Genomic DNA, 112420 nt, shown 5'->3' with positions numbered 1-112420 from the left:
AGCACCGTGCCTATCTGCATGAACTGCTGTTCCGGCAGACCGCGACGCGTTACACCAACGCGTGGCACCACAACGAGCCGTTCTGGTATTTCGGCGAAGTCATTGCGCTGTTCTGGCTGCCGTTCTCGATCTTCATCCCGTGGCTGCTGAAGCCGTGGCGCGAGGCCTGGCGCTCGCGCGACGCGCGGGTCTGGTTGCCGCTGGCGTGGGTAGTGCTGGTACTGCTGTTCTTCAGTGCCAGTCCGGGCAAGCGCGACATGTACATCCTGCCGGCGCTGCCGATGCTGGCCTTGGCGGCGGCACCGTTCCTGCTCGCGCTTGCCGAGCGGCGTGGAGTGCGGGTGGCCCTGTTCGGCTTCGCGTTGCTGCTGGGGGCGAGCCTGTTCGGCGCGGGCCTGGCTGCGGTGCTGGGCGAGCCGAACTTCGAGCTGAAGTTCGAAGCCGAACGCGGACTGGCCGGTGGGGGCGATGCATTGTGGATCGTGCTCGCCGCGATGGGCGGGTTGGTGCTGCTGGCCGCCGCATGGCTGCGGCTGCGTCGAGCGGTGGCGCTGACCCTGGAGACCGTCGTAGTGCTGTGGCTGGGCTATGGCCTTGTCGTGGCGCCATTGCTCGACGACGAGAATTCCGCGAGCGGGTTGATGCGCCAGGCGCGCGAGTTGGCCGGGCCGGATACGGTCATCGGGCTGGTCGACTGGCGCGAGCAGCAACTGCTGCAGGCGCAGGGAGCGGTCGAGGAATTCGGCTTCAAGGCGGCGCCGGAAACGCAATGGCAGCGCGGCCTCGCATGGCTGCGTGCCCAGCCGCAAGGCCGTGTGCTGCTGGTGCAGGATGCCTCGGTGCCGGCCTGTGTCGAACGCGCCGCGGCGAAGGCGGTAGGTGTCGCCAACCGGCGCAGTTGGTGGCTGGTCGATGCGTCGGCCGTGGGGGGATGCGAGATTCGAAAGGCAGAGGCCGGGGAATGAGTGAGCTGTCGCAAGAAATTCCGTTGTACGTCGTCAATCTCGCCGGATCAGCGGAGCGCAGGGAATCGATGCGCAGGCAGGCGGATGCGCTCGGCCTGCAGTTGAGGTTCTTCGAAGCGGTGAACGGCCGGCAGCCGCATCCGCTGTTCGCGCACGTCAACGCCGACAAGCGCCTGGCGCGCAAGGGTCGGCCTTTCCGGCCCGGCGAGATCGGTTGCTGGGCCAGCCATTACCTGCTGTGGCAGCAATGCGTGGACAGCAAGCGGCCGATGATCGTGCTGGAGGACGACATCGTGATCGAAGCCGATTTCTCCCGCCTGCTGCAAGCGCTGCCTGGGCTGCCGGCGGAAATCGGTTACTTCCGCCTGCATGCCAGCGACGACGCGAGCCGCGAGTGGCTGCGTTTCGGCGACCAGGCATTGCATCGCTACTGGCAGAGCCCGATGCGCACGCTTGGGTACTACTTAGCACCGCGTGCGGCCGAGCGTTTCCTGAGCCACGCCCAGGAATGGACATTGCCAGTGGACGACTACATGGACCTGGCATGGCTTCACGGGGTCGAATGCCTGGGTGTGAAGCCCGGAGTCGTGCGAGATGCTGTATTCGCCTCGACTATCCGCGGCGAGGCGATGCCAAAATCCGAGGTGGGTCTGAAGCGGACCGCGATGCGCGAGGGTTACCGCTTGTGGCTGGATCTTCGGCGTTTTCTGCACGACCTGCCAGCACGGCTGCGCGGCCCGGTCGCCGTCCCGGACCTGAAGCCCGGCGCAACGACTTAATTGGCCTTGCCGCGACGGTGCCCGAGCAGGATGCTGATCGCCCGCTCGCAACGTTTCCACCAGGGCGCGCTGCCGCGCATCGCCAGCGAGGCGTAGCGCTTCATTTCCGCCCGGGGCGGGTTCGGCTTGGTGCGGTATTCGTACTTGCTGTGGTCGACGCAACCGTCGTCCAGCCAGGCACGGTGGGCGTAATAGCGCACGATGCCATGGTTGCGGATGCGGCCCTTGTACAGCGACACCGCGGTGCGCCGGGTCGCCCACCAGCCATTGCTGCCGTGGGTGCGGTATTCGACGCAGCCGGTAGGGAGGTAGTACTTGCGCGCGCCGAGCACGCTGGCCCCGTGCACCACGCAGGCGTCGGCGCACAGCTTCCACTGCTTGCGGAAATCGTCGGGCAGGTCCAGCACCGCATCCGCCCAAGTGCGGCGCAACGAGATCGCGGAGGTCGGCGCGCCGTACCAAGGGATCAGGAAATACGTGCTGATCGCGGTGTAGCCCAGGTCGATGGCGGCGTTGCTGTCCTCGAAGCGGATGTCCTCGTTGTCGACGCCGAAGGTCTGCAGGTCGCTGAACACGAAATCGACGTCGCGACGCGCATCGTAGACCGTGCCGATCTTTTCCAGGTATTCCGGTTTCCAGCGATCGTCCGCGTCGAGGAAACAGACCACGTCGGCGTCGGCTGCCGCGACGCCGCGCTGGAACGCCGCAAGCTGGCCGCCGTTCTCGCCCAGCAGCAGGGTCACGCGCGGGTCGTGGCCATAACGTTCGCGCAGGAATTCCGGCGAGCCGTCCGTGGAGCCGTCGTCGACGATGATCACTTGCGCCGGGGCACGGGTCTGCGCCAGCGCGCTATCCACCGCCTCGGCGACATAGGGACGGTAGTTGTAGTTGGTGACAACGACGGCGAAACGGGTCATGCGACGCGTGCCGCCAGCTTGCCCATGCCCAGCCGCTCGCGGAAATAGGCGATGGTGCGCTTCAGCCCTTCCTCCAGCGGCACGCTCGGCGCCCAACCGCCGAGTTTTTCCTTCGCCAGGGCGATGTCAGGCTGGCGCTGGCGCGGATCGTCGGAAGGCAGCGGTTCGAAACGCAGTTTCGACGTGCCGCCGACCAGCGACAGGATCTTCTCGGCCAGTTCCAGCATCGAATACTCGCCGGGATTGCCGATGTTGACCGGACCGGTGAAACCGGCCTCGGTGTCCATCATCCGCTGCATCGCCTCCACCAGGTCGTCGACATAGCAGAAGCTGCGGGTCTGGCTGCCGTCGCCGTAGATGGTGATGTCCTCGCCCTTCAGCGCCTGCACGATGAAGTTGCTGACCACCCGGCCGTCGTTCGGGTGCATGCGCGGGCCGTAGGTGTTGAAGATGCGCACGACCTTGATGTCCAGGTTGTGCTGGCGCCAGTAGTCGAAGAACAGGGTTTCCGCGCAGCGCTTGCCTTCGTCGTAGCAGGAGCGGATGCCGATCGGGTTGACCCGGCCCCAATAATCCTCGCGCTGCGGATGCACTTCCGGGTCGCCGTAGACCTCGCTGGTCGATGCCTGCAGGATGCGCGCCTTCAGCCGCTTGGCCAGGCCCAGCATGTTGATCGCACCGTGCACGCTGGTCTTGGTGGTCTGCACCGGGTCGTACTGGTAGTGCACCGGCGAGGCGGGGCAGGCCAGGTTGAAAATGCGGTCGACCTCGACGTACAGCGGGAAGGTCACGTCATGGCGCATCAGTTCGAAGCGCGGATGTCCGACCAGGTGGGCGACGTTGTGCTTGCCGCCGGTATAGAAGTTGTCCACGCACAGGACGTCGTGGCCCTGTTCGATCAGGCGGTCGCAGAGGTGCGAGCCGAGGAAACCGGCGCCGCCGGTGACGAGAATGCGGTTCATGCAGGCCTTTGGGGGGAAGTCGCGGGAGGCGACCGTATGCAGTACGTGAAATTCTCCCATTCCCGGCAGTTCGCGTGCCGTGAATCGCGTCGCAGGGCCGGGCCGGTTGTGCGCCGTTCATGCAAGCCCAGCGCGTAACCGGAAATTCGCCGGGCCCGACGCGGGTCAGGCGGGCGGCCTGGGCGTCCGCACCGGCTGCCCATGCTGCAGCAGCCACAGCATCACCGACTTCTGCCGGACGTAGTTGGCGCTGATGAAGGCTTCGAACAGCCCGGGCATGCCGTCGAGGAAGCCGCGACGCAGGACGTAGCTGCGGAAGAACCGCCACCCGGGCGACAGCAGCAGCTTGGCCAGGGATGCGCGCTTGCCATGCGCGTGTTCGTGCTCGGCCATCATCGCCGCATAGCCCTGCTTCTTGTCCAGCATCTGCAGCAGGGAGCGGAACGGGTAGTGCAGCAGGTTGCCGGCCAGCGTGGCGACCGGGCCGTCGACGCTGACCGCCTCGTGGATCTCGCGGTCGCCGCGCCAGCCGCCACGGCGGCGGTCGAACAGCCGCAGCACCCGGTCCGGGTAAGCGGTGCCGTGGCGCAGGAAGCGGCCGAAGTACCACGACATCCGCGCGAAGCGATAGCCCGCGACGTGGGCGAAACCCTTTCCGCGCGCCGCTTCGATCGCCGTGCGCAACGCGTCGTCGACGCGCTCGTCCGCGTCCAGGCACAGCACCCAGTCGTGCCGTGCCTGCTTTACCGCGAAATCCTTCTGGCTGCGGAAGCCGTCGAAGGTCCGCACCAGCACGCGCGCGCCGAGCGATTCGGCGATCTCGCGGGTCGCGTCGGTCGAACCCGAATCGACCACGACGATGTCGTCGCAGAACGCCAGCGAACGCAGGCAGTCGCCGATGCGGTCGGCTTCGTTGTAGGCGATCACGCAGGCCGACAGCGGCGGCACGGATGCGGGAGTGGATTCGGTCAAGCGGCCATCCGGCGATGCGGCGGCGCGATCGCGCCGGGTTGGTGCAATAATCCCGCGCCAATGCCGCGCGGGCAATGCCGCACGGCGTCGATTCCGGAACCCAGATGCCAAAACACTACCTGCTGTACGGATCCGAACGCTACGCGCTGGCGATCCTGCGCCCGCTGCAGGACGCGATCCGCGCGCGCGGGGGCGAAGCGGCGTGGTTCTTCGACGGTCCCGGCGCCGAGGACCTGGTCGAAGGCGAGCGCCTGCTGACCACCACGCAGCAGGTCCGCGACTGGAACCCGATCGCGATCATCACCGGCAGCAACGCGGTACCGCATTTCTTCCCCGGGGTGAAGGTCGAGACCTTCCACGGTTTCGACGCGGGCAAGCCGCGGCACATCTACATCCGCGGCTTCTTCGACCTGTATTGCACCACCGGTCCGCGCGACACCGCGCAGTTCCAGGCCATCGCCGACAAGGTCGGCCACTTCAGCGTGGTGGAGACCGGCTGGCCGAAGATCGATCCCTTCATGCGCGAATTCGGCGGCGAGCTGCGGCCGGTCGGCGACCCGCCGACGATCCTGTACCACTCGACGTTCTCGCCGTCGTGGAGCGCGGCGGAGACGTTGTACGAGGAAGTGAAGCGCCTGTCGCGCAGCGGCGAATGGCGCTGGGTGGTCACCTTCCATCCGAAGATGAATCCGGAAACGACGGCGAAGTTCCGCGCGCTCGAGAACGAATACCTGCGTTTCGCCGACAACGACAACATCCTCGAGCTGTTCGGCGAGGCCGACCTGATGTGCTCGGACACCTCGTCCGCGCTCAACGAGTTCCTGCTGACGCGCAAGCCGGTGGTCACCTTCAAGAACCGCCGGCCCGGCCCGCAACTGATCGACATCGACGACCGGGCGCAGTTCGAGCCGGCGATCCGCCGCGCGCTGTCGCGGCCGCCGGAGCTGATGGCGGCGATCCGCGAATATGCCGATGCGATCCATCCGTACCACGACGGGCGTTCCAGCGAACGCATCCTGCAGGCCATCGACGACTTCATCGCCCGGGGCGCGCGCAACCGCAAGCCCAAGCCGTTCAATTTCTGGCGCAAGATGAAGATCCGCAAGCGCATCGGCTACTGGGGTCGATGATGTAGGGTGGGCACGTCTTGGGTGCCCACCATCATGAAGGTGCAAGAGCGGTGGGCACGAAGAGCGTGCCCACCCTGCGATGGGCGTGATTTACCAGCGCAACCGCCGCCGCGCCAGCGTACGCGACAGTTCCGCGTACAGCGCCTGCGCTTCGGCCAGCGGTACGAACTGCAGGCGTAGCGGCGGCGCGGTGGCGGCATTGGCGCCGGCGGTGTCCAGCCATAGCGATGCGGTGCCGCAGCGCCGGTCCAGCGGGCCGCGTTCCAGCCGCAGCGCCTGCAACTTGTCGAGTTCGGCGAAGCGCCACCAGCACGTCCACCAGCCGCCGCGCACGGCGACCAGCCGGTCGTCGACCGACCAGCCCATGCGCTGCACGCGGCGCCGCGCCTTGAACGCGGCCCACGGCAGCCACAGCAGCGGCAGCAGGCCCCAGGCGCCGAACTGCCAACTCGCGGCCGCCACCGCCAACGGCACCCACACCGCGGTGAACAGGCACAACCGCCACCACTGCCCTGCGCCTACGCCGCGCCACTGCTCGCGCGGCCATTGCGCCTGCGGCAACAGGTGGCGCACCAGCGCGTCGCAGGCTTCCGGCGTGGCGATCGGCGCCAGTTCCTTCAGCGTGCGCTGGTCGTTCTGGCCCTGCTGGGCGACCGCCGTGTCGATGCGCAGGCTGCGCCGTTTCAGCAGCCGGTGCAGCACGCCTTCGTGCAAGGTCCATGCCTGTACGCGCCGCCTTGCCACGCTGGTGCGCAGGCGTGCCAGCAGGCCGCGCTCGACGGTCAGCCGGCGCTGCGCTTCGCTGAGGCGGAAGCCGTAGTACTGCAGCAGGGCCAGCAGCACCGACAGGCCACGCAACAGCAGCATGGCCAGCGCCAGCAGCACGACGACGGCCAACGCGGTGCTGAGCAGGCCCAGGTGCAACTGGCCGATGTAACCGCTGGTCCGTTGCACCAGGCTTTCGATGAAGTTGGCCATCAGCTTGCGCGGAAACAGCTGCCACGCACCGCCGAAGGCCGCCGCGGCGACGATCATGCCGCGGTTCGACACCAGTCCCAGCCGTATCACCTCGCCCAGGGGCAAGCACAGCAGCGTGTCGCTGTCCGGCACGGCCGCCGCGGCGGCATCCGGCGTGGCCGCGGCGACATGGCCGCGCTGGCGCACCTGCTGTTCCAGTGCCAGCGCCTCGTCCAGCCGCAGCACCTGCATCTGCGCTTCGGGTTTGCGCCCGCCCGCCGATTCCAGCCGCACTTCGGCCACGCCGAACAGCCGATGCAGCAACGACTGGTGCACCACGACGTTATGGATGCGAGCGAACGGAATCTCGCGCAGGCTGCGGTGCAGCCAGCCGTCGCGGATGCTCAGCACGTCGCTGCCGATCCGGTAGCGGTAGGTGAAATAGCGCAGCAGCGAGGTCGCGGCGAGCACGCCGACGGCGATCAGCGGCGCCAAGTTCGTCCACCACGGGCCGTCGTCGTTGGCGCGCTGGCCGAAGAACAGCAACGCGATCAGCGGCAGGATGAACTGCTTCAGTTGCTGGATCAGCACGAACAGCCACGACCACGGATGCAGCCGGCGTTCGGGGGCAGGCTCCGCGCGGGTTTCGTTCACAGCGCGTCGCCGTCCTGGTCGAGCTGGCGCGCCAGGCGGTCGCGCAGCGCTTCGGCGTCGGCGTCGTCCAGCCCGGACACACTGACCGCGGCCATGCGCGTGCCGGCGGTGTGGACCACCAGGGTCGCCAGGTTCGAAGCGCGTTCCAGCGGCCCGCGCTTCAGGTCGAGGTGCTGCACGCGCGAGATCGGCACGCGGGTATCGGTCTGCCACAGGCGGCCGCGTTGCAGGGCGAAACCGTCCTCATCCAGCTTCCAGCGCGTGCGCCGGTGCCGCCTCCAGCCCAGCCGTGCGCCGAACGCCGCGCCGACGACGCCCGCGAGTGGCGCAAGCCATAGCGGCGAAGCGATGTGGGTCAATATCGTCAGCGGCACCGACAGTCCGGCGGCAGGCAGCGCCAGGCCCAGGGCCGTCCACAAGGCCTCGTACTTGGCTCCGCGCAGCGGCAGCGACTGCCAACCATCGCTCGCATCGACGGATTCCGCGGCAGGTTGCAGCGCCTCGTTCGACATCAGTAATTGCCCGCCATGATTTCCTTGAACGTGTTGTAGTCCTGCACGTAGTCCCGTCCGCCCTGGTAATCGCGCAGGCGCGCCTGCAGCCGCTTCTGGGTGCGATTGCGCGCCTTGTCGTTCATTTCGGCGCTGGCCAGTTTCTCCAGCGCCTTCTGCTGGAAGGAAACGGCCTGGTCGAACTGCCGGTTGGCGGCATACGCGGCGGCCACGGTATCGAGTTCGCCGTAAGCCAGCGTGTCCTGGTTCTTGACCATGAAGCCGACCAGTTGCAGCGCCTTGGCCGGGTCGCGCTGCGCGGCGATCGGGCAGGTCGCCCAGGTCCAGACCTGTTCGTTGCGCGCGCTCTTGACGCCCGCTTCCTCGGCGCGGGCCTGCCAGTCGGCGGCCTGGCGGCAGTCCTGCGGCAAGCCGCCGGCGCCCTCGAAATAGAAGCCGCCCAAAGCCGCCATCGCCTGCGGATTCGCCGCGGCGGCGGCGCGTTGCAGGTGTACGGCGGCGCGGGCCAGCTGCGCATCGGTGAACTGCTTCGGATCGGCCATCAGGTGCTGGAACACGAACCAAGCGGCGTCGCTGTTGCCGCCTTCGCTGGCCTGCTCCAGCAGCTTCCAGCCGCGCGGCTCGTCCTTCGGCGCCGCCTGCGGCAGGCTGCCGCTGACCAGCAGGGTGCCCAAGGCCATCTGCGCGAAGTTGTCGCCGGCTTCCGCCTTCACGCCGAGGGCCTGCACGCGCGTCCTGTAGGTGGCTTCGTAGTCGGGCCAGCTTTCGTTGAGGCGCGCCCGCGCGGCCGGGTCGTCGATGAAGGGCTGTTCCAGCGTGACCAGGTTCGGCGCAGGCTCGTCCTTGCCGAGGAAGCGTTCCAGCAGATAACCCAGCATCGCGTTTTCGCTCAGCGAGGAGCTGCGGATCTGCTGCTGGATTACCGCCGATTCGTCGGCGATCAGGGTTTCCGGCGCCACTTTCCAGCCGCCGTCCACGCGAAAGAATTCGGCCCCGAACTGGAACTGCCGTCCGGTCGGCGGCGCAACCTCTCCGATGGCGTGGTCGTTGCCGAGCAGGGTGACATGGCTCAGCGAAGGCAGGCTTTCGCCTTCGTCCGGAGCGCTCACGCCATACCAGCTGCGCCCGTAACACAGCCGGGCCACCGCTTGGCTGTCGAGCGCTTTCAGCGCGTCGGGCTGCTGGGTGGCGCGCAATGCGTAAACCACCACGCGGTCGGCGATCGGCAGCCGGCGCAGTTGTTCCACCGAGGCGTACAGGGCGCTGTCGCGAAGGAAGCCGAAATGGACGAGGCTCGACTCGGCCAGCAGGTCCGCACTGCGCGGATCGTTCTTGCTGCTCAGTTCCGCGTAATGGTCCCAGACGCGGCTGACCGCGTTGAGTTCGCGGTCGTCGTCCGCCGCCATCGCCGGCAACGCCATCGCCAGCAGGCACCACAGCATCCATCCACGCATGTCCTTTCCCCTTGTTTCCAGCGGATTACCGATACGGATTTTCTTCGCCGCTCCCCGGCGGTCGCAGCGTATAGCGTTTGTAGGTCCACTGGTATTGCGCCGGATCGCGGCGCGCGACGCGTTCGACCGCGGCGTTGAGCGCGGCAGTGGCGACGGCGAGGTCCGGGTCGGCGATCTGCGCCGCCACCGGTTCGACGTGCAGGACGAATTCGAGGTCCGGGCCGCTGCGTTCGCACCACGCGCACAGCACCGGCGCGCCAGTGCGTTCGGCCAATCGCGAGACCAGGGTCATGGTCAAGGCGGGAATGCCGAAGAACGGCGCGAATTCGCCGTCGCCCTGCTTGGGCTGCTGGTCCGGCAGGATGGCGATGGCGCCGCCTTCCTTCAGTCGCTTCCACAACTGGCGCACCGCCGGCCCTTCGGCGCGCACCTGGGTCACCTCGGCGCCGCCGCGCGCGCGCAGCAGGAAGGCGTTGCCGACCGCCGATTCCGGGGGTGCGTAGACGAACGCGAACGGCCCGCGCGAGGCCAGCCATTGGTTGAGCAATTCCCAGTTGCCGAAGTGCGGGGCGATGACGATGACCCCGCGTCCCGCCGCGCGTGCGGCGTCGTACAGCGCGGCGCCGTGCTCGCCGCGCAGGCAGGCGAGGTTCTCGGCATGCGGCCGGGTCCAGAAGCGCAGGGTCTCCAGCGCCTGTCGTGCGGTGGTGCGCAGGATCGCCCGCCGCCATTCCTCGCGCTGGCCGGGCAGCAGCTCGGGGTAGGCCAGTTCCAGGTTGCGCCGAGCGACCCGGCTTTCGCGGGCGTCGATCTTCAGCCACAGCCACGCCAGCGCATCGGCCAGCCGCCGCAGCCAGGGCCATGGCAGGCGACAGAACAGGGCGACGGCGCGATGGAGCAGGGCGGCCAGGGTTTCGGGCTTCATCGGCGAAGTGTAACGGCCGGTAACCGCCCCCTTTGAAAAGGGGAGGCGTTCGCGTAGCGAACACGGGGGATTGACCAGCCATTCGGCTGTTGAAAGCGCACAACGGCGGTGAACAGCGGAAATCCCCTCCGTCCCCCTTTTGCAAAGGGGGAAGAAAAGCGAAGCTTCTTCGAGCTTCCTTCAACCCGCTTGCCCATGCTTTCCCTGATCCAGCGCGTTACCCACGCCTCCGTCAGCGTCGACGGGGAAACCATCGGCGCCATCGGCCCAGGCCTGCTGGCCCTGGTCGCGGTGGAGCCTGGCGACGGCGAGGCCCAGTTCCAGCGCATGGCCGAGCGCCTGCTCGGCTACCGGGTATTTGCCGACGAAGCCGGGCGGATGAACCGCTCGCTGGCCGATACCGGAGGCGGCCTGTTGCTGGTCAGCCAGTTCACCTTGGCCGCCGATACCCGGTCGGGCACCCGTCCGGGCTTCAGCACGGCCGCCCCGCCTGAACAGGCTGAACCCGGATTCAACCGTCTGGTCGAAATCTGCCGGCAAAAACACCCGCCAGGGGTGGAAACGGGGCGGTTCGGTGCCCATATGGTGGTCAGCCTGGTCAACGACGGCCCGGTGACCTTCCTGCTGCGGCCCTGACGTTTCACCGGCCAAGGGGTCCGCGGCGACCGGTTTGGCGAACTTTCGCCGGCCGGGGGTTGTATAATGCTAGGTTCCCCTCATCCTTCTCAGCCGGTGGCGCAAGCACTCATGGCCAACGAACGTCCTGCCCAGCAATCCGACATCAAGCTGTTGATCAGCAAGGGCCTCGAGCAAGGTTACCTGACCTACGCCGAAGTCAACGACCACCTGCCCGACGACATGGTCGATCCGGAGCAGATCGAAGACATCATCGGCATGATCAACGGCATGGGCATCGATGTCCATGAAGTCGCGCCCGATGCCGAAACCCTGCTGCTGGCCGGCGAAGCCGCCGGCAACCGCGAAGTCGACGAAACCGCCGCCGAGGAAGCCGCCGCGGCGTTGACCTCGCTCGACACCGAAGGCGGCCGCACCACCGACCCCGTGCGCATGTACATGCGCGAGATGGGCACGGTCGAGCTGCTGACCCGCGAAGGCGAAATCGCCATCGCCAAGCGCATCGAGGAAGGCCTGGCCCAGGTGCAGGCCTCGTTGGGCAACTTCCCGTGGTCGGTCGAACTGCTGCTGGAGGAATACGCGCAGCACAAGGCCGGCAAGAAGCGCCTCGGCGAGGTCGTGGTCGGTTTCAACGACCTCGAGGAACCGGAAGAAGCGCCGCCGGTCGAGGCCGTCAGCGAACCCGCCGGCGATGCCGACGACGAGGACGAAGACGAGGACGTCGGCGGCGACGCCGAGGAAGCCGCGCCGACCGGTCCCGATCCGGAAGAAGTCGCCCGCCGCATGCAGGCGCTGGCCGATGCCCACGGCAAGTTCAAGAAGTCGTACGCGAAGAACGGCGCCGAGCACAAGGCCGTGGCCAAGCTGCGCGGCGAGATGGCCGAGATCTTCGTCACCCTGAAGCTGCCGCTGCCGCTGACCGACATGCTGGTCCGCAAGGTCCGCGACGTGCTCAACCAGATCAAGGAACGCGAACGCCGCGTGCTGCACCTGGCCACCCACATCGCCAAGATGCCGCGCAAGGACTTCATCCGTTCGTGGGAAGGCAACCAGGTCAACCTGGGCTGGGTCGACGATGCGCTGAAGCGCAAGCAGAAGTGGTCCAGCGGCCTGCGCGAGGTCAAGGACAAGATCGTCGCCGAGCAGGAAGCCACCATCGCCATCGAACAGGCGATGCAGCTGAGCCTGGCCGACATCAAGGAAATCAGCCGCGCGATGGCCTACGGCGAAGCCAAGGCGCGCAAGGCCAAGAAGGAAATGGTCGAGGCCAACCTGCGCCTGGTCATCTCCATTGCCAAGAAGTACACCAACCGCGGCCTGCAGTTCCTCGACCTGATCCAGGAAGGCAACATCGGCCTGATGAAGGCGGTGGACAAATTCGAATACAAGCGCGGCTACAAGTTCTCGACCTACGCCACCTGGTGGATCCGCCAGGCGATCACCCGCTCGATCGCCGACCAGGCGCGCACCATCCGCATCCCGGTGCACATGATCGAGACGATCAACAAGCTGAACCGCATTTCCCGCCAGATGCTCCAGCAGTACGGCCGCGAGGCCACGCCGGAGGAGCTGGCCAAGGAAATGGACATGCCCGAGGACAAGATCCGCAAGGTCATGAAGATCGCCAAGGAACCGATCTCCATGGAGACGCCGATCGGCGACGACGAGGATTCGCACCTGGGCGACTTCATCGAGGACACCAACGTCGAGTCCCCGATCGAAACCACCACCAACATCAACCTGATGGAAACGGTGCGCGACGTGCTGGCCGGGCTGACCCCGCGCGAGGCCAAGGTGCTGCGCATGCGCTTCGGCATCGACATGAACACCGACCACACCCTCGAGGAAGTCGGCAAGCAGTTCGACGTCACCCGCGAGCGCATCCGCCAGATCGAGGCCAAGGCCCTGCGCAAGCTGCGCCATCCGAGCCGTTCGGAACAGCTGCGTTCGTTCCTCGACATCGACTGATCCCGCGCCCTTTGCGGAAAAGAAAAAGCCCCGCCTGTGCGGGGCTTTTTCGTTGCATCGCGGCGACGAGTCAGGCGTCGTAGAAGAACTGTTCGCGCACGATCTTGCCGTCGCGGACCTGGTAAAGGCACATCTCTTCCATCTGCATGCGGCCCTGGCCCTTCATGGTCACGTCCAGCGACATCGGCACGCTGAACCAGTTGCCGGACACCGATGGTTCGCCGACGCTGCCGCCATGGACCTGTTCCACCGCTTCGCCCCAGGCCTTGCCCTTGGCGCGGATCGCATCGAGGCCCTTGGCATTGCCCAACGGACCATTGGCCATCGCCGGCATCTCGATGTTCTCGGCGTCGTCGGCGAACAACTCGTCGTAGACCTGCTCGTACTGGCCTTCGCGGCACAAGGCGACCAGGCGTTCGGCGATCTGCTGCGTGTTCATCATCGGATCCTCCTGCGGGATGGGCGGGCAGGATAACGCCGCGGCGCGACGGTTCGGTGACGCGCCGCGACGCGTGCGGACGGGCGGCATGCTAGCCTCGCGCGGCCCCGCAATGCATCAATGGAGAACGCGATGATCCGCAAAGCCGGTTGCCTGGCCCTGTTCGCCTGCCTCGCCGCGCTGCCTGCCGCGCACGCTTCCGAAGCCGGCATGCGCGCCTACGAGGCGGTCGATCCGTTCATCGGCACCGGCGGCGAAGGCCACACCTTTCCCGGCGCGACGGTGCCGTTCGGCATGGTGCAGCTGAGCCCGGACACGCGCATCCAGCCGCGCAAGGACGCCTACGGCTGGGCCGCCGGCTACCGCCATTCCGACGATACCATCGTCGGTTTCTCGCATACGCATTTTTCCGGCACCGGACATTCGGACCTGGGCGACGTGCTGCTGATGCCGGTCTCGGGCGAGGCGAAGCTGGAACGCGGCGACCCGGCCAAGCCCGGCAGCGGTTACACCTCGCGCTTCTCGCACGACAACGAGCAGGCCAAGCCGGGCTACTACGCGGTCACCTTGTCCGACTACGGCGTGCGCGCGGAGCTGACCGCAACCGCACGCGCCGGCGTGCATCGCTATGCATTCCCCAAAGGAAAACCGGCGCACGTGCTGGTCGACCTGCGCACCTCGATGTACGACTACCCCGGCAAGGTGCAGTGGTCGCGCATCCGCCTGCGCCCTGACGGCACCATCACCGGCTTCCGCGAGACCCGTGGCTGGGCGCCGGGGCGGCAGCTGTATTTCGCGCTGCGCTTCTCGCGCCCGCTGACCGGACACGAATTCCACGACACCGAACAGGACGTCCCGTACAAGGGCTTCCCGCCGCCGGGCGAAAAGGACCCGGCACAGCGCGCGCAGATCGAGGGCCGGCAGCTGGTCGCGCGCTTCGACTTCGGCGATGCCGGCGCGACACCCGTGCTGGCCAAGCTGGCGATTTCGCCGGTCAGCGAAGAAGGCGCCATCGCCAACCTCGACGCCGAAGTACCGCAATGGGACTTCGACGGCGTGCGCGCGGCGGCACAGCGCGCCTGGGCCGATGCGTTGGGCGCGGTCGACGCCGAAGGCGACGAAAGCCAGCGCAAGCGTTTCTACACCGCGCTGTACCACACGCTGCAGGCGCCGAGCCTGTTCATGGACGTCGATGGCCGCTATCGCGGCCCCGACAATGCGGTGCACCAGGCCAAAGGCTTCACCAATTACTCCACGTTCTCGCTGTGGGACACCTATCGCGCGCTGCATCCGTTGCTGACCCTGGTACAGCCGGAAAAGCGCAACGCGGACTTCGTCAATTCGCTGCTCGCGCACCGGCGCCACAGTCCCTACGGCATCCTGCCCGTGTGGTCGTTCCACGGACTGGAAACCTGGTGCATGGTCGGCTACCACGCGGTGCCGGTGATCGCCGATGCCTACATGAAGGGCATCCATGGCTTCGATGCCAACGAGGCGCTGGACGCGATGGTCGCGAGTGCGTCCTACGGGCCCTACGACGGCATCCGCCAGTACATGGAACTAGGCTACGTGCCGATCGATGAGGAAGGCGAGGCCGCGTCGAAGACGCTGGAATACGCGTTCGACGACTGGACGATTTCCCGCATGGCGCTGACGATGGGCCGCAAGGACGTCGCGGCGCAGTTCGCGAAGCGCGCTGCCAACTGGAAGCACGCCTTCGACCCGCAGACCGGCTTCATGCGCGCGCGCAAGCGCGACGGCAACTTCCGCACGCCGTTCGATCCCGATGCCAGCGGCTATGGCACCGACTACACCGAAGGCAACGCCTGGCAGTATTCGTGGTACGTGCCGCAGGACGTGGCGGGCCTCGCCGCCGCGCACGGCGGCACGGACAAATTGCTGGCGCGGCTCGACGCGGTGTTCGACGCCAAGGTCGACCCGAAGGTATTCGCGCACATGGAGGACATCACCGGCCTGATCGGCTGGTACGCGCACGGCAACGAGCCCAGCCACCACGTCGCCTACCTGTACGCCTACGCCGGCCAGCCGTGGCGCACCCAGGCGCGGCTGAAGCAGGTGATGGACACGCAGTACAAGCCCACGCCCGACGGCCTGGCGGGCAACGACGATCTCGGCCAGATGTCGGCGTGGTATGTGTTCACCGCGCTCGGCTTCTATCCGGTGGCGCCGGGCAGCAACGAGTACATCCTCGGCCGTCCGTTCCTGCCGCGCGCAACGTTGAACCTGCCCAACGGCAAGCGCTTCACCGTGGTCGCCGACGACCTGGACGACGCGCATCCCTACGTCGGCCGCGTCACCCTGGACGGCAAGCCGCTGCCGCGCGCCTTCCTGCGCCACGCCGAGGTGATGGCCGGTGGAGAACTGCGCTTCACCATGCAGGCCGAACCGAACCGCGACTGGCCCAGCGCCGGTGCGGAGCAGCCGTACTCGATGTCCGCGCCAGCGCGCTGAGCGTTGGCCGGACTGCGCGCATCGCCTAGAATTCCGCGTCTCGCGGGCCTATAGCTCAACGGTTAGAGCAGGGGACTCATAATCCCTTGGTTCCAGGTTCGAATCCTGGTGGGCCCACCACAAAACCCTCGGGTCATGGGGGGCCGCTACCTGGCGAGTGCTGAACTTTGTTGTCAAAGTCGGCTGATAGCGAGACCTCGTTGTCTGTAAGCGCGGTTAGGTCCTGGTGGAGAGGGTCGATACTGTCAGCCTGGACGTTGGCCCAGTCCAACCACAGGTCTAGCTTCAGCTGGTCCGCAGCCAGTAGATTCATGTTCTGGAAGTGCTTCGCCACGGCAGTGCGGTAGGCGCGAATGGAAGCAGCCTTCTGCCAAGACCGGGCAGCCTGAATTAGGCGCTCCCGTAGAATCTTCTTGATTTCTGCCCTCCTGGCATCGTTGACGCGAGTCTGGCGCTTCTCCGCTCTTGCGATGGCCTGAACGCGGAGGTCCTCGTCGTGAGCGCGCCCAGCGGCAGCGACCAATGGGATGCCGGCAACGATGGCAGCGATCTCGTTCTCCAAGGAGTGCTTTTCGTCGCCCCAGCGCCCTTTTATACCCGGACCCACGTAGGAGAGGACCTTGAACTCCATGAGTCCTGTCCCAGCGAGCTTGTTCCGCGGGTGCATCGCCTTCCAATTCGGCCTGGTTTTAGCTGCTGCTTTCAGGCGGGGCGGTGGCTCATGAGGCCAAATGACTTTTTTCATCTTCTCGATCAGACAAACCCGCATGCGATGGGCGCCATAGAGCACCCAAGTGTCCGAATTGTCGTCAACGACCCACTTTGCGCCCATCGATTCGGTCGCATAGATCAGGGCGCTGCATATGCGCAGTGCGAGTTGGAACTGTTCGGGGCTTACACGGATATCGAGGTGCTTCTTGGCGACGTCCAGGCCCTGTTTCCCATGGACTTCGTCAAACCTCATTCCCTTGGCTGCGGCTTGCGTGGCCACCACCAGCGGGTGCGCGTCAGTTAGATCGCTTGGAATCGCGATCTGGCCGGCTTCTGTGCATACATCCTTCCTAGCCATGTGAATTTTCCCAAACAGGGATTTCCAGCAGGGTAGGAGAGTGGCTGTGATGGCGGCGCTATCTCGCGGAGGCTCATTCCGAATTGAGATTGGCGGGCGTCTGTTAATGGAGAGCTGCCGAGTTCCGCGGGCTTGGCTCCATTTCTAATCAATTAGTTAGGCTGCGTATTCAGCGGCACGCGCGCCACCATCCGCGATGGTGGCGAAGGTTTGGCCAACCCGGTCAAGTCGCGCCAGCCATCGATCAGGTGGCAAGCCCCGGAGAAATCCGGGGCTTTTCTTTGCCGGGCACCCTGGCGGCACAGAGGAAAAAACCGTCAGCTTTGGATGAAGGCAAGCAGGTCGGGATTGATGACGTCCGCGTTGATCGTCAGCATCCCGTGCGAATAGCCCGGATACACCTTGAGCGTGCCGTTCTTCAGCAGCTTGACCGCCAGCTTGGCCGAATTGTCGATCGGCACTACCTGGTCGTCGTCGCCATGCATCACCAGCGTGGGCACGTCGATCGACTTGAGGTCTTCGGTCTGGTCGGTTTCCGAGAAGGCCTTGATGCCGTCGTACAGCGCCTTCGCGCCGCCGGTCATGCCCTGGCGCCACCAGTTGTTGATCACGCCCTGCGAGACCTTGGCTCCCGGCCGGTTGAATCCGTAGAAAGGCCCGCTGGGGAAATCCAGGAAGAACTGGGCGCGATTGGCTGCCACCGCCGAACGGATGCCGTCGAAAACCTCGATGGGCAGGCCGCCGGGATTGGTAGCGGTCTTCAACATGAGCGGAGGAACTGCGCTGACCAGTACGGCCTTGGCGACCCGGCCCTGTGGCTGGCCGTGCTTGGCGACATAGCGCGCGACTTCGCCACCGCCGGTCGAGTGCCCGATATGGACGGCGTCGCGCAGATCCAGATGCTCCACGACGGCCGCGACATCCGCGGCGTAATGGTCCATGTCGTGACCCTCGCCGACTTGGCTGGATCGGCCGTGTCCACGCCGGTCATGGACGATGACGCGGAAGCCCTTGTCGAGGAAATACAGCATCTGGGTATCCCAGTCGTCGCCTGTGAGCGGCCAGCCGTGATGGAAGACGATGGGTTGGGCTGTCTTGGGACCCCAGTCCTTGAAATAGATCTCGACTCCGTCTTTGGTGGTGACTGTACTCATGGTTCATTGCTCCTGGGGGATTGGGAAACTTCGAGACGAAGCATCGGCTCGCCGGTGTCGCCCCTTCTTTCTACATTCAGTGCAGGACAATGTCATTACCGAGCTTCGCGCAGGATGCGATGCATCGGCCGACACTTTGCGCCTTACAGCCTGCCTGAGCACGTCAACGCAAGGAAAAGTGATGTGGATCTCGATGGCGACCGAACGGCGCCTTCGCTTTCAACATCGTTGCCCCATCGTGGTGCATCGAAATTCACGCCGCGATTCTCCAGGGCCGGAGGCGACGTACAATCCTCGGCGGGGATCTCGATCGAACGCATGGGAGAGTGAAAGTGCGCGTGATGTGCCTGAATGGCTGGGGAGGAACGCTGTACGAGCCTCTCGAGGCGTACGTGGCCGAAGTCGCTCCCGATGTTCTCTGCCTGCAAGAGGTGGTGCACACGCCAGCGTCTTCGAAAGACATCCTGACCTACCGTGATGGATCCCACGTCCTTCCGCAACGCGCCAATCTGTTTCGCGACATTTCCCGGATACTGCCGGACCACGTCGCGGTCTTCGCGCCAGCCGCGCAGGGCGTGCTATGGGATGGAGACCAGCAAATCCCATCGCAATGGGGCTTGGCGACTTTCGTGCACAAATCGTTCCCGATCATCGCCCAGCACCAGGGCTTCGTGCACAAGACGTTTTCGCCCAACGGGTACGGCGATCACCCGAGATCCAGGAGCGCGCATGCGGTCCGACTCTACGACTTCGAACGCGATTGGCCCATATGCATTGCGCACATGCATGGGCTGCGCGACATGGCGGGGAAAATCGATACGCCCGAACGCGAAGCCCAAAGCAGGCGATTCGCCCGGATCTGCCAGGCAGTCATGGAGGATGGCGATCGTTTGGTGGCCTGTGGCGATTTCAACGTGGAGCCTTCGAGCAGCACCTTCGTCGAGCTGGGAAAGCTGGGTTTGGTCGACCTGGTCACGTCGAGAGGATTCACGGACACGAGGACTTCGCACTACAAGAAGACGGGGCGGTACGCCGACTACCTGCTGGTCAATCAGTTCGTCCAGCCCATCTCGTTCGACGTGATCGGTCTTCCCGAGGTGTCGGATCACCGCCCTTTGCTGTTGGAACTCTGAGAAACAGCAGGGACGGCGCCCAGCCAGGCTGACGGGGCTTGGCAGCACTAACGGATCATCCGGAATGTGCAATGCTTTCGCGCCCCGATACCTCTGCCGGATCGATGCCCGAGCCCGTCGCCAATGAACTGCTCAAGACCTCGTTGATCGAGGTCCGCGACGTCGTTTATTCGGGAACTTCCACGGGTATCGGCGAATGGGAACAAGTGGCGAAGACGCAACTGGTCTTCGTGTACCGGGGGACCTTCCTGCGCCATGTCGGCGGAGAAGAGGTGGTCGCCGATGCGAGCCAGGTGCTGTTCTTCAACGCCGACGAACCCTATCGGATCAGCCGTCCCCATCCGGGCGGCGATGCCGGTCTGGTGTTCGAAGTCGACGAAGCCATGCTGCGGGAAATCGCCCCGGCGGCACTACTTCGTGATGGCGAGCCATTGCGCTTCCGCATGCAACGGCTGCGCATAGATCCGCGCGCACAAGTCCTGGTGGCGCTGTTGCGGCACAGCCTGCGCGAAGGTGTCGCCGACAGCCTCGAGGGCGAAAGCCTCGCGCTGACCCTGGTGCAGCGCGCGATCGGTCCGCGTACGGCGCACGCCGCCGGTGCCAGCCATGGCCGCCAGCGCCTGGTCGACCGGGCGAAACTGGTGCTGGCGGGCGATCTGGCGCGGCGTTGGACCCTGGCCGAGGTGGCGGCCGAGGTCGGTGTGTCCGCGGTGTACCTGACCCAGAGCTTCCGCGACGTCGAGGGCGTGCCGCTGTATCGCTACCAGCTGCGCCTGCGCCTGGCGCGGGCCCTGGATCTGCTGGGCGAATACGAAGACCTCAGCGCGCTCAGCCACGGACTGGGTTTCTCCAGCCACAGTCATTTCAGCGCGGCGTTCCAGCAGGCCTACGGGCGCACGCCCACCGAATTCCGCCAGCTTGTCCTGCAGCGCCGCAATCCCGCAGGTCGCTAAAGATTTCGACAGCCGGGGCAATGCGGCTGTTGTCTACTGGGCACCGGGCAATCCTGCCCGGCCGGAGAAACGACATGAGCGAGAAGACCTGCGCCGCCTGCGATTGCGAGCTCGATGCGGACGCCATCCAGGTGAAGATCGGCGGCAAGACCGTGGAAGTGTGTTGCGACGAATGCGCCGCCAGGCTAAAGGAATCGTACGCATCCGCGTCGAGTCCCTGAGCTGAAGCCGGCCTGTTCGCGGCCGGCACCTGAAAGCTGAAATCGGCCGGCGTCTTCCGCCGGGCCACCGATGCCAGGGCACGCACTGTTGCCTTGGCCTTTAACACCCGACGTCCCCAGCCGTTGCTCCGTGCAACGGCACGGACAGCTATTGCCCAAAGAACGCGAGGCCACGACAGATGAAGGACATCATGATCAACCGCAGGCGCTTCATTGGAACGCTCGCCTGCATCGGCGGGGCGCTGGCGCTGCCAGGCGTCGCGCGTGCGATGACGCAGGCGCAGACCGTCCTGCCGCTGGACGCCGCTGCTTTCCACGGCATGAGGCGGTTCGCCAAAACCCCGTTCGGTGAGATCGCGTATGTCGAGCGCGGTACGGGTGCCGCGGCGCTGTTCCTGCACGGCTTCCCGCTCAACGGGTTCCAGTGGCGGGGTGCATTGCCGCGACTTTCTCCCTATCGGCGTTGCATCGCTCCCGATTTCCTCGGCATGGGCTTCACCCGCGTCGCCGACGGCCAGGGCGTGGGACCCGACGACCAGGTGGCCATGCTGGTCGCCCTGTTGGACGAACTGGGCGTGACCGACGTGGATGTCGTCGCCAACGACAGCGGCGGCGCGGTGGCGCAGTTGCTGATGCTGAGGTATCCGGATCGCGTGCGTTCGGTCCTGCTGACCAATTGCGACACCGAAATCGAAAGTCCGCCGTCGGCGATGCTGCCGGTGATCGCACTCGCCAGGCAAGGCAAATACGTGGACGAATGGCTCGCACCATGGTGGAAGGACAAGGCCCTTGCGCGTTCGTCCAAGGGCATCGGCGCGATGTGCTACGCGGATCCGTCGCATCCTGACGACGAAGCCATCGACATGTACTTCGGCCCGCTGCTTTCCACCCGTCGCCGCACCGCGCTGGCCGATGCGTATGCGGTCGCGCTCGAGCGGAATGCATTGAGCGGCACCGAGTTGGCCCTGCAGCACAGCCGTATCCCGGTGCGCGTGGTCTGGGGCCGGGCGGACACGATCTTCTCGCCGAAGAACGCGGACTATCTCGATTACGCCTGCGGGGGTTCGCGAGGCATTCGCTGGCTCGAGGACAGCAAGCTGTTCTGGCCGGAGGAACGCCCGGACGTCATCGCCGAAGAAGCGCTTCGGTTGTGGAACGCACGGTCGTCGGAAGCGGAGATCGCGTCATGAAGGGACAAGTCCGCCTGCTTGCCGCCGCTCTCGCCTCGGCAGGTTGCCTGTCGCCGGCCGTCGCATCCGACCATCTCGATTCGCCGACCGTCATCGCCGATCCTGCGGCCGACATCGGCGATCTCTACGCGTGGATGTCCCCGGACGGCCAACGCCTGAACCTGGTCATGGATGTCGTCGGAAAGCGCTTCTCCGATCGGATCGCCTATGTGTTCCATGTCGACAGCGGCCGGCGTTTCGGGAAAGCCGCGACCACGACGACGATCGACTGCCGCTTCGATGCCGCCGGACTTGCACGCTGCGAAGCGGCTGGCGACCGCGCCAGCGGCGTCGCGGACCGTCCAGCCGGCATCGAAAGCCAGAAGCGTACGTTCCGGGTGTTCGCCGGACTACGTGACGATCCTTTCGCCAACAACGTCCGCGGCACGGGCCAGGCGTACGAAGTGGCGGAGCGGGCGCTGAAGGCAGGCATCGCGAAGGATCCGGCCGGTTGCCCCGCCTTCGACGCCTCCATCGCCCGTGAGATGCTGGATCGCTGGCGTCATACCGATGGTGCCCCGGCGAAGAATTTCCTCGCCGGCTGGAAGACCGGCGCGCTGGTGGTGTCGATCGATGTCGCGTCGGTGGATCGCGGCGGCGAATTGCTGGCGGTGTGGGCTGGCGCCTATGCGCTCGGCGCGCATGGCCGGGGTTCGCGCCTGGACCGGATGGGACGGACGCTGACGGGCAATGCCCTGCTTGGCTTGTTCGATTCCGAGGAAAACGCCAATCGTCGCAAGGAGCAATACAACCGCGCTGCGCAAAAGGACTGGGAGAGCTTCGTTCCCGACATCGAGAAGTCGCTGGCCGTGTACGACGCCTTCGATGGCGTGTGCGGCAACCAATGGCTTGCGGCGGGCGCGGCGACACCGGATCGCTATCGCAATCTGGCGCGCCTGTTGGCCGACGACCGGTTGTGGGTCGACACCCGGCGCAAGGAATGCAAGCGCTACATGGCGGTGGAACAAAGCCTGGATGTTCGATCTTCCGATTGCGGGGGCCGGACGCCCATCGGCGATGCGGTCGACGTATATCGTTCCTTGCTGATCAACGGAAGCGAAGCCGGGGTAGAGGACGGCGTCGTGGAAGACGACAAGGTGCATTCGACAACCGACTTTCCGTTCCTGGCCGAGCCATGACCCGCCGCATCCGCTTCCTGTCGCGCGCCCTGCTGGCGCTTGCGGGACTCTGCGCCACGCTCGCCGACGCGCATCCGGCAACGACATTCGGCGAGATCGCCCTCGGGAACCTGGACCACCTGCTCGAGCAGCCCAGCGATCCGCCTGCGCGAATCGAGCTGTTGCTGGCCAAGTCCCGCTTCCAAGGCGATTACGCCGCGCTCGACCAAGCCGCCACGCTGGGCGAGGCGTTGCCGGAGGACGAGGAGGGTCTGCTGCTGAGGGCACGCACCCGCGCGGCGGTGCATCGATTCGCCGAGGCGCTGGGCGATCTGCGTGAGGCCGAACGATTGGGTGCCAGCGAACACCGGCTCGCCGGCCAGCGAGCAGTGATCCTCATCGCGACTGGACAGGCGACCCGCGTGCTTGCCTCGCTGGAATCGGATGCCCTGGCGCAACCCGGTTATGCATCGCACAGCGCATTGGCCAGCGCCTATGCGGAGGTCGGCCGCTACCGGGACGCCGACCGGCAATACCGCGAAGCGCTTGCGAGCCTGGCAACCACTTCGCCGTTCCCTTACGCGTGGATACATTTCGCACTCGGCCTGATGTGGTCGGAGCAGGCGGGCGACGTCCGTCGTGGCGAAGCCGAATACCGGCGGGCGCTGGCCTACCTCCCGCAGTTCGCGGTGGCGAACATCCACTTGGCCGAGATCGAGTCGCGTCGCGGCGACCTGCCCTCGGCGCAGGCACGCCTCATCCCCATCGTGGAAGCAACAGGGGAGCCAGAAGCGCTTGCCCTGCTGGGTGAAATCCGCAGACGGGCTGGCCACCAGGTTGTTGGGGAACGCGACATCTCGGAAGCCGCACAACGCTATCGGTCCTTGCTGGAGCGCCATCCGCTGGCCTTCGCCGACCACGCCGCCGAGTTCTATCTCGGTGCGGGGGCGGATCCGCGGAGCGCCATGGCACTGGCCCTGCGCAACCTGGATAACCGGCCCACCCCGCGCGCCTTCGCACTGGCGATCCGCGCCGCCATGGTCAGCCGCGGCGATGCCTGTGGGCTCGTCGGGCGGATGCAATCGGCGTTCGATGCCGCGGACCCGCCGCCGGCGACACGGATCGAGTGGGAGCGGAGGGCGGTCGGCACGAGCGGCGTAAGTTGCCGTGGAGGGGCCGCTCGGGCGCATGATCGGCAGCAGGATTCGACGGCAGGCCGGCGGCCTCGTGTCGAGCGGTTTGCCGACCCGGGAATCCACCAGCCGCTGCTCGTTTTGAAATAACGTAAACTATTGAATATAAACAACTTAATGGAAGTTCGTTGCACCCCCGGAATTCTGGGAACTTCCAGAGGCTTTAGCAGTCGAACTCCCCGACTGCTAGTATCCATGACCATGAGCCAGAACTCCGTTTCCCCGGCCACCGCCCTGGTGGCGAACAACCTGCCCATCCCCAGTGCGCTCGGCTCGCTGGAGGCCTACATCGGCGCGGTCCACCAGATCCCGGTGCTGGCCGTCGACGAAGAGCAGCAGCTGGCCCGCCGCTATCGCGACCACGAAGACCTCGACGCCGCGCGCGAGCTGGTGCATTCGCACCTGCGTTTCGTCGTGCACGTGGCCCGCGGCTACAACGGCTACGGCCTGCCGCTGGGCGACCTGATCCAGGAAGGCAATATCGGCCTGATGAAGGCGGTCAAGCGTTTCGACCCCGACATGGGCGTGCGCCTGGTCAGCTTCGCCGTGCACTGGATCCGTGCCGAGATGCACGAGTTCATCCTGAAGAACTGGCGCATCGTCAAGGTCGCCACGACCAAGGCGCAGCGCAAGCTGTTCTTCAACCTGCGCAAGTCGAAGACCCGCCTGGGCTGGTTGAACGCCGAGGAAGTCAGCGCGGTCGCCAAGGACCTCAACGTATCCGAACGCGAAGTGCTGGAAATGGAATCGCGCCTGTCCGGCCGCGATATCGGCTTCGATGCGCCCGCCGACGAGGACGAGGAACACGCGCCGCCGTCGCCGGCCAGCTATTTGGTCGCGCACGACGAGGATCCGTCGATGGCCTACGAGCGCGCCGACAGCGAGGACAACCAGCTGGAACTGCTGCGCGAAGGCCTGGCCGGCCTGGACCAGCGTTCGCGCGACATCATCAAGCGCCGCTGGCTGGACGCCGACAGCAAGATCACGCTGCAGGAACTGGCCGACGAATACGGCGTGTCCGCCGAACGCATCCGCCAGATCGAAGCGAACGCGCTGAAGAAGATGAAGGCGTTGTTCGCCGCCTGAACGGCTTGCATCACGCAATGAAGAAAGGCCCGGGTAAGACCGGGCCTTTTCGTTTTCATGCGTCGTCGCGGTTTTCCGGCGGTCGCGCCACCGGCAAATGCCAGCCGCGGCGGATGGCCATATAGCGCAGGCCGAAACACAGCGCGGCGCCGACCGCCATCGCCGGTACCTGCGGCAACTGCAGCGCATGCGCGACGGCGACCACCCCCGCGCCGGCCAGCGCCGCCACCGCGTACAGGTCGGCCTGCAGCACCACCGGAATCCTCGCCACCAGCACGTCGCGGGCGATGCCGCCGCCGATACCGCTGAGCATGCCCAGCAAGGTTGCGGCGAACGGCGAGGCGCCGTGCGCCAGCGCCTTGTCGGTGCCGAGCACCGCGAACAGCGCGAGGCCGGCCGCGTCGAAAACCTGCACGGGATTGCGCAGGCGTTCGATCGCCTCGTGGCGATGGAACGTCAGCAGGCCCGCAAGCATCGCCACGCCGAGGTAGCGCCAGTCGGCGAGCGATGCCGGCGGCAACGCGCCGATCACCACGTCGCGGACGATGCCGCCCGAAACCGCGGCCGCGCAGGCCAGCACCAGTACGCCGAACAGGTCCAGCCGATAGCGCACCGCCAACGTGCCGCCGCTGAGCGCGAACACGAAGGTGCCGATGAAATCGAACAGCAGCAGGAGGGTGGACACGGCGCGGAACGTGGCAGTCGGATCCCCAAGGATCGCAGCGCCGGCAACGCTTGTCACCCGCGGTTTCCGGACTGCGCAAGATCCGGATATCCGGCCCCTCTACGCCACAGGACCATGGCATCCCCTTCACAGGAACCGCTGCCATGTCCTTCCGTTTCACCGGCCTCGCGCCGGAACCTTTCGCACCGTTGTGGTCCCTCGACGATGCGGCGCTGGCGCAACGCGACATCCGCCGCGTCGTCGCCGACAGCGACCGCGGCTTTCCCTGCCGGATTTCATTGCAGAACGCCCGGGTGGGCGAAACCGTGCTGCTGTTGCCGCACGGGCACCACGACGTCGCCGGGCCGTATCGCGCCAGCGGGCCGATCTTCGTCCGCGAGAACGTGGCGCAGGCGATATACGAGAACGAAGTGCCGCCTTCCTTCCATCCGCGCCTGCTGTCGCTGCGCGGCTACGATGCGAGCGGCTGGATGCACATGGCCGAGGTCGTCGAAGGGGCTGAGCTGGAAGCCGCCATCGCCGAATTTTTCGCCCGCGACGATATCGCTTATCTGCACGTGCACAACGCGCGGCCGGGTTGCTATGCCTGCCTGGTCGAACGCGCCTGACCGTCGTCGCTGTCGCCGAGGATGATCCGCGCGCCGCGCTGGTAGCTCCAGTACGCCCACGCCCAGTTCAACAGCACGACCAGGCGGTTGCGGAAGCCGATCAGGAAGAACACGTGCGCGGCCAGCCAGAACCACCAGGCCAGCACGCCGGACAGTTTCAGCTTGCCCAGGTGCACGATCGCGGCCATGCGTCCGATCGTGGCCAGGTTGCCGAAGTCGCGGTAGCGGAACGCGGACGGTGGATCGGTCTTCGCCAGCCGCGTGCGGATCGCCTGCGCGACGTACCGGCCCATCTGCTTCGCCGCGGGCGCGACGCCGGGCACCGGCTTGCCATCGCTTTGCACCAAAGCAAGATCGCCACCGACGAAGATGTCCGGATGGCCCGGCACGCTCAGGTCCGGCTGCACGAGCACGCGCCCGGCGCGATCCAGGGGCACGCCCAGCGAACGCGCCAGCGGCGATGCGGCCACTCCTGCGGCCCAGACCACGGTGCGCGCGGCTACGAATTCGTCGCCGAGCCGATAACCTGCGGCGTTGATCTCGCCGACCGGTGTGCCGGTGACGACTTCGACGCCGAGTTTCCGCAGTTGCCGGCGCGCCTTTTCCGACAGGTCCTCGGGGAATGAAGACAGCACGCGCGGGCCGGCCTCGATCAGGCGCACGCGCGCCTCGGACGGATCGATGTGGCGGAATTCGTTCTTCAGGGTGTGCCGGGCGATCTCGGCCAGCGTGCCGGCCAGCTCCACGCCGGTCGGGCCGCCGCCGACGATGGCGAAGTTCAGCCACGCAGCGCGCGCGGCGGGATCGGTTTCGGCCTCGGCGCGTTCGAACGCCAGCAGCAACTTGCGGCGCAGGTCCAGCGCATCGTCCAGCGTCTTCAATCCCGGCGCATGCGGCGCCCAGTCGTCGTGGCCGAAGTAGGCGTGCGTGGCGCCGGCGGCGAGCAGCAGCCAGTCGAAACGCAGCACGTCGCCATCGTCCAGCGTCACGGTCTTCGCGTCGGGCGCGATGTCGCGCACTTCGCCCAGCCGCACTTCGACGTTTTCCTGCCGGCGCAGGATGTGGCGCAACGGCGCGGCGATGTCCGGCGCCGACAATCCGGCGGTGGCGACCTGGTACAGCAGGGGCTGGAACAGGTGGTGGTTGTGGCGATCGATCAACGTGATGCGCAACGCCTCGCCGGCCAGCGCGCGGGTCGCCCACAGGCCGGCGAAACCGCCGCCGATGATGACGAGATGTTTCATTGCACGGGCTCCGCGAGGGGAAGTGGATGCGCCGGCACGACCGCCGGCGCGCCGACCTGCCGGGGCATGCGGCCCAGCAGCTCGGGCAGGCGGTTGATGGCCGGACGATTGTCGCGCTGCAGGAGTTCCCAATGTCCGTAGGAAAACGGCGTGGCGTGCAGCAGATCGCAGGCATGGGCGGCGAAACGGGCGAGCGCGTCGGGAATCGCGATGGGCCGCGCGGGTGTCGGACGGTGCAGCGCGCGCATCGCGGCCAGGTGTTCGGCCAGCGTGCGCGCCTGCAGGCCGCCGAGGTCGTGTTCGCGCCGCGACGGTGCATTGGCGAGGACAAGCGCGGCGATGGCTTCGCCCAGGTCGCGCACGTCCAGCACCGCGATGCGCCCGGTGGCCCCGCGCGGCAGGGGATGCAGTGGCCAGCGTGCGACGCGCCGGATCCAGCGCGCGCCGAACCCGCCTTCACCGTCGAGCAGCGAGGGGCGCACGATGTGCCAGTCCGCGCCGCTGGCGCGCAGCGCGGTTTCGCCGTCGCGCTTGGAACGCAGGAAACCGCTGCGGGCGTCGGCGTCGAGTCCCAGGGCGGAGACATGGACCAGTCGCAGCCCGCGTTGCCGGCACGCTTCGGCCAGCGCGGCGGGGGCGAGGTGGTGCACGCGGCGATAAGTTTCGCGGCCGCGCTCGCGCAGGATGCCGACGCAGTTGACCACCGCGTCGCAGTCGCGGAGCGCTTCGTTCCAATCGGCGGCTTGCAGCAGCGATTCGAGCCGCGTTTCGCGGAATCCGAAGACGGGGGCGACCGTCGATCTGCGCCGCCGCCGCGGATGGCGGCTGCCGACCAGTACGCGGCAATCGCGCGCCGCGAGCGCTTCGACCACGTGGCGACCGATGAAGCCGGCGCCGCCCAGGACCAGTATCCGTCGTCCCTTTGCCTCGTCCAGCGCGCCCATCGCGATGGTCTCCGTTCGGAAATTTCTGTCTTGACAGAAATATATGGCAGAACTAGCCTCTGCGCAACTCCAGCCACCCCTGCCGCCATGCCTGCCGATCCGCTGTCCCCGCTGAGCCGCCGTTTCGTCCTGCACTGGGGCGAGATGGGCTCGCGCTGGGGGGTCAACCGCACGGTGGCGCAGATCCATGCGTTGCTGTTCCTGTCCGGGCGGCCGATGCACGCCGAGGAAATCGCGGACGTGCTGGTGGTGGCGCGTTCCAACGTCAGCAACAGTCTGCGCGAGCTGGTCAACCTCAATCTGGTCAGGGTGGTGCACCTGCTCGGCGACCGACGCGATCATTTCGAGACATCGAAAGACGTGTGGGAGCTGTTCCGCACCGTGGTGCGCGAACGAAAGGCGCGCGAGTTCGACCCCACCGTCGCGATGCTGCGGGAAATGGCCGCCGACCCGGCATTGAGCGAGGAGCCGCCCGATGCGCGTGCGCGGATCAGGGAAACCCTGGCGCTGATGGGCGCGTTGTCGTCGTGGGGCGAGGAGATGCTGCGGCTGGAACCGAAGACGCTGATGAAGCTGATGAAGCTGGGCGGCAAGATCCAGAAACTGCTGCGCGACGCCGGTTGACGTCAGTACAGATCGACCGGATCGACGTCCAGCGACCAGCGCACCTTGCGCGCTTCCGGCAGTTCGTGAAGCGCCGGAACCCACGCGTCGAGCGCGGCGTGCAGGGTTCGGCGGTTCGGCGAGGACAGCAGCAGTTGCATGCGCTGGAAGCCGGCGCGGCGCGGCATCGGTGCGGGCATCGGGCCGTGCAGTTCGACTTCGGAGACAAATCCCCCCGGGCCCCCCTTTTTCAAAGGAGGGGAGATCCCAGTTGCATTTCGTACGGCAGATGCAGCAATGGCCTCCCCCTTTGCAAAAGGGGGACCGAGGGGGATTTGCGCTTTGGCCGCCAGCAAGAACGCCTGCGCGGCTTCGACATGCTGCGCTTCCGCACGCAGCAGCGCGAGATGCGCGAACGGCGGGAAACCGGCGGCCTCGCGCATCGCCAGTTCGTTCGCGGCGAACGCGGGATAACCGCCGTGGATCAGCGTCTGCAGCAACGCGTGTTCCGGATGGTGAGTCTGCAACCACACTTCGCCCGCTTTCTCGGCGCGGCCGGCGCGGCCGGCGACCTGGATCAGCTGCTGGGCGAGTTTTTCGCCTGCGCGGAAATCGGCGGAGAACAGGCCTTCGTCGACGCCGACCACCACGACCAGGGTCAGGTGCGGCAGGTCGTGGCCCTTGGCGAGGATCTGGGTGCCGACGAGGATGCCCGGTGCGTCGCCGAGCGCATCCAGGTGCCTTTCCATCGCGTCCTTGCGTTGCGTCGTGCCGCGATCGACGCGCACGACGGGAAAGGCTGCGAACTTCTCCGCCAGCATCTCCTCCAGCCGCTCCGTGCCGATGCCCTGCGGTTGCAAGGCCAGCCCGCCGCAATCGGGACAGGCCAGCGGCGCGGGCTGGCGATGGCCGCAGTGATGGCATTGCAGGCGGCGCCCGCCGGCGTGCACGGTCATGGTTGCGTCGCAGCGTTTGCAGTGCGCGCTCCAGCCGCAGTCGTGGCATAGCAGCGCCGGCGCGTAGCCGCGCCGGTTCTTGAACACCAGTACCTGTCCGCCGACGTGCAGTGCGTGGTCGATGGCCTGCAAGGTTTCCGGCGACAGGCCGGCCTGCAATGGCCGCTTGCGCACGTCGACCACGCGCACCGCGGGCGGTTTCGCTTCGCCCGCGCGCTTGCTCAGCCGCAAGTGCGTATAGCGACCGGATTGCGCGTTGTGCAGCGATTCCAGCGAAGGCGTCGCGCTACCCAGCAGCACCGGGACGCCGAGCGCCTTGCCGCGCACCAGGGCGAAATCGCGCGCGTGGTAGCGGATGCCGTCCTGCTGCTTGTAGCTGGCATCGTGCTCTTCATCGACGACGATCAGGCCGGCGTCGGGCAGCGGGGTGAACACCGCCGAACGCGTGCCGACGATCACCCGCGCTTCGCCACGCCACGCGGCCGCCCAGGTCCGCGCGCGCGCGTTGTCGTTCAGGCCCGAATGCAGCGCATGCACTGGCACGCCGAGCCGGGCACGGAAACGGGCGAGAGTCTGCGGGGTCAGGCCGATTTCCGGCACCAGCACCAGCGCCTGCTTGCCGCGCGCCAGGCAGTCGGCGATGGCGCGCAGGTAGACCTCGGTCTTGCCGCTGCCGGTGACGCCTTCCAGCAGAACGGGCGCGAAGCCGTCGGCCGCGACGATGGTTTCCACCGCCGCCTGCTGTTCGGCATTCAATTCCGGCCCGGCTTGTGGTTCCGGCGCGATCCGCGAGGCGGGAACGGCGACGCGTTCGGCCAGGCCACGCTTGGCCAGGGCGCGTGCGGCGCTGCGCCAGTCCTCCAGCAGCAGGTCCAACGCGTCCTCATCCCTGGGGCCGGCCTGTAGCAGTTCGGCCAACCGGCGCGGACGCGTGCCCTTGCGCAGCCGCTCAACTTCGCGGCTGCCTTCCGGCGTCAGGGTCCAGGCCCAGGCATGGGTGTCGGGCAGGGGCTCGCCGTGGCGCAACGCGGCCGGCAGGGCGGTGGCGAAAACCTCGCCCAGCGGCGCGTGGGTATAGCGGGCCAGCCAACGCAACGATTCGAGCAACTCGCCGTGGAACAGCGGCGCCTCGTCGAGCAGGGCCAAGGCGTGGCGCAATTCGGGCGCGTCGACTGGCTTGGGCTCAACGTGCGGCGCGCCGACCCCGGCGACCACGCCGCACAGTTCGCGCGGGCCGAACGGCACCCGTACCCGTCTGCCGATGGCGTCCTCACCGGCCACCAGGTCGGCCGGCGGCCGGTAATCGAACACCCGCGGCAGGGGCACCGGCAGGGCGACTTGCAGAGTGGAGGCGGATGGGGGCATCGACGCCAGTTTACCCAGCGAGGCAAGGCGTCCGTAACCGGCTCGAGTTGCGCGCAACATCTGTCCGGGGACTGATGAACATCTCGCAAGTAGCGGTTGCGATTGGAGATTCCGCCTTATCCACAAAATCTGTGGATAACACTGTGCATGTCAGCGGCGCAGGGCGTCCCGGAGGCCTGAATCAGCACATTTCTTACGAATTGGCGAAAAAAGTGCCATCACCTGTTTTTCTTTCAGAATCAGGTATTTACGTGTGAAATACAGCGGTAAGAAATGGCTGTGGGCAAAAATCCGCGCGGATATGAAGGTTTTGTAACGGCTGTGCACAACCGTCGATGCGCTAAGTGCTTGTCGGCCTTGGGCTCGGCCCCGCGGTTGCCGCAGGGCAGCATGACAACGGGCCGTTCGATCAGGCGGAAGGCAGGGGCCGCAGCACCCTTCGGCTGGCACGGAAGCGGCCCTCGAAACGCCGGGCGCCGTCGCCGCGCATGCGCGCGGCGTGGTGGCGGAAATAGGCGTCCAGCGCGACCTGGTCGGCCAGTTCGTACTGGCAGCAGAACGCCGCCTCGCCTTCGGTCGCCGGGTCGGCCACCTCGAACCAGCGCGCCCCGGTGAAACCGGGCAGGGCCAGCATTTCGCGGATGTGGTGGGCCAGCCAGTCGCGGTACTCGCCGGCGATGGCGGCGTCGACGTGCAGGTTCACTTCATAGATGACGGGCATGGGCAGGGCTCAGGCGTGGACCACGCTGTAGACCGCCAGCGCCACCACGGCGATGGCGACCAGGAAGAAGTACACGCTGCCCAGTGCGAGGTATTTCAGCAAGGTCTTCAGCCAGCCCTGTCCGTACACGCGCTTCTGCATCAGCAGCAGGTATACCGGCATCGACAGCCACAGCAATCCGCGGAACCATTCGGCGGTAGCTGCTGCCCAGGCGGCGCGCGGCGCCAGCCAATCGCCAGCGATCGACAGCAGGCACATCAGCAGGATGATCAGCAGCAGCCAGGAGTGGCTGTACAGCGCGACGACCAGATGCTCCAGATAGGGGCGCCCGGAACGTATGTAGGCCAGTTTCAACAGCAACGCGAACAGCGGCACCAGCACGAACAGCGCCTTCGGCATCGCGCCGAAGAAGGCGCGCATGAACAGCTCGGGCTCCTGCTGGATGCGCGACAGGTTGCGCTTGCCTTGCGCCAGTTCCGAAGTCAGCCAGCGGTTGGCGAAATCGGGTAGCCAGCCGATCTGGATCGGATCCTTGTTCGCGTCCCAGTCGATCGATTCGCTCAGGTCGATCTTGCTCGGCGGCGGCACCGGCTTGCCGCTGGCGGCGGCCTCGCGCAGCTCGGCGATGCGCCGGTCGGCGGCGGCATTGACCGCCTCGATGCCCGCGTCGACGCCTTCGCGGCCATTCGCGGCCGCCCCGGTCATGCCGGCACGCACCTCGCGCAGGTGCTGCAGCACGCGGTCGCGGCGCTGCTCCGCCTCGGCGACGGTGGTGGCGGCGCCGACGTCGTCCATGCTGCGCGCCGGCACGCCGTTGAACTTCACCGCGTCGGAATGGTCGTTGGCCGCCATCGCGAAATGGCCGACGACGACGGCCAGCAGGCTCATCACCACGAACAGGCGCAACGGGGCGACATAGTCGACGCGATGGCCGCGCAGGTAGCGATTGGCCACCAGCCCCGGCGGCACCAGCAGGTCGCGCAGGGTGCGGAACACGCGTCCGTCCAGGTGCCAGAACGACTCGATCAGCTCTTCCAGCGCATGCCAGAAGTTGCGCAGCGGGTTGTGGATGGACTGGCCGCAGGCGTGGCAGTACTTGCCCAGCAGCGGCGTGGCGCAGTTTTCGCAGTTGGCGGGCGCGTGCGATGCGGCGTCGGTCATGGGGAGAGAGCCTCGTCTGAGCCGGGCGAAGATACCTTGCACGGATGGCGCGCGGAAGGCAGGACGCCGACGAAACCGCTAGACTGCACGCATCCGGCCCGGAATCCTGCGCGACGCCTTCTTCGTCCGCGCCGCAGTCGGACGCGCGTTTCCCCATGTCTTCCCCGACCCTTCCCCCGCGCCGCTTCGGCGACGAAGTGCGCGCCACGGCGATGCTCGCGCTGCCGCTGGTGCTGGGCCATGTGTCCACCGGCCTGATCGGTTTCGTCGACAACCTGATCGCCGGCCGCCACGGCACCGCGACACTGGCTTCGGTCACCGTCGGCACCGCGCTGCTGTGGCTGCCGATGATGGTGCCGATCGGCACGCTGATCGCGCTGACCGCCTCGGTGTCGCACCTGCACGGCGCGCGCCGCCACGACGAGATCGGCCCGCTATTCCGCCAGGCGCTGTGGCTGTCGCTGGGCATCGGCGTGCTGATGTTCGCCTTCCTCAGCCTGGCGCCGTTGCTGCTGCGGCCGTTCGGCATCGCCGAGGACATCGTGCCCGGCGCGACCGCCTTCCTGCACGCGATCCGCTGGGGCGTGCCGGCGCTGGTGCTGTTCTTCTGCATGCGCTACCTGAGCGAGGGCATGCATTGGACCCTGCCGACCATGCTGCTGGGCTTCGGTGGCCTGGCCTTGCTGGCGCCGCTGGGCTGGACGCTGACCTTCGGCCATTTCGGCGCGCCGGCGATGGGCGCCGCGGGGCTGGGCACGGCGTCGGCGACGACGATGTGGGCGCAGGCGCTGGCGTTCGCGCTGTACCTGTGGAAATCGAAGCGCTTCGCCCACCTGAAGCTGTTCGCGCACTTCGAACCGCCGCGCGTGGCGGCGATCGTGCAGCTGCTGAAGACCGGCCTGCCGATCGGGGTGACCATCCTGATGGAAGGCAGCCTGTTCATCGTCACTGCGCTGCTGATCGCGCGCCTGGGCGCGGTGCCGGCGGCGGCGCATCAGGTCGCGATCAACGTGGCCCAGTTGTGCTTCATGGTGCCGATGGGCGTGGCCGAGGCGACCACGGTGCGCGTCGGCTTCGCCTTGGGCGCGAACGATCCGCGCGGCCTGCGCCGCGCTGCGCATGCCGGTTATGTCATCGTGCTGGCGACGCAGGCGCTGTCGGCGATGGTGTTGCTGTTCGGCCACGACGCAGTCGCGTCCGTGTACACGCGCGATGTGGCGGTGGCGTCGCTGGCCGGCACCCTGCTGCTGTTCGCCGCGGCGTTCCAGTTCCCAGACGGCATCCAGGTGCTGTCGGCGGGTGCGCTGCGCGGCTTGAAGGACACGCGCGTGCCGATGTGGCTGGCGATGGGCGCCTACTGGGGCCTGGGCATGCCGCTGGGCGTCGGCCTGGGCCTCGGATTGGGCTGGGGACCGCAGGGCATGTGGGTCGGCCTGATCGCGGGCCTGACCGCCGCGGCGGTGGCGCTGGGAACGCGCTTCGAGCGCAGCAGCCGCAAATTGCTGGTCCAGGGTCCCATAGCGCCGGCCGGAAGCGACCGGCATCGCGGCTGAAGTCGCTTCCACGGCGCGGTCGACAAGCTCACCACGGCCGTGGCCCGCAAAGTTCCAACTTCAATGACTTAAGACGCATGAATCCAGCCTTGGAAACCGTTAGGCTGGTTCCAGTTTTCCGGAGTTTTCGATGAACCAGCCCGCCCCCGCCGTCCCGCCGGCATTGCCGTCCCGCCGCAACCCCATCGTCGCGTTCTTCGTCGGCTTGTGGGACGTGATGAATTTCACCCGCCGGCTGATCATGAACATCGTGTTCTTCGGCCTGCTGCTGCTGTTCCTGGCGATCCTGCTGGTCATCGTGGGCAAGGGCGGCATCGAGCCGCTGCAGTCGCGCACCACCCTGGTCATCGCGCCGGAAGGCCGCATCGTCGAGCAGTTCACCAAGGATGCCGCGATGCGCGCGCTGGCCAAGGCCACCGGCGACGACGGCGCCGAGGAAGTACAACTGCGCGACCTGCTGCGTGCGATCAAGGCGGCGAAGGAAGACGGCAACGTCGAGCGCGTGCTGCTCGACGTCGACAAGCTGCAGCCCAGCGGCTATGCCAGCCTCAACGAAGTCGCCCGTGCGCTGGCCGACCTGCGCGCCTCGGGCAAGCAGATCGTCGCCTTCAGCGAAGGCCTGAGCCAGTGGCAGTACCTGCTGGCCGCGCAGGCCAACGAGGTCTACCTGGACCCGATGGGCAGCGTGGTGCTGGAAGGCATGGGCCGCTACCGCCAGTACTACCGCCAGGCGCTGCAGGACAAGCTGGGCGTGGACGTGCACCTGTTCCGTGTCGGCGAATACAAGTCCGCCGCCGAGCCGTACATCCTCGACGCCGCTTCAAAGGAAGCGAAGGAAGCCGACCTGTTCTGGATGGGCGATATCTGGCAGCGCTACCTCGGCGATATCGCCAGGCTGCGCAAGACCACGCCGCAACAGCTTGCGGCCGGCATCGACACCCTGCCCGAGGGCGTGGCCGCCGCCGGCGGCGACCTGGCCAAGTTCGCCCTGCAGCAGAAGCTGGTCGACGGCTTGAAGACCCGCGAGGAAGTCGAGGACCTGCTGGCCGAGCGCGGCGTCGCCGACAAGGACTCGGAAACCGGCTTCCGCAGCGTCGATTTCAACGGCTACCTGGCGCGCCTGGACGCGTCGCGCCTGCCGCTGGACAAGCGCCCGCAGGTGGCCATCGTGGTCGCGGCCGGCGAAATCACCGGCGGCGAAGAGCCGCCGGGCAAGATCGGCGGCGAATCGACCGCCGCGTTGTTGCGCGAAGCGCGCGACGACGACGACGTGAAGGCGGTCGTGCTGCGCGTCGATTCGCCCGGCGGCGAAGTGTTCGCCTCCGAACAGATCCGCCGCGAAGTGGTCAAGCTGAAGGAAGCCGGCAAGCCGGTGGTGGTGTCGATGGGCGACCTGGCCGCGTCCGGCGGTTACTGGATCAGCATGAACGCCGACCGCATCTACGCCGATGCCTCGACGGTCAGCGGCTCGATCGGCATCTTCGGCCTGATCCCCAACATCACCCGCACCCTGGACAAGGTCGGCGTGCATACCGACGGCGTCGGCACCACGCGCTTCGCCGGCGCGTTCGACATCAGCCGTCCGCTCGACCCGGGCGTGGGCCAGCTGATCCAGTCGGTGATCGACAAGGGTTACGCCGACTTCACCGGCAAGGTCGCCGCCGCGCGCAAGAAGAGCGTGGAGCAGGTCGACGAAGTCGGCCGCGGCCGCGTGTGGAGCGGCGCGCAGGCGAAGGAACGCGGCCTGGTCGACGAACTCGGCGGTCTCGATTCCGCCATCGCCGATGCCGCCGCGCGCGCCAAGCTGGGCCAGGCCGACAAGTACCGCGTGCGTTACGTCGAACAGATGATCTCGCCGCTGCAGCAGTTGTTCGGCGGATTCGCCCAGAGCCGCATCGGTGCGGCATGGCTGAAGGATTCCAGCTTCGCCCGCGCACTGTTGCTGAAGTCGATGCCGGAAACCGAGGCGCAGCTGCGTTTCGTCGAGAGCGCGGTCAAGGACAAGAGCGGCCAGCCGGTGAAGGCGCTGGCGTATTGCTTCTGCGGGTTCTGATGCGGAAAGCCCGGTGGGCACGGAAAGCGTGCCCACCCTACGATTGCGCTTTGCAGATCCGAGCATGCTCGGCTGCTTTTGCTTTTTGTAGGTGCCGGGCTCGCCCCGGCACGCTTTTGATCTTCGGCACGAAAGGCGAAAAGCAAGCCGGGACGAGCCCGGCTTCTACAACGGCGACATCAACGGCAGGGGAGCCGAGCATGCTCGGCTCTACAAAGCGGGACGGCTTACTGCGCTTGCGCGTCGATCGCGTCGCGTTGCGCGTCGGCGGCTTGCTCGACCTGGCCTTCCACCGCGCGTGCCTTGTCCTGCGGCGCCTGGATCGCATCGCGCAGTTCGGTGTGCTGTTCGGCGGCGGGCGTCGCGACGGCGGCCTGCGGTTCGGGCGGCTTGTCGGCCGGCGGCGGTTCCGGTTTGCAGGCGACAGCGCCCGAGAGCAGTGCGACCAGGCAAAGGCAGCGAGTGGCGTTCATCGATGATCCCCGGATGGGCCTGGCGCTATGCTACGCCCGGAACAGGAGGCGTGCATGAGTTCGAACCGTTGGCGGCTGGATGGACAAATCGCGCTGATCACCGGCGCCAGTGCGGGCATCGGTCTGGCCATCGCCCGCGAGCTGCTGGGGTTAGGCGCGGATGCATTGCTGGTGGCCCGCGATGCCGGCGCGCTGGAAGCCGCGCGCGACGACCTCGCCGATGAGTTTCCCGAACAACGCGTGCTGGGCCTGTCCGCCGACGTCAGTGACGACGACGACCGCCGCGCGATCCTCGACTGGGTCGAGGACCATGCCGACGGCCTGCACATGCTGGTCAACAACGCTGGCGGCAACATAACCAAGCCGGCGGTGGACTACAGCGAAGACGAGTGGCGCGGCATCTTCGAGACCAACCTGTTCTCCGCGTTCGAACTGTCGCGGCTCGCCTATCCGCTGCTGACCCGGCATGCGGTGTCCAGCATCGTCAACGTCGGCAGCGTGTCCGGCATCACCGCGGTGCGCAGCGGCGCGCCCTACGGCATGACCAAGGCCGCGATGCACCAGCTGACCCGCAATCTGGCCGCCGAATGGGCCGAGGACGGCGTGCGCGTGAATTCGGTCGCGCCGTGGTACATCCGCACCCGACGCACCTCCGACAAGCTGTCGGATACCGACTATTACGAGGAAGTGATCGAGCGCACGCCGATGCGCCGCGTCGGCGAACCGGAGGAAGTCGCCGCCGCGGTCGCGTTCCTGTGCCTGCCCGCGGCCAGTTACATCACCGGCGAATGCATCGCGGTGGACGGCGGGTTCCTGCGCTACGGGTTCTGACGCTGCTTTTCCTTCTCCCTCCGGGAGAAGGTGCCCGTAGGGCGGATGAGGGCGGGAGCCTCAAGTTGCAATGAAATTTCCATGGCGCGGGAGGCTTCCGCCCTCATCCGGCGCTACGCGCCACCTTCTCCCGGAGGGAGAAGGGAAGCAGGGTTGCGTGCATTTGCGATCGCGGCGATGCGCGCCTTGCGCAGCGCTTCACCCAGCGCCGGGCCGCTGACAGCCTCGCCCAGATCGCGGGCATTCACCGCCAGCGCGGCGGCATGCAGGCGCTGCAGCTCGCGGCCCTGCGGATAGTCGGCCTCTTCCTTGCCGCCGCGGCCGCGCTTGTCGGCTTCGCAGACCAGCGCGAGTTGCGCGATGCGCCCCGGCTTGCGGAAGGCGTCGCTGCGGGCCAGCAGTTCGTACACGGTGGTGTCGCGCAGCTCGAACAGGCGATGCACGTTGAGGTGTTCGCGGCAGGCCAGTTCGGCCAGCTCGCGGTGTTCGGCGGGCACTTTCAGGCGCGCGCACAGCACGCGCAACGGCGCGACGCCGGCGGCTTCGTGGGCGATGTGTTTCGGTAGCTGGTCCTTCGGCGTCAGCGCCTTGCCCAGGTCGTGGCACAGGGCGGCGAAACCGACCACGTCGTCGCCCGGCGCCAAGCGCGCGGCCATGTCGCTGACCATCTGCTGGTGCAGGCCGGTGTCGATTTCGGGATGGAAGTCCGCGCGTTGCGGCACGCCGTACAGCGCGTCGACTTCGGGCAGCACCGCTTTCAGCACATCCGCTTCGCGCAGCGTGTCGAGGAAGGCCGACGGCCGTTCCGATCGCAGCGCCTTGCGCAGTTCCTGCCAGACGCGCTCGGGCACCAGCGTGTCGAGCTCGCCGGAACCGGCGATCTGCCGCATCAGCGCCAGCGTTTCCGGGGCGACGCTGAAGCCGAGCGCGGCGAAGCGCGCCATGAAGCGCGCCGCGCGCAGCACGCGCAAGGGATCTTCGACGAAGGCGGGGCCGACATGGCGCAGCACGCGCGCCTCGATGTCGCGCGCGCCGCCGTAGGGATCGACCAGGGTGCCGTCCTCGGCCTGCGCGATCGCGTTGAGGGTGAAGTCGCGGCGCTGCAGGTCCTCTTCCAGCGTCACCGACGGATCGGCATCGACGACGAAGCCGCGATAGCCGCGTCCCGACTTGCGTTCGGTGCGTGCGAGCGCGTATTCCTCGCCGGTGCGGGGATGCAGGAACACGGGGAAGTCGCGGCCGACCGGCTTGAAACCTTGCGCGAGCATCTCGTCGGGCGTCGCGCCAACCACGACCCAGTCGCGGTCGCCCGGCGGAAGGCCGAGCAACCGGTCGCGCACCGCGCCGCCGACGAGATAGGTCTGCATGGGGGAATGATGCCTGATCGGATGCGCCGTTGTAGAGTCGAGCTTGCTCGACTGCTTTTTTGTTTCTCGGCGCCGGACACGACGAGCAGTCGAGCAAGCTCGACTCTACAGAAGCGAAGTCAGCTCTTCGGCATCTGCGCCGTCGGACAGGTGAAAGGCTTGCGCTGCGCGTCGATGCGGCCATGCATGCGGTCGGTCAGCGGCAGGGCCTTGCCGTTCAAGCGCCAGTCGTACAGCACGCTGAAGGCCAGCACGCGGGCGACGTATTCGCGGGTTTCTTTGTAGCTGATCGTCTCGATCCAGAAATCCGCGTCGAAGCCGGGGCGTTGCGCCTGCCAGCGCGCGGTCGGTGTCGGGCCGGCGTTGTACGCGGCGATGGTGACGTAGGGCAGGCCGTACTTGTTCAGCAGCTCGCGCAGGTAGGCACTGCCCAGCGCGATGTTGGTATCGGAGTCGTACAGGCTGGCCGCACCACCCCACGGCAGGCCGATCTTCGCCGCGGTCGTCGCGCCGGTGGCGGGCACCACCTGCATCAGGCCCAGCGCATTGGCCTGCGAACGCGCGCGCGGATTGAACACGCTTTCGGCGCGGATCTCGGCCGCGATCCAGGCCGGATCGAGCGCGTTCTTCGCCGCTTCGCGGCGGATCGTGTCGCCATGGTGCAGCGGGAAGCGCAACTGGTACAGGCGTTGTTCGTCCGGATTCTTGCCCAGCGCGAACACCGCGCGGTCGAACCAGCCGTTGTCCTGCGCCACTTCGACGGCGATGCGGCGCTGGGTGTCGTCGAAGCGCTTCAACGCGTCGTTCCATTCGGCCGTGGCCCAGTTGGGGCGGTCCAGCTGCCACAGTTCCATCGCACGGACCATCGACGGATCGCGCGCGACGGCCGCCTTCGCCGCATCGCCGTCGTTGGGAATCCACGCGCACAGCGCGTAAGGCTGGTTCAGCCGATCCGCGGCGAGGAAGCCGTGGAAGGTCGACGATTTCGCCGCCTGTGCGAACAGCCGCTGCGCCTCCGCCTTGTCGCCGGTTTCCTCGGCCAGGCGCGCTTCGAAATAACGCCAGCGCGAATCCTCGCGCTGTTTCGGCGGCATCTTGCGCAACGCGGCCAGGGCGCTGCGCCAGTCGCCGCGGGCCATCGCCTCGCGCACCCGCCACTCGTGCAGTTTCTCGTCGTAGGCGGCGTCGGGCACTGCGGCGAGCCGACGCGCGGAATCCGGTTCGTAGCTGGCCACGGTCCACAGCGCGATTTCGTATAGCACCTTGTTGCGCTGCTCGTCGCTGAGGCCGAGCGCATTGGCGTACTGCGGCAGCTGCAACTCCGCCGCGCTGGCGTCGCGCCGGGCCAGGCGCATCAGGCCGTAGGTCGCCATGTTCCGGCTGCGTTCGGTCTTCGGCCAGTTCAGCGCCGAAGGCCTGGGCGCATCGAGGAAAGCGGCGTAGTCGTTGGCTTGCGCCGCATCGGCAGGGGGCAGCCCGCGCGCGGCGGCGCGCATCACGCCCGGCTGGCCTTCGGCCGCGGCGGCATCGATGCGCTGCCAGCGCAAATCCGCGCCCAGCTGGCCTTGCGCGGCCAGCGCGGCGAATACCGGATCGCAGCTGTCCGGCAGCGACTTGGCCGCGCCTCGCCACAGCGCCTGCGCATCCCGGGTCCAGTCCGCGTCGAGCTTGCCGGTGGCCGCGCGTGCGCTCAGTTCGGCGCAACGCAGGGTGGCGCTTTCACGCGGCTGCCACGCGGCGAGGAAACCTGGCCAGTCCTCGCGCTTGGCCAGCTCGCCCAGCCAGCCGCTGCGGAAGGTCTCGGCCACCGGCTGGCCGGCATAGCGTTTCAGGAAGGCTTGCGCCTGCCCTTCGGAAACGCCGGCCCAGTCGCGCGCCATGCTGGCGTATTCGACCCATCCGTACAGCGGATGCGAGGCGACGCCGGGAAACTGGGTGGCATCGAAGCTGCCGCGTTCGGCCGCCTCCAGCGCGGCACGGACCATCGGGCGCTGCGCATCGAGCTTTTGCGCCGCCGCGGGCAGGGCCAGGCACGCGAGGGCCATGGCGATGAGAGAATGTCGGGCAAACATGCGCGGAATATACGGGACGCCGGATGAATCGTTCGGTTCGCTTGGCGACGCGTGGATGAAGGCGTGATTCACGAACAAAGGAACGGTCTTGGACTTTCTCGGCGGCATGTGGCTTTACCCATTGCTCGGCGCCATCGCCGGCATCCTCGCCGGCCTGCTCGGCATCGGTGGCGGCCTGGTGCTGGTCGGCGCGCTGGCGTGGCTGCTGCCGCTGCAGGGCGTGCCGAAGGAAGCGGCGATGCATGCGGCGCTGGCCAGTTCGCTGGCCAGCATCGTGCTGACCGCCGCATCTTCGGCGCGTGCGCACAGCCGGCGCGGCAGCGTGCTGTGGCCGACGGTGAAATGGATGGTACCGGGCCTGCTGCTCGGCGGCTGGCTGGGTAGCGGCTTCGCGGTGAAGCTGGACGACGGCGCGTTGCGCTGGATCGTCGCCGGTTATTGCGTGATCGCCGCGTTGCAATTGCTGTTCGGCAAGAACGGGCACGGAAGCGGTGGCGAACACGCGCCTGCGCCCACCGGCTTGCCGATCAGCTCAGCCGCCGCCGGCATCGGCGCGGTGTCGGCGGTGGTCGGCATCGGCGGCGGCAGCATGACCGTGCCGTTGCTGGTCTGGCGCGGCGTGGCCCCGGTACGCGCGGTCGGCACGTCCAGCGCCTGCGGCGTGGCCATCGGCCTGTCCAGCGCGCTGGGTTATGCCTTGCATGCGCCGGCCGGCGCCCTGCCGCAGCATGCGGTGGGTTACGTGTACCTGCCGGCCGCGATCGGTGTGGCGATCGCCTCGGTGCTGGCCGCGCCGTACGGCACGCGGCTGGCGCACAAGCTCAGCGGCCTGGCATTGAAGCGCGTGTTCGCCGCGTTCCTGCTGGCGATGGCGCTGATGATCGGGCTGGGCGGTTGAAGATTCGCGAAAGCGGCCTTGGCCGCTTTCGCGAGAAACCTCAGGCGTCGCCTTCGGTACGCACGTGCGGCGCGAGGAAGCTCATGTAGTCGGCCTTGCCCAGGGGCGCGCCGAGCTTGCGCAGGATCGCGTAGGTCGTGGTGATGTGGAAATACAGGTTCGGCATCAGGTAGTCGCTGACGTACTGGCGCGCGGGCAGCACGCAATAGCGGCCCGGGCCCAGGCCGATGCGCTTGTCTTCGTCCAGCTTGGCGTCGCCGGCGGAGATGGCCGACACCAGTTCCCTCGTCTGCGCGATGTGCGAACGCGCCATCGCCACGGAATCGACATCGCGTCCCAGGTTCTCCACCGGATTGCCGGCGCTCCATTGGGCGAAACCGCGCGGCTGGTTGCAGGCGAAGGCGATCTGCGTGCCCAGCGGGAACATGTCGGGGGCCAGGCGTTCCTGCAGCGCGGCTTCCAGGTCGAGGTGCTTTTCGGCGACGTCGAGGATGTGGTTCAGGGCATCGAGGCGGGACAGGAAGATGCGCTTGATTTCGGCGATTTCAGGGTTGGACATGCGGAGCTCCGGTGGATGATGTCGTGTGGGCTACCCGACCGCGATGCGGTCGGGCAGGAAGAAGAAGGATCAGGCGCGTTCGCGGCGTTCGGGTTCGGCCAAGTGCAGGAAGCGCGTGAACGTATCGCTGGGCCGGTCCACGCCGCAGGCGACGAGGACCATGCCGACATTGCCGCGATGGTAGGTGCCGTGCGCCAGGACGTGGAACAGCATTTCCGCGCGGGTCATCGAGCCGCGTTGCCCGTCGGTGAAGGTGAAGGCGATGGTTTCGTCCAGCGCGTCGCCGCCGATTCGTTCGACGTACTCCTGGAACCATGCGTCGGACTTGGCGATGCTTTCGCGAAGGCCGTCCAAGGTAGGTGTTTCAGGCGTATTCGTCGCATCGAACGGACGCGCCGCCCCGCTGAGGTGGGCGGCGAAGATCCGATCCACGACGTAAGTGTGGTTCACCAGGCGGATCGCCTGGTTCCATTCCGACGGATACCGCGAGGAATCGACCTGGGCGAGCGCGTCGAGGATCTGGGTATTGGCCCAGGTCTTGTAGCGGAACTGATGCTTCATGACGGCTTTCTGGTTCCAGTCAGCGACGATGCAGTTGCAGAAGGCGATTGAACGCACCGACGATCTGTTCGTTCGCGAAGCCGCAATGACCTTCGCCGACGGCGGGAAGTTCCAGCAAGGGTTGCGGCGTTCCACGCGAACGGACGAGTTCGGGATAGAGGTGGTTGAACCGGGCGGGCACGGTCGGGTCCAGTGCACTGGGCTGCAGCACCACCGGCGCCTGGATGGTCCCGGTCAATTCGGCGCTGCCGTCGATCGATGCGATGGCGCGCGGGTCGCCGGCATAGCGACGGACGCCGCGGTTGAACGCCTCGTCGTCGCCGAAGCCGGAATACGCCACCGAACGGTTGTCGACGGGAAACCCGCCGGCGCGGGAAGCGGCTTCCCGCAGCACCAGGTTGTACAGCATGAGCGCACCCGCGAGTCCGGGGCGGGGAATGTCCAGCCGCTTCGAAAGCAGCGTCGCGGTCGCTTCGTTCTTCTGCAACTCGCGTTCGATCGCTTCGCTGTCCAGCATGGCCGGCGAAGCGGGATCGGCCAAGCCCCCGGCGGTCAGGCCCATCGCGCCGGGAAAGAAATAGTCGAACGCCACCAGGGGCGTCAGCACGGCGTCCTGGAACACGGTGCCGGCCGGCATGTTCGCGCCGCACAGGGACAATGCGCCGTCGTAGGACTTGCCGTACAGTTCCGCGCTTTTCAGCACGGCCAGGCCACCCATCGAAAAGCCGACGAGGTAGGCACGTCGCGGCTTGCGGTACTTTTCGACGAAATACGCGCGCAGCTTTTCGGTATCGGCTATGGCATCGGCAACGGCCCATCCCTGCGACGAATAGCCGCTCTCGATGACGGCGTAGCCCTTCGCCAGGAACAGCGGCGCCGCTTCGTTCTGCGGCCAAGGCTGCTGGCGCGGCGACCCTTTGGGTTCGTATCCGTGCAACAGGGCGACGAGGTCGCCGTTCCAGTTTTCGGGGATGTCGATGCGATAGGGCGCGGCATCCAGCATGCCTGTGTCCTGCACCGGCGTCGAGGGCTTCGGCATGCCCGGACTGGTGCACGCGCTGACGCAGAAGAGGACGGCAGCCAGGAGCAGGGATGACATTCTTGTCGGGGTCACGAACATCTCCTTGTGCACGGCCATTGCGAGTCGACCTCAGTCCCGGGGAAGAAGCGGATTCTGGAAGTTGCCCATGTCCGCGTCAAAGGGGATCTCAACCGCGCAATGCCGCCGCCGGCACTTCGATTTCCAGCGCCAGCGCCAGATGGTCGGAATTGGCCGCGGGCAGCGCACGCAGTTGCGCGGGTTGCAGCGCATCGCTGGCCAGGATGTGGTCGATGGCCTTCTGCGGCCGCCAGCTCGGGAAGGTCGGTACGGTTTCGCGCGGCGGGCGCAGGTGGGTACGCGCGTACAGGCGCTCCATCTCGGGGCGTTCGGCCACGCAGTTGAAGTCGCCCATCAACACCGCGTGCGGATGATCGGCCAGCAGTTCGGTGATGAAGTCTAGCTGCGTGCGCCGCGAGGTCGCGCCCAGCGACAGATGCGCCACCGCGACGACCAGGCCGTCGTCGCCCTCGCCGTAACGCGCGACCAGCACGCCGCGGCCCGGAATGCGGCCGGGCAGGGTGTGGTCGGTGATTTCCACCGGCTCGAGCCGGCTGAGCAGGCCGTTGGCGCTGCCGGCGACGCGGGCGACGTTGCGGTTCGGCTGGTGGCTCCAGAAATCGAAGCCGCCTTGTTCGGCCAGGTAATGGGTCTGGTTGGTGAAGCCGGATCTCAAGCTGCCGGGGTCGGCTTCCTGCAGGCCGACGATGTCGTGCTGCCGGGTCAGCTGCGCGATCGCATCCAGGCTGCTGCGCTTGCGCCCCATCGGCAGCGCATGCGACCAGCTGCGCATCACGTAATCGCTGTAGCGACGCGTGCTGGAGCCGGCCTGGATGTTGGCGCTGAGCAGTCGCAGGCGGCGTGGAGCGGTCATTCCGGCGGAAAACTATTTGGCCTTGCCGCCGCGCCGCTTGGCCCGTTCCATTGCCACCAGCGCGTCGGCGATGCGCAGCAGGTCGTCGTAGCTCTTCGCGCCGATGACTTTGTAACGGCCCGCTACGATCAACGCCGGCGTGGAATCGGTATCGGACCGGGTCAGGAAATCCTCGGCGTGCTTGATCTGCGCGTCGATCTCCGCGCTGCGGATGGTCGCGGAGAAGGTTTCCGGCTTGACCCCGTAACCGGCGTAGAACGTGGCCAGCTCGTCGATCGAGACGTTCTGGATCGGCAGCGTGCCGTTGACATGCAGCGCGTCGAACATCGCTTGGTGGGTCTTGCCGACCACGCCCAGGCGCTCGGCCGCGAAATAGGCGCGCGCATACGGCAACCAGTAGCCGCCGAACGGCGCAGGCACGCGGGTCAGCTTGACGTCGGCCGGCTGGCGGGCCTGCCATGCGGCCAGCTGCGGTTCGAAATGCGCGCAGTGCGGGCAGACGTAGCCGAATACTTCGGCCACTTCGATCTTGCCCGGCGCCGGCGCGAACGGCTGTCCGCCTGGAATTTCGATGTATTCGCTGCCCAGCACGGGCGCGGCGGCAGGCGTCGCCGCCTGCGCCGCGAACGACGCCGAAGCGAACACGGCGACGGCAAGCCAGGCGCGCAAGCGCATCAGCGGGCGCCTCCGGCGGCGCGCTCCTGGGCGACCAGGCCCTCGGCGATGCGGACCATGTCTTCCCAGTTCTTGCCCTTGACCAGGTACTTGCCGTTGACGATCAGCGACGGCGTGCCGCCGATCTGGCTGCGGGTCATGAACTGCTTGGCGCGGTTGACCTTGCCGGCGACGGCGAAGCTGTTCATCGTGGCCTTGAAGGTCGCCGCGTCGGTGCCGTACGCCGCATAGAACGCGGCGATCTTGTCCTCGTCGATCTGGTCGCCTTCGCCCGGCAGCGTGTGCTGCAGGTGGATGGCCTGGTACACCGCGTCATGGCTCTTGCCCGCGATGCCCAGCGCTTCGGCGGCGTAGTAGACCTTGGCGTAGGCGGTGAAATCGGGGCGGAACGTCGCCGGCACCAGGGTCACGCGCACGTCGGCGGCCTGCTTCTTCTCCCAGGCCTCGAAGGTCGGCTTGAACGAGTAGCAGGCCGGGCAGATGTAGTTGAAGAACTCGACCACTTCGATCTTGCCGTTGAGCGGCTCGAACGGCTGGCCGCCGGGGACTTCGACATAGTCGACGCCGGGCACCAGCGCCGGGCCGGTGTACGGGGTCGGCGCCGGGCGCGGCGCTTCCGGGGCCGCATCGGCCGCCGGCGTGGCGACGGGGGCTGGGGCGGCAGCGGTTTCGCCGGCTGCCGCTGCTGCGGGCGCGGGGGCGCTCTCGCTTGCGGCAGGGGTGGGCGTGGTTTCGGGCTGCTTCGGTGCGCACGCGGCGACGGCCAGCGTGGCCAGCAGGGCGAAGGCAAGACGGAGTTTCATGCGTTTGATTCCCAAGCGTGCGTTGAAAACGAAAGCGCCGGCCATGGTGGGGCCGGCGCGATGAACCGAAGCTGGCCCCGCAGGCCGGCTTACGACTGCTGCGGCGCCGGCGCGGCTTCCGTGGCGGCCGGAGCCGGAGCGGCCGGCTTGGCCGGCAGCTTGGCCGCGGCCTCGTCGTCGGCGCGGTTGTGCAGGCCCTGCAGGTAGCTGGCCAGCGACTGGATGTCCTGGTCGGTCAGGCCATGGGCGACCTGCGCCATGATGTTGAAATGGGCCGGGTCCTTTTCGGTCGTGGTGCCGGCGCGGTAAGCCTGCAGGCGCGCGACCACGTACTCCTGGTGCTGGCCGCCGACGTGCGGGTAGGCCGGGCCGGGGTTGCCGGCGCCGGTCGGGCCGTGGCAGGCCATGCACGCGGGAATGCCGCGGCTGGCGTCGCCTGCACGGTACAGCTGCTGGCCGACTTCGTAGAACTTCATGCCCTTGTACGGACCCTCGGCGATCGCGGTGTCGTCGGACAGGCCGGCGCCGCCCTTCTGGGTGGCGAAGTAGGCGCCGATGTCGCGCATGTCCTGCGCGTTGAGGTTCTGCACGAACGGCAGCATCGCCACCGCCGCGCCGGTGCGCTGGCCGCTGGCGATCAGCGCCATCTGCTTGGCGATGTAGCGCTCGCTCTGGCCGGCGATGCGCGGGTAGGTCGGCACGGCGGAATTGCCGTCGGCGCCGTGGCAGGCCGCGCAGGCCGAAGCCTTGGTCTGCCCGGCCTTCGCGTCGCCCCAGTGGGTCTTGCTCAGGTCGATCTCCAGCGGCGCGGTCTGCACCGGGTTCTCGCTGGGCAAGGGCGCAACCGTGGTCTGGGCGAAGGCCACTGCCCCCACCGTCGCAATGGCCAATCCGGCCAGTCCCCAAACGCGAGCGTGGCGCATGCTAAAGCTCCGTAACCCATTGAAAGAAGCGGCCGCCCCAGCGGCCGCGGAACCGGGGGATTATCGACGCGGCAGTGCGGAACGGTCAATTCGGCGGCCCCTTCATGCCATCCTACCCGCATGGCCAATCCCGCTCCGAACCCGCTCAACGCCGCGCGTTACCTGCTCTCCGCGCATACCGCCCGCCAATTGCCGCCCGACGATGGGGTCGAAGTCGCCTTCGCCGGCCGCTCCAATGCCGGCAAGTCCAGCGCGCTCAATGCGCTGGCCGGGCACAACGCGCTGGCGCGGGTGTCGAAGACCCCCGGACGTACCCAGCAGCTGGTCTATTTCGAGATCAAGCCGCAGAAGCTGCTGGTCGACCTGCCCGGCTACGGCTACGCCAAGGTGCCGCAGGAGCTGATGGCGCACTGGCAGGCCTTCATCGACGAATACTTCGCCCATCGCCAGGCGCTGAAGGGCCTGGTGGTGGTGATGGACATCCGCCATCCGCTGAAGGACTACGACAGGCAGATGCTCGGCTACGCCGTGCGCCGCGGCATCCCCGCCCACGCGCTGCTGACCAAAGCCGACAAACTGGGCCGCGGCCAGCAGTCCGACACCTTGCGCAAGGTGAAGAACGAGTTGTTCTCGGCTTATGGCGACACCGTCGGGGTGCAGGCGTTCTCGGCGGAATCGAAGCAGGGCGTTGAGGAAGCGCGCGCGGTGGTGGCGGGGTGGTTGGGACTATGAGTACCACGCAACGTTTGCTCGCTTTCTTGTTGCTGCTCATCTCGCTGCCGACCAACGCCGCCGAACCCGACCGCCGCATCGCCGTCACCATCGACGACCTGCCATGGGCGCGGCTGGGCGATGTCGCCACGCCCGACCTGCAGGCGCGCCACGAGAAGCTGATCGCCTCGCTCAAGCGTGCGGACGTGCCCATCGTCGGCTTCGTCAACGAAAAGAAACTGGAAGTCGACGGCAAGGTGCAGCTGCAACGCGTGGCGATGCTGCGCGACTGGCTCGACGCCGGTTTCGAACTCGGCAACCACACCTATTCGCACGCCGACCTGCATGCCGTTGGCGTAGACGCGTACAAGCAGGAAATCCTCGATGGCGAGCGCCAGTTGCGCCCGCTGATGGCAAGGTACGGCAAAACCCCGCGGTGGTTCCGCCATCCGTACCTGCGTGCCGGCCGTACCGCCGAAGAGAAGCAGGCCGTCGTCGATTTCCTCGCCGGGCACGGTTACAAGGTGGCCCCGGTCACCGTCGACAACGGCGAATGGGTCTGGGCCTTCGCCTATGCCAACGTGATGAACGATCCTGCCCGCGCGTCGGAACGCGAAGCGCTGCTGCGCCGGCTGCGCGAAGGCTACGTGCCCTACATGCTGGAAAAGCTCGACTACTACGAAAAGCAGTCGCAGGCGCTGCTCGGCTACGCATTGCCGCAGGTCTGGCTGATGCACGCCAACGAATTGAATGCCGACAGCTTCGTCGCCCTGGTCGACGGCGCGCGCCAACGCGGCTATCGCTTCGTCACGCTGGACGAGGCGATGAAGGATCCCGCCTACCAACGGCCCGATGGCTACACGGGCCGCTGGGGCCCCAGCTGGTTGCATCGCTGGGCGATGGCGGAGAAGAAACCGAAGGAGTTCTATGCCGGCGAACCGCTGGTCCCGCAATGGGTGCTGGACCTGGCTGGCGTCGAGTCCGAATAACGCCGGCGCGGCGAGAACCTAGCCGTTGTAGGAGCGCCCCTGGGCGCGACCGGGAAACATCGCCGCCGGGAATTCTCCGCGCAACGTCATTCCTTGGTCGCGCCCAGGGGCGCTCCTACAGGGCGGGTCAGTCCAGTTCGAGGATGGTCGCCGATTTCGCCGGAAGCGCCAGCGACGTGCCCAGCGTCACCGCCTTGCCGGCCAGCACATCGTTGGCGCGGTCGCCGGGTTTGGCGAAGTCGGAGAACCGATCCATTGCCAGCGTCGACGCTTGCGGGTTCCGGTTCAAGGCGACCATCACCGTTTTCTTGCCGTCGTAACGGAAGTACACGTACACGCCATCGACGGGCGCGAAGTGCTGCAGCTTGCCGGTATGCAGCACCGGCGTGCGCTTGCGCCACTGGAACAGCTTGCGCACGTAGTCTTGCGCGTCGCGTTGCGCCGCGCTCAACCCCGCCCCGGTGAAAGCGTTCGCCTGGTCGCCCACCCAGCCGCCGGGCATGTCGGCGCGCAGTTCGCCGTCCTTGCGTTCGTGCGGGCCTTCGATCAGCACTTCGGAACCGTAATAGAACTGCGGGATGCCGCGTACCGTGGCGACATAGGCCATCGCCAGTTTCCAAAGGCCGACATCGCCGTTGACCTGGGCCAGCGCGCGCGTGGTGTCGTGGTTTTCGGCGAACACCACCAGGTCGTCCGGATCCGGATACAGGAAATCGTTGGCCAGCGCTTCGTACAACGGGGTCCAACCGCCGTCCCAGCCTTCCGGCCTTACCAGCGCATCGCGCAGGGCGATATGCACCGGGAAATCCATCATGCTGGTCATGTACGGCACGTGGCCGTCGGGATTGGCCTTGCCGTGCTGCCAATGGGCGACGATGGCCGGGTTCGCGCTCCATTCTTCGCCGACCATGGCGAAGCCGGCGTACTCGTCCATCACCGCCTTCGCCCAGACGCTGAGGAAGTCGGTGTCGGAATAGCCGAAGGTGTCCTCGCGGATGCCCGACAGGCCGGCATACTCGATCCACCACAAGCTGTTCTGGATCAGGTAGGTCGCCAGATGCGGGTTGCGCTGGTTGAGGTCGGGCATCGCCTCGGCGAACCAGCCTTCGAGGAAACCCTTGCGGTCGCCCGGCGCGGCGTGCGGATCCTGGATGGTGGTGCGGCGATGGTTGTCCGGGGTGAACTTGCCGCCGTTGTTGATCCAGTCGGCGCTGGGCAGGTCCTTCATCCACCAGTGTTCGGAACCGATGTGGTTCAGCACCACGTCCATGATCAGGCCGACGCCGCGGGCGCGCGCTTCCTTCGACAGGGCGCGGTAATCGTCGTTGCTGCCGAAACGCGGGTCGGTGCCGTACAGGTCGGTGATCGCATAGCCGTGGTAGGAGAAGCCCGGCTGGTTGTTTTCCAGCACCGGGGTGATCCACATCTGGGTGAAACCGAGGCCGGCGATGTAGTCCAGGTGCTTGCGGATGCCGGCGATGTCGCCACCGTGGCGGCCATTCGGATCCGAGCGGTTGGCGGCTTCCTTCATCCCGGCGGCACTGTCGTTGCGCGGGTCGGCATTGGCGAAACGGTCGGGGGTGATCAGGTAGATCGCATCGCGCTTGTCGAAACCGCGCCGCTGCGCGGAACCCGGCGCGCGCGCATCGAGCCGCCATGGATGCTTCGCCACCACCTTGCCGCCTTCGACGAACTCGATGTCGAACGCGCCGGGCTTCGCGTCCGCCGCGACCTCGACGGTGACGAACAGGTAGTTGGGATTTTCGGTCTTCTGCACGTCGACGATGGCGACGCCAGCGCGCTGCAGCTTCGGCGTCGCCGCGGCGATGCCCTCGCCATGCACCATCAGCTCGACCCGGTTGCGCTTCATGCCGATCCACCAGTTGGCGGGCTCGAGATGGTCGATGACGGTCGCGTGCAGCGGCGGCACGGCCGTCAGGAGGAACAGGCAGAGCATCGTCGCCAAGCGCATGGCAGTCCCCGGTGTCGTGGAATCGATCCGGCCGAGGCTACAAGCGCGTCGGCAGGCCGACAACGCGCCGCTCGATGAATTCGTATGCGCGGCGGTGCAGCATCGGATGCCGGAATGAACCGGCTATCGATTCAAACCCGCACGTTGAACAGCATCCCGATCAGGTGCGACGCCGCCATCGCCAGCGCACCCCAGAAGCCCACGCGCAACGCGCCCCGCATGATGGGCGCGTTGCCGGTCTTCGCGGCCAAGGCGCCAGAACCCAGCAGCCCGAGCAGGCTGACGACCGTGGTCGTGATGCCGGCGCGCTGCTCGGGCGCCAGCCAGGCGGCAAGGATGGGCACCACGGCGCCCGCGGTGAATGCCGCAGCCGAGGCCATCGCTGCCTGCAGTGGACGGGCGCGCAAGGTTTCGGTGATGCCCAGCTCCTCGCGCGCATGCGCGGCCAGCGCGTCGTGGGCGGTGAGCTGCCGCGCGACTTCGCGGGCGAGCTCGGCCTGCAGGCCGCGTTGCTGGTAGATCCGGGTCAGTTCGTCCAGTTCCGATTGCGGATCGTCGGCCAGTTCGCGCGTTTCCTGCGAGAGGCTGGCCTTTTCCATGTCGGCCTGGGATTTCACCGACACGTATTCGCCGGCGGCCATCGACATCGCCCCGGCGACCAAGCCGGCGAGACCGGTCGCGAGCAGGGTCGTGCCGTTCGCGCCGCTGGCGGCGACGCCGACGATCAGGCCGGCGGTCGAGATGATGCCGTCGTTGGCTCCCAGCACTGCCGCGCGCAGCCAACCGGCGCTTTCGAAGTTATGCCGTTCGAGGTGGCGTGGCATGCGTGTCCGTGATGGCGGCAGTCGGGAAGCTCAGCATAATGGCCGTACAAGGCCCGGTCGAGGCGGCCTCGCAAGCCGCGCCGATGGAATGCTGAAGCCGCGCGGCGGCAACGCTGTGCTGCGGTCGGCAGGCTATAGTGCCCATCCCGCGAGGCCGCGTTCCGGCATCGCTCCGATCCAGTGCGAGCCGTAGCCTTGTCCAGTCCCAGCCACGTCGCCGACACGCCGATCACCGACCGCAAGCAACTGGTCGATTACATCGCTTCCGGCGAAAAGCCCGTCGCGGACTGGCGCATCGGCACAGAGCACGAGAAGTTCGGCTTCCGCCTCGACGACCTGCGCCCGCCCGAGTTCGATGGCGAGCGCGGCATCGAGGCATTGCTGAAGGGCCTGGTTCGTTTCGGGTGGGATCCCGTCGAAGAGAACGGACGCACCATCGCGCTGTCCCGCGACGGCGCGTCGGTCACGCTGGAGCCGGCCGGCCAGCTGGAGCTGTCCGGCGCCGCGCTGGAGACCATCCACGAGACCTGCGTCGAGGTCGGCACCCACCTGAAGGAAGTGAAGCAGGTCGCCGACGAACTGCAGCTCGGTTTCCTCGGCATGGGCTTCCAGCCGAAGTGGCGGCGCGATCAGATGCCGTGGATGCCGAAAGGCCGCTACAAGATCATGCGCAGCTACATGCCCAAGGTCGGCCAGCTCGGCCTGGACATGATGACCCGCACCTGCACCGTGCAGGTCAACCTGGACTACGCGACCGAAGCGGACATGGCGAAGAAGTTCCGCGTGTCGCTGGCGCTGCAGCCGGTGGCGACGGCGTTGTTCGCCGATTCGCCGTTCACCGAAGGGCAGCCCAACGGCTACCAGAGCTACCGTTCGCACATCTGGACCGACACCGATGCCGACCGCACCGGCATGCTCGACTTCGTGTTCGAGGACGGCTTCGGTTACGAACGCTATGTCGACTACCTGCTCGACGTGCCGATGTACTTCTCCTACCGCGATGGCGTGTACCACGACGCCAGCGGCAAGTCGTTCCGCAAGTTCCTCAAGGGCGAGCTCGACGTGCTGCCCGGCGCGTTGCCGACCTTGCGCGACTGGTCGGACCACATGACCACGGCGTTCCCGGAAGTGCGGTTGAAGAAGTTCCTGGAGATGCGCGGTGCCGACTCGGGTCCGTGGAATCGCATCTGCGCGTTGCCGGCATTCTGGGTCGGTCTGCTGTACGACGATGCGGCGCTCGACGCGGCCTGGGACCTGGTCAAGGACTTCACCCTGGCCGAGCGCCACGCATTGCGCGACGGCGTGCCGAAGCACGCGCTGAAGCTGCCGTTCCGTGGCGCGACGGTACGCGAGCTGGCCATCGAGGCGTTGAAGATTTCCGTCGCCGGCTTGAAGCGCCGCGCCAGGCTCAATGCGAAGGGCGTGGACGAGAGCGGTTTCCTCGACACCCTGGTCGAAATCGCCGAAGCCAACGAGACGTCGGCCGAACGCAAGCTCAAGCTGTTCCGGGGCGAGTGGAACGGCAGCGTGGATCCCGTGTTCCGCGAGTTCGCTTACTGAGTCTTGGCTCTTGTGGGAGCGACCTTGGTCGCGACTGCTCTTGATCCTAAGCCAGAAGCATTCGCGACCAAGGTCGCTCCCACGGATTCCCCCTAATAGCGCGCTGCGGTCAGCGGCGCGTCGGCCCATTGCCACGCGGCCGCCTGCCGGCGCGAGGTCTCGCGCGCGGCGTCGACCTGTCCCAGCTTCTGCTGCGCCTGCGCCAGGCCGAACAGCGACCAGCCGTTGTCGGGATAGGTTTTCATGTCCTGCCGGAAGGCTGCCATCGCGCCCTTGGCGTCGCCGGTTTCCAGCAGGGCGGCGCCCAGATAGGGGCGTACCGGCAACGGCCAGTCGGCGGGTTCGTTGTAGGTCAACGCGTCTTCGGCAGCGACGGCTTCGCGCAGCGCAGCCAGCGACTGCCTGGATTTGCCTTGCGCTCGCAGCAGTTCGCCGCGCAGCAGGGCGTCGGCGACCTTCAGCACGGCATCCGCGTGATTGATGTCGGAGAAGCTCACCTTCGCCATGGCCGGGTCGCGCGCGATCGCGTGCAGTGCGTCGGCTTCGCGGGCGGCTTCGGCTCGCGCGCCCTTGCGCAGGTGGGCCATGCCGCGGGCGAAATGGCGGATCGCGGCGGGATAGGGCAGTTCTGGCGTGGCAGCGGAATCGGCCAGGATCGCGTCCCAATCGCCGAAGCGGACCTGGGTGAGCAGGGGGGTCACCACGAACTGCTGCATGAACTGCAGCGGCGGTTCGCCCATCGTGGTGCGATCGGCGCGCTTGGCCGTCTGTTCCGCCGCCTGCAAGGCCAGCGTGCGCGATCCGGTCATGCCGGCCGTCAGCGTGGCGAAATGCCAGTTGTGCGGCACGTAGCCCAACGGGTAGACGCCGTTGCTGCCGCGGCACACCGCGAGGAAATCCTTGTCGGCGGTGCTTGCGGCGAAATTGATCAGGGTCGCATCGTGGTAGCGGCCGAGGCGGATGTAGGTGTGCGCGGGCATGTGCACCAGATGGCCCGAGCCCGGGGCGAGCGCCGCCAGCGTATCGGCGTAGCGCTCCGCGCGTTGCGGGGTCGGCGAGGCTTCGGTGGCGTGGATGTAATAGTGGATCGCGCCGATGTGGCGTGGATTGCGCGCCAGCACGCGCTCCAGCGACCCAAGGATCTGAGGCGTGTGTTCGGTCTGCTGGCCCTCGGCCGTCCAGTAGGCCCAGGGCGTGAGATCCATCAAGGCTTCCGCGTAAAGCGTCGCCGCGTCGTCGTCGTCGGGGAAGTCGCGCACGACCTTCGCCATCGCGTCGGCATAGGCGACATCGAGTGGCTTGCGGTCTTCCGGCGCCGGATCGACGTAGCGCCGTGCGAGGGCTTCGATCAATGCGCGGTCGGCCGGCCGCGCGTTTCCGGCGCGGGCCAGCGCCTGCTTCGCCAGCGCCGATGCGGGTGCGACGGCATCGGGCTGCATCGCCAGGTTGATGTTCGGCCCGAGCACCAGCGCCTGCCCCCACAGGCAGATGGCGCAATCCGGGTCGAGCCGCGCCGCTTCGGCGAAGGCCCGTCCCGCCGCTTCGTGGTTGAAGCCGTAGGCCATGCGCAGGCCCTGGTCGAAATAGCGCTGCGCGGCCGGCACCTTGCTGCCGATGTCGCGATGCAGATCGCCGAAAGTGTCGAACAAGGGCACGGCGGAAACCGTGGGAGTGGGAGCGGATGAGGTGTTGTCGGCCGGAGTCGGCCCGGAGCCGCAATTCGCCAGCAGGACGGCCGCCAGGATCGCGGGTAGCGGCAGGAGCAAGGATCGACGGGTCATCGGGATCGCCTCTGCGATGGGCCTATTCCAACCATAACGCGGCGTGCGGGAGGCAACCGGACAAGGCACTCGCCGGATTGCGGGCGTATACTCCCCGCCAGTATCAACCGGATCGCCCAGATGCCGCATTCTCCGGAAGACAAGAAGAAGGCCATGGCCCGCGTGCGCCGCATCCGCGGCCAGCTGGATGCGCTCGAGCGCGCGCTGGAAACGGGCGCCGACTGCGCACCGGTGCTGCAGCAGCTCGCCGCCGTGCGCGGTGCGGTCAACGGCCTGATGTCGGAAGTGCTGGAAAGCCATCTGCGCGAGGAATTCGGCCAGGCCGGCAAGGCCGCCGGCAAGCGCGGCGACGGCATCGACGCCGCGGTCGCGCTGGTCCGTTCCTATCTCAAGTAGAAGCGGGCTTTTGTGGGAGCGGCTATGGCCGCGATGGGTTTCATCAAAGCATCGCGGCTATAGCCGCCCACAACACCGCTTCTGCACAAACAACCACCACAGGAGAACGCCATGAAATCCCGTGCCGCCGTCGCCTTCGCCGCAGGCCAGCCGCTGCAGATCGTCGAGATCGACGTCGAACCGCCGCGCAAGGGCGAGGTGCTGGTGAAGATCAGCCATACCGGCGTCTGCCACACCGATGCGTTCACCCTCAGCGGCGACGACCCGGAAGGCCTGTTCCCCTGCGTGCTCGGCCACGAAGGCGCGGGCGTCGTCGTCGAGGTCGGCGAAGGCGTTACCAGCGTCGAGCCGGGCGACCACGTGATTCCGCTGTACACCGCCGAATGCGGCGAATGCCTATTCTGCAAGTCCGGCAAGACCAACCTGTGCGTCGCCGTGCGCGCGACCCAGGGCAAGGGCGTGATGCCCGACGGCAGCACGCGCTTTTCCTACGAAGGCCAGCCGATCTACCACTACATGGGCTGCAGCACCTTCAGCGAGTACACCGTCGTCGCCGAGGTGTCGCTGGCGAAGATCAACCCGGAGGCCAACCACGAACAGGTCTGCCTGCTCGGCTGCGGGGTCACCACGGGCATCGGCGCCGTGCACAACACCGCCAAGGTGCAGCCGGGCGACAGCGTTGCGGTGTTCGGCCTTGGCGGCATCGGCCTGGCGGTGGTGCAGGGCGCGCGCCAGGCGAAAGCGGGACGCATCATCGCGATCGACACCAATCCGTCGAAGTTCGAACTGGCGCGCTCGATGGGCGCGACCGATTGCGTCAATCCGAAGGACCACGACAAGCCGATCCAGCAGGTGATCGTGGAGATGACCGGTTGGGGCGTCGACCATTCGTTCGAGTGCATCGGCAACGTCAACGTGATGCGCGCGGCGCTGGAATGCGCGCATCGCGGCTGGGGGCAGAGCGTGATCATCGGTGTGGCCGGCGCGGGGCAGGAGATTTCCACGCGGCCGTTCCAGTTGGTGACCGGGCGCAAATGGATGGGCACGGCGTTCGGCGGAGTGAAAGGCCGCACGCAGCTGCCCGGCATGGTCGAGGACGCGATGAAAGGCGAGATCGAACTGGCGCCGTTCGTCACCCATACCATGGGGCTGGAGGCGATCAACGAGGCCTTCGACCTGATGCACGAAGGCAAGTCGATCCGTTCCGTCGTCCATTACTGAGGCGCAGCATGATGGAACGCATCGAACACCGCGCCTGCTTCGGTGGCTGGCAGGACGTCTACCGCCACCGTTCGGAAGCCCTGCGCTGCGACATGAACGTCGGCGTGTACCTGCCGCCGCAGGCCGCGCACGGTCCGTGCCCGGCGCTGTACTGGCTGTCCGGCCTGACCTGCACCGAGCAGAATTTCATCACCAAGGCCGGCGCGCAACGCTACGCCGCCGAGCATGGCCTGATCCTGGTCGCGCCCGACACCAGTCCGCGCGGCGACGACGTGGCCGACGCGGAAGGTTACGACCTCGGCAAGGGCGCGGGCTTCTACGTCAACGCCACGCAGGCGCCATGGGCGGAGCGCTATCGGATGTACGACTACATCGTCGATGAGCTGCCGGCATGGATCGAGGCGAACTTCCCGGCGACGGGCGCGCGGGCGATCAGCGGGCATTCGATGGGCGGGCACGGCGCGCTGACCATCGCGTTGCGCAATCCCGGCCGCTACCGCAGCGTGTCGGCGTTCTCGCCGATCGTCGCGCCGACGCAGGTGCCGTGGGGCGAAAAGGCCTTTGCCGCCTATCTCGGCGACGATCGCGAAGCGTGGAAGCAGTACGACGCCGTCGAACTGGTCGGTTCGGCGAAGGAGAAGCTGCCCCTGCTGGTCGACCAGGGCGATGCCGACGAGTTCCTCGAAACCCAGCTTCGCCCGCGGCTGCTGGAAGCGGCGTGCGAAGCCGCGGGCCATCCGCTGACCTTGCGGATGCAGCCTGGCTACGACCACAGCTATTACTTCATCTCTAGCTTCATCGGCGAGCACATCGCCTGGCATGCCGCGGCAATGAAGTAATTGTAGGAGCGCACCTCGGCGCGACTGCGAACAATTGCGCTACGCGGCGTCTTCGCCGCGGCGGAAAAACTACGGCCGCGCCCAGGTGCGCTCCTGCATCCGCAGGGTGAAGTCGGTGCAGGCGAAGCGTCCGTCGCGCAGCGTGGTTTCGCCCTGCGCCAATGCCAAGGGCGCGTCGAACATCGGGCCGGCCTCGACGCAGGTATGGAGCTCGCCGTTTTCGCCGCACGGGTCGACGTTCGCGGGCAACGCGTCGAGCAACGCGGCGTCGAACGTGCGCCCGGCAAACCGAGCATCCAGCTGTTGCGTGTCGACGCAGCACAGTGTCGCGCGCAAGCCGCCCTCGATCATTTCACGCGCCAGGCGTGCGGTATCGCGTCCGAACAGCGGCGTGATCGCCTCCCAGCCGATCCGCGCCAGGTTGCGCACGCGCCAGGCGCGGATGTCCTCGAGGAACAGGTCGCCGAATGCGACCGTGCGCAGCTCCGGCCAGCGCGTCGCCGCATCGGCCAATGCGGTCGACATCGCCGACTCATAGTCTTCGTTGCGGCAATTCGCCGGGATCGCCGCTTCCAGCAGCGGCAGCCGCGCGGCCCGCGCCTGGGCGAGCAGCACATCGCGACGGATGCCCTGCAGCGAGGAACGGCCGTCCTCGCGGGTGATCGTGGTCAGCAGGCCGACGACTTCCACGTCGTCGCGCCGGCGCAGCACGTGCAAGGTCCACGCCGAATCCTTGCCGCCGCTCCAGGCCAGCAGGACCGGGCTCCGTTTCGCCATCACGCGGCCCGGACGTCGCGCCGGGGATGTGCCTTACGCGGCCGACACATCACGCAATTCCCACTGGTTGCCCGCCAGCAGGCGCATCCGGTGCTTGAACACGCTGCCCGGGATCGAAGTGACCACGATCAGGTCAACGTGCAGGTCATCGGATTCGCCGCGTACCGTCGCCGCTTCGTCGACCGCGCCCAGCGACGGATCGACCGCATCCGGATCGGGCTGCGCGTCGCGCCAGCGGCGGAACAGCGCGTCGCTGCGCAAGGCGTCCTGCAACTGCGCAGCGAATTCCTCGGCGCCATGCGCGGTGAAGCTGAAGGCGGCATCGCCGCCGCGCGCCTGCTGCGGGTTCTTCAGGCTGATGTAGTAGCGGATCGGCATCGTCGCGGCTCCATGAAAACACCGCCAGCGTAGCCGAATCGCGTTAGCCGCGCGTGGTCACACCTTGAATTCGTGCGGCGCCGCGGCGAAGCCGACCACCACCGCACCCTTGCCGACATTGACCATGCCGGTCAGGCCCATCACGCATTCGTATATCTCGATGCCGTGTTCCTTGCATTCGTTGTGCAGGCGGTTGTAGCCGGGCAGGAAACGCAGTTCGTCCAGTTCGCCGCCGTAACTCAGGCATACGGTCGGCGTCATCAGCCCGGCGCGGATGCGCCCGATGGTGAAGTCGAACAACTTCTCCACCGTGGATTCGAAACCCTTGAGCTTGGCCACCGGTTCGGTGGCGCCGCGCCAGCCGCGCAGCACCGGCTTGATGTCCAGCGCCGAACCCAGCGCCGCGCCGATCAGGCCCACGCTGCGGTCGCCCTTGGCCCGCGCCCGCGCGCGCAGGTAGTACAGGTCGCGCGGCACCATGTAGCCGTAGCTGTTCGCGGCCAGTTCCTCCAGCCGCGTGCGCATCTGCGCCACGCTCGCTTCCTGCTTGCGCAGGCGCACCGCTTCCACCGCGGTGATGCCCTGTGCGGCGAACAGCGTCTGCGTGTCGATCACCCGCAGCGCGAACGGCGAAGTGTGCCCGGCGGCCTGGCGGATCGGCCGGTACTCGTTGAGGATGGCGAAGCTGGCCTGCACCGCGTTGTCGTAGATCGGGCTGCGCGTGCGGGTCACGGTCAGGCAGAACACGTGGTCGTAGTCCACCACCAGCCGTTGCAGGAACAGGTCGCGGATCTGCTGGGTGGTGAACGGCTGGGTTTCCGCCTCGTGGCCGCGCGTGGCGATGTGCGCGCGCAGGAACTCGAGCGTGGCTTCCTCGTCGCGATTGTCGGCCAGCACCGCGTCGCCGATGCGCACGGTGATCGGCAGCAGCACGATGTCGTTGGCCCGCAGGAATTCCTGCGGCAGGTCGCAGGTCGAGTCGACGACGATACCGATGCGCATGGCCCACTCCCCGAAAACGTGCAATACGCCACGAAACTAGCGCAATGCCGCCCCCGGTGGGCGTTCGGGGTGCCGAAACTGTGAATGCCGGCGCATTGCGCCACGCCGGCGGGCGTGCCGTTACTTCGAGTAGGCGCGCGGGAACGACGGGCTGCCCTGCAGGTACCGGTCGCGCAGCTCGGTCTGGCGCGAGCGCATCGGGATGGCCTTGCCGCCCAGCCAGACCTTCTCGGCGACGCTGGACACGTCGAGCGGATCGCCGCTCCACAGCACCAGGTCGGCGAGCTTGCCCGGGGCGATGGCGCCGACGCGGTCGCCCACGCCGAACGCCTGCGCCGGCACCCGGGTCAGCCCGGCCAGGCCGTCTTCCCATGGCAGGCCGTTGGCCACTGCGTTGCCGGCCAGCTGGCGGATCTTGCGTGCGTTGTGCGAGTTGTCGCCGGCCTGGGTGAAGCCGACCACGACGCCAGCGGCGTGCAGGCGCGCGGCGTTCTCCAGGGTTGCGCCGATGCGGTCGAAATCGGCCGGCAGGTCGGCCAGCGCATCGACGAACACCGGCACCTGCGCGCGGGCCAGCTCGTCGCCGAGCTTCCAGGCCTCGGTGCCGCCGGCGATGGCGATGCGCAGCTTCTGCTTGTTGGCCCAGCGCAGCAGTTGGCGGATGTCGGCGGCGCGGTTGACCGAGAACACGATGCGGCCGTTGCCGGCGAGGTATTTCGCCAGCGTCGCGCGCCCGGCCGGGGTCAGCAGCGCATGCGGCGAGGTCGCGGGGATGCGTCCGCGCGCCTCGTCGACCATCTGCTCGAGCAACATCCACTGCGCCGCGCGCGACTTGCCGCTCAGCTCGGCCGCGTCGTCGCCCAGGGTGACGAACAGCGCGCGCGGACCGATCGGATCGGCGCTGCCGTCCAATCGCACCACGCCGCCCTGTCCGGCGACGAAGGCGCCGCCGTTGTTCGCGCCGACCAGGGTGAAGCCGATGCCTTCGATGCGCGCCACCGGCAGCAGCACCGAGTCGGGGTTGTAGGCGAGGGTCGCGTCGAATTCGGGACGCGCCGGCTGCGCATCCTTCAACGTCACCGAACTGTCGACGGTGGAAGCCTCGCCCGAGACTTCCTCCAGCCCGATCTCGGTGATGCCGCCGAACAGCGCCGGGGTCAGCGACTTGCCGCCGGCATCGAACACGTTGGCGCCGCCCGCCGCCGCCAGATTGGCGCCGACCGCGACGATACGGCCGTCGCGCACGTGCACGTCGGCGTTGCGCAGCGTGCCTTGCGCGGTCGCCGTGTGCACGGTGGCGTTGCGGATGTAGAAATCCTCGGCGAAGGCGTTGCCGGCGAGCAGCAGTAGCGCCCCGATAGCCATGCCCTTTGCCGTCATCCCGGCGAACGCCGGGATCCATTTTGACGTTGCCTTTGCTTTTGTCTTTTTCAAGCGCAGAAGCAAAATGGATTCCAGCTTCCGCTGGAATGACGGCGAAAGGATGGTTCGTGGGGTATTCATTGCGCACCTCCCTGACCCAGCAGGAAGTCGGACCTGGGTTGCCGCGCCTTGTCCTCGCGGTCGTAGACCCGCGCGCCGTCGATGTACACCTGTTCGGCGTGCGCGTACACGCCGAAGGGATTGCGGTTCCACAGCACCACGTCGCCCATCTTGCCGGTCTCCAGCGTGCCGGTACGTTGCTCCACGCCCAGCGCCTTGGCCGGGTTGTAGGTCAGCCAGCGGATCGCGCGTTCGGGCGGTATCTCGATGCCGGCCAGTCGCGCATGGGCGATGACCTTCGCCGCCTCCTGGTTGAGGCGCTGGATGCCTTCTTCCGAATCCGAGTGCACGATGGCGCAGCTGTTGGCGGGACGGTCGACCAGGGCGATGTTTTCCTGGATGCCGTCGAAGGCTTCCATCTTGAAACCCCACCAGTCGGCCCACAGCGCGCCGCACACGCCTTCGGCGGCCAGTCGGTCGGCGATCTTGTAAGCCTCGACGCCATGGTGGAACGCGGCGATCTTGAAGCCGAACTCCTTGGACAGGTCGAGCATCGTCGCCATTTCGTCGGCGCGGTAGCAATGGATGTGCACGCGGATCTCGCCGTTGATCGCGCCGGCCAGCGTGTCCAGCTTCAGATCCCGCTTGCCGCCGCTGTCGCCGGAGCTGTCGGCCTTGTCGCCGCCGGAAGCGCGCGACCACCAGTGCTTCTTCTTCGGCTCGCTGGGCTTGGGCGCGTTCTTCTTCAGGTATTCGGCGGCGTCGATGAACGCGGCGCGGTAACCGGCCACGTTGGCCATGCGCGTGGACGGACCGCCTTTCTGTCCGTAGACCCGCTTCGGGTTTTCGCCGCAGGCCATCTTCAGGCCCCACGGCGCCCCGGGGAATTTCATGCCCTGGTAGGTGGTGGAACGCACGTTCTTCAGCGTCACCCCGCGCCCGCCGATCAGGTTGGCCGAACCCGGCAACACCTGCAGCGAAGTCACGCCGCCGGCCAGCGCGGTATCGAAGCCCGGATCCTGCGGCCACACCGAATGTTCGGCCCACACGTTCGGCGTGACCGGCGAGGTCATCTCGTTACCGTCGCTGTGCGCGCTGACGCCGGGGCTTGGGTACACGCCCAGGTGCGAATGCACGTCGATGATGCCGGGCGTCACCCACTTGCCGGTGCCGTCGACCCGGGTCGCGCCTTCCGGCGCAGCCAGGGCCTTGCCCACCGCCGCGACCTTGCCGTCCTGCAGCAGCACGTCGGCATCGTCGATGCGCTCGCCGGTGCCGGTCAGCACGGTGGCGTGCTGGATCAACACCGGACCCGACGCCAGCGGCTGGTAGGTGCTTGGGTACGGATCCTGGGTGAAACGCGACGCGGCGAGCGCATTGCCGCACAGCAGGACAAGGCCGAACGCGACGGCCGGGACGAGGGCTTTCGGATGCATGGCATTCCCCACGGGATTCCCCGGCACGCTAAACCGGCCGCGCCCGCCTTGCCAAGTGACTTCCGGCACGGCATGACACAATGGTCCGGATAACAAAGGACAGGCAATGAAAGAAAAGAACGACATCGTCGAAAACTGGCTGCCGCGTTACACCGGCGTGCCGCTGGACCAGTTTGGCGAACATATCCTGCTGACCAATTTCGGCGGCTATCTCAACGTGTTCGCCCAGCAGACCGGTGCGCCGATCGTCGGCCTGGACCGGCCCATGCCCAGCGCCACCTACGACGGCATCACCATGATCAACTTCGGCATGGGCAGCCCGAACGCGGCGACGATGATGGACCTGCTGTCGGCGATCGGGCCGAAGGCGGTGCTGTTCCTGGGCAAGTGCGGCGGCCTGAAGAAGAAGAACCAGCTCGGCGACCTGGTGCTGCCGATCGCGGCGATCCGCGGCGAGGGCACCAGCAACGACTACCTGCCGGCGCAGGTGCCGGCGCTGCCGGCGTTCGCCATGCAGCGGGTGATTTCCACCACCATCCGCGACCTCGGCCACGATTACTGGACCGGCACCGTCTACACCACCAACCGCCGCGTGTGGGAACACGACGATGCGTTCAAGGAACGCCTGCGGCAGATGCGCTGCATGGCCATCGACATGGAAACCGCGACGATCTTCGCCGCCGGCTTCGCCAACCGCATCCCCTGCGGCGCGCTGCTGCTGGTCAGCGACCAGCCGATGATCCCGGAAGGGGTGAAGACCGAGGCCAGCGACGCCAAGGTCAGCGCGCAGTACGTCGAGGACCACATCAAGATCGGCATCGAGTCGCTGAAGCTGATTCGCCGCAACGGCAAGTCGGTGCGGCATTTGCGCTTCGACGAGTAAACCAGAAATCGCCTTCGTAGGAGCGCCCATCTGGGCGCGACCGGAGTTTCCGGCCCTGCGAAGCGCTCACCACCGCATCTTTCTCCCGGTCGCGCCCAGATGGGCGCTCCTACGAAAACAGGCAGCCCATGAATACCGTTTCCGAGGTCATCGAATTCTGGCGCAGCGCCGGCTACGAAAAATGGTTCACCCGCGACGATGCCTTTGACGGCGAGTTCCGCGCCCGTTTCCTCGACGCGCACCACGCGGCGGCGCGGCGTGAGCTGGAAGGCTGGATGGAATCGGCGGACGGCGCGCTGGCGCTGATGGTTTTGCTCGACCAGTTCCCGCGCAACTGCTTCCGCGGCAGCGCGCATTCCTATGCGACCGACGGATTGGCGAGGCATTACGCGAACCGCGCTATCGCCGCGGGTTTCGACGGCCGGGTCGATCCGGCGATGCGGTTCTTCTTCTACATGCCTTTCGAGCACTCGGAGGCGCAGGAAGACCAGCTGCGTGCGCTGGAGCTTTTCACTGCGCTGGGCGATGCGAACTATTTGAAGTACGCGCATCTGCATGCCGACCTCATCGCCCGCTTCGGCCGTTTCCCGCATCGCAACGCAGCGTTGGGGCGGGAGTCGACGCAGGAAGAGACCGATTACCTGGCCGACGGCGGGTTCAGCGGCTGAGCTTTCAATCCTTCTCCCGGTGGGAGAAGGAAAAGAGCGATCAGTACTTGCTCAGGCTCGCATCCACTTCGTCCGCCCAGGCATTGATCCCGCCGACGACGTTGTAGACGTTGGTGAAGCCGCGTGCGCGGAATTCTTCCGCGGCCTGCTGGCTGCGGCCGCCGCTGCGGCACAGGAAGGCGATGGCGGTGTCCTTCGGCAGTGCTTCCAGTTCGGCGCGGCCGTTGCCGTCGAAGGTCTTGAACGGCACGTTGGCGGCGGCGATGGCGCGTTCCTCGGCGGGACGCACGTCGACCAGCAGCACTTCGCCGGCGCGCACCTTGGCATCGGCTTCCTTCGGCGACAGCGGCTGCACCGGCTTGGGCGCGTTCGGGTTGTCGATGGCCAGGCCTTTGCCGCGGATGTCGTCGACCCAGTCGATGGTGATGCCTTCGGCGCGACGCGCGCTGGCCGGATCGAACTGCACGCGCACGCCGTTGGATTCGGCGGCGATCGCGTTGGCGTCGAAACGGGCGATCTGGAACGCGGGCTGGAACTGCGCATTGATGGCGAGTGCCAGTGCAGCGCCGGCCCCCGCGTCTTCGACGGCATTGCGCAGCATCTCCGCTGCGGCCGGGGTGATGGTGATCGACGGCGGCGTGCGGTCGGGCGCTTCCAGGCCCAACAGCGTGGCCAGTTCGCCGGAGTTGGTCATCTGCTCGATGATGTCGCTGCCGCCGACCAGTTCGCCGTCCACGTACAACTGCGGGATGGTCGGCCAGTCGCCGTAGGCCTTGATGCCTTCGCGGATTTCGGAGTCGGCCAGCACGTTGACGTGGGCGTATTCGGCGCCGAGCGAGTCGAGCGCACCGGCGGCCTTGGCCGAGAAGCCGCATTGCGGCATCGACGGCTGGCCTTTCATGAACAGCACGACGCGGTTGGCTTGCAGCAGGGATTCGATGCGCGCGCGCAGGGCGGGGTCGAGGGACATGGCGGGGGTTCGCGGGGGATTCGGGGGAATGATTTTACGCCTGTGCGGTTCCGCTGGGCGTAACGGCCGGGCAACGCTGTGTATTTGTAGGAGCGCACCTGGGCGCGACCGCTTTCCCCATGAAAGCCTGGTCGCGCCCAGGTGCGCTCCTACGAAAGCATCGCCCGCGCCGCCGGCAGCGCCAGCCGCGTCCATTCGGCATACATCGCGGCGGACGGGTGCAGGCCGTCGTCGGCCAGCATCGCCGGTTCGGCACCGCATTCGCGGCTGGCTTCGGTGATGTCGACGTAGCGGATGCCGCGCAGCTCGCAGGCTTCGCGCGCGGCGGTGTTGAATCCGTCCAGTTCGCGGGCGATCTGCGCGACATCGCGACCGGATTCCTCGGCGAAGGGCGTAACGCCCCAATCGGGGATAGACAGCACCAGCACGCGATCCGGGCGGTTGCCGGTGAAGCCGACCGCGCGCCACAGCAAGGCGGCGAACTGCACCCGGTATTCGTCCAGGCTACGGCCGCGATATTGGTTGTTGACCCCGATCAGCAGGCTGACCAGGTCGAATTCGCCCAGCGGTTCGGCTGCACTGATGGCGTCGTCGAGTTCGTCGGTGGTCCAGCCGGTGGTGGCGATGATCTGCGGATCGGCCAGCGGGATGCCTTCCTCGCGCAACGCATGCGCGAGTTGCATCGGCCAGCGGCCGTTTTCCACGATGCCTTCGCCGATGGTGTAGGAGTCGCCGAGGGCGAGATAGGTCAGGGGCATGTGCCTTTGCTCGTCATCCCGGCGAAAGCCGGGACCCAGCTCTTGCCGTTCATTTGCGAAATTCCGGGGGCAGCGCAGAACCAAAGGCTGGGTCCCGGCTTTCGCCGGGATGACGGCAAAAACTATGCCGCCGACTTCGCCTTCGCCTTCAACGGCACCACCTTGCCGGCCGCTTCGGCGCGACGCGCCAGCGCACGGTCGATGCGCGCGAACACATCGCGCATCGCCGCCGCTTCCGGCAGCAAGGTCACGCGGAAGTGGTGGCGGTAGGGCACGTTGAAGCTGGAGCCGGGCACGACCAGCACGCCTTCGTTTTCCATCAGGTCTAGGGCGAAATCGTGGTCGTCGAAGCCCTTGGCCGCGGCGCCGACCACCGCCGGGAATGCGTACAGCGCGCCGGCCGGTGCGACCAGTTCCAGGTGCTCGCTGGCCTCGCAGGCTTCGATCACCGCGCGGCGGGTTTCGTACAGGCGGCCGCCCGGCGTGCACAGTGCGGTGATGGTGTCGGGGCCGTTGACCGCTGCCTCGATCGCGTACTGGCCCGGCACGTTGGCGCACAGGCGCAGCGCGCCGAGCAGGTCCATCGCGTGCTGGAACTCGGAAACGATTTCCTTCGCGCCGCTCAGCAGCGCCCAGCCCACGCGCCAGCCGCAGGCGCGGTGCACCTTGCTCAGGCCGCTGAAGGTCAGGCACGGCACGTCGCCGGCCAGCGGCGCGACGGGTTCGAACTTGGCCCCGTCGTACAGCACCTGGTCGTAGATCTCGTCGACCAGCAGCAGCAGCTTGTGCTTCGCCGCGATAGCGACGATGCGTTCGATCAGCTCGCGCGGATAGTTGGCGCCGGTCGGGTTGTTCGGGTTGATCAACACGATGGCGCGGGTGCGGCTGGAAACGCGCGCCTCGATCTGCACCGGATCGGGCAGGAAGTCGTTGTCCGCGTCGCAGCTGTAGTAGACCGGACGGCCGTCGTTGAGGATCGTCGCTGCCGACCACAGCGGGTAGTCGGGCGAGGGCAGCAGCACTTCGTCGCCGGGATTGAGCAGCGCGCGCAGCGACAGGTCGATCAGTTCGCTGACGCCGTTGCCGACGAACACGCGGTCGGGATGCGCATCGGCGATGCCGCGGCGCGCGTAATAGGCGGCGATGGCTTCGCGCGCGACTGGCAAGCCCTGCTGGTGGGTGTACGGGTCGGTGCGGCCCATGTCGTCGGCGATCGCCCGCTGCAAGTGTTCCGGCGCGCGGAAACCGAACGCACCCGGGTTGCCGATGTTCAGCTTGATCAGCTTGCGGCCCTGCGCCTCCAACTCACGAGCTCGCCGCGCCAGCTCGCCACGAATCTCGTAACGGACTTCGGACAGGCGCTCGCGGGTCGCGAGGGGTTTGCGGGGCGCGGACATGACGGCTCTACCGTGGAAGGGCCTTGAATCTTAAAGGAAAACCGAGGTTTGCGCGGGATTTGGCCGAGGAATGGTCGGTTGCTTCCGTAGGAGCGCCCTTCTGGGCGCGACCGGGACCTAATCGAAGGCGTTGTCGCGCCCTGAAGGGCGCTCCTACAAGGGCAACGGCTAGAATCCCCGTATGCCCCCCGAAACCCCGGATTCCAGCCCCGAAATCGCCCTTTTGCGCCGCATCGGCTGGCCGTTCGCCGAGGCGGTGGACGACCCGGACTGGCAGGCGGCCCTGCAGACGCACCCCGGGGCGCGGCCGGCCCGGGTGGTGGAACAGCACCGTTCCGGCTACGTGGTCGCCGACGCCCCGGACGCCGCGATCAAGGCCGAATCCCCGCCGGAATGGATGCGTCCGCGCTTCCCGAACCATGAACGCGCCGCGGTCGGCGACTGGGTGCTGCTCGACGGCAGGAAGATCGTGGCTCTGTTGCCCAGGCGCACCGCGATCAAGCGCGGCGCTGCCGGCGAGCATTACCACCAGCAGGTGATCGCCGCGAACATCGATGCGGTATTCGTCGTCGTCGGCCTCGACGACGACTTCAATCCGCGCCGGATCGAGCGTTACCTGTTGCTGGTTGGCGGCGGTGGCGCCCAACCGGTCGTGGTGCTGACCAAGGCGGACAAGCTCGACGAAGGCGGCACCGACGTCGAAGCCGCGCTGGCCGGATTGTCGAAGCTCGACGCACCGGTGTTCGCGGTGAACGCGAAGGACCGCGCCAGCGTCGCCGTGCTCGATCCGTGGCTGGGCGCGGGCAGCAGCGTGGTGCTGGTCGGTTCCTCCGGCGCCGGCAAGTCGACGCTGACCAATACCCTGCTCGGCGCGGAGAAGATGAAGACCGGCGCGGTGCGCGAACACGATTCGCGCGGCCGTCACACCACCACGCATCGCGCGTTGATCGCGCTGCCGTCGGGCGCGTGCCTGATCGATACGCCCGGCATGCGCGAGTTGAAACCGACCGGCGAGGAAGACCTGGCCGAAGGCGGCTTCGCCGACATCGAAGCCCTGGCCGAACAATGCAAGTTCCGTGATTGCTCGCACCAGCGCGAACCGGGCTGTGCGGTACGCGCGGCCGTCGAGCGGGGGGAGCTCGATGCCGGCCGGCTGGCGAATTACCTGAAGCTGCGCGACGAAGTCGCCGGCGCCGCCGACAAGCTGGCGACGCGGTTGGCGGACAAGGCTAACGCGCGTGTGCTGGGCAAGGCGTTGCACAAGCGGCTGGACGAGAAATACGGCAAGCATTGAGGCTCGCTGCGCCGGGACAGGAGCAAGCGCTGGACACGGATTACGCGGATGAATACGGATAAGGCCAACTGCTTTTAGCTGTATCCGTATTCATCCGGGTAATCCGCGTCAAAAACGGCTCTTGCGGTTTTCCGCTAACGCCAGAAATTGACGAACCCCGTGATGATCAGCGCATTGGTGAAGTCGATGAAGAACGCCCCCACCAGTGGCGCCACCAGGAACGCGCGCGGCGCCACGCCGTAACGTTCGACCAGCGTGCGCATCACCGCCATCGCATTGGCGGTGGTGCCTAGCATGAAGCCGATGAAGCCGCCGCCCATCACCGCCGCGTCGTAGTCGCGGCCCATCAGCCAGAACACCGGCAATACGAACGCGACCACCAGGCCGACCTGCAACACCAGGTTGACCAGCAGCGGCAGGCCCATGCCGGCCAGTTCCCACAGCTTGAGGTTCATCAGCGCCGCGGCCAGGAACAAGGCTAGGCAGACGTTGCCGATCAGCTCGAGGGTATGCACCGGCAGGCGCAGCCAGCCGGTGAAGTCGTCGATGTTGCGCAACAACGCGCCGACCAGCATCGCGCCGATGTAGGCCGGCAAGGTCAGGCCCAGCGCTTCGAAGCCGCGTCCGATCCAAGAACCGGCCCACATCGCCAGCAGCAGCACGACGATGCACTTGAGCGCGTTGAACTCGCGGGCGGAATCCGTCTCCGCATGGACCACGTCGCCATCGATCTCGTCCGCCACCGGCGTGTCGATCCGTTGGCCGCTGTTGCGGTTGACGATGCCGAAGCGCCGGATCAGCACGGTGATCGCGGGCCCACCGACCACACCACCGCAGATGATGCCGGCCATGGCCGCGGTGACCGCGATCGACTCGGCGCCTTTCAGTCCCGCGGCTTCGAACATTGGCGCGAAGGCCAGGCCGGTGGCCGGCCCACCAGTCAACGTGGCCGAACCGGCCAGCACGCCGAATAGCGGGTTCAGGTCGAACAGCGTCGCCACCGCGATGCCGACCAGGTTCTGCGCCACCGCGAACACGCTGGCCAGCAGCAGGAACAGCGCAACCTGCTTGCCGCTGACCTTGAGCAGCGCCAGGCTGGCGTTGACCCCGATCGTGGTGAAGAAGGCGATCATCAGCGGCGATTGCAGCGAGGTGTCCAGCTGGTACAGCTGCCGGCCCTGGTCGTGGGCCCACCACGCGGCCAGCGCGAACAGCAGTCCGCCGATCACCGGCGGCGGCAGGTTGTAACGCGACAGCCACGGGATCGCGCGGCACAGCGCATAGCCCAGGAACAAGGCGAGGCCGGCCAGGGCCAGGGTTTGCACCGCATCGAGTTCGAGCATTCCGCCTCACCACGCATTCGGTCCGGGCCAGCATAACGGCCGCTGGCGTAAAGTGTTGTTCCGGAGGAGCCCGTGCCCGCAGACATCGCCCACCACACCGCGCTGGATGCACGCATGGTCAAGGCCGTTCGCGGCATCCGCCTGCTCAGCCTGGCCAGCTGGCCGGCTTCGGCACAGGCGCCGTTCCTGGAAAGCGTTGCGCGCGGGCAGCCGCAGCTGCCGCAGATCGAATATCCGAAGCTCGATTTCGCCGATGCGCGCCGCGAGCTGGATGCGATAACGGCCGAGGCCGATCCCGCCCATCCGCTCGGTGTATACCTGCGCGAATCGGCGCAGAGCTGGAACCTGGCCGCGCAACTGCTGGAAGCGCTGGGCACGCCGGCGGTGACGGCGCGGTCGGTGGAATTGTTCGGCCAACCCGATGCGCCGCTACCCGGCCACGGGCCCAGCACCCGCGAAGCGGCACGGCATTTCATCCAGATCGCCGGCGAACTGGACCACGAACTGCTCGCCCCGGAAGAGCAGGTGCCGATATCGGCGATCGCCCTGCGATTGCAGCTGCAGGGCGACCTGGACGAATTCTTCCGCGGCCGGGTCATCGCGGTCGAGCTGGATCCGGAACTGATCGCCAAGGCCGCCGCCGGCGCCAATCGCATCCGCTTGCGCAGTGCCGCCGCCTTCAGCGACTACGACCGCCGCCAGCTGTTCTTCCACGAGGCGCTGGTGCATTCGCTGACCGCGCTCAACGGCCGCGAGCAGGTCGCCCTTCCCAGCCTGTCGCTGTCGTCGCCGCGCATCACCGAGACCCAGGAAGGCCTGGCCACCTTCGCCGAGCAGATCACCGGCAGCATCGACATCGAGCGGATGAAGCGGATCAGCCTGCGCATCGAGGCGATCGCGCGCGCGCTGGACGGCGCCGATTTCATCGAGATATTCCGCTACTTCCGCGAGGCCGGGCAGAACGAAGCGGAAAGCTTCGCCTCGGCGCAGCGGGTGTTCCGCGGCGTACCGACCGGCGGCGGCGCGGCGTTCACCAAGGACACGGTGTACCTGCGCGGCCTGGTCAACGTGCACACCTTCTTCCGCCAGTCGCTGCAGCAGGACCGGCTGCGCCTGTGCCGCTGGCTGTTCGCCGGCAAGATGACCCTGGGCGACGTGCGCGCGTTCGCGCCGTTGTTCGAATCCGGGGTGCTGGCCGCGCCGCGCTGGCTGCCGGATTGGGTCGAGCGCGCCAACGGGCTGGCCGGGGTGCTGGCGTTCTCGCTATTCGCCAACCGCATCCGCATGGACCAGTTGGCCGAACCGCCACCGTAGGGACGGTTCTTGTGGGAGCGGCCTTGGCCGCGAATGCTTTCTTTCGCTGGAAAGCGAAGGCATTCGCGGCCAAGGCCACTCCCACGGGGCGCTCATCATTTACATTGGGCGCGCGTTTTCGTCACTGGAGCCCGCGATGCACCCGGCAGAACCCGCCCCGATCGCAACGAAACCGCCGCTGTACCGGCACCTGTATTTCCAGGTGCTGGTGGCGATCGTGCTGGGCGCGTTGCTCGGCCATTTCCAGCCGGCGCTCGGCGAATCGCTGAAGCCGCTCGGCGACGCCTTCATCAAGCTGGTGAAGATGATCATCGGCCCGGTGATCTTCCTGACCATCGTCACCGGCATCGCCGGCATGACCCACCTGCGCGCGGTCGGGCGGGTGTTCGTCAAGGCGATGGCGTACTTCCTGTTCTTCTCCACGCTGGCGCTGGTGGTCGGCCTGCTGGTCGCGCACCTGGTGCAGCCGGGCGCGGGCATGCACGTGAACGTCGCCGACCTGGACCAGGGCGCGGTGAACGAATACGTCAGCAAGTCGCACGAGTTGACCCTGGTCGGTTTCGCCCTGGACATCATCCCAAATTCGCTGGTCGGGGCCTTCACCGGCGACCAGATCGTCAACGGCAAGCTGGTCGGGCCGAACATCCTGCAGGTGCTGTTCGTCGCGGTGCTGTTCGGCATCGCGCTGGCGTTGACCGGCGAACGCGGCCGTCCGGTCGCCGATTTCCTCAACGCGCTGGTCGCACCGGTGTTCCGGCTGGTGCATATCCTGATGATGGCCGCGCCGATCGGCGCGTTCGGCGCGATCGCCTTCACCATCGGCAAGTACGGACTGGGCGTGCTGTCCAACCTGGCCTGGCTGGTCGGTTCGTTCTACCTGACCTCGTTGCTGTTCGTGCTGGTGGTGCTGGGCGCGGTGGCGCGGCTGTGCGGGTTCTCGGTGCTGAAGCTGATCCGCTACCTGAAGGCCGAACTGCTGCTGGTGCTGGGCACGTCCTCGTCGGAATCGGCGCTGCCCTCGCTGATGGAGAAAATGGAGAAGGCCGGCTGCGCCAAGCCGGTGGTCGGCCTGGTGGTGCCGACCGGGTATTCGTTCAACCTCGACGGCACCAACATCTACATGACCCTGGCGGCGCTGTTCATCGCCCAGGCCACCGACACGCAGCTGACGCTCGGCCACCAGATCGCGCTGCTGCTGGTGGCGATGCTCAGCTCGAAAGGCGCCGCCGGCGTCACCGGCGCCGGCTTCATCACCCTGGCGGCGACGCTGGCGGTGGTGCCGGAAGTGCCGGTCGCGGGCATGGCATTGATCCTCGGCGTCGACCGTTTCATGAGCGAATGCCGTTCGCTGACCAACTTCATCGGCAACGCGGTGGCGACCGTGGTCGTCGCCCGCTGGGAAGGCGCACTGGATCGCGATGCGCTCGACGATGCGCTGGATGGGCCGTCGGATTCCGTCGCCTCGCCGCCGGATCCCTCGGCGGGACCGGGCGATCCGACCCGGCTGACCAGCGATTGAACGCGACGGGCATTGCCGTCGTCCGCTGAGCGCGTGTTCCCGACGAATTGCGCAAAACCGCCGCGACCGCAGTGCAAACTGCCGAAAACGCGGCGGTTTTCCCTTGCACTGCAGCGACGGCCATGGGGCGAACCCGCTAGAATCAGGCCTCGCCACGGAAGCCCTCGCGATGTCCCACGAAGAAGACAAGAACGCCGAACTGAAACAAGCCGCGCTGGAATACCACCGCATTTCCCCGCCGGGCAAGATCCGCATCGCACCGACCAAGCCGATGCTGACCCAGCGCGACCTGGCCCTGGCCTATTCGCCGGGCGTGGCCTACGCCTGCGAGGCGATCGTCGAGGATCCCAACGCCGCCAGCGAAATGACCGCACGCGGCAACCTGGTCGCGGTGGTGTCCAACGGCACCGCGGTGCTCGGCCTGGGCGACATCGGCCCGCTGGCCGGCAAGCCGGTGATGGAAGGCAAGGGCGTGCTGTTCCAGAAGTTCGCCGGCATCGACGTGTTCGACATCGAGCTGGACGAGAAGGACCCGGACAAGCTGGTCGAGATCATCGCGGCGATGGAGCCGACCTTCGGCGGCATCAACCTCGAGGACATCAAGGCGCCGGAATGCTTCATCGTCGAGCGCAAGCTGCGCCAGCGGATGAACATCCCGGTGTTCCACGACGACCAGCACGGCACCGCGATCATCGTCGGCGCGGCGGTGCTCAACGCGCTGGAAGTGGCGGGCAAGAAGATCGAGAACGTGAAGCTGGCCACCAGCGGCGCCGGCGCGGCCGGCATCGCCTGCCTGGACATGCTGGTGGCGCTGGGCCTGAAGCCGGAGAACATCCTAGCGGTGGACCGCGACGGCGTGCTGTACACCGGCCGCGGCCACATGGATCCGGACAAGCAGCGCTACGCGCGCGACACCGACAAGCGCACCCTGGCCGACATCGTCGCCGGTGCCGACGTGTTCCTGGGCCTGTCCGCGGCCGGCGTGCTGAAGCCGGAAATGGTCGCGACCATGGCCGACAAGCCGATCATCCTGGCCCTGGCCAACCCGACTCCGGAAATCATGCCGGAGCAGGCCAAGGCCGTGCGCCCGGACTGCATCATCGCTACCGGCCGTTCGGACTATCCGAACCAGGTCAACAACGCGGTGTGCTTCCCCTACATTTTCCGCGGCGCGCTGGACGTCGGCGCCACGGTGATCAACGAGGCGATGAAGCTGGCCTGCGTGCGCGCGATCGCCGCGCTGGCCAAGCGCGAGGCCTCGGACCTCGGCGCCGCCTACGGCGACGACGCGCCGTGCTTCGGCCCCGAATACATCATCCCGCGCCCGCTGGATCCGCGTTTGCTGGTCGAGCTGGCCCCGGCGGTGGCGCAGGCGGCGATGGACTCCGGCGTCGCGCTGCGCCCGATGGCCGACATGCCGGCGTACCGCGAGAAGCTGGGTCAGTTCGTCTATCGCACCAGCCTGATGATGAAGCCGGTGTACGACCGCGCGCGTGCCGACCGCCAGCGCGTGGTGTACGCCGAAGGCGAGGAAGAAGTGGTGCTGCGCGGCGTGCAGACGGTGATCGACGAAGGCCTCGCCTTCCCGATCCTGATCGGTCGCCCCGACGTGATCCAGGCGCGCATCGACCGCCTGGGCCTGCGCATGCGCGCCGGCGTGGATTTCGAACTGACCAACCAGGACGACGATCCGCGCTTCAACGAATACTGGCAGCACTACCACCAGCTGACCGCGCGCCGCGGCGTGACTCCGGCGGCGGCGAAGAACCTGATGCGCTCGCGGCCGACCCTGATCGCCTCGGTGATGGTCGCGCGCGGCGAAGCCGATGCGCTGGTCAGCGGCGTGGTCGGCCGCTTCCACAAGAAGCTCGGCTACGTGCGCAGCGTGATCCCGCTGGACCGCGGCGTGGAATCGACCTCGGCGATGACCGGGGTGATCAACAACCAGGGCGCGTGGTTCTTCGTCGACACCCACGTGCAGGACGACCCGACCGCCGAGCAGATCGCCGAGGCCACGCTGCAGGCGGCGTACCGGCTGAAGCTGTTCGGCATCGAGCCGCGCATCGCGCTGCTGTCGCACTCCAACTTCGGCAGCCACGACACGCCGGGCGCGCGCAAGATGCGCCAGGTGCGCGAACTGCTGCTCAAGCGCAAGCCCGAGCTCAACGTCGACGGCGAGATGCAGGGCGATACCGCGTGGGACGAGGCGCTGCGGCACAAGTTCCTGCCCGACAGCACGCTGAAGGGCCGGGCCAACCTGTTCGTGCTGCCGAACATCGACGCGGCCAACATCACCTACAACATGGTGCGGGTGATGACCGACGGCGTGGCCATCGGCCCGATCCTGATGGGTATTTCCAAGCCGGTGCACATCCTGACCAGCAGCGCCACCCCGCGCCGCATCGTCAACATGACCGCGATCGCCGCGGTCGATGCGCAGATCCGCAAGGCGCGCGAGGCCGAAGGCAAGTCCTGAGCCCGCGCGTCTCGGTCAATCCTCGTCGTCGCCCTGCAGCACCTTGCGCTGCATGGCGTCGAGGTAGGCGTCGGCTTCGGCCACCGAGGCGAAGATCTCGTTCAGCGGCACCGCCTTGACCACGTCGAAGACCTTCTGGATCTGCGCCTGCGGGTTGACCACCAGCACCTTGCCGCCACGCGCGGCCAGCGCCTTGCGCGCCTTGAAGATGGAGCGGATGCCGGCGCTGCTGATGTAGTCGAGTTCGGCCAGGTCCAGCACCAGCGACTTCACGCCGCCGGCCAGCAGCGGCGCGAGCTTCTCGTCCAGCGCCTGGTAGGTGTGGGTATCCAGGCGCCCGGCCAGCGCCACGCGCCGGGTCTGGTCGGCCGAAGGCAGGATGCGGATGTCCAGGCTCATGTCGCTTGCTCCGTCGGGATTTTCAATTTGATCCGCAGCAGGTTGCTGTCGTCGATGCGTTGGTAATGCAGCTCCTCGGCGAGCTGCCTGATCAGGTGCAGGCCCAGCCCGCCGATGTCGCGGTCCATGATGTCGGCGTCGAGGTCGGGCTCGGGCGCGTCCAGCGGATCGAACGGCGCGCCGTCGTCGCGGAACTCCAGGTTCAGCAGGCCGTCGGCGATGGTCAGCCTGACCGACAGCTCGGCCTGCGCGTCGGCGCCGCCGTGGGTGATCGCGTTGCTGGCCAGTTCCTCGACGATCAGCCGCACGTCGCCGCGCAGGCCGGGGTCGATGCGGTGGCGCGTCAGCACCGCCTCCAGCGAAGCGTTGAGGTCTTCGACGCGTTCTTCCTCGCCGGGCACGATCAAACGGATCAGCATTGCGCCACCTCCCTGGGTAATTCGGCGTTGTCCGCGGCGCGGTCCACGCGGACCGCCAGCACGGTGATGTCGTCCGATTGCGGTGCGCCATCGGCGAAGGCATGCACGGCGGCCACCAGCCGCTCGCAGTTCTCGCGCGCAATATAGTCGGCGCGCACCGCGGCCGACAGGCGATCCTCGCCGAAAGCCCGATCGCCGGCATCGAAAGCCTCGGTGATGCCATCGGTCCACGCGAGCAGGCTGTCGCCCGGCCGCAGGTGGCCGCGCCACGAAGGAAAGTCGCGATGGGCCTCGATGCCCAGCGGCGGGCCGCTGCCGCAGTCGGGCCGTTCGATGCTGCCGTCGGCCCGCAGCAGCAGCGGTGCGTCGTGGCCCGCGCTGGCCAGCAGGCAGTCGCCGCTGCGCAAATCGATGCGCCCGACCAGCGTGGTCACGAACATGCAGGCGTCGTTGCCCTCGGCGAGGTCGCGCGAGGAAATCGCCAGCACTTCGCCGGGCGTGGTCGCGCTGTGCGAGGCGGTGGTCAGGATGGCGTCGCTGCGCGCCATGAACAGCGCGGCCGGCAGGCCCTTGTCGGACACGTCGCCGATGATGAACCAGAACACGCCATCGCTTTCGTGATAGCTGTAGAAGTCGCCGCCCACGGCCCGCGCCGGCTCGAGCAGGCCGTGCGCGTCCAGCGCCAGGCCGCCGACGCTTGCGAAGCGTTGCGGAGGCGGGACCATCGACTGCTGGATGTCGTGGGCCATCGACAGTTCGCTTTCGCGCTTCTGCTCGGCCGCGCCCAGCTCGCGGATCTCCACCAGCTGGCGCTGGATCGAAGTGCGCGCGCCGTCCAGCGTGCGCGCGAGGTGGCCGACTTCGTCGGTGCGTTCGCGGTACGGCACCGGCCAGTCGTATTCGCCGTTGCCGAGGTGGATGGCCGAACCGGCCAGGTCTTCGACCGGCCGGCTGATCCGCCCGGCCAGCCGGCGCACCGCCATCGAGCCCAGCAGCGCCGCCAGCAGGCCGAACGCCACCACCAGCAGCAGCACCTGGTTGAGCCGCTCCAGGATCCGCGAATACGACTCCGACAGCACCAGGCTGTGGCCCGACAGGCCGATCGGTTCGACCGCGGTGAACCAGCGCATGCCGGTGCGCGGATCGGCGTGCAGGTAGGCGATCGACCGACGCTGCCGCACCGCCATGGCGACCTCGGCCAGGTCGCTGCGATGGCGCTGCGCGATGTAATCGTCCAGGGTGTAATGCAAGGCCACGCCCGCTTCGGGATGGATCGCGATCAGGCCGTCGGGCGCGACGACCGATATCTGGAAACCGGGCTGGTCCAGGTGCGCGCCGACCCGCTCGCGCATGCCTTCCAGCAGCACGTCCATGCTGACCATGCCGCGCGCGTCGCCTGCGTCGTCGCGGATCGGCAGGTTGTACGTGGTGGTCCAGACACCGCCGGCGGCCTCGTTGAAATACGGCTCCGACCACCAGCCTTGCGGCGAAGCCAGCGTGCGCCGGTACCAGGGCTTGGACGCGTAGTCGTAGCCGCTGGCGACGAAGTCGTTTTCGCTGCCGTCGGCGGTGACGCGGCGGGCGAATCCCACGGCGCCCGTGCGTGTCGGCTGCAGCGCCAGCATCGCGCCGGTCGCCCCGGGCGTGGCCTTCACCATCGAGCCCAGCATCGAGACCATCTGTTCCGGCGACAGGTCGGCGCGGACCACGGTGCCGGCCATGCCGGCGCAGCTGACCGTGACCATGCGCAGGGTGTCGTCGACGCGGCGCGCGGCTTCCCGCGCCTCGTTGCGGATGTCGTTGGTGGCGTCGCGCAGGACCAGTTGGCGCGCAACCAGGCTCGAAGCCGCCACGACCAGCACCAGCAGCGCCAGCACCACCATGCCGGTCCACAATGCGATGCGGGTGCGCAGGCTGTCGCGCCAGCCCACCGCCCGAACGGGGGATGGGCGAGCGTGTTTTCGCGTGGCGGGCGCCGTCTCTGGCGGCATGCGTCTCCCCGTGGGTCCCCTTCCGCATCATAGGCACGCCCTGCCGTCCCTGAAGCTGACATCCGTAGCAAATGCTGCAGCGCGTGGTACGCCCATACCCGAAAGTAGGGGCTCGACGCGACTGCTGCCGGGGTTAAACTTCCAAGTCTGGAAAAAAGCCTGAAACGAACGTAGCGCGCGCATGGGAGTGGTTATGAATTGGTTGAACGATTTGCTGCAGAACGATCCCGATCCGGTCGAGACCCGCGAATGGGTCGAATCGATCAAGGCGGTGATCGACGCGGATGGCCCGCAACGCGCGCACCAGTTGCTGGAGGGCATGGTCGAGGTCACCCGTCGCGCAGGAGCGTTCCTGCCGTTCTCGCCGACCACCGAATACGTCAACACCATCCCGACGCACCTCGAGGCCAAGTCGCCCGGCGACGCCGTGCTGGAATGGAAGCTGCGCTCGATCATCCGCTGGAACGCGATGGCGACCGTGGTCCGCACCAACCGCAAGCCCGGCGACCTCGGCGGCCACATCGCCTCGTTCGCCTCGGCGGCGACCCTGTACGACGTCGGCTTCAACCATTTCTGGCGCGCGCCCAGCGAGAACCACCCGGGCGACCTGCTGTACATCCAGGGCCACAGTTCGCCGGGCATCTACGCGCGCGCCTTCCTCGAAGGCCGCATCAGCGAATCGCAGCTGGACAACTTCCGCATGGAGGTCGACGGGCGCGGCATCTCCTCGTACCCGCACCCGTGGCTGATGCCGGATTTCTGGCAGACCCCGACCGTGTCGATGGGCCTGGGCCCGCTCAGCGCGATCTACCAGGCGCAGTTCATGAAGTACCTGGAGCACCGCGGCCTGATCGAGAAATCCGACCGCAAGGTCTGGTGCTTCATCGGCGACGGCGAGAGCGACGAGCCGGAAACCCTCGGCGCGATCGCGCTGGCCGGCCGCGAAGGCCTGGACAACCTGATCTTCGTGGTCAACTGCAACCTGCAGCGCCTCGACGGCCCGGTGCGCGGCAACGGCAAGATCATCCAGGAACTGGAAGGCGTGTTCCGCGGCGGCGGCTGGAACGTGATCAAGCTGCTGTGGGGCAGCTACTGGGATCCGCTCCTGGCCCGCGACACCGACGGCGTGCTGAAGAAGCTGATGATGGAAACCGTCGACGGCGAATACCAGAACTGCAAGGCCTTCGGCGGTGCGTACACGCGCGCCAACTTCTTCGGCAAATACCCGGAGACGGCGGCGATGGTCGCCAACCTGTCCGACGACGACATCTGGCGCCTCAACCGCGGCGGCCACGATCCGCACAAGGTCTACGCGGCCTACCACGCGGCGGTGAACACCCAGGGCATGCCGACGGTGATCCTGGCCAAGACGGTGAAGGGTTACGGCATGGGTTCGTCCGGCGAATCGCTGAACCCGACCCACCAGACCAAGAAGCTCGACGACGACGCGGTGCGCAGCTTCCGCGACCGCTTCAACATCCCGGTCAGCGACAAGCAGCTGGAAGAAGCCGAGCAGATCCCGTTCTACCACCCGGGCGAAGACTCGCCGGAAATCCAGTACCTGAAGGAGCGTCGCGCCGCGCTCGGCGGCTACCTGCCGCAGCGCCGCCGCAAGGCCAGCAAGTCGTTCGTCGTGCCGGGCCTGGACAAGTACGAGCGCCTGCTGAAGGACAGCGGCGACCGCAGCTACAGCACCACGATGGCCTTCGTGCAGGGCCTGAACATCGCCCTGCGCGACAAGGAAGTCGGTCCGCGCCTGGTGCCGATCGTCGCCGACGAGGCGCGCACCTTCGGCATGGAAGGCATGTTCCGCCAGATCGGCATCTATGCGCCGTTCGGGCAGAAGTACAAGCCGGTCGATGCCGACCAGCTGATGTACTACCGCGAGGACCAGAGCGGCCAGGTGCTGCAGCAGGGCATCAGCGAGCCGGGCGCGATGGCGTCCTGGCTGGCCGCGGGCACCAGCTATTCGGTCAGCGACGTGCCGATGCTGCCGTTCTACATCTACTACTCGATGTTCGGCTTCCAGCGCGTCGGCGACATCGCCTGGCAGGCCGCGGACATGCGCACGCGCGGCTTCCTGCTCGGCGGCACTGCCGGCCGCACTACGCTCAACGGCGAAGGCCTGCAGCACGAGGACGGTTTCAGCCAGGTCATCGCCGGCAGCATCCCGAACGTGCGCAGCTACGACCCGACCTTCGGCTACGAAGTGACGGTGGTGCTGCAGCACGGCATGAAGGCGATGCTGGAAGACCAGGTCGACGAGTACTACTACCTGACCCTGATGAACGAGAACTACACCCATCCGGAAATGCCGGCGGGTGCGGAGGCCGGCATCATCAAGGGCATGTACCTGTTGAAGGACGCGGGCAAGCCGAAGAAGGGCGAGTTGCGCGTGCAGCTGCTGGGCAGCGGCACCATCCTGCGCGAGGCGATCGCCGCGGCCGAGTTGCTGGACAAGGATTTCGGCGTCAGCGCCGACATCTGGTCGTGCCCCAGCTTCAACGAACTGCGCCGCGACGGTTTCGACGTGGAGCGCTGGAACCGCCTGCATCCGGAGGACAAGCCGCGCAAGGCCTACGTCACCGAGCTGCTGGAAGGCCGCCAGGGCCCGGTCGTCGCCGCCACCGACTACGTGCGCGCCTTCGCCGACCAGATCCGCGCATTCGTCCCGGCGTCGTACACGGTACTGGGCACCGACGGCTTCGGCCGCAGCGACACCCGCGCCAACCTGCGCCGCTTCTTCGAAGTGGACCGCTACTACATCGCCCACGCCGCCGTCGCCGCGCTGGCGAAGGAAGGCAAGCTGACCGGCAAGGACGTGGCCAGGGCGATCAAGCAGTACAAGATCGATCCGGAGAAGGCGAATCCGGTTGGGGTTTGATTCTTCTCTATAAGATGAAACGAAAAAGCGGCCAGGAGGCCGCTTTTTCATTCGGGACTTTCGTTGCTCCTATACGATGCTGTCGCTACACGATAAGTGCAGTGGAGTGAGATCTTCCGCTGCATCAAGCACTCGTCCGGATCGGGCGACATACCAAGCATGCATTCGCCTGTCCCAGCTTCGCAGCTGAACAAACTGGTCCCACGATAACCGATAAAGTTTTTGAAGCTCATATCGATTGCTCAACAGCACGATCAGCATGTATTCGAACATTGGATGACAATTCTCTTCCGGGTCCGGATAAATTGTTCCGGTCTTTCTGGCACGCTGAAGCGTTTTGATCGAATAGCGTTCGCCGCGTCTTGACAATGCATCAATGTTCTTTGTCCCGCGCGGCGCTGGAACGAGAACTGGCAGATCCGGTCGTTTAGCGAAATACTCAATGGCAAGCCTCTCACCGATGTCGCCAACGGCGCTAGAAAGCCCCCTGCTTGCGAGCTCCTTCTCTATCTCGGCCCGAAGATCGAGAAGCTCTTGAACTCCAAGCTCACGAAGGTCTTTCATTTAGACAGCTGACTAGATACTCGAAGAAGTCGCCACGCGATCAATCGCGTCCGTCGAGCGAAATGATGCCGGGACGCATCTCATGTTGCGCCTTGATTACAGTCAGGGCGCTCACCAACGGATCGCGAAACCGATAGAGGACCGACCTACCTTCCGCTCGCTTCCATGATATGGAGGTAGTCAATCCAACATTCGCGAATATCTTGACCGCTTCCTTCTTCTCAGAGAGGAATACCGGAGACTTCCATACGGCGGGACTGCTATTGGTAGGTTTCGTATCTGATGCGACCTCTGCACCCAATATGTATGGAATGCTCAACGACTTACGTTGAGCATGATCGCAGCTGGCCTCTATCTGTATGCCAACCCACCTCACGGGCGTATCGTGCTTGATGGCGAACTTTTCCCGTACTGCTTTCTCATTGGATGCAAAACGATGCCGGAACAGGCTGGGGCATGGCACGGCAATCACGGCGCCGCGGTCTCGGCCACTCATATGTTCGCCATGCGGATGGGCGATATGCAGTGCCGTGTTGATTGCTGCGACACCTCCAACGACGGCAGCCCCGCACTTAGTGCTAGCCATTGCACTTGGCATGGCTTTCTTCCAAAGTTCATCGTGCTGTGCGTCCTCAGGCAGGTGAGAGAGTCGATCTGCTAGCAACGCCGAAAGGATGTCCTGCAATGCAGCGCCTGGATGGGCAGCAGCAATCTCCACGCCAGTAGCTTTCTGAGCAAGCGCGCTAAGGACTTTGTCCAGGCTTCCATTCATGTCTCCGTCCATACCCCTAGCCAAGCCTACTAACGATCCAACACATGCGGCCGCAGCAGTGGACACATCATCCTGCCACTCGTAGAGCGCACGCAGCTGCGGAATGCCCTGCAGCTTGTCACGTACCGCATTCGGCAGATCAGCGCCGCGATCCCCCCCGAAATCCTTTTTATCCAATGGCAGAATCGTCGCGGGAACGGAGTCCGGATGTCGCTCGGCGAGATACTCCTCCAGCCCGGCAGCATCCTCTGGGTACCTAGTCCAGAGCACTAGTAGCAGTGAAGATTCCTTCGTAGCCATTCTGTCCAGAAGTGACCCGATGGCCGCATAGTTTGATTTGATGTTCGCTGCTGCTGGCATCAGATGCAGATCGCAAAATGCGATACGACAACCGCTCAGCCATCCAGCGTCTTCGGGTATACCTCCGGTGTAATGAATGGGAATACAGGGCACTCCCATCCGATGAAGCGTCCCGGCTAGTTGCGTCAGATAGGCCTCTTCATCATCAATGACGACAATACGACCAGAGCCGAACATCAACCACCTCCCTTGGTATTGTTGAAGACCAGCGCGATGATTGCGCCGTCGTATTCATCCGACAGGCCTACATCCGCAGCACTTGGAAACTGCAAAGTCCCCCCAGATAGCTCCATTGCGAGCTTCACGTAGTACAGCCCCAGGCCCATGCCGTCCGGACGTCGAGTGAAGAACGGCTTGGTCAACAGTTCGGGCAGATCACGGAAGCCAGGCCCGTTGTCAGCGACGATAATCGCAGGGCCACCTTCCAGATCGAGACTTGTTCCAATATGAATCTTGCGAGCCGATGGCTCGCCAGCGGATACGTCGGGCCAGCGGACTCGCAGCCAGTACAGCGCATTGTCGATCAGATTGGTCAACGCGCCTACCATGAGCTCGCGAGCCATAACTGCCTCAAAGTCCTGAGAGGCATTTTCGAGAATTGGGCAGTGAAGAGTAACTTGGTGATAACGGAAACGAGCCACGGATATATCGCGTGCTTGGCGTATGAGTTCGGACGCCCGCATCGACTTGCGGCCACTACGCCGTAGCAGTGTGCTGAACCCGTCTAGTAGCTGCGACAAGTCGATCGCCTTGCGTTCTAGTGCCGATCTCTCACCGCCAGATTTGAACGCTGCAAGTAGTTCGCGAACGCCTCGGTCGATCTCGTGGAAGACGACCGCTAGTCCCATGCCCGAGAATCCCGCGTGAACCAGGGTATCTTTCAATGCGTCGAATTCCGCCTCAATGCGGTTGATGAATGGTTCCAAGGCCTCGTCAACCTGGATTCGCTTGGCTTCCTTCCGCAAGGCTTCTATTGGAGGGCTGGCATCGAAGCGCTCTATCCCCTCTTTTTTCCCCAATAACTGTCGCAAACGGTCCTTGTCGTCCTGCCGTTCGGCTTCAAGCGCGGCAAGTGATGCCAGTACGATCCGCCTCAGTCGACGATAGGCGTCGTTCTCGACGAAACCTTCTCGATTAGTCTTTTCTACCAGATCCGTGCTGTGTTCAAGACTCAGATTGATTGCAGCCAGTACAACATTCCGGCTTACACGAATCGTAGGCTGGTTCACACGGCGTAGATCCAGCCCCAGCCAATCGTCGCCTCGCTCGCCATAGTTGTAAACGCGTATCGCATCGCGATAGACGCGTATCCCGCCGTTCTCGTTCAAATAGCGGGTCATCAGATCCGGTTCGGACATCCTGGTAAGCACTTCCTTGTCTCGATCGAATACAAAGAACTCGCCTTCTAAGGGGCCAATGCCCTTTAGAAAATCAGTATCGACCACGACCCTATTACGACCCTTGCCGCGGCGTTGTTTGCGCGGCATTGCTTCCTCAGCAGCTTCATCGGCCTGATCGTCTAGTTGCAGCGGCTGCAGCATTCCGTTCACAGTGCGGTTTGCTAGATCCACGCCGACGAGGCGGTTGATGAACGCGTACGTCCAGGTGAATTGTCCCTGTTCGTCGAGCGAGAAGGTGTAATGCCACAGCGCCTTGTCAAGGATATCGCCGACCGTGGGCAGGCCTTCGAGGTCGATTTCCCGGCCTGGGAGCTTCAATTCGACAGAGAATTCACGCTCGGCGGCGAAGGGCGAGCAGATCGATGTCACTTGTCGATAAAGGCGGCGCAGATCGCCCCGTGTCCACTCGTCTTGCCTTAGTCCTTCAATTACCACCTCAGTTCCATGGCTGTCGCCTGGAAATGTGACTGGCTCGCGCTTGCCAACCTGTAACTGCAAGTCTTCGAGATAGCCATCGCCAAGAATCTTGTCCCAGTCGATCTCTACTTGACGTTCGACAGGGTCACCAATCGCGCGCGTGACCAATCGGATCCGCTCGCCCAGTTTATGGACGGCGAACCGACCCAGACCTTTCTCTCCTAGCGGCAGGCGGCTAAAACGTTGAGTACGTCGGCCCTCTCTACGCTGACGACCGCGATGATCGGCCCCAGGTACGAACCAAACGTCGCGTATTGTCGCCTCGTCCATTCCATCGCCATCATCTCTTACGGTGATCGAGGCTGATGGCGTGCCAAGCTGGGCTAGCGTTACCACTACCTCCTCGGCGTCGGCATCGTAGGCATTTTTGACCAGCTCGAAGATGGCTAGCCGTTGATTGCCGATCAGCTCATCGCCAAGAAGGCGCAGAATTCGCGCCTTGGGCCGGAATCGGAAAGCCGAGTCGTCGCTCATGTAGTCGTTGAATCCCTAGGCCATATGAAAGGGCGCACGGGAGATTCTGTGCTCCCCAAGGCGTTGCTAGCATCTTGCCATGCAAAAAGCCTGCCAGGGACTAGTCGCCTACTAGGCCATGTTCCGGGTCAGAGCCGCTACCACTTCGGTCATGACGGGTGGACAAACTCCGTTGCCCAATATCCGGACTCGATCCCGGCGGGTGCCGACTTCAAGCTGGTAGGTGTCGTCAAAGCCCATAGCCCGTTGAAGCTCGGGTACCTGCAACATCCGCATCCGGTGCCCGTCCAAAGACGGCTCGACCAACGCGAAGCGGTCTACTGTCGTGATTGTTCGCAGGGGCCGTTCCAATGGTTGCCAGCCCCCACTACCGTCACTACCGTAATAGACCATGAGAAAGGGCTTATCCGGACCCAAGGCTGCCATGGCCCGATGTGCGCGGGCCAGGGTACCTTTAGCTCGCTTATCGGTGAACAATGGTGTGGTATCCCAAGTACCAAGCTTGTCCAGTATCGACTTGGCGCCCTTACGCGGCCCGGACCGTTTTCGGTCCACCACCCCGGGCTGCCCCTTGAGATCGCCGACCAAGAATAACCGTTTCCGGCTCTGCGCCACGCCGTAGTCGGAGGCATCCAGAACCTGTTCAGCGATGTGGTACCCCAGATTCTGCAGTTCGTGCTTAAGCTCCCCATAGCGCGACCAGGGGCGCATATGCACTACGTTTTCTAGAACAATCCATCGGGGTCGGAACGCGCGTGCATATTGGACGGCATATAACGCTGTAGCTCGGCTTTCCTCGCTACGTGGAGCAGCGCCCTTTGCGCATGTGTGGTTGGTGCATTCTGGAGAGGCCAGCAGGATGTCGATCGATCCTACCTGTTTCCTAAGTGCTGGAAGCACGATGTGCTCCAGGCGGCCTGTCACCACATGAGTGTCTTTGAAATTGGCCCGATAGGTATCGGTTGCGACCGGACACATGTCTACGGCCCCCACCATTTCGACGCCTGCAGCACGCGCCCCGGCGCTGCTGCCGCCCCCGCCGCAAAAAATGTCAAGCCCCCTCATGCGCGCTGCTCCGCTACCGTGCCGCCGCCAGGTTACCAGGCTTGGGGTTGGCCTGCACCTGTCCAAGGCCGCTCGTCTAGTTTATGAACGACATCGCCATCTGCTCCTATGGGCGAAGTAGAATCGTGAAGTGTCTCCGTCTCAAGAGACGATACATACCTTTTGCCCGGCTTTTTTCAGGGTCAGCATGGCTGATGTTATGACGCCCGCGCAGCGAAGCGCCCTGATGGCGCGTATCCGGGGTGTCGATACCAAGCCCGAGCGCGTGTTGCGTTCGGAACTGCACCGTCGCGGGCTGCGCTTTTTCAAGCATGTTAAGACCCTCCCGGGCAGGCCTGACATTGTGTTTCCACGTGCGATGGTTGTGGTGTTTGTCGATGGTGACTTTTGGCATGGCTATCAATTTCATCGATGGAAAGCCAAGCTGACTCCTTTCTGGCAGGAAAAAATCGAGGGTAATCGTATCCGTGATCGGCGAAATTTCCGTTGGCTTAGAACCAACGGTTGGACTGTAATCCGAATTTGGGAGCACGAGATCAAACTTGATGTCACGGCGTGTGCCGACCGAGTTTGCTGCGCAACTAAAGATAGATAGGGGAGAAACGGGAAAGATTCAGCGCTTCATGCAACTTTTCCAACGTGCGTCCACCCGATTGGCAAACCACGCAGTGGTCAGGTTGCGGGTGATCTTCGGGCTTTGCAGTTTGATCCCCGGCAGCACAGCACGAGGCAGTGGCCGGCCGGCGCTGCGGTCGGCAAGTTCGAACACCCGCCGGTAGAGATCGGTTTCATCGAAGTCCAGCGAATCCGCCTGCTGCAACGCCCGGCGGATCGTGCGGTCGTCCATGCCAAGGCGTCCGCCCAGCGAACGCACCGCGCGTTCGGTGCCTCCGGGCTTGCCCATCGACGCGCCGGGTGCGAGCAAATCGCCGTCGAGTTGCAGGTCGATGCCGCTGGCCTTCGCCACCGCCGCCTGGAACGCCGCGTTGCGGCTCGCATACCAGCCCGCGTTGAAGTCGGCGAAGCGGTACAGCATCACGTCGTAATGCGTGCGATAGCCCAGCAAGTGCTTCGTGCCGAAGTAGAGACCGCCGCGCCGGGTAAACACCTCGTCGCGGATCGTCTTGCCCGGCTCCAGCGGATACGGATAACCATCCGCGTGTTCCCTGGCAAAATCGATGCTGACTTGCATCGGTCCTGCCGTGTGCACTGGGTTCAGCCCGGCCAGCAGGCGCTTGCCCAGCGGCACCTCGGCGATCATGTCGACGTAGATGTCGTTGAGGCCCTTCTCGGTGCGCACGCTGTCGATGCGGTCGGAATAGCTGCGGCCATCGGGCGACTTCATCTTCAATGCCGCATCGACGGCGAAACGCGGAACGTGGTGTTCGCCCGCGCGCCGGTAGATTTCCTCGCGCGCGATGCGGCCCAGGTTCGGCACCGGCGGGTTGGTCTGGTAGGTCGATTCCTGCTCGGTCACCGCCAGCACCGCGCAGATGTTCGCCGCGTTGGCGGGAATGTCCTGCGACACCAATGCGACATAGACATCGTTGGCCCAACCGCGGCGGTCGGCCAGACTGGCCGGCAGCTTGCGCGCGATCTCGGCGCGGATGTCGTCGGGGCTGCGTTCGGGCGTTTGCGGCTGCATCGCGCACGCGGAAAGCATCAAGGCCGCGATGGCAGGAAGGCAGGGGAGATGCGCGCGGCGAAGGCGCGGGGCAGGGGGTGGTTCGGCCATGCCATATCAATACCTGTCCCGCTCCATCGGCCACAAGCGGGGCCGATCGATGGCGTTGTGCGGCGTTCAAGCATCGCTGGCATACGAATGCACCGCTGAATTCCGCATCGAGGGGTTCACCTGGGTGCTGCAATGCACAACAATGCCGGCATGTCCTCCGAGATCCTCCCCGCGAATGCCGGAGCGGCCACGGTCGCGTTGTCGCGCGGCCATCGCGCGCTGATCCTGTTCGCCCTGACCGTGGGCGGCTTCGCCATCGGCACCAGCGAATTCGCCAGCATGGGCCTGATGCCGAACCTGGTACGCGACCTGGGCGTCAGCGAACCGCAGGTCGGCCACCTGATCAGCGCCTACGCCCTGGGCGTGGTGGTCGGCGCGCCGCTGCTGGCCTTGCTGGCCGGCGGCTGGCCGCGCAAGACCCTGCTGCTGGCGCTGATGGGTTTCTATGCGCTGGGCAACCTCGCTTCGGCGCTGGGGCCGGATTACCACAGCCTGCTGGTGTTCCGTTTCATCGCCGGCCTGCCGCATGGCGCGTTTTTCGGCGTGTCCGCGTTGACCGCCGCGGCGATCAGCCGGCCCGAGGAACGCGGCAAGGCGGTCAGCCTGATCATGATGGGCCTGACCATCGCGATGCTGGTCGGCAATCCGCTGGCGACGTGGCTGGGCCAGGCGATCAGCTGGCGCTGGGCGTTCGCCAGCGTGTCGCTGCTGGCGCTGACCACGGTGCTGTTGACCGCGTGGTTCCTGCCGGCCGGTGCCGTGCCGGCGGTGAAGGCCGGCGTGCGCGCGGAACTGCGCGCGTTCAACCGTTTGCCGGTGTGGCAGGCGCTGTTGATCGGGGCGATCGGTTTCTCCGGCCTGTTCTGCGTTTTCAGTTATCTGGCGCCGACGCTGGTGTACGTGACCGGCGTGGAGGAAAGCTGGATTCCGTTCGGCCTGGCGGCCATCGGTCTCGGCGGCGTGATCGGCAACATCACCGGTGGCTGGTTGTACGACCGTTATGGTTTCCGCGGCGTCGCGTTGGCGCTGACTTGGGCCGTGGTCGTGCTGCTGCTGTTCCCGCTGGCCGCGCGCTCGTCCTGGACGGTGTTGCCCGGCGCGGTCGCGGTCGGCGTGATGGGCGCGATGGCGCCAGTGCTGCAGATCCGCCTGATGGACGTGTCGGGCGATGCGCAGACGCTGGCGGCGGCTTCGCACCATGCCGCGTTCAATGCGGCCAACGCGCTGGGCCCGTGGCTGGGTGGCTTGGCCATCGGCGCCGGCCTGGGCTGGACCTCGACCGGTTTCGTCGGCGCCGCCATGGCGGCATTGGGTCTGCTGGTCTATGCGTGGGCGGCGCGCGTCGATGCGCGCGAAGACGCGTGCGCGGAATGCGCGTGAATCGCAACGGGTGAGAACCCGGGCCGTTAGCCTGTATCTTTCCATCCTGGCCTGAAGCGATCGATTGGCGGGTGCCATCGCGTCGCGGCCGAAACCCCGAGGAAAGGTCCATGCAACCCAGCGGAATCGTGGGACGGAATCGCATCGCGGGCGCGAAGGTGCGCGCATGAGCCGGCGTGGCTGGTGGCTGTTCCTCGCGCTGGGCGTGATCTGGGGCATTCCCTATCTGCTGATCCGCGTCGCGGTGATGGAAATGTCGCCGGTGTTCGTCGCGTTCGCGCGCACCCTGATCGGCGCGGCGCTGCTGCTGCCGATAGCGGCGTCGCGCGGTCAGTTGAAGCCGGTGCTGCGCCACTGGAAGGCGCTGCTCGCGTTCACCCTGGTCGAAATCAGCGGGCCGTGGTGGCTGCTCGGCCATGCGGAGACTCGGATCAACAGTTCCACCGCCGGCCTGCTGATCGCGACGGTCCCGGTGTTGACCGCAGGCATCCTCGCACTGACCGGGCGCGAACGGCTCGACTCGCGTCGCGCGCTGGGCCTGGCGGTCGGACTCAGCGGTGTCGTCGCTCTGGTCGGACTGGATATCGACCTGTCCGACGGTTGGGCGGTCGGCGCGGCGCTGCTGGCGGCGGTGGGCTACGCGATCGGCCCGATCATCATCAACCGCGGCCTGTCCGGCGTGCCGCCGCTCGGCGTGATCGCCGCGTCGCTGGGGCTGGCCGCGTTGCTGTACGTGCCGTTCGCCACGGCGGCATGGCCGGCGCACTTCGGCTTGCAGGCCAGCGCAGCGGTGGTGACCTTGGGCCTGGTCTGCACCGCGCTGGCTTTCCTGCTGTTCTTCGCGCTGATCGCCGAAGCCGGCCCGGCGCGCGCCACCGTGATCACCTATTTCAATCTGCTGGTCGCGCTGCTGCTGGGCGTGTTGCTGCTGAAGGAGCCGTTGAGCCCCGGCATGCTGGTCGGTTCGGTGCTGGTGGTGCTGGGTTCGTTCCTGGCCACGACGGGGCGCAAGCGCGCCGCGGCGGCAAGCGAAGCCTAGCCGCGCTCAGGCGACCATGCCGACGCGGCGGCGTTCCGCGTTCATGTCGTGCACCGGGCGCACTTCGATGCAGCCGTAGCGGATCCACGGGAATTCGTGGGCGATGCGCGTGGCTTCCTCGATGCTGTCGGCCTCGATCAGGTTGAAGCCGGCCAGCATTTCCTTGGTTTCCGCGAACGGGCCGTCGGTGACGCTCGACTTGCCGGCGCGCACCCGCACCGATCGCGCTTCCGAAGGCTTCTGCAACTGCTGGGCCAGCAGCAGCGTGCCTTCGGCCTGCAGTTCGTCGGCATGGCTCAGGCAGCCGTGCATCAGCCGGTCGTATTCCTCGGCGGGCAGTTCCTTCAGCATTTCGGCGTCGGTATAGACCAGCAGCAGGTATTGCATGCGGGGGGCTCCGGGGCAGGGAGCGCGCATGATGCCCGATCCCGGCGACGGCCGCGTGGTGGTGCCATGACGCGCTGCAGCAGGGTGGCGAAAGCAAATCCCCCGTGGCCCCCTTTGAAAAAGGGGGCGGAACAAAGGCAAAGGCGCTCCCAGCACCAATTCACGGGGCGTACCTCCCCCTTCGCAGAAGGGGGATTGAGGGGGATGTGCTTTTCCCGGTGCAGCCGAAAAATATTTTTCGAAGCTTGTCGATTCCCGCCGCACCCGTCCGTCGTACCCAGTGAAAGCCGGCGAATCCGGCCCGAGCCCAGGAGAAACGACATGAAAGTGATGGTCCTCGTCAAAGCCGACGCCGATTCCGAAGCCGGCGTCATGCCTTCGCAACAACTGCTGGCCGAGATGGGCAACTACAACGAAGCCCTGTCCAAGGCCGGCATCCTGCTCGCCGGCGAAGGCCTGCACCCCAGCAACCGCGGCGCGCGCGTGCGCTTCGACGGCAAGCAGCGCACGGTCGTCGACGGCCCGTTCGCGGAAACCAAGGAGCTGGTCGCCGGCTTCTGGCTGTGGCAGGTGCGCTCGCTGGACGAAGCCGTGGAGTGGCTGAAGCGCGCGCCGTTCGACGGCGGTGCCGAAGTCGAGATCCGCCCGGTCTTCGAAGCCGAAGACTTCGGTGAGGCCTTCACCCCGGAACTGCGCGAGCAGGAGCAACGTGTGTTCGCCGAAGCCGCCGAACGTTCCGCCCGCGTCCACTGACCCGACCCGCCAAGGACAAAGCCATGCAACTGATCGCCTACCTCAACTTCCCCGGCACCGCGCGCGAAGCGATGGATTTCTACGCGAAAGCGTTCGGCGGCACCGTCACCCAGCGCTTCACCTACGGCGAGTCGCCGATGGCCGAGCAATGCGGCCCGGCTTCGGCCGACAACGTGATGCATTCGCAGGTCGAGATCCCGTCGAAGGCGGGCGGCAACGCGATCCTGATGGGCGCCGACGGCCCGCCGCCGCACGAAGCCGGCAGCACCTGCGTCAACGTCGTGGTCGACACGGCGGAGGAAGCCGAGCGCGCGTTCGCCGCGCTGGCAGAAGGCGGCACCGTGCAGTTCCCGATCGCCGAGACGTTCTGGGCCCACCGCTTCGGCGGCGTGCAGGACAGGTACGGCAAGGGCTGGATCGTCAATTGCCTGAAGCCGATGCCGTAACGGGTTCTCGACATCCCATCCCCGACACTCGACCCAAGGACACCCCGATGCCCCGCAATCTCTACGTCACCCTGCCCGTCAAGGACCTGCAGCGCAGCGTCGATTTCTTCGCCGCGCTCGGTTTCTCGTTCGACCAGAAGTTCGCCAGCGAAAACGGCGCCTCCCTGGTGGTCAACGACAACACCAGCGTGATGCTGGCCACCGAGGCGTTCTTTGCGACGCTGACCAAGGTGCCGATCGTCGACGCGCGCAAGGCCACCGAGGCCCTGTTCGCGCTGTCGCTGGACAGTCGCGAGGAGGTCGACGAACTGGTGCGCAAGGCGGTGGCCGCGGGCGCGGCCGCGGGCCACGACCCGGAGGACTACGGCTTCATGTACCACAGCGGCTTCGTCGACCTGGACGGCCACCAGTGGGGCGTGTTCTGCATGACCGGGTCCCCCGAAGCCTGAATCACGACGAGCAAACACCATCGATTCCAGAACAGGAGAAACGACATGACCAAGCCGGCAAAAAACACCGTTTGCATCTGGTACGACAAAGAGGCCGAAGCAGCGGCGCGCTTCTACGCCGAGACCTTTCCCGATACCCAGGTCACCGCGGTACACCGCGCGCCGTCGGACAATCCGTCGAACAAAGAGGGCGACGTGCTGACCGTGGAATTCACGGTGATGGGCATTCCGTGCATCGGGCTCAACGGCGGCCCCGAGTTCCCCCAGAGCGAGGCGTTCTCGTTCCAGGTCGCCACCGTCGACCAGGCCGAAACGGATCGTTACTGGAACGCGATCGTCGGCAACGGCGGCAAGGAAAGCCAGTGCGGCTGGTGCAAGGACAAGTGGGGCGTGTCCTGGCAGATCACCCCGGTCGTGCTGACCGAAGCCTTCACCGGATCGGACCCGGCGGTCGCCAAGCGCGCGTTCGACGCGATGATGCAAATGGGCAAGATCGACGTCGCCAAGATCGAAGCGGCGATCCGCGGCTGAGCGACAGATCCAATGGCACAGCGCGGAAACGCCGGCCCGAACGCGGAGACTCGAATGAGAAAGCTCAAGATCATCGAACATGTTTCGCTGGACGGCGTGATCCAGCATTCCGCCGACGGCGACGGTTTCCCTTACAGCGACTGGACCGCGCCCTATCGGAGCCCCGCCGGCCGGGATGCGGTGCTGGCCGCCCAGGGCGAGCGCTTCGACCTGCTGCTCGGCCGTCGCACTTACGACATCTGGTCGGAGTTCTGGCCGAAGGCGCCGAGCAGTCCGATGTCCGATGGCCTCAACGCGGCGACGAAGTACATCGCCACCCATCGTCCGGAGAGCCTCGAATGGGGCCCGGTCGAAGGCCTGGGGCCGGACGTCGTCGAGGGCGTTCGCCGGATCAAGTCGCAGCAGGGCCCGGATCTCGTGCTGTGGGGCAGTTCCACGCTGATCCCGACGCTGCTCGAACAAGGGCTCGCGGATGAAGTCCTGTTGATCGTCTATCCGGTCGTGCTGGGCACGGGAAAGCGTTTCTTCGCGGAAGGAACGCCTGCGCGCGCCTTCGAACTCATTCGTTCGGAAGCGTTTGCCTCCGGCATCGTCTTCAGCACCTACAAGGCTGCTGGTCCCTTGAAGGCCGGATAGTCCGCAGCACGGCGCGGGCCGTTTCCGATGGCCGGCGCAACAACCCGAAATTCCACAAAGGAACCTCTCCCATGCCCACCCAGATCTTCGTCAACCTGCCGGTCGCCGACCTGGAGAAGTCGAAAGCCTTCTACACCGCGCTCGGCCACACCCTCAACCCGAAGTTCAGCGACGAGAAGGGCGCCTGCGTAGTGGTCAGCGACACCATCTTCGTGATGTTGCTGGCCCGCCCGTATTTCCAGGAATTCACCCGGAAAGCGGTCGCCGACGCCAACAAGGAACTGCAGACCCTGATCGCCCTGTCCACGGGCGGCCGCGCCGAAGTCGACGCGACCATGGACAAGGCGCTGGCCGCCGGCGGCAAGGAGGCGGGTGAAGCCAGGGATTACGGCTTCATGTACCAGCGCAGTTTCGAGGACCCAGATGGGCACACCTGGGAAGTCTTCTACATGAACGAAGCCGAATTCCCCGGCGCTTGATACGGAGGAGATGGAAATGAGTTACGTCGATGGTTTCGTGGTACCGGTGCCGAAGGCCAACCTTGCGGAGTACAAGCGCTTTTCGCGCAAGGCCGGCAAGGTCTGGAAAGAGTACGGCGCGCTGGAATACATCGAGTGCGTCGGCGACGACGTGCCGCCGGGCAAGGTCACTTCGTTCCCGCAGGCGGTGAAGTTGAAGCCGGACGAAGTCGTGTTCTTTTCCTGGATCGTCTACCGCTCTCGCGCGCACCGCGACCGGGTCAACAAGCAAGTGATGGCCGACCCGCGCCTCGCCGGCATGGGCCCGAATGACATGCCGTTCGACGCGAAGCGGATGTTCTGGGGCGGGTTCAAGCCGGTCGTCGAACTCTGATATGCAGGAGACACGCATGAGCAAGCCGAATCCCGTCGTCTGGTTCGAAATCTACGTGCAGGACATGCCGCGCGCCCGCGCCTTCTACGAGGCGGTGCTGGACGTGAAGCTGGAAGCGCTGTCCGCGCCCGTGCCCGACCTGGAAATGTGGTCGTTCCCGGCGCAGGTGGAGGCGCCCGGTGCCGGCGGTGCGCTGGTGAAGATGAAGGGCGCGCCGTCGGGCGGTTTCGGCACGCTGGTCTACTTCGCCTGCGAGGACTGCGCCGTCGAAGCCGGCCGGGTGGCGGCCGCGGGCGGCAGCGTGTTCAAGGAAAAATTCCCGATCGGCGAGTACGGGCACATCGCCCTCGCCATCGACACGGAGGGCAACCAGTTTGGTCTGCATTCAATGGCATGAAAAGTGCTAAGTCCCGGGTGGCATTCCATTGGCATCGCGATCCACGCCCATGAGCTCCTCCGACTTCCAGCGCACCCTCAACACCCTCTGGCGGATGGAATCGCCGAAGCTGATCGCGCGGTTGACCCGGATGCTGGGCAACCTGGACAGCGCGGAGGAACTGGCCCAGGACGTGCTGGTGACCGCGCTGGAGCGCTGGCCGCAGGACGGCATCCCGGACAACCCCGCGGCGTGGCTGATGACGGCCGCGCAACGCCGCGCCATCGACCAGTTGCGCCAGCGCAAGCTGCACGCCGGCAAGCACGAGCAACTGGCTTACGAACTGGAGGGCGCCGACATGGCCGGACCCGCTAGCGACGCATGGCTGGAAGACGACATCGGCGACGATCTGCTGCGCCTGGTCTTCGTGGCCTGCCACCCGGTACTGCCGACCGAGGCGCGGGTCGCGCTGACCCTGCGCCTGCTCGGCGGCCTGACCACGGACGAGATCGCCCGCGCCTTCCTGCAATCCGAGCCGACCATCGCCCAGCGCATCGTCCGGGCCAAGCGAACCCTGGCGCAGAAGCGGGTGCCGTTCGAGGTGCCGCGCAAGGCCGAGCTGGGCGAGCGGCTGGATTCGGTGCTGGAAGTGGTCTACCTGGTGTTCAACGAAGGCTATTCCGCCACCGCCGGCGAGGACTGGATGCGTCCGGCGCTGTGCGAGGAAGCGCTGCGGCTGGGCCGGGTGCTGGCCGGGCTGATGCCCAGCGAGCCGGAGGTGTACGGCCTGCTGGCGCTGATGGAGCTGCAGGCCTCGCGCCTGCGCGCGCGGATCGGCGCCGACGGCGAGCCGGTTTTGCTGCTGGAACAGGACCGTTCGCGTTGGGATCGCCTGCAGATCCAGCGCGGGTTCAATGCCCTGGAACGGGCGGCTGCCCTGGGCGGGGCCGATGGCCCTTACGCCCTGCAGGCGGCCATCGCCGCCTGCCATGCCCGGGCGCCGCGGGCACAGGTCACGGATTGGGCGCGCATTGCGTCACTTTATGCTCGGCTGGCGCAAACCATGCCCTCGCCGGTGGTCGAGCTGAACCGGGCCGCGGCGGTGGGCAAGGCCTCGGGCCCCGAGGTCGCCTTGCCGCTGGTCGAAGCGCTGCGCGACGAGCCCTTGCTGCGTGAGTACCCGCAGCTGCCGGCGCTGCAGGGCGACCTGCTGGAGCAGCTCGGCCGCCGCGACGAGGCGAGGCAGGCTTTCGAGCGTGCGGCGGCGTTGACGCGCAATGCGCGGGAGCGGAGCCGGATGCAGGCGCGGGCGCAGGCTTGCGCGGAGTAGGGCGAGCCGAACTCGACGCATCGGTTTTGCTCGTCATCCCAGCGAACGCTGGGATCCATTTGCTTGTTCTTCTTGTAGGAGCGCACTTCAGTGCGCGACCGTAAAAGTGAAGCTGCGCGGCAACTCCTGGGCGCAGGAGGGCTTCCGGTCGCGCACTGAAGTGCGCTCCTACAAGAGCATTTCGCCTCTCGGCGACTTACTTTTCTTTGCTTGTGCAAAGAAAAGTAAGCAAAAGAAACACACCCTGCCTCGCGCCCTTCGCTACGCGAAGGGTTCGCGGAGCCGGCGGAATTTTCGGACGGCACATCCATGTGCCTTCCGAAAACGACACGCATCCTGCGTGTCGCCCCTTACGGGGTTACCCACCGGCTCCGCCGCTGCGGACGGGAGAGAAGTGCGAAAAGCGAAACAGCCTTCGCATTTTGCGGATACGGACCGCGTGTTTCCTACCAGCGCGCAACCAACCGTTTGAACGGTTTGGCGACGCGCATCCCTTCCGCATCGAAATTGCCTGCTGGTTTTCCGTCGATTTCTACGGAAGTGGGCCTGCGACGATTAGGCCAATGCACCTGCAACGCAGCGTCTTTACGCAGGCCTGAGCCGAGTTCGATGCGCAGTTCGTCGCCTTGCTGTTTCGCATGCATCGTCAACGCGCCGTAAGCCGTCGGCAGGCCGTTCACGCCCAGGCCTTCGCCCTGCAGCCACGCCTGCGGCGTGCCGGGCAGCAGGTCCAACGCGTCGTCGCCTTCGTGCATCAGCATGCCGAAGATCGCGCGGGCGTATTCCGAGCCGATCCAGGTATGCGGCATGTCGCCGAGGTAGATCGCGTGGCGCAGGTCGGAGTACACGACTTCCGCCAGCACCTGCCACGGCGCGGGACGGCGGTGGCCGAGGAAGCGCATCAGCAGTTCGTCGGCGACTTCCGGTTGGTCCAGGTGCACGTAGGTCAGCACGTTGCGGATTTCGTACGGCGTGTAGGCGAACAGCGCGCCGGGTTCGTCGCGCTTGCGCACGTCGGCGAGGTAGCGTTCGAACGTGGTCTTCAGCGCGGCGGCGGGCATCGCGTCCTGCTGGCCGGCCGGATCGAGGCCGATGGAAAGGCTGGTCGGGTCGCTGCCGCCGGTATCGGCGTCGGCCGGGATCGTGTCGGTGCCTTTCCAGCGCATCGTCGCTTCGATCGATGCGGTCATCGATTCGCGCAGCGCGGCGTACTGTTCGCGCGCCCACTTCGCGGTTTCGTGGTCGCCCCATTGCTCGGCCAGCCAGGCGCCGTCGTGCCAGCCCTTCAGCGCCCACCAGTCGTCCCAGTAGCTATGGGTGGGCACCGGATAGCCTTCGTGGCTGATCGACGGGGCGATGATGCCGCGGAAGCGTTCCGGCGCGGGCTGGTCGGCCTTGTAGCCGGGCACCAGGGTGCGTTCGCGCAGTTCCTGCATGAACTTCATCGCGCGGCGCACTTCGTCCTGGTAATCGCGCACGCTGGACGCGCCGCCGTCGATCCGCGCGAGTTCGGCGACCAGCCAGATGAATTCGCCCTGGGCGTCGTATTCGATGTCGGAACCGAAGCCGGTGTTGACCGTGCCGTCGTCGTTGAGGATCGGCGAGACCAGGCCGTTCTCGTGTACGGCGTGCGAGGCGTACCACGCCAGGTAGTCGCGGGCGGTCTTGGCCATGCCCATCCGCGCCAGGATCGCGGCGGTGGCGGCGCCATCGCGGATGAAGGAGCGGTTGTAGTTGCGCGGTCCGGGCTGCATCGCCGGGCCGCTCTGGTTGATCAGCATGTACGCGGCCTGTGCGCGCAGCATGTCGACCAGCGAATGGTCGGGCAGGCTCAGGCCGATGCGTCCCAGCCGTGCCTGCCATTGCCGTGCGGTGTCGTCGGCGAGGCGGTCGAAGGCGGCGCCATCGAGCGGCGAGGGCAAGGCGGGCGTCGGCGCTTGCGGCAGCGGCGATTTTTCCGGATCGATGCGCCGGTCGCCCAGCGCGAAGACCAGGATGAAGTCGCGCTGCGCACCCGGCGCCAGCCGTACCTGCCAACTCTGCATCGCCGCCGCGAGGCCGGCGTCGTCGTGCGCCCCTGCCTGCGCCGGCACCTTGCCTTCCGCGGCGAAGCGGGTGATCTCGCCTTCGCCATGCGCGCCGAACGCCGCCGCACCCTGCGCATCGGCCGCCTGCGCTGCGCGATACAGCGTGCGGCCGTTGACCCGTACCGCATCGCCGTCGAGCGCGATGTCGTGGATCGCCGACAGTCCGCCGTTCTGCCACGGCGGGCTGACCTGCATCGGCCGCGTCAGCAGCGAGAACGTGCCATCCACCGCGCGCTGGCCGGTGTTGCGCAGCCGATGCCGCACCAGCACCACCGGCATGCCGTCGCGTTCCACCGCGAAAGCTTCGCTGTGCAGTTCCAGCCCCGGTTGCGGCGACCAGCGCAGGTTCGGCATCGGCATCCAGCCTTCGCGCAGTGCGTGTTCGATCTTCGTGGTGGATGTGGCCGCCGCGGCCTTTCCGGAAGCATCGCGCCACAGCGGCTGCACCAGCGGCGCGCCCTTGAACGCTTCGAGGTTGCCGTATTCGTCGAATACCGCCTTCTGCCGCCCGGCCGGAATGCCGACCGCGGTCCAGTACACCTGCTGCTCGTGCAGCGACGAGGGGAACAGCGCCGCATCGCGCTTCGCCGCGGCGAGCTGGTAGCGCTTCATCGGCGTCATCGCCTGCTTCGGCCCGAGCAGGCGCAGGCGTTCGAGGCTTGGCGGCGTGGTGCCCGCGCTCGCGCTCAGACGCAGCGCGGAAACGCTGCGCGGTTTGTCGGTGGCGAGGAACGACGACTTGCCGTAGCTGTCCGGTTCTTCGGCCAGCACGCTCCATTGGCCCGATCCATCGCGCGCTTCGAGTTTCGCCGCCTTCGGCGTTTCGCCCCACCAGGCCTGCAGGCCTGCCAGTTCCAGCGGCTGCGGCAGTTCGATCAGCAGCTCGCGCGCTGCACCTTTCCCGGCAGGCAGCGCGCGCGCATTCGTGCCGAGCCACCATTGCGCGGTATCCGCGTTCTTGCCGGCGATCTTCGGCGCCTCGTCGACGGCATATGGCTGGAACTCGAACACCGACACGCCCCAGTCGGCGGTGCGCGCCGGCGCGGCGAGGCGCAGATAGCGTGCGCGCACCGCGGGGAACACGTCGTATTCGATGCCGCCGATGCCGTCGCGGGTCTCGTAGGCGGTGCGCCACTGTTTGCCGTCTTCGGAAACCTGGATCGAATACGCGCGCGCCCCGCCCCATTCCCAATGGACCTGGGCCGCACCGATCATCGCGCTGCGGCCCAGGTCCAGTTGCAACCAGTTGCCCGGCGAGAACGCGCCGCCCCAGCGCGTGGCCGGGTCGCCGTCGATGGCATACGCCGAGGCCATCGCCGGGTTCTCGGTGGAGGAACTGCTGGCCTTCCATTGCGAACGCGGCGGCAAGCCATCGTCGGCATGGGCGAGGGAGGCCGCGGAAATACAGATGGCCAGGAGCAGGACGCAACGCAGGAAGCTCGACATTCGAATGTCCGGACGCAGGGGAACGGCCGAATCCTAGCCATGTAAACGTTTACATGCGAGTCGCGGTGCAGCACGCCGGCTGCGCTGTCCCGTGGGCGGGAGAGTCATTCCCTGGCCGCGGGGTTTATCGCCACCGGCATCGGCCCTACCCTAGCGACCGCCTTCCGCCGCGCAGCGCTGCCGTGTCCAGGGGCAGCATTCGGCGGTTCTCCATCCGGGAAACACGCGTGCCTCCGATCATTTCCATCCGCGGCCTGACCAAGACCTATGCGTCGGGCTTCCAGGCGCTGAAAGGCGTCGACCTCGATATCGAACGCGGCGAGATCTTCGCCCTGCTCGGGCCCAACGGCGCCGGCAAGACCACCCTGATCAGCATCGTCTGCGGCATCGTCAACGCCAGCAGCGGCACGGTGCTGGCCGACGGCCACGACATCGCGCGCGAATACCGCGCGGCGCGTTCGAAGATCGGCCTGGTGCCGCAGGAACTGCACACCGAGGCGTTCGAAAGCGTGTGGGCGGCGGTGCGCTTCTCGCGCGGGCTGTTCGGACGCAAGCCCGATCCTGCGCACCTGGAAAAGGTGCTGCGCGATCTGTCGCTGTGGGACAAGAAGGACAGCAAGATCGCCGCGCTGTCCGGCGGCATGAAGCGGCGTGTGCTGATCGCCAAGGCGCTGGCCCACGAGCCGTCGATCCTGTTCCTCGACGAGCCCACCGCCGGCGTCGATGTCGAACTGCGCCACGACATGTGGAACATGGTTCGCGGCCTGCGCGAGCGCGGCACCACGGTGATCCTGACTACGCATTACATCGAGGAAGCCGAAGAAATGGCCGACCGCATCGGCGTGATCAACCACGGCGAACTGGTCGTGGTCGAGGACAAGCACACGCTGATGCGCAAGCTGGGCAAGAAGCAATTGGCCCTGACCTTGCAGCAACCGCTCGCGGAGATTCCGGCTGCGTTGGCCGACCTGCCGCTTGAACTGGCCCAGGACGGCGCCGTCCTGGTCTATACCTTCGACGTGCAGGCCGAGGAAACCGGCATCGCCGCCTTGCTGCGGAGGTTGGGCGAACAGGGCATCGACTTCAAGGACCTGCATTCCAGCGAGAGCTCGCTGGAGGATATCTTCGTCAGCCTGGTGCGGGAGGCGCGCGCATGAGCTTCGCTTCGCTGAACTGGCCGGCGGTCAAGGCGATCTACCGCTTCGAGATGGCGCGCACCTTCCGCACCATCACCCAGTCGATCGCCTCGCCGGTGCTGTCGACTTCGCTGTATTTCGTTGTGTTCGGCGCGGCCATCGGCGCGCGCATGGGCGCGGTCGAGGGCGTCAGCTACGGCGCCTTCATCATCCCCGGCCTGATCATGCTGTCGCTGCTCAACGAGAGCATCTCCAACGCCTCGTTCGGCATCTACATGCCGAAATGGTCGGGCACCATCTTCGAACTGCTGTCGGCGCCGGTGTCGTTCGTCGAGGTGGTGATCGGTTACGTCGGCGCGGCGGCGACCAAGTCGCTGATGCTCGGCCTGCTGATCCTGGTTACCGCACGTGTCTTCGTGCCGTACCACATCGAACATCCGGTCTGGATGGTCGCGTTCCTGCTGCTGACCTGCGTCAGCTTCAGCCTGTTCGGTTTCATCATCGGCCTGTGGGCCGACGACTTCCAGAAACTGCAGGTGATCCCGCTGATGATCGTGACCCCGCTGACCTTCCTCGGCGGTGCGTTCTATTCGATCAACATGCTGCCGCCGCTGTGGCAGAAGATCGCCCTGTTCAATCCGGTGGTGTACCTGATCAGCGGTTTCCGCTGGAGCTTCTACGGTATTTCCGACGTCAACGTCGGGGTCAGCATCGCCGCGATCCTCGGCTTCCTGGCTGCCTGCCTGCTGGCGGTTTGGTGGATTTTCCGGACCGGGTACAAGATCAGGAACTGACGCGCCCATCCGCGTCCGGTCGCGTCTAGAATGCCCGGGACACAGGGAGTGTTCCGGGGGGAACCATGAACGCAAGGGGAGCGCTGGCGTTGCTGGCGGCGTTGCTGGCGGCACCTGCCATGGCGCAGGTGAACGTCGACGCCTATGTGAAGCAGGACCGCATCGAGCGGATCAAGATTTCGCCGAGTGGCGAGTTCCTGGCGTTCACGGTGCCGATGGAGGACCGCACCGTCCTCGCCATCATGCGCCGCGCGGACAAGAAGATCACCGCCAAGGCCACAGGGCGCAAGGACTCGGTGGTCAGCGACTTCTGGTGGGCCAACGGCGAGCGCGTCATCGTCTCGATGGCCGAGCGCCTGGGCAGCCGCGACGAGCCTTATGCTACGGGCGAACTGCACGCCATCAACGCCGACGGCAGCAAGGCCATGACCCTGGCCAGCCCATACGGCGTCGGCGACGCGATCAACGCCGGCCGCATCCAACTTGAACTGGAGCCGGCGGTGTACCTGATCGACACGCTTCCGGGCGACGAGCGCAGAGTGCTGATCGCGGCCTGGCCGTTCAGTAGCAATCCGATGACCAGCGTCGAAATGCTGGACATCTACAACCGCCGCCGCACGACGGTAGCGACCGCACCGGTCGGCAGGGCGCGCTTTGCAGCCGACGCCGCCGGCGAAGTCCGGTTCGCCGCGGGTTACGGCTCCGACAACAGCAGCAAGCTGTATTACCGCGATGCGCGCGGTTCGGATTGGCGATTGGTCAACGACGAGGCGCAGAGCCATCGCGTGGTCTTTCCGCTCGGTTTTTCCGAAGACGGCAAACTCGCCTACCTGCAAAGCGAAATGGCCGAAGGGCCGGATGCGATCCTGTCCTACGATCCCGCCAGCGGAAAGCAGGTCGAGTTGCTACGCGATGCCGTGGCCGATCCCTGGGAAACCATCGAGCGACTGGGCGCGCGCGAACCGGCGGGCGCCTGGTTCATGCACGATGGTCTGCGCAGCCGCTTCTTCGACGAAACCACCGCCACGGCGCGCCTGTACCGCAGCCTGGAAAAAGCCTTCCCCGGCCTGGCGGTGTCCGTCACCTCGACTACCAAGGATGGACGACTGGCACTGGTCTACGTCTGGAGCGAGCGCAACAACGGCGACTACTACCTGTTCGATACCGTGGCCAAGACCGCGAATATGGTCTACAGCCGGCGCGAATGGTTCGATCCCGCACGCGCACAGCCCACGCGCGAAGTGGAGCTGAAGGCGCGCGACGGGCGCAAGCTGTATGGCTACCTGACCCGTCCCGCGGGCAAGGAGAACGGCGCCCTGCCGCTGGTCGTGCTGCCGCACGGCGGCCCGTTCTCGGTGTTCGACGAATGGGGCTTCGACGACGAAAGCCAGATGCTGGCGGAGGCGGGTTACGCCGTGTTGCGGGTCAACTTCCGCGGTTCCGGCAATTACGGCCGCGACCACCTGCAATCGGGCGCCAAGGAATGGGGAAAGGCGATGCAGGACGACCTGACCGACGCGACCCGCTGGGCGGTGGCGCAAGGCATCGCCGATCCCGCGCGCATGTGCATCTACGGTTCGAGTTACGGCGGCTATGCCGCGCTGATGGGCGTGGCGAGAGAACCGGACCTGTACCGTTGCGCGGTCGGGTATGTCGGCGTGTACGACCTGGAACGGGTGTACCGCGACACGCGCGACAGCCGTTCGTCCCGGGTCTGGGTCGGCGACTGGCTGGGCGAACGCGACACGCTCGCCGCGGTGTCGCCGGTGAACCTCGCCGGCAAGATCAAGGCGCCGGTATTCCTCGCGGCGGGCGGCCGGGACGAGCGCGCGCCGATCGAGCACAGCAAGAAGATGGAGAAGGCGCTGAAGGCCGCAGGCGTGCCGGTCGAAACGCTGTACTACGACACCGAAGGCCACGGCTTCTACAACGAGGCGCACCGCCGCGAGTACTACGTGCGGTTGCTGGAGTTCCTGTCGCGGTATCTGGGCGGGGCGAAGGCCAAGGCGGGATAGCCTTCGGCTATCCCGCCCATCGCCTGCTCGATTTCCTCGGGCTCTAAACGGAGCAGTTCACTCTCCGAAACTGATTCAGGTACAAAGCGAATCCGGTCCCGTTCTTATTGTCCGCACTCGGCCGAAACCATCACTTAGGCTTGCGATACAGATGCACGAAGCGGTCGGTCTTGCCGCGGATCGCCGGGTCGAACACGTTCTTGCTGCGGTCGTCGTCGGCGTTGCGCAGCACCGGGATGGCGGCTTCCCATTCCAGGCCGTGCTTGCGGAAATCGGCGATGGCGAATTTCTCGTCGATGCGGTGCAGGGTCTGCGCATCTGCGCTGCCCGTGCCTTCCTTCGCGCTGTGATCGACCACCAGCAGTACGCCGCCGGGCTTCAGCGCGCGGGTGACCTGATCGAGGAACTGGCCAGCATCGACCTTCGGCCAACCTTCCTTCTCGTCGACCCAGTACAGGTCGTGGTAGGACATCACGATCACCGCGCCGTCCAGCGTGTTTTCGCCCATGCCCAGCGCATCGCTGGGGCCGACGATGTGTTGCACGTTCGGCAGGCGGTTGTCGGCCAGGCGGGTGGCCAGGCCTTTCTTGCCGAAGTTCTCGTAGCCGGTGTTGTTGACCAGCAGCACTTTGCCCTTGGGGCCGACGATGCCGGACAGGATCTCGGCGTAGTAACCGCCGCCGGACAACAGGTCGGCCACGGTGTCGCCGCGCTTGAAGTGCGCCAGCGCGAGCACCTCGGCGGGCTTGTCGCGGGCGTCGCGCTCCTTGTCCGCGGCGGAGCGCGAGGGGTTGGCCAGCACGCCCGCGATGTCCGACTTGGACGGAGCGCCGGCGCTCGCACTACCCGACAGGGTGGCAAGGGCAAGGCAGGAAGCAATACTCGAAGCGAGCAACAGGCGATGCAGGGCGGACATGGCTTTCTCCTCGGGTTGGCGGGGCAGAGTCCACGCATGATGCGCCGTCCGCGCCGAATGGCACGAGCCGGAGGTCATGGATGGCTACGATCGGAGGGAGCGGAGGGGGTCGATCCGAACCCCTGCCGCGGTGCGCGGCGGAACGAAGGCCAAGGCGGGACGGCCCGGCCTATTCCGCCATCGCCTGTTCGATTTCTTCCAGCCGGCGCCCACGGGTTTCCACCCCACTGCGCAACAGCAGCGCGCAGGCGGCCAGCATCGGCACGGCGATCAGCAACGCGGACAGCGCGAAGTGGCCGAAGAAGCCCATCACGCCGAGCCCGGCGCCGAGGATGCCGCCGGCCTTGGAACTGGCCGCGATGACGCCCGAGCCGGTGCCGCGCAGATGCACCGGATAGATTTCCGCGGCATAGGGAATCAGCATCGCGATCACCCCGCTGATCGTCACCAGCAGCGACACCGTGCAAGCCACGACCAGCGCGTTCGAACGCATCTGCAGCCAACCCATCGCGGCGAAGGCCAGCAGCGACAGCGCGGTCAGCGCGATGAACAGCACCAGCGACTTGAAACTGCTCCAGCGGTGGTACAGCCAGATCACCACGCCGATGCCGGGCAGGGCCAGCACGGCGGACTTCGCCAGCAAGGCGCTGGTCGCCTTGGGGTCGATGCCGAGCTCGGTCAGGTTCACCGGCAGCCACAGCAGGAAACCGAAGTTCGCCAAGCCCCAGGCCACGCCCGCGGTCAGCAGGCCCCAGCTGATGCCCGCGTGGCGGCCGCGCAGCAGTTGGCGCGCGCCCGCGACCGGATGTTGCTCGTCGATCACCGGCGCGCCCGGATGCACGCCATCGTCGCGTTCGACGGCGGCATAAGCGTCGCCGGAGAACTTGCGCAGTACCGCGCGGGCCTGTTCGGCCAGGCCGGCATTGGACAGGAAGCGCGGCGATTCCGGGATGAAGCGATACAGGAACACGATCAGCGCGCCGGTCGGCAAGCCGAGCAACCACAGCACGCGCCAACTGAACATTTCGCCCAGCGTCGCCGCCGCGCCGGCCGCCAGCAGGTAGCCGGCCGAAGTGCCGATGCCGCCCAGCGCGACCAGCAACCAGCCGCGATGCGCGGCGGGCACGGTTTCGGCCATCAGGGTGAAGGTGATCGGCAGCAGGCCGCCGGCCGATGCACCCATCAGGAAGCACATCGCCAGGTTCCAGTGGAAGGTCGGCATGGCGCCGCAGATCGCGGTGCCGATGAACATCAGCGCGCCGAGCAATATCGCCGCTCGGCGCCCGAACAGATCCGCGACGCGGCCCCACACCACCGAGCCGACGGTGGTACCCGTCAATGCGACCAGCGCCAGCAGGCTGGCGGTCGGCTTGGAGATTTCGTATTCGGCGCTCATGCCCGGCATGACGAAGCCGAGCGTCGCCGGCTTCATCACGTCCACCGCCAGCGCCACCATCAGCACCAGGACCAGCTTCCAGTGCTCGCCGTTCAGCGGCACGCCGTCGGCGACATGGAAATGAAGGTGGCCGGCGTCGCCGCGCATCGCCTCGCGCAATTGCGCCACGCGCGGCATCACGCCATAGGCGGACAGCGCCAGGCCCAGCGGGATGATCGCCATGCCGATCCACATTTCGGTGGTCATCGGCATGCCGACCATCTGCCAGTGGGTGTGCTGGCCCATCATGAACATCGGCATGTGCGAGAACACGCCGGCGACGATCAGCGCGCAACCGAGCCAGAAGGCGACGGGGTGGTGGAACGACAGGCCGCCGTGCTTCATCGCGGGATCTCGCTTGCAGGTATCCGCCGTGCGGCGGAGGCGGCGATCAGGCCGGGGTCTTGAAATAGGGCACGACCTCGCCCTTGATCTTCAGCGTGATCGGATTGCCGCGACGATCCAGCGCCTTGCCGGCTTGCACGCGGATCCAGCCTTCGCTGACGCAGTATTCCTCGACGTTGTTGCGTTCGACGCCATTGAAGCGGATGCCGACACCGCGTTCCAGCGCGGCGGCATCGTGGTAGCGGCTGTTCTCGTCGACGGCGAGGCGGTCCGGGGGCGTATCGGTCATGCGGCAATTCTCGGGTTCGGGCGCCGGAATCTTACCGGTTGGCGCCGGCTTAGGGCAGGGCGACGACTTCGCTGAGCGGGGAAACGCCGGTTTCGTTGAAGGCTTCCACGGCCACCGAATACCTCTGGCCGACGTTCAGTGCGCGCAATTCCAGTTCGGTGCCGCGGTCGGCGAAGACCTGGTAGGCCAGGTTCAGCCGGTCCGGACGAATGCCCCAGCGCACGTTGTAGCCGGTCGCCCCCGGTACCGCCTGCCAGCGGATCGTGGCGTTGCGCGCGTCGGCGTCGCGCACGCCGCCGACCTGCCGTGGCGCGGCCGGCGCCTCGCCATCGGCGTTGCCGAACACGCGCAGGTCGCTGATGGCCAGGTGTGCCGCGCCGACATGCCCATGCACATAGCGCAGGTAGCGCGTACGTACGGGTTCGGGAAGCTGCAGGTAGGCATTCGGCCGGTCGCGGCGCGGGCCGTCGGTTTTCGCCAATGATTGCCAATGCTTTCCGTCGGCCGAATGTTCGAGGCGGAACGCGGTGTAGATTTCCGGCCCATCGCCGAACAGTCCCGACTTGTAGTCGGCGTAGTTCACCTGCACCGCACGCACGGTCTTCTCCGCGCCGAGATCGACGGTCAGGGTTTCGCCAGCGTGGTTGTCCTTCGCCACCCAGAAGGTGCGCGGGTTCTCGTCGGTGACATTGCCCGCCGCGAACTCGCCCAGCGTCGACGACGCGCTGGCCGGCTTGCGGTACGACAGCAGCATCCAGCCGGTGAACAACGCCTCCGGATCGTCGACCTTGCCTTCGGGCATGTAGTGCGGGAAATCGCCGAAGCGGGTGGACACGCTCATCTGCCCGTCTTCGGCGAAATGCGCGGGGAACATCGCGATGCGGCGCTCGAAGGTCCAGTTGTAGCCGATCCACGGCGTACCGGTGTTCCACCAGTTGCCATGCGCGTCCTGGAAAGTGGAGCCATGGCCCGCGCCTTCGACGAAACCGCCGGGCTTGTACGCGACCGGGTTGTACGCCGCGTAGGTGAACGGCCCCAGCGGGTGTTCGCCCACGTACACGCCGTTGGCGTAGACGTTGTACTCGGTGCCGGGCGCGCCGTACTGCAGGTAGTAACGCCCGCCGACCTTGTTCATCCACGCGCCTTCCAGGTAATTGCCGATCGGCTTGCCGTCGGGGAATTTCGCGCCGCGATGGTCGGGGCCGAAGCGTTCCCAGCCGTGCTTCGCGGGATCCAACGCGAGCATCACCTGCGGGGTGCCACGGAACGCGAAGCCGCGCGCGACGCGATCCATCGCGATGCCGTAGATCGGATAGGTGTCGGAGGAATTCCAGTACAGGTACCACTGGCCGTCGTCGTCGATGAATAGCGCCGGATCCCACGGGCCGGGCGGCGTCTGTCCCGGCCTCAGCGGCAGGATGTCCTGTCCCGGCGGCACCGCGCCCGGGATCGGCGGCAGCAGGCGGGTGAGGAAATCGAGCCTGCCGCTGGCGGGGTCGGTCGATTCCAGCACGGGTCGTGGGACGAATGCGGATTGCATCAGCACCAGCCGCTTGCCGTCGGACACGGCGGCCGGGGCGACAATGCTTTCGAATGGCCAGCGGCTGGGCGCGATGAATTGCCAATCAAGCAGGTTGTCGGAACGCCAATAGCCGTCGGCCAGGGTCATGAACAGGTAATACGCGCCGTCGTGGCGCACGATCACCGGATCGGCGCCGGTGCGATAGGAAATGCCCTGGTTGAGTTGTTCGAAGTTGTAGCGGTAATCGATGTCGACCGGATTGGCGTAGGTACGCTTGCCGGGCGGCGGATCGGCGGCATGCGCCGTCGCGATGCAGAGCAGCAGGCAGGATGGGAGGAAACGCGGAAGGATCGTCGGCATCGGCCTGGTCGTGCGCACGTGGGGCGCAGCCGATGTTAGGCATGTAAACGTTACATGCGAGCCGCGATGCAGCATTCGAGAATGTTCGACGTGGAAGCGACGTCAGTCGCGAATGTCGAAGCCGCGCAAGTGTCGCCTGCGTGGGCAGACGGGAGCCGAGTGAAAGGGCGACTTTGACCTTCGGATTCCATGCGGGCGCGGAAGCGACATCGCTTCGATATTCGCGACTGACGTCGCTCCCACATCGCGATTTATGGCGCTTCGCCGCGGCCTTGGGTTTTCGCGTTGCGGATCACCGCGCGAACCAGTTCGCGGTCGCGGTGCCGGGAAATGGCGACGGCGCCCAAGGCCACGGCTTCTTCGCGCAAGGGCGCGGGCAGGTCGTAATGCGCGCCGCTGAGCTTGTCCTGGAAGGCACGGCGCGGGATGCCCAGCGCCTGGGCGAAGGCATGCAGTTCCTCCAGCGTGTCGGCCATCAGGTGGGCCCAGCGCTGGCCGCGCCACAGGGTGACGGCGTCGTCGACGTAGACGGTCATCGCATCACTCCGGGGCCAGCACCATGCGTCGCATCAGGTGGTCGAGCGTCGCGGCCATGTCGGTGCAGCGGCCCATGTGGGTCGGCGAGGTCTGGATGATCGCGCTGCGCTTGGCGGTCAGCCAATGGAAGCGGGCGCGCGGCGGAAGCCGGCCGATCGGTCCGCTGTCGGGCGTGCCTGCGCAGATCGCCGCCATCGCGTCGAGGTGGCGGCGGACCGCATCGATGTCCACCCGTGGGTCCAGCGCGCGCAGGCGCGCCTCGTCCAGGGCGAAGCGCGCCTGCAGGAATCCGCTGGCGCCGCACGACAGGATGATGCCGACGTTGACGAACTCCTCGCGTTCGACCCGCGGAACCACGCGTACCACCGCATAGTCGTAGCTGTCAACCGCGCGCATCGATCGCCTCGCGGGTGAAATCGGCATGCGCCTGCAGGCGCTTGCACAGGTAATCGACGTAGGCCTCGCGTTGCCTTGCCGGGTCCGCGAAAGCATCCGGCCCCTGCAGCCACGCGTCGGGCACGTCGGCGACGATGCCGGCGATGGTCGGCCGGTCCAGCCTGGCCGCGGATTCCGCGTCGGCTTCCGGCAATTCCGTTGCCCACGGCAACAGCACGTGTTCGCGGATCAGCGGGAAAGGATTGCCGGCGCCATCGGTGCCGCCGTCCCAGCCGTGGTGGAAATACAGACTGGCGCCGTGGTCGATCAGCCACAATTTGCGATGCCAGAGCAGCAGGTTGGTATTGCGCGCGGTGCGGTCGACGTTGCGCACCAAGCTGTCGAACCAGACGATGCGCGAAGCCAGGTCCGCGTCGGGTGCGTCCGCCGCCGGATCGAAGGCCAGCGAGCCGGGCAGGTAGTCCATCGCCAGGTTCAGGCCGTCGCTGGCGCGGATCAGGTCCTGGATTTCCGGATCGCCTTCGGTGCGCGCCAGTTCGGCGTCGAGCTGGGCGAACACGATTTCCGGCACCGGCAGGCCCAGCGCGCGGGCGATCTCGCCCGAGATCCATTCGGCGACCAGGGCGCGCGCGCCTTGCCCGGCGCCGCGGAACTTGAGCACGTACAGGCCTTCGTCGTCGGCCTCGACCACGGCGGGCATTGAGCCGCCTTCGCGCAGCGGGGTGACGTAACGGTTGACCTGGACGGTGCGCGGCATGCGCACAGGATACGGCAGCGGCGCAGCCGTCAGGCGGGTTGCGCCTCGGCGCCGCCGCGCCGCAACGGGTCCGGCAAGGCCTCGCCTTCTTCGACGAAGGACAACGACACCGAGTTGAGGCAGTGGCGTTCATGGGTCGGCGGTGGGCCGTCGGGGAACACGTGGCCCAGGTGGCTGCCGCAACGGGCGCAGACGATCTCGGTGCGGACCATGCCGTAACTGTCGTCGCGGATGCGGCGGATGTGCGCTTCGTCGTAGGGCTGGAAGAAGCTCGGCCAGCCGGTGCCGGAATCGAACTTGGCGCCGGAACGGAACAGCGGCAGTCCGCACAGCCGGCAGCAATAGACGCCGTCGAGCTTGTTGTCGAGGAATACGCCGCAGAACGGCGCTTCGGTGCCGTGGTGCAGCAGCACGCGGCTTTCGTCTTCGCTCAGGCCTTCGACCAGCGTCGCGCGCTGGCCTTCCGTCGGCGGCGTCAGGTCGAAGGCGGTCATCGTCAGCGGCTGCCCACCAGCCGCTGCGGGCCGAGGTCGCGGCGCACCCAGTCGTCGATCATGCGCTTCTCGTAGCGCAGCGGATCGTTCTGGTTCAGCGGCGTGCTGCCCATCAGGAAACCGGCATCGCTCAGCTTGCGCTCGTTACGGGCCAGTACCTGCCCGTCGGCGCCGTACAGCGTGTAGGTCAGGCTGAGCCGCGGCGGGTAGTAGTCGCGGATCATGCGCACGTTCTGGAACTGCGGTCCGAGCCACGGTTCGTAGCGGCCCGCGCGCTGGATGTCGCTGATGGCGATTTCGAGCTTCTCGCCCGGCGCGAGTTGCTTGGTCGCGCGTTCGCGCGTGTACTGCGCCAGCTGGCGTACCCAATCGCCGCGCTCGGCTTCCCAGCGGTTGCCGCTACGCAGGTCGCTGAACTTCGCTGGATCGCTCCACGACACGTCGACGGGACCGTCGGCCGGCAGGGCGCGCGGCAGGTTCGGGTCGGTGACGTTGGAACCGGCCTGCGCCGACAGCGCCAATGCGGCGCCGAGCAGGCCAATAGCGAGACGGGACTTGAGCTTCATGGTGGGCTCCCGGTGGGGTTCTACACGATGATGCGCCCACCCCACAGGCGGCGCAAATATCCGTTACGCCGGCGTTGTAGGGGATTCAGCCGCCCGCTCAGACCCGCGCCACGCCAATCCGCCGCAGCAGCAGGTAAACGGTGATGCTGGACAGCACGCACAGCCCGGTGGCCACGGCGAAGGCGTGCGGTTGATGGACGAAGGGCAGGTCCATGTTCATGCCGAAAGCGCCCACGACCAGGGTCGGCGGCATCAGCAGGGCGGTTAGGATCGACAGCGTGTGCAGGTGGCGGTTGGTCGCCTCGGTCAGCTTGGCCGCGACTTCCTCGTGCAGCAGCCGGGCGCGGGCCTGCAACGCGCCGACTTCGCTGTCGACCTCGTCGAACTGCTGGGACAGGTGCAGGGCGGTGGCGACCAGCGGATGCTGGCGCTGCGCGCGATGGCGCTGTTCGAACTGGCGCAGCACCCGCCGTTGCGCCGACAGCGGCCGGTGCATGTGCACGGCCTGCCGGCGCAGCAGGGCCAGTTCACGGCGTTCGTCGCCGATGTCCTCGCCGAGCACACGGTCCTCGATCCGGTCCAGTTCGTTGTCCAGTTCCAGCGTGGCATGGGCGATCGACGCGCCGAAGCGTTCGACGATGGCTTCCAGCAACTGTTCCGGGGTTTCGTACAGGCCGCCGGCCGCCGCAT

106 protein-coding genes and 1 tRNA gene (2 of these 107 cut by a window edge) are annotated in these 112420 nt (G+C 66.5%); 49 read left to right on the top strand and 58 right to left on the bottom strand.

From position 1 onward, the window contains the following. Together J5837_RS04480 and J5837_RS04475 are read left to right on the top strand one after the other, a co-directional pair. Window positions 1–965, top strand: partial view of an ArnT family glycosyltransferase gene (locus J5837_RS04480; RefSeq protein WP_210535505.1) — the 3' portion only. The gene continues 730 nt to the left of window position 1, outside the view; 965 of the gene's 1695 nt are visible here — the last part of the coding sequence; the start codon falls outside the window, past its left edge; the stop codon is at window positions 963–965. Then, window positions 962–1744: a glycosyltransferase family 25 protein gene (locus tag J5837_RS04475; RefSeq protein WP_210535504.1), complete on the top strand. Its 783-nt coding sequence runs from the start codon at window positions 962–964 to the stop codon at window positions 1742–1744. Before J5837_RS04480 ends, J5837_RS04475 begins: the two co-directional genes overlap by 4 nt. Here J5837_RS04475 and J5837_RS04470 read toward each other — a convergent pair. The 3 genes from J5837_RS04470 to J5837_RS04460 form a co-directional block, all read right to left on the bottom strand. Then, window positions 1741–2661: a glycosyltransferase family 2 protein gene (locus J5837_RS04470; protein WP_210535503.1), complete on the bottom strand. Its 921-nt coding sequence runs from the start codon at window positions 2659–2661 to the stop codon at window positions 1741–1743. The two genes, J5837_RS04475 and J5837_RS04470, sit on opposite strands and share 4 nt — an antisense overlap. Beyond that, window positions 2658–3623, bottom strand: coding sequence for a UDP-glucuronic acid decarboxylase family protein (locus tag J5837_RS04465; protein ID WP_210535502.1), 966 nt, complete (start codon window positions 3621–3623; stop codon window positions 2658–2660). Before J5837_RS04465 ends, J5837_RS04470 begins: the two co-directional genes overlap by 4 nt. Window positions 3624–3788: 165 nt before the next feature. After that, window positions 3789–4595 (bottom strand): glycosyltransferase family 2 protein, encoded by an 807-nt coding sequence (locus J5837_RS04460; protein ID WP_210535501.1) that lies wholly within the window; start codon window positions 4593–4595, stop codon window positions 3789–3791. Window positions 4596–4699: 104 nt separating this feature from the next. Between J5837_RS04460 and J5837_RS04455 the strand changes: the two genes are divergently transcribed. Further along, window positions 4700–5725, top strand: a complete 1026-nt coding sequence (locus J5837_RS04455; protein ID WP_210535500.1) for a CDP-glycerol glycerophosphotransferase family protein — start codon at window positions 4700–4702, stop codon at window positions 5723–5725. A 90-nt stretch (window positions 5726–5815) separates the two neighbouring features. Here the strand turns inward: J5837_RS04455 and J5837_RS04450 are convergent, their stop codons facing one another. Genes J5837_RS04450 through J5837_RS04435 form a run of 4 tightly spaced genes read right to left on the bottom strand, consistent with a single transcriptional unit; the run spans window position 5816 to window position 10227 of the window. Beyond that, entirely contained in the window at window positions 5816–7336 is a 1521-nt protein-coding gene (locus J5837_RS04450; protein WP_210535499.1) for a PH domain-containing protein, read from the bottom strand. After that, window positions 7333–7848, bottom strand: coding sequence for a PH domain-containing protein (locus tag J5837_RS04445; protein WP_210535498.1), 516 nt, complete (start codon window positions 7846–7848; stop codon window positions 7333–7335). The genes J5837_RS04450 and J5837_RS04445 overlap by 4 nt, the downstream gene beginning before the upstream one ends. Then, on the bottom strand, window positions 7848–9302 hold the full coding sequence (locus J5837_RS04440; protein ID WP_210535497.1) for a sel1 repeat family protein: 1455 nt from the start codon (window positions 9300–9302) through the stop codon (window positions 7848–7850). The genes J5837_RS04445 and J5837_RS04440 overlap by 1 nt, the downstream gene beginning before the upstream one ends. A gap of 25 nt (window positions 9303–9327) precedes the next feature. After that, window positions 9328–10227 carry a lauroyl acyltransferase gene (locus J5837_RS04435; RefSeq protein ID WP_210535496.1) on the bottom strand — a complete coding sequence of 300 codons (900 nt, stop codon included), beginning with the start codon at window positions 10225–10227 and terminating at the stop codon, window positions 9328–9330. 195 nt (window positions 10228–10422) lie between these two features. Between J5837_RS04435 and dtd the strand changes: the two genes are divergently transcribed. Both dtd and rpoD read left to right on the top strand, forming a co-directional pair. Further along, window positions 10423–10863 (top strand): D-aminoacyl-tRNA deacylase, encoded by a 441-nt coding sequence (dtd, locus tag J5837_RS04430; protein WP_210535495.1) that lies wholly within the window; start codon window positions 10423–10425, stop codon window positions 10861–10863. A gap of 111 nt (window positions 10864–10974) precedes the next feature. Then, window positions 10975–12831, top strand: a complete 1857-nt coding sequence (rpoD, locus tag J5837_RS04425; protein WP_210535494.1) for an RNA polymerase sigma factor RpoD — start codon at window positions 10975–10977, stop codon at window positions 12829–12831. Between the two features lie 70 nt (window positions 12832–12901). Here the strand turns inward: rpoD and J5837_RS04420 are convergent, their stop codons facing one another. Continuing rightward, a complete protein-coding gene (locus J5837_RS04420) occupies window positions 12902–13270 on the bottom strand; it encodes a nuclear transport factor 2 family protein (RefSeq protein WP_210535493.1) in 369 nt (122 codons plus the stop codon). Between the two features lie 132 nt (window positions 13271–13402). Between J5837_RS04420 and J5837_RS04415 the strand changes: the two genes are divergently transcribed. Together J5837_RS04415 and J5837_RS04410 are read left to right on the top strand one after the other, a co-directional pair. Next, a complete protein-coding gene (locus tag J5837_RS04415) occupies window positions 13403–15742 on the top strand; it encodes a GH92 family glycosyl hydrolase (protein ID WP_244755617.1) in 2340 nt (779 codons plus the stop codon). A gap of 44 nt (window positions 15743–15786) precedes the next feature. Further along, window positions 15787–15862 (top strand) — tRNA-Ile (locus J5837_RS04410). 13 nt (window positions 15863–15875) lie between these two features. Here the strand turns inward: J5837_RS04410 and J5837_RS04405 are convergent. Both J5837_RS04405 and J5837_RS04400 read right to left on the bottom strand, forming a co-directional pair. Next, the gene (locus J5837_RS04405; protein ID WP_210535491.1) at window positions 15876–16811 is read right to left on the bottom strand and encodes a hypothetical protein; all 936 of its coding nucleotides are present in this window, start codon (window positions 16809–16811) and stop codon (window positions 15876–15878) included. A 317-nt stretch (window positions 16812–17128) separates the two neighbouring features. Beyond that, window positions 17129–17965, bottom strand: a complete 837-nt coding sequence (locus J5837_RS04400; protein ID WP_210535490.1) for an alpha/beta fold hydrolase — start codon at window positions 17963–17965, stop codon at window positions 17129–17131. A gap of 326 nt (window positions 17966–18291) precedes the next feature. Between J5837_RS04400 and J5837_RS04395 the strand changes: the two genes are divergently transcribed. The 7 genes from J5837_RS04395 to rpoH all read left to right on the top strand — a co-directional run bounded on the left by J5837_RS04395 (window position 18292) and on the right by rpoH (window position 24898). Further along, window positions 18292–19098 (top strand): endonuclease/exonuclease/phosphatase family protein, encoded by an 807-nt coding sequence (locus tag J5837_RS04395; RefSeq protein WP_210535489.1) that lies wholly within the window; start codon window positions 18292–18294, stop codon window positions 19096–19098. A 71-nt stretch (window positions 19099–19169) separates the two neighbouring features. Further along, entirely contained in the window at window positions 19170–20051 is an 882-nt protein-coding gene (locus J5837_RS04390; protein ID WP_210535488.1) for a helix-turn-helix transcriptional regulator, read from the top strand. Between the two features lie 74 nt (window positions 20052–20125). Then, window positions 20126–20272 (top strand): hypothetical protein, encoded by a 147-nt coding sequence (locus tag J5837_RS04385; protein ID WP_210535487.1) that lies wholly within the window; start codon window positions 20126–20128, stop codon window positions 20270–20272. Window positions 20273–20451: 179 nt separating this feature from the next. Further along, on the top strand, window positions 20452–21462 hold the full coding sequence (locus J5837_RS04380) for an alpha/beta fold hydrolase (RefSeq protein WP_244755614.1): 1011 nt from the start codon (window positions 20452–20454) through the stop codon (window positions 21460–21462). Further along, complete coding sequence (locus tag J5837_RS04375) at window positions 21459–22640, top strand: DUF4331 family protein (protein ID WP_210535486.1); 1182 nt, start codon at window positions 21459–21461, stop codon at window positions 22638–22640. The genes J5837_RS04380 and J5837_RS04375 overlap by 4 nt, the downstream gene beginning before the upstream one ends. Next, window positions 22637–23902 (top strand): tetratricopeptide repeat protein, encoded by a 1266-nt coding sequence (locus J5837_RS04370; RefSeq protein WP_210535485.1) that lies wholly within the window; start codon window positions 22637–22639, stop codon window positions 23900–23902. Before J5837_RS04375 ends, J5837_RS04370 begins: the two co-directional genes overlap by 4 nt. Before the next feature lie 111 nt (window positions 23903–24013). Then, entirely contained in the window at window positions 24014–24898 is an 885-nt protein-coding gene (gene rpoH, locus J5837_RS04365; RefSeq protein WP_210535484.1) for an RNA polymerase sigma factor RpoH, read from the top strand. Window positions 24899–24953: 55 nt separating this feature from the next. On the opposite strand, the gene J5837_RS04360 is transcribed toward rpoH, so the two are convergent. Further along, window positions 24954–25583, bottom strand: coding sequence for a trimeric intracellular cation channel family protein (locus J5837_RS04360; protein WP_210535483.1), 630 nt, complete (start codon window positions 25581–25583; stop codon window positions 24954–24956). Between the two features lie 143 nt (window positions 25584–25726). Here J5837_RS04360 and J5837_RS04355 point away from each other — a divergent pair, with 143 nt between their 5' ends. Continuing rightward, window positions 25727–26191, top strand: a complete 465-nt coding sequence (locus J5837_RS04355) for a DUF1203 domain-containing protein (protein WP_210535482.1) — start codon at window positions 25727–25729, stop codon at window positions 26189–26191. Here the strand turns inward: J5837_RS04355 and J5837_RS04350 are convergent. Both J5837_RS04350 and J5837_RS04345 read right to left on the bottom strand, forming a co-directional pair. Continuing rightward, window positions 26164–27435 (bottom strand): NAD(P)/FAD-dependent oxidoreductase, encoded by a 1272-nt coding sequence (locus J5837_RS04350; RefSeq protein ID WP_210535481.1) that lies wholly within the window; start codon window positions 27433–27435, stop codon window positions 26164–26166. The genes J5837_RS04355 and J5837_RS04350 overlap by 28 nt on opposite strands. Then, window positions 27432–28379: an NAD(P)H-binding protein gene (locus J5837_RS04345; protein WP_210535480.1), complete on the bottom strand. Its 948-nt coding sequence runs from the start codon at window positions 28377–28379 to the stop codon at window positions 27432–27434. The genes J5837_RS04350 and J5837_RS04345 overlap by 4 nt, the downstream gene beginning before the upstream one ends. 87 nt (window positions 28380–28466) lie before the next feature. On the opposite strand from J5837_RS04345, the gene J5837_RS04340 reads away from it, so the two are divergent. Continuing rightward, window positions 28467–29003 (top strand): GbsR/MarR family transcriptional regulator, encoded by a 537-nt coding sequence (locus tag J5837_RS04340; RefSeq protein ID WP_210535479.1) that lies wholly within the window; start codon window positions 28467–28469, stop codon window positions 29001–29003. Between the two features lie 2 nt (window positions 29004–29005). Here the strand turns inward: J5837_RS04340 and J5837_RS04335 are convergent, their stop codons facing one another. After that, window positions 29006–31303: a primosomal protein N' gene (locus J5837_RS04335; protein WP_210535478.1), complete on the bottom strand. Its 2298-nt coding sequence runs from the start codon at window positions 31301–31303 to the stop codon at window positions 29006–29008. Window positions 31304–31377: 74 nt separating this feature from the next. Between J5837_RS04335 and J5837_RS04330 the strand changes: the two genes are divergently transcribed. Next, the gene (locus J5837_RS04330) at window positions 31378–31560 is read left to right on the top strand and encodes a hypothetical protein (protein ID WP_210535477.1); all 183 of its coding nucleotides are present in this window, start codon (window positions 31378–31380) and stop codon (window positions 31558–31560) included. Window positions 31561–31712: 152 nt separating this feature from the next. Here J5837_RS04330 and J5837_RS04325 read toward each other — a convergent pair whose 3' ends face one another. Together J5837_RS04325 and J5837_RS04320 are read right to left on the bottom strand one after the other, a co-directional pair. Next, window positions 31713–32024, bottom strand: coding sequence for a DUF4286 family protein (locus J5837_RS04325; protein WP_210535476.1), 312 nt, complete (start codon window positions 32022–32024; stop codon window positions 31713–31715). A 9-nt stretch (window positions 32025–32033) separates the two neighbouring features. Beyond that, window positions 32034–33185 carry a DUF3667 domain-containing protein gene (locus tag J5837_RS04320; RefSeq protein ID WP_210535475.1) on the bottom strand — a complete coding sequence of 384 codons (1152 nt, stop codon included), beginning with the start codon at window positions 33183–33185 and terminating at the stop codon, window positions 32034–32036. Window positions 33186–33340: 155 nt separating this feature from the next. Between J5837_RS04320 and J5837_RS04315 the strand changes: the two genes are divergently transcribed. Continuing rightward, entirely contained in the window at window positions 33341–34738 is a 1398-nt protein-coding gene (locus tag J5837_RS04315; protein WP_210535474.1) for an MATE family efflux transporter, read from the top strand. A 130-nt stretch (window positions 34739–34868) separates the two neighbouring features. Continuing rightward, a complete protein-coding gene (gene sppA, locus J5837_RS04310; protein WP_210535473.1) occupies window positions 34869–36791 on the top strand; it encodes a signal peptide peptidase SppA in 1923 nt (640 codons plus the stop codon). A gap of 227 nt (window positions 36792–37018) precedes the next feature. Here sppA and J5837_RS04305 read toward each other — a convergent pair whose 3' ends face one another. Then, window positions 37019–37264: a hypothetical protein gene (locus tag J5837_RS04305; protein ID WP_210535472.1), complete on the bottom strand. Its 246-nt coding sequence runs from the start codon at window positions 37262–37264 to the stop codon at window positions 37019–37021. A gap of 54 nt (window positions 37265–37318) precedes the next feature. On the opposite strand from J5837_RS04305, the gene J5837_RS04300 reads away from it, so the two are divergent. Next, a complete protein-coding gene (locus J5837_RS04300) occupies window positions 37319–38095 on the top strand; it encodes an SDR family oxidoreductase (RefSeq protein WP_210535471.1) in 777 nt (258 codons plus the stop codon). 113 nt (window positions 38096–38208) lie between these two features. Here the strand turns inward: J5837_RS04300 and J5837_RS04295 are convergent, their stop codons facing one another. Both J5837_RS04295 and J5837_RS04290 read right to left on the bottom strand, forming a co-directional pair. Then, window positions 38209–39462, bottom strand: a complete 1254-nt coding sequence (locus tag J5837_RS04295) for a multifunctional CCA addition/repair protein (protein ID WP_210535470.1) — start codon at window positions 39460–39462, stop codon at window positions 38209–38211. A gap of 119 nt (window positions 39463–39581) precedes the next feature. Further along, window positions 39582–41534, bottom strand: a complete 1953-nt coding sequence (locus tag J5837_RS04290) for a transglycosylase SLT domain-containing protein (RefSeq protein ID WP_210535469.1) — start codon at window positions 41532–41534, stop codon at window positions 39582–39584. A gap of 88 nt (window positions 41535–41622) precedes the next feature. Between J5837_RS04290 and J5837_RS04285 the strand changes: the two genes are divergently transcribed. Beyond that, window positions 41623–42432, top strand: a complete 810-nt coding sequence (locus tag J5837_RS04285; RefSeq protein ID WP_244755612.1) for a sulfite exporter TauE/SafE family protein — start codon at window positions 41623–41625, stop codon at window positions 42430–42432. Between the two features lie 40 nt (window positions 42433–42472). On the opposite strand, the gene J5837_RS04280 is transcribed toward J5837_RS04285, so the two are convergent. The 7 genes from J5837_RS04280 to J5837_RS04250 form a co-directional block, all read right to left on the bottom strand. Then, window positions 42473–42991, bottom strand: coding sequence for a DUF1993 domain-containing protein (locus J5837_RS04280; RefSeq protein ID WP_210535468.1), 519 nt, complete (start codon window positions 42989–42991; stop codon window positions 42473–42475). Window positions 42992–43060: 69 nt separating this feature from the next. Then, on the bottom strand, window positions 43061–43552 hold the full coding sequence (locus J5837_RS04275; protein ID WP_210535467.1) for a DinB family protein: 492 nt from the start codon (window positions 43550–43552) through the stop codon (window positions 43061–43063). A gap of 19 nt (window positions 43553–43571) precedes the next feature. Continuing rightward, on the bottom strand, window positions 43572–44591 hold the full coding sequence (locus J5837_RS04270; RefSeq protein ID WP_210535466.1) for an alpha/beta fold hydrolase: 1020 nt from the start codon (window positions 44589–44591) through the stop codon (window positions 43572–43574). Between the two features lie 169 nt (window positions 44592–44760). Continuing rightward, window positions 44761–45525 carry an endonuclease/exonuclease/phosphatase family protein gene (locus J5837_RS04265; RefSeq protein ID WP_210535465.1) on the bottom strand — a complete coding sequence of 255 codons (765 nt, stop codon included), beginning with the start codon at window positions 45523–45525 and terminating at the stop codon, window positions 44761–44763. A gap of 12 nt (window positions 45526–45537) precedes the next feature. Continuing rightward, complete coding sequence (locus tag J5837_RS04260; protein ID WP_210535464.1) at window positions 45538–46200, bottom strand: thiol:disulfide interchange protein DsbA/DsbL; 663 nt, start codon at window positions 46198–46200, stop codon at window positions 45538–45540. Continuing rightward, window positions 46200–47003, bottom strand: coding sequence for a thiol:disulfide interchange protein DsbA/DsbL (locus J5837_RS04255; protein ID WP_210535463.1), 804 nt, complete (start codon window positions 47001–47003; stop codon window positions 46200–46202). The genes J5837_RS04260 and J5837_RS04255 overlap by 1 nt, the downstream gene beginning before the upstream one ends. An 89-nt stretch (window positions 47004–47092) precedes the next feature. Further along, complete coding sequence (locus tag J5837_RS04250) at window positions 47093–47926, bottom strand: c-type cytochrome (protein WP_210535462.1); 834 nt, start codon at window positions 47924–47926, stop codon at window positions 47093–47095. 120 nt (window positions 47927–48046) lie between these two features. Between J5837_RS04250 and yihA the strand changes: the two genes are divergently transcribed. Together yihA and J5837_RS04240 are read left to right on the top strand one after the other, a co-directional pair. Further along, entirely contained in the window at window positions 48047–48658 is a 612-nt protein-coding gene (yihA, locus tag J5837_RS04245) for a ribosome biogenesis GTP-binding protein YihA/YsxC (protein WP_210535461.1), read from the top strand. Further along, on the top strand, window positions 48655–49626 hold the full coding sequence (locus J5837_RS04240) for a polysaccharide deacetylase family protein (protein WP_210535460.1): 972 nt from the start codon (window positions 48655–48657) through the stop codon (window positions 49624–49626). The genes yihA and J5837_RS04240 overlap by 4 nt, the downstream gene beginning before the upstream one ends. Before the next feature lie 127 nt (window positions 49627–49753). Here J5837_RS04240 and J5837_RS04235 read toward each other — a convergent pair whose 3' ends face one another. Both J5837_RS04235 and J5837_RS04230 read right to left on the bottom strand, forming a co-directional pair. Beyond that, window positions 49754–51598: a glycoside hydrolase family 13 protein gene (locus tag J5837_RS04235; RefSeq protein ID WP_210535459.1), complete on the bottom strand. Its 1845-nt coding sequence runs from the start codon at window positions 51596–51598 to the stop codon at window positions 49754–49756. A 131-nt stretch (window positions 51599–51729) separates the two neighbouring features. Beyond that, the gene (locus tag J5837_RS04230) at window positions 51730–52422 is read right to left on the bottom strand and encodes a VIT1/CCC1 transporter family protein (protein WP_210535458.1); all 693 of its coding nucleotides are present in this window, start codon (window positions 52420–52422) and stop codon (window positions 51730–51732) included. Window positions 52423–52602: 180 nt separating this feature from the next. On the opposite strand from J5837_RS04230, the gene J5837_RS04225 reads away from it, so the two are divergent. Further along, complete coding sequence (locus tag J5837_RS04225; protein WP_425504813.1) at window positions 52603–53982, top strand: glutamate--cysteine ligase; 1380 nt, start codon at window positions 52603–52605, stop codon at window positions 53980–53982. A gap of 92 nt (window positions 53983–54074) precedes the next feature. Here J5837_RS04225 and J5837_RS04220 read toward each other — a convergent pair whose 3' ends face one another. Continuing rightward, entirely contained in the window at window positions 54075–55763 is a 1689-nt protein-coding gene (locus J5837_RS04220; RefSeq protein ID WP_210535456.1) for a tetratricopeptide repeat protein, read from the bottom strand. A 120-nt stretch (window positions 55764–55883) separates the two neighbouring features. On the opposite strand from J5837_RS04220, the gene frmR reads away from it, so the two are divergent. From frmR to fghA, 3 genes are all read left to right on the top strand, one after another. Continuing rightward, window positions 55884–56159: a formaldehyde-responsive transcriptional repressor FrmR gene (frmR, locus tag J5837_RS04215; protein WP_210535455.1), complete on the top strand. Its 276-nt coding sequence runs from the start codon at window positions 55884–55886 to the stop codon at window positions 56157–56159. A 111-nt stretch (window positions 56160–56270) separates the two neighbouring features. After that, complete coding sequence (locus J5837_RS04210) at window positions 56271–57380, top strand: S-(hydroxymethyl)glutathione dehydrogenase/class III alcohol dehydrogenase (RefSeq protein ID WP_210535454.1); 1110 nt, start codon at window positions 56271–56273, stop codon at window positions 57378–57380. Between the two features lie 11 nt (window positions 57381–57391). Continuing rightward, window positions 57392–58219 (top strand): S-formylglutathione hydrolase, encoded by an 828-nt coding sequence (gene fghA / locus J5837_RS04205; RefSeq protein WP_210536134.1) that lies wholly within the window; start codon window positions 57392–57394, stop codon window positions 58217–58219. 69 nt (window positions 58220–58288) lie between these two features. Here fghA and J5837_RS04200 read toward each other — a convergent pair whose 3' ends face one another. From J5837_RS04200 to J5837_RS04180, 5 genes are all read right to left on the bottom strand, one after another. Further along, complete coding sequence (locus tag J5837_RS04200) at window positions 58289–58996, bottom strand: Dph6-related ATP pyrophosphatase (protein ID WP_210535453.1); 708 nt, start codon at window positions 58994–58996, stop codon at window positions 58289–58291. 33 nt (window positions 58997–59029) lie between these two features. Then, the gene (locus J5837_RS04195; RefSeq protein ID WP_210535452.1) at window positions 59030–59374 is read right to left on the bottom strand and encodes a hypothetical protein; all 345 of its coding nucleotides are present in this window, start codon (window positions 59372–59374) and stop codon (window positions 59030–59032) included. Window positions 59375–59431: 57 nt separating this feature from the next. Then, window positions 59432–60376, bottom strand: a complete 945-nt coding sequence (locus J5837_RS04190) for a DegV family protein (RefSeq protein ID WP_210535451.1) — start codon at window positions 60374–60376, stop codon at window positions 59432–59434. Window positions 60377–60496: 120 nt separating this feature from the next. Further along, complete coding sequence (locus tag J5837_RS04185) at window positions 60497–61741, bottom strand: amidohydrolase family protein (protein ID WP_244755609.1); 1245 nt, start codon at window positions 61739–61741, stop codon at window positions 60497–60499. Window positions 61742–61875: 134 nt separating this feature from the next. Next, window positions 61876–63294 (bottom strand): amidohydrolase, encoded by a 1419-nt coding sequence (locus tag J5837_RS04180; RefSeq protein WP_210535449.1) that lies wholly within the window; start codon window positions 63292–63294, stop codon window positions 61876–61878. Between the two features lie 106 nt (window positions 63295–63400). Here J5837_RS04180 and J5837_RS04175 point away from each other — a divergent pair, with 106 nt between their 5' ends. Both J5837_RS04175 and J5837_RS04170 read left to right on the top strand, forming a co-directional pair. Then, the gene (locus tag J5837_RS04175) at window positions 63401–64177 is read left to right on the top strand and encodes an AMP nucleosidase (protein ID WP_210535448.1); all 777 of its coding nucleotides are present in this window, start codon (window positions 63401–63403) and stop codon (window positions 64175–64177) included. Window positions 64178–64305: 128 nt separating this feature from the next. After that, window positions 64306–64845: a DUF924 family protein gene (locus tag J5837_RS04170; RefSeq protein WP_210535447.1), complete on the top strand. Its 540-nt coding sequence runs from the start codon at window positions 64306–64308 to the stop codon at window positions 64843–64845. 40 nt (window positions 64846–64885) lie between these two features. Here J5837_RS04170 and grxD read toward each other — a convergent pair whose 3' ends face one another. From grxD to J5837_RS04155, 3 genes are all read right to left on the bottom strand, one after another. Beyond that, window positions 64886–65815, bottom strand: coding sequence for a Grx4 family monothiol glutaredoxin (gene grxD / locus J5837_RS04165; RefSeq protein ID WP_210535446.1), 930 nt, complete (start codon window positions 65813–65815; stop codon window positions 64886–64888). 149 nt (window positions 65816–65964) lie between these two features. Continuing rightward, window positions 65965–66573 (bottom strand): SGNH/GDSL hydrolase family protein, encoded by a 609-nt coding sequence (locus tag J5837_RS04160; RefSeq protein ID WP_210535445.1) that lies wholly within the window; start codon window positions 66571–66573, stop codon window positions 65965–65967. 122 nt (window positions 66574–66695) lie between these two features. Further along, window positions 66696–67970, bottom strand: coding sequence for a pyridoxal phosphate-dependent aminotransferase (locus J5837_RS04155; protein ID WP_210535444.1), 1275 nt, complete (start codon window positions 67968–67970; stop codon window positions 66696–66698). Window positions 67971–68151: 181 nt separating this feature from the next. Here J5837_RS04155 and rsgA point away from each other — a divergent pair, with 181 nt between their 5' ends. Next, complete coding sequence (rsgA, locus tag J5837_RS04150; RefSeq protein WP_210535443.1) at window positions 68152–69264, top strand: ribosome small subunit-dependent GTPase A; 1113 nt, start codon at window positions 68152–68154, stop codon at window positions 69262–69264. Window positions 69265–69398: 134 nt separating this feature from the next. Here rsgA and gltS read toward each other — a convergent pair whose 3' ends face one another. Further along, complete coding sequence (gltS, locus tag J5837_RS04145; RefSeq protein ID WP_210535442.1) at window positions 69399–70607, bottom strand: sodium/glutamate symporter; 1209 nt, start codon at window positions 70605–70607, stop codon at window positions 69399–69401. 114 nt (window positions 70608–70721) lie between these two features. Here gltS and J5837_RS04140 point away from each other — a divergent pair, with 114 nt between their 5' ends. The 3 genes from J5837_RS04140 to J5837_RS04130 all read left to right on the top strand — a co-directional run bounded on the left by J5837_RS04140 (window position 70722) and on the right by J5837_RS04130 (window position 75916). Further along, window positions 70722–71921: a flavohemoglobin expression-modulating QEGLA motif protein gene (locus tag J5837_RS04140; RefSeq protein WP_210536133.1), complete on the top strand. Its 1200-nt coding sequence runs from the start codon at window positions 70722–70724 to the stop codon at window positions 71919–71921. A 136-nt stretch (window positions 71922–72057) separates the two neighbouring features. Further along, on the top strand, window positions 72058–73440 hold the full coding sequence (locus tag J5837_RS04135; RefSeq protein ID WP_210535441.1) for a dicarboxylate/amino acid:cation symporter: 1383 nt from the start codon (window positions 72058–72060) through the stop codon (window positions 73438–73440). A gap of 169 nt (window positions 73441–73609) precedes the next feature. Further along, complete coding sequence (locus tag J5837_RS04130) at window positions 73610–75916, top strand: NADP-dependent malic enzyme (protein ID WP_210535440.1); 2307 nt, start codon at window positions 73610–73612, stop codon at window positions 75914–75916. A 15-nt stretch (window positions 75917–75931) separates the two neighbouring features. Here the strand turns inward: J5837_RS04130 and J5837_RS04125 are convergent, their stop codons facing one another. Genes J5837_RS04125 through J5837_RS16535 form a run of 3 tightly spaced genes read right to left on the bottom strand, consistent with a single transcriptional unit; the run spans window position 75932 to window position 78665 of the window. After that, a complete protein-coding gene (locus tag J5837_RS04125; protein WP_210535439.1) occupies window positions 75932–76315 on the bottom strand; it encodes an STAS domain-containing protein in 384 nt (127 codons plus the stop codon). Further along, window positions 76312–76734 (bottom strand): ATP-binding protein, encoded by a 423-nt coding sequence (locus tag J5837_RS04120; protein WP_210535438.1) that lies wholly within the window; start codon window positions 76732–76734, stop codon window positions 76312–76314. Before J5837_RS04120 ends, J5837_RS04125 begins: the two co-directional genes overlap by 4 nt. Next, entirely contained in the window at window positions 76728–78665 is a 1938-nt protein-coding gene (locus tag J5837_RS16535; RefSeq protein ID WP_210535437.1) for a SpoIIE family protein phosphatase, read from the bottom strand. Before J5837_RS16535 ends, J5837_RS04120 begins: the two co-directional genes overlap by 7 nt. A gap of 253 nt (window positions 78666–78918) precedes the next feature. Here J5837_RS16535 and aceE point away from each other — a divergent pair, with 253 nt between their 5' ends. Beyond that, on the top strand, window positions 78919–81609 hold the full coding sequence (gene aceE, locus J5837_RS04110) for a pyruvate dehydrogenase (acetyl-transferring), homodimeric type (RefSeq protein WP_210535436.1): 2691 nt from the start codon (window positions 78919–78921) through the stop codon (window positions 81607–81609). A gap of 69 nt (window positions 81610–81678) precedes the next feature. On the opposite strand, the gene J5837_RS04105 is transcribed toward aceE, so the two are convergent. The 4 genes from J5837_RS04105 to J5837_RS04090 form a co-directional block, all read right to left on the bottom strand. Then, window positions 81679–82173, bottom strand: coding sequence for a hypothetical protein (locus J5837_RS04105; protein ID WP_210535435.1), 495 nt, complete (start codon window positions 82171–82173; stop codon window positions 81679–81681). Between the two features lie 40 nt (window positions 82174–82213). Then, the gene (locus J5837_RS04100) at window positions 82214–83482 is read right to left on the bottom strand and encodes a hypothetical protein (RefSeq protein ID WP_210535434.1); all 1269 of its coding nucleotides are present in this window, start codon (window positions 83480–83482) and stop codon (window positions 82214–82216) included. Then, complete coding sequence (locus J5837_RS04095) at window positions 83482–85656, bottom strand: ATP-binding protein (protein ID WP_210535433.1); 2175 nt, start codon at window positions 85654–85656, stop codon at window positions 83482–83484. Before J5837_RS04095 ends, J5837_RS04100 begins: the two co-directional genes overlap by 1 nt. Window positions 85657–85767: 111 nt before the next feature. After that, window positions 85768–86721 carry a DNA cytosine methyltransferase gene (locus tag J5837_RS04090; RefSeq protein ID WP_210535432.1) on the bottom strand — a complete coding sequence of 318 codons (954 nt, stop codon included), beginning with the start codon at window positions 86719–86721 and terminating at the stop codon, window positions 85768–85770. Between the two features lie 187 nt (window positions 86722–86908). Here J5837_RS04090 and J5837_RS04085 point away from each other — a divergent pair, with 187 nt between their 5' ends. After that, a complete protein-coding gene (locus J5837_RS04085; RefSeq protein WP_210535431.1) occupies window positions 86909–87316 on the top strand; it encodes a very short patch repair endonuclease in 408 nt (135 codons plus the stop codon). A gap of 18 nt (window positions 87317–87334) precedes the next feature. Here J5837_RS04085 and J5837_RS04080 read toward each other — a convergent pair whose 3' ends face one another. Beyond that, window positions 87335–88456 (bottom strand): DUF1615 domain-containing protein, encoded by a 1122-nt coding sequence (locus J5837_RS04080; RefSeq protein ID WP_210535430.1) that lies wholly within the window; start codon window positions 88454–88456, stop codon window positions 87335–87337. A 150-nt stretch (window positions 88457–88606) separates the two neighbouring features. Between J5837_RS04080 and J5837_RS04075 the strand changes: the two genes are divergently transcribed. After that, the gene (locus J5837_RS04075; RefSeq protein WP_244755604.1) at window positions 88607–89836 is read left to right on the top strand and encodes an MFS transporter; all 1230 of its coding nucleotides are present in this window, start codon (window positions 88607–88609) and stop codon (window positions 89834–89836) included. Window positions 89837–90002: 166 nt separating this feature from the next. Then, entirely contained in the window at window positions 90003–90875 is an 873-nt protein-coding gene (locus tag J5837_RS04070; RefSeq protein WP_210535428.1) for a DMT family transporter, read from the top strand. 6 nt (window positions 90876–90881) lie between these two features. Here J5837_RS04070 and J5837_RS04065 read toward each other — a convergent pair whose 3' ends face one another. Further along, entirely contained in the window at window positions 90882–91262 is a 381-nt protein-coding gene (locus J5837_RS04065) for a YciI family protein (protein WP_210535427.1), read from the bottom strand. Between the two features lie 321 nt (window positions 91263–91583). On the opposite strand from J5837_RS04065, the gene J5837_RS04060 reads away from it, so the two are divergent. From J5837_RS04060 to J5837_RS04020, 9 genes are all read left to right on the top strand, one after another. Further along, complete coding sequence (locus J5837_RS04060; RefSeq protein WP_210535426.1) at window positions 91584–92015, top strand: YciI family protein; 432 nt, start codon at window positions 91584–91586, stop codon at window positions 92013–92015. Between the two features lie 23 nt (window positions 92016–92038). Then, complete coding sequence (locus J5837_RS04055) at window positions 92039–92461, top strand: VOC family protein (RefSeq protein ID WP_210535425.1); 423 nt, start codon at window positions 92039–92041, stop codon at window positions 92459–92461. 47 nt (window positions 92462–92508) lie between these two features. Next, window positions 92509–92910, top strand: coding sequence for a VOC family protein (locus J5837_RS04050; RefSeq protein WP_210535424.1), 402 nt, complete (start codon window positions 92509–92511; stop codon window positions 92908–92910). Window positions 92911–92955: 45 nt separating this feature from the next. After that, window positions 92956–93441 (top strand): VOC family protein, encoded by a 486-nt coding sequence (locus J5837_RS04045; RefSeq protein ID WP_210535423.1) that lies wholly within the window; start codon window positions 92956–92958, stop codon window positions 93439–93441. A 54-nt stretch (window positions 93442–93495) separates the two neighbouring features. Beyond that, on the top strand, window positions 93496–94077 hold the full coding sequence (locus J5837_RS04040; RefSeq protein ID WP_210535422.1) for a dihydrofolate reductase family protein: 582 nt from the start codon (window positions 93496–93498) through the stop codon (window positions 94075–94077). Between the two features lie 71 nt (window positions 94078–94148). Next, window positions 94149–94556, top strand: a complete 408-nt coding sequence (locus tag J5837_RS04035; RefSeq protein ID WP_210535421.1) for a VOC family protein — start codon at window positions 94149–94151, stop codon at window positions 94554–94556. 16 nt (window positions 94557–94572) lie between these two features. After that, complete coding sequence (locus tag J5837_RS04030) at window positions 94573–94929, top strand: DUF1428 domain-containing protein (RefSeq protein ID WP_210535420.1); 357 nt, start codon at window positions 94573–94575, stop codon at window positions 94927–94929. A gap of 16 nt (window positions 94930–94945) precedes the next feature. Continuing rightward, a complete protein-coding gene (locus tag J5837_RS04025) occupies window positions 94946–95326 on the top strand; it encodes a VOC family protein (RefSeq protein WP_210535419.1) in 381 nt (126 codons plus the stop codon). Between the two features lie 49 nt (window positions 95327–95375). Next, the gene (locus J5837_RS04020; protein WP_210535418.1) at window positions 95376–96635 is read left to right on the top strand and encodes an RNA polymerase sigma factor; all 1260 of its coding nucleotides are present in this window, start codon (window positions 95376–95378) and stop codon (window positions 96633–96635) included. Between the two features lie 446 nt (window positions 96636–97081). Here the strand turns inward: J5837_RS04020 and J5837_RS04015 are convergent, their stop codons facing one another. Next, the gene (locus J5837_RS04015; protein WP_210535417.1) at window positions 97082–100168 is read right to left on the bottom strand and encodes a discoidin domain-containing protein; all 3087 of its coding nucleotides are present in this window, start codon (window positions 100166–100168) and stop codon (window positions 97082–97084) included. 227 nt (window positions 100169–100395) lie between these two features. On the opposite strand from J5837_RS04015, the gene J5837_RS04010 reads away from it, so the two are divergent. The 3 genes from J5837_RS04010 to J5837_RS04000 all read left to right on the top strand — a co-directional run bounded on the left by J5837_RS04010 (window position 100396) and on the right by J5837_RS04000 (window position 104113). Beyond that, window positions 100396–101325 carry an ABC transporter ATP-binding protein gene (locus J5837_RS04010; RefSeq protein ID WP_210535416.1) on the top strand — a complete coding sequence of 310 codons (930 nt, stop codon included), beginning with the start codon at window positions 100396–100398 and terminating at the stop codon, window positions 101323–101325. An 11-nt stretch (window positions 101326–101336) separates the two neighbouring features. Further along, window positions 101337–102098 carry an ABC transporter permease gene (locus J5837_RS04005; RefSeq protein WP_210536132.1) on the top strand — a complete coding sequence of 254 codons (762 nt, stop codon included), beginning with the start codon at window positions 101337–101339 and terminating at the stop codon, window positions 102096–102098. 65 nt (window positions 102099–102163) lie between these two features. Then, window positions 102164–104113 (top strand): alpha/beta hydrolase family protein, encoded by a 1950-nt coding sequence (locus tag J5837_RS04000; RefSeq protein ID WP_244755601.1) that lies wholly within the window; start codon window positions 102164–102166, stop codon window positions 104111–104113. 130 nt (window positions 104114–104243) lie between these two features. On the opposite strand, the gene J5837_RS03995 is transcribed toward J5837_RS04000, so the two are convergent. The 10 genes from J5837_RS03995 to J5837_RS03950 all read right to left on the bottom strand — a co-directional run. Then, complete coding sequence (locus tag J5837_RS03995; protein WP_210535415.1) at window positions 104244–105029, bottom strand: class I SAM-dependent methyltransferase; 786 nt, start codon at window positions 105027–105029, stop codon at window positions 104244–104246. A 169-nt stretch (window positions 105030–105198) separates the two neighbouring features. Next, on the bottom strand, window positions 105199–106809 hold the full coding sequence (locus J5837_RS03990) for an MFS transporter (RefSeq protein ID WP_210535414.1): 1611 nt from the start codon (window positions 106807–106809) through the stop codon (window positions 105199–105201). A 46-nt stretch (window positions 106810–106855) separates the two neighbouring features. Continuing rightward, complete coding sequence (locus tag J5837_RS03985) at window positions 106856–107098, bottom strand: DUF3297 family protein (RefSeq protein WP_210535413.1); 243 nt, start codon at window positions 107096–107098, stop codon at window positions 106856–106858. Between the two features lie 49 nt (window positions 107099–107147). After that, window positions 107148–108980 (bottom strand): family 43 glycosylhydrolase, encoded by a 1833-nt coding sequence (locus J5837_RS03980; protein ID WP_210535412.1) that lies wholly within the window; start codon window positions 108978–108980, stop codon window positions 107148–107150. A gap of 251 nt (window positions 108981–109231) precedes the next feature. Then, the gene (locus tag J5837_RS03975; RefSeq protein ID WP_210535411.1) at window positions 109232–109516 is read right to left on the bottom strand and encodes a DUF4031 domain-containing protein; all 285 of its coding nucleotides are present in this window, start codon (window positions 109514–109516) and stop codon (window positions 109232–109234) included. A gap of 4 nt (window positions 109517–109520) precedes the next feature. Next, complete coding sequence (locus tag J5837_RS03970; RefSeq protein WP_210535410.1) at window positions 109521–109913, bottom strand: DUF3037 domain-containing protein; 393 nt, start codon at window positions 109911–109913, stop codon at window positions 109521–109523. Then, complete coding sequence (locus J5837_RS03965) at window positions 109900–110670, bottom strand: HipA family kinase (protein WP_210535409.1); 771 nt, start codon at window positions 110668–110670, stop codon at window positions 109900–109902. The genes J5837_RS03970 and J5837_RS03965 overlap by 14 nt, the downstream gene beginning before the upstream one ends. A gap of 29 nt (window positions 110671–110699) precedes the next feature. Continuing rightward, complete coding sequence (msrB, locus tag J5837_RS03960) at window positions 110700–111164, bottom strand: peptide-methionine (R)-S-oxide reductase MsrB (protein WP_210535408.1); 465 nt, start codon at window positions 111162–111164, stop codon at window positions 110700–110702. A gap of 2 nt (window positions 111165–111166) precedes the next feature. Beyond that, window positions 111167–111730 (bottom strand): DUF3016 domain-containing protein, encoded by a 564-nt coding sequence (locus tag J5837_RS03955; protein ID WP_210535407.1) that lies wholly within the window; start codon window positions 111728–111730, stop codon window positions 111167–111169. Between the two features lie 97 nt (window positions 111731–111827). Beyond that, window positions 111828–112420, bottom strand: partial view of a CorA family divalent cation transporter gene (locus J5837_RS03950; RefSeq protein WP_210535406.1) — the 3' portion only. It continues 448 nt past the right edge of the window; the window shows 593 of its 1041 coding nt (coding positions 449–1041); its start codon lies off the right edge, out of view — the gene reads right to left on this strand; its stop codon occupies window positions 111828–111830.

The organism is Pseudoxanthomonas helianthi (assembly GCF_017939625.1).
Taxonomy (GTDB): Bacteria; Pseudomonadota; Gammaproteobacteria; order Xanthomonadales; family Xanthomonadaceae; genus Pseudoxanthomonas_A; species Pseudoxanthomonas_A helianthi.
This window is presented reverse-complemented; position numbering and strand designations above follow the sequence as displayed.

Excerpts from the sequence above, each read along its gene's own strand:
- J5837_RS04090 (WP_210535432.1), bottom strand. The coding sequence starts at position 86,721 with ATGAGGGGGCTTGACATTTTTTGCGGCGGGGGCGGCAGCAGCGCCGGG.
- J5837_RS04055 (WP_210535425.1), top strand. The coding sequence starts at position 92,039 with ATGCAACTGATCGCCTACCTCAACTTCCCCGGCACCGCGCGCGAAGCG.
- J5837_RS04135 (WP_210535441.1), top strand. The coding sequence starts at position 72,058 with ATGCACCCGGCAGAACCCGCCCCGATCGCAACGAAACCGCCGCTGTAC.
- J5837_RS04155 (WP_210535444.1), bottom strand. The coding sequence starts at position 67,970 with ATGTCCGCGCCCCGCAAACCCCTCGCGACCCGCGAGCGCCTGTCCGAA.
- J5837_RS04240 (WP_210535460.1), top strand. The coding sequence starts at position 48,655 with ATGAGTACCACGCAACGTTTGCTCGCTTTCTTGTTGCTGCTCATCTCG.
- J5837_RS03955 (WP_210535407.1), bottom strand. The coding sequence starts at position 111,730 with ATGAAGCTCAAGTCCCGTCTCGCTATTGGCCTGCTCGGCGCCGCATTG.
- J5837_RS04280 (WP_210535468.1), bottom strand. The coding sequence starts at position 42,991 with ATGTCCAACCCTGAAATCGCCGAAATCAAGCGCATCTTCCTGTCCCGC.
- J5837_RS04200 (WP_210535453.1), bottom strand. The coding sequence starts at position 58,996 with ATGGCGAAACGGAGCCCGGTCCTGCTGGCCTGGAGCGGCGGCAAGGAT.
- J5837_RS04075 (WP_244755604.1), top strand. The coding sequence starts at position 88,607 with ATGTCCTCCGAGATCCTCCCCGCGAATGCCGGAGCGGCCACGGTCGCG.
- J5837_RS04030 (WP_210535420.1), top strand. The coding sequence starts at position 94,573 with ATGAGTTACGTCGATGGTTTCGTGGTACCGGTGCCGAAGGCCAACCTT.
- J5837_RS04235 (WP_210535459.1), bottom strand. The coding sequence starts at position 51,598 with ATGCGCTTGGCGACGATGCTCTGCCTGTTCCTCCTGACGGCCGTGCCG.
- J5837_RS04415 (WP_244755617.1), top strand. The coding sequence starts at position 13,403 with ATGATCCGCAAAGCCGGTTGCCTGGCCCTGTTCGCCTGCCTCGCCGCG.
- J5837_RS04260 (WP_210535464.1), bottom strand. The coding sequence starts at position 46,200 with ATGCGCTTGCGCGCCTGGCTTGCCGTCGCCGTGTTCGCTTCGGCGTCG.
- frmR (WP_210535455.1), top strand. The coding sequence starts at position 55,884 with ATGCCGCATTCTCCGGAAGACAAGAAGAAGGCCATGGCCCGCGTGCGC.
- J5837_RS04095 (WP_210535433.1), bottom strand. The coding sequence starts at position 85,656 with ATGAGCGACGACTCGGCTTTCCGATTCCGGCCCAAGGCGCGAATTCTG.
- J5837_RS04350 (WP_210535481.1), bottom strand. The coding sequence starts at position 27,435 with ATGAAACATCTCGTCATCATCGGCGGCGGTTTCGCCGGCCTGTGGGCG.
- J5837_RS04140 (WP_210536133.1), top strand. The coding sequence starts at position 70,722 with ATGGTCAAGGCCGTTCGCGGCATCCGCCTGCTCAGCCTGGCCAGCTGG.
- J5837_RS04120 (WP_210535438.1), bottom strand. The coding sequence starts at position 76,734 with ATGCTGATCCGTTTGATCGTGCCCGGCGAGGAAGAACGCGTCGAAGAC.
- J5837_RS04320 (WP_210535475.1), bottom strand. The coding sequence starts at position 33,185 with ATGACCGACGCCGCATCGCACGCGCCCGCCAACTGCGAAAACTGCGCC.
- J5837_RS03965 (WP_210535409.1), bottom strand. The coding sequence starts at position 110,670 with ATGCCGCGCACCGTCCAGGTCAACCGTTACGTCACCCCGCTGCGCGAA.
- J5837_RS04065 (WP_210535427.1), bottom strand. The coding sequence starts at position 91,262 with ATGCAATACCTGCTGCTGGTCTATACCGACGCCGAAATGCTGAAGGAA.
- J5837_RS04465 (WP_210535502.1), bottom strand. The coding sequence starts at position 3,623 with ATGAACCGCATTCTCGTCACCGGCGGCGCCGGTTTCCTCGGCTCGCAC.
- J5837_RS04385 (WP_210535487.1), top strand. The coding sequence starts at position 20,126 with ATGAGCGAGAAGACCTGCGCCGCCTGCGATTGCGAGCTCGATGCGGAC.
- yihA (WP_210535461.1), top strand. The coding sequence starts at position 48,047 with ATGGCCAATCCCGCTCCGAACCCGCTCAACGCCGCGCGTTACCTGCTC.
- msrB (WP_210535408.1), bottom strand. The coding sequence starts at position 111,164 with ATGACCGCCTTCGACCTGACGCCGCCGACGGAAGGCCAGCGCGCGACG.
- J5837_RS04335 (WP_210535478.1), bottom strand. The coding sequence starts at position 31,303 with ATGCCCCCATCCGCCTCCACTCTGCAAGTCGCCCTGCCGGTGCCCCTG.
- J5837_RS04255 (WP_210535463.1), bottom strand. The coding sequence starts at position 47,003 with ATGAAACTCCGTCTTGCCTTCGCCCTGCTGGCCACGCTGGCCGTCGCC.
- J5837_RS04445 (WP_210535498.1), bottom strand. The coding sequence starts at position 7,848 with ATGTCGAACGAGGCGCTGCAACCTGCCGCGGAATCCGTCGATGCGAGC.
- J5837_RS04035 (WP_210535421.1), top strand. The coding sequence starts at position 94,149 with ATGCCCACCCAGATCTTCGTCAACCTGCCGGTCGCCGACCTGGAGAAG.
- J5837_RS04190 (WP_210535451.1), bottom strand. The coding sequence starts at position 60,376 with ATGCGCATCGGTATCGTCGTCGACTCGACCTGCGACCTGCCGCAGGAA.
- J5837_RS04355 (WP_210535482.1), top strand. The coding sequence starts at position 25,727 with ATGTCCTTCCGTTTCACCGGCCTCGCGCCGGAACCTTTCGCACCGTTG.
- J5837_RS04330 (WP_210535477.1), top strand. The coding sequence starts at position 31,378 with ATGAACATCTCGCAAGTAGCGGTTGCGATTGGAGATTCCGCCTTATCC.
- rpoH (WP_210535484.1), top strand. The coding sequence starts at position 24,014 with ATGAGCCAGAACTCCGTTTCCCCGGCCACCGCCCTGGTGGCGAACAAC.
- rpoD (WP_210535494.1), top strand. The coding sequence starts at position 10,975 with ATGGCCAACGAACGTCCTGCCCAGCAATCCGACATCAAGCTGTTGATC.
- J5837_RS04025 (WP_210535419.1), top strand. The coding sequence starts at position 94,946 with ATGAGCAAGCCGAATCCCGTCGTCTGGTTCGAAATCTACGTGCAGGAC.
- J5837_RS04390 (WP_210535488.1), top strand. The coding sequence starts at position 19,170 with ATGCTTTCGCGCCCCGATACCTCTGCCGGATCGATGCCCGAGCCCGTC.
- J5837_RS04340 (WP_210535479.1), top strand. The coding sequence starts at position 28,467 with ATGCCTGCCGATCCGCTGTCCCCGCTGAGCCGCCGTTTCGTCCTGCAC.
- J5837_RS04105 (WP_210535435.1), bottom strand. The coding sequence starts at position 82,173 with ATGAAAGACCTTCGTGAGCTTGGAGTTCAAGAGCTTCTCGATCTTCGG.
- J5837_RS04370 (WP_210535485.1), top strand. The coding sequence starts at position 22,637 with ATGACCCGCCGCATCCGCTTCCTGTCGCGCGCCCTGCTGGCGCTTGCG.
- J5837_RS04275 (WP_210535467.1), bottom strand. The coding sequence starts at position 43,552 with ATGAAGCATCAGTTCCGCTACAAGACCTGGGCCAATACCCAGATCCTC.
- J5837_RS04290 (WP_210535469.1), bottom strand. The coding sequence starts at position 41,534 with ATGTTTGCCCGACATTCTCTCATCGCCATGGCCCTCGCGTGCCTGGCC.
- fghA (WP_210536134.1), top strand. The coding sequence starts at position 57,392 with ATGGAACGCATCGAACACCGCGCCTGCTTCGGTGGCTGGCAGGACGTC.
- J5837_RS04160 (WP_210535445.1), bottom strand. The coding sequence starts at position 66,573 with ATGCCCCTGACCTATCTCGCCCTCGGCGACTCCTACACCATCGGCGAA.
- sppA (WP_210535473.1), top strand. The coding sequence starts at position 34,869 with ATGAACCAGCCCGCCCCCGCCGTCCCGCCGGCATTGCCGTCCCGCCGC.
- J5837_RS04305 (WP_210535472.1), bottom strand. The coding sequence starts at position 37,264 with ATGAACGCCACTCGCTGCCTTTGCCTGGTCGCACTGCTCTCGGGCGCT.
- J5837_RS04440 (WP_210535497.1), bottom strand. The coding sequence starts at position 9,302 with ATGCGTGGATGGATGCTGTGGTGCCTGCTGGCGATGGCGTTGCCGGCG.
- J5837_RS04345 (WP_210535480.1), bottom strand. The coding sequence starts at position 28,379 with ATGGGCGCGCTGGACGAGGCAAAGGGACGACGGATACTGGTCCTGGGC.
- J5837_RS04170 (WP_210535447.1), top strand. The coding sequence starts at position 64,306 with ATGAATACCGTTTCCGAGGTCATCGAATTCTGGCGCAGCGCCGGCTAC.
- gltS (WP_210535442.1), bottom strand. The coding sequence starts at position 70,607 with ATGCTCGAACTCGATGCGGTGCAAACCCTGGCCCTGGCCGGCCTCGCC.
- J5837_RS04400 (WP_210535490.1), bottom strand. The coding sequence starts at position 17,965 with ATGAGTACAGTCACCACCAAAGACGGAGTCGAGATCTATTTCAAGGAC.
- J5837_RS04470 (WP_210535503.1), bottom strand. The coding sequence starts at position 2,661 with ATGACCCGTTTCGCCGTCGTTGTCACCAACTACAACTACCGTCCCTAT.
- J5837_RS04125 (WP_210535439.1), bottom strand. The coding sequence starts at position 76,315 with ATGAGCCTGGACATCCGCATCCTGCCTTCGGCCGACCAGACCCGGCGC.
- J5837_RS04300 (WP_210535471.1), top strand. The coding sequence starts at position 37,319 with ATGAGTTCGAACCGTTGGCGGCTGGATGGACAAATCGCGCTGATCACC.
- aceE (WP_210535436.1), top strand. The coding sequence starts at position 78,919 with ATGAATTGGTTGAACGATTTGCTGCAGAACGATCCCGATCCGGTCGAG.
- J5837_RS04175 (WP_210535448.1), top strand. The coding sequence starts at position 63,401 with ATGAAAGAAAAGAACGACATCGTCGAAAACTGGCTGCCGCGTTACACC.
- J5837_RS03990 (WP_210535414.1), bottom strand. The coding sequence starts at position 106,809 with ATGAAGCACGGCGGCCTGTCGTTCCACCACCCCGTCGCCTTCTGGCTC.
- J5837_RS03975 (WP_210535411.1), bottom strand. The coding sequence starts at position 109,516 with ATGACCGTCTACGTCGACGACGCCGTCACCCTGTGGCGCGGCCAGCGC.
- J5837_RS04040 (WP_210535422.1), top strand. The coding sequence starts at position 93,496 with ATGAGAAAGCTCAAGATCATCGAACATGTTTCGCTGGACGGCGTGATC.
- J5837_RS04295 (WP_210535470.1), bottom strand. The coding sequence starts at position 39,462 with ATGCAGACCTATCTCGTCGGCGGCGCGGTGCGCGACCGGTTGCTCGGC.
- J5837_RS04080 (WP_210535430.1), bottom strand. The coding sequence starts at position 88,456 with ATGGCCGAACCACCCCCTGCCCCGCGCCTTCGCCGCGCGCATCTCCCC.
- J5837_RS04475 (WP_210535504.1), top strand. The coding sequence starts at position 962 with ATGAGTGAGCTGTCGCAAGAAATTCCGTTGTACGTCGTCAATCTCGCC.
- J5837_RS04435 (WP_210535496.1), bottom strand. The coding sequence starts at position 10,227 with ATGAAGCCCGAAACCCTGGCCGCCCTGCTCCATCGCGCCGTCGCCCTG.
- J5837_RS04045 (WP_210535423.1), top strand. The coding sequence starts at position 92,956 with ATGACCAAGCCGGCAAAAAACACCGTTTGCATCTGGTACGACAAAGAG.
- J5837_RS04000 (WP_244755601.1), top strand. The coding sequence starts at position 102,164 with ATGAACGCAAGGGGAGCGCTGGCGTTGCTGGCGGCGTTGCTGGCGGCA.
- J5837_RS04180 (WP_210535449.1), bottom strand. The coding sequence starts at position 63,294 with ATGCATCCGAAAGCCCTCGTCCCGGCCGTCGCGTTCGGCCTTGTCCTG.
- J5837_RS04210 (WP_210535454.1), top strand. The coding sequence starts at position 56,271 with ATGAAATCCCGTGCCGCCGTCGCCTTCGCCGCAGGCCAGCCGCTGCAG.
- J5837_RS04060 (WP_210535426.1), top strand. The coding sequence starts at position 91,584 with ATGAAAGTGATGGTCCTCGTCAAAGCCGACGCCGATTCCGAAGCCGGC.
- J5837_RS04325 (WP_210535476.1), bottom strand. The coding sequence starts at position 32,024 with ATGCCCGTCATCTATGAAGTGAACCTGCACGTCGACGCCGCCATCGCC.
- J5837_RS04100 (WP_210535434.1), bottom strand. The coding sequence starts at position 83,482 with ATGTTCGGCTCTGGTCGTATTGTCGTCATTGATGATGAAGAGGCCTAT.
- J5837_RS04220 (WP_210535456.1), bottom strand. The coding sequence starts at position 55,763 with ATGACCCGTCGATCCTTGCTCCTGCCGCTACCCGCGATCCTGGCGGCC.
- dtd (WP_210535495.1), top strand. The coding sequence starts at position 10,423 with ATGCTTTCCCTGATCCAGCGCGTTACCCACGCCTCCGTCAGCGTCGAC.
- J5837_RS04230 (WP_210535458.1), bottom strand. The coding sequence starts at position 52,422 with ATGCCACGCCACCTCGAACGGCATAACTTCGAAAGCGCCGGTTGGCTG.
- J5837_RS04455 (WP_210535500.1), top strand. The coding sequence starts at position 4,700 with ATGCCAAAACACTACCTGCTGTACGGATCCGAACGCTACGCGCTGGCG.
- J5837_RS04270 (WP_210535466.1), bottom strand. The coding sequence starts at position 44,591 with ATGCCGAAGCCCTCGACGCCGGTGCAGGACACAGGCATGCTGGATGCC.
- J5837_RS04130 (WP_210535440.1), top strand. The coding sequence starts at position 73,610 with ATGTCCCACGAAGAAGACAAGAACGCCGAACTGAAACAAGCCGCGCTG.
- J5837_RS04420 (WP_210535493.1), bottom strand. The coding sequence starts at position 13,270 with ATGAACACGCAGCAGATCGCCGAACGCCTGGTCGCCTTGTGCCGCGAA.
- J5837_RS04085 (WP_210535431.1), top strand. The coding sequence starts at position 86,909 with ATGGCTGATGTTATGACGCCCGCGCAGCGAAGCGCCCTGATGGCGCGT.
- J5837_RS04265 (WP_210535465.1), bottom strand. The coding sequence starts at position 45,525 with ATGACCGCTCCACGCCGCCTGCGACTGCTCAGCGCCAACATCCAGGCC.
- J5837_RS04315 (WP_210535474.1), top strand. The coding sequence starts at position 33,341 with ATGTCTTCCCCGACCCTTCCCCCGCGCCGCTTCGGCGACGAAGTGCGC.
- J5837_RS03985 (WP_210535413.1), bottom strand. The coding sequence starts at position 107,098 with ATGACCGATACGCCCCCGGACCGCCTCGCCGTCGACGAGAACAGCCGC.
- J5837_RS04405 (WP_210535491.1), bottom strand. The coding sequence starts at position 16,811 with ATGGCTAGGAAGGATGTATGCACAGAAGCCGGCCAGATCGCGATTCCA.
- J5837_RS04195 (WP_210535452.1), bottom strand. The coding sequence starts at position 59,374 with ATGCCGATCCGCTACTACATCAGCCTGAAGAACCCGCAGCAGGCGCGC.
- rsgA (WP_210535443.1), top strand. The coding sequence starts at position 68,152 with ATGCCCCCCGAAACCCCGGATTCCAGCCCCGAAATCGCCCTTTTGCGC.
- J5837_RS03995 (WP_210535415.1), bottom strand. The coding sequence starts at position 105,029 with ATGTCCGCCCTGCATCGCCTGTTGCTCGCTTCGAGTATTGCTTCCTGC.
- J5837_RS04015 (WP_210535417.1), bottom strand. The coding sequence starts at position 100,168 with ATGTCGAGCTTCCTGCGTTGCGTCCTGCTCCTGGCCATCTGTATTTCC.
- J5837_RS04070 (WP_210535428.1), top strand. The coding sequence starts at position 90,003 with ATGAGCCGGCGTGGCTGGTGGCTGTTCCTCGCGCTGGGCGTGATCTGG.
- J5837_RS04050 (WP_210535424.1), top strand. The coding sequence starts at position 92,509 with ATGCCCCGCAATCTCTACGTCACCCTGCCCGTCAAGGACCTGCAGCGC.
- J5837_RS04250 (WP_210535462.1), bottom strand. The coding sequence starts at position 47,926 with ATGCGCCACGCTCGCGTTTGGGGACTGGCCGGATTGGCCATTGCGACG.
- J5837_RS04380 (WP_244755614.1), top strand. The coding sequence starts at position 20,452 with ATGAAGGACATCATGATCAACCGCAGGCGCTTCATTGGAACGCTCGCC.
- J5837_RS03970 (WP_210535410.1), bottom strand. The coding sequence starts at position 109,913 with ATGCGCGCGGTTGACAGCTACGACTATGCGGTGGTACGCGTGGTTCCG.
- J5837_RS04375 (WP_210535486.1), top strand. The coding sequence starts at position 21,459 with ATGAAGGGACAAGTCCGCCTGCTTGCCGCCGCTCTCGCCTCGGCAGGT.
- J5837_RS04020 (WP_210535418.1), top strand. The coding sequence starts at position 95,376 with ATGAGCTCCTCCGACTTCCAGCGCACCCTCAACACCCTCTGGCGGATG.
- grxD (WP_210535446.1), bottom strand. The coding sequence starts at position 65,815 with ATGTCCCTCGACCCCGCCCTGCGCGCGCGCATCGAATCCCTGCTGCAA.
- J5837_RS04185 (WP_244755609.1), bottom strand. The coding sequence starts at position 61,741 with ATGGCTATCGGGGCGCTACTGCTGCTCGCCGGCAACGCCTTCGCCGAG.
- J5837_RS03980 (WP_210535412.1), bottom strand. The coding sequence starts at position 108,980 with ATGCCGACGATCCTTCCGCGTTTCCTCCCATCCTGCCTGCTGCTCTGC.